The organism is Novipirellula rosea (assembly GCF_039541335.1).
Classification (GTDB): Bacteria; Planctomycetota; Planctomycetia; order Pirellulales; family Pirellulaceae; genus Novipirellula; species Novipirellula rosea.
In genome coordinates, this window is record NZ_BAABGA010000064.1 from 115,344 (window position 1) to 230,686 (window position 115,343).

A 115,343-nucleotide genomic window follows, 5' to 3' on the forward strand; every position below is an offset into this window, starting at 1 on the left:
TGGCCAAGACGCAAGCCGATATCGAACGGCTAAGCGAAGATCTTCGCAAGGATTCGCATCTCTACACCTACGGGGGCCGGACTTACACGTCAGCCCAGGTCAAGAACGACCTGAGCAACCGATTTAGCCGCTTTAAGACCCGCAAGGAGACGGCCGAGAAACTCGAAAAGATGCTCTCGGCTCGCAAATCGTCGCTTCAATCGGCACATGAGCGAATGGATGCCATGCTGAGTGCAAAACGTCAACTCGAAGTTGAAGTCGAGAACTTACAGGCTCGACTTGCCTCGCTTCGTGTTGCCGAAACCAGCAGCGAACTGGCGTTGGACGACAGCCATCTGTCGAAGACACGTCAATTGCTCGACGAGATCCATGCTCGGATTGATGTCGCCGAGGAGACGATGAAAGTGGACGTCGAGTACTTTGGTGAGATCGATTTGGATGAGCCAAGCGAAGAGAACCTGCTTGACGAAATCACCAGCTATTTCGGCGACGAAGCGCCCTCGACCTCGAAGTCCCTGGTCTCGATTCAACTAGACTAGTTCGAGCGAGAGAGAGGATGGCAGCAATGAAGGTACGCGGCACCGAGAAAGGCTGATGGACGTGTCCGAATCAAAAACCTTAGCAAACTCAAAGCCTGCAGCATTACGCTGGAGGCTTTGGGTCGATGGTTGCGGTGGATTTTTGATCCTGCCAGGCGAACGTTGGACGATTGGTGGCGCCGGGCCGGCGGGCACTAGTGACGTGCGAATCCATTCGGATCTGGCTCGCATCGCGGGAACGCTCTCGCGTCGCGAGGACAGTTATTTTTGGGAATTTGCCGACGCGGCGCGACCTGCCGAATTGGTGCTTAGTGGTCATCCGCTGTCGATGACGGGGTCTGCGTCCTTGATTTTTCGGCACCCCAGCCCGCTGAGCCGTTCCGCGGTACTGACATTGATGCCGCCACATCGCTTTGCCGGACATGTGGACGAGGTGATTTTGGCGGATGAAACGCTGTTAATGGGAGCGACGGCCGATTGCCATATCAAAGTCGCTCATTTGGGAAGCGAGAAAGTGGTGATCACCCGTCGCGGCGACCGCTGGTTGGGCAAAGTTGTCGGCGATCCCGAATTGTCGGAGCTGACGGTGGGGCAAAGAATGGAGTTGGGGGATGTCGTGATGACGCTAGAGGAAGCATAAAAACGGCGCCCTGATGTGCCGCAGATCGAGCCTTCTAGATGCACGAAAGTTACAGTGCAGACCGAAAAACGAGACACAACGCGAGGACGCGAAGCGATGAAACCAGCAAATTCGCCCCCCACTGCTCCGAACTGTGCCGCTCCGAAGAATGCTCCTAAAACCGTGCCATTAAATCAGTCAAGAATTTCATTTGGGAAATCGATTCATGACCACGCTTCTCGGTAAACTAGAGGTCGAATCGAACCCCCAGCCTGATTCCTTGGCAAAGAATCGACGCCAGTTCGAAGAAACCCACACAAGCCATACGACCACCTCATCCATGTCATTTACTTACCCCTCCGGATCGACGCCTTTGGATCGATACACGATTCGTCGTGGGATCGGGATGGGCGGATTTGGAGAGGTCTATTTCGCGGTCAGCGAAGCGGGCAAAGAGGTGGCGCTAAAACGGATCCAGCGCAATTTGGAAGTGGAACTGCGTGGCGTTTCGCACTGTTTGAATCTGAAGCACCCTAATTTGATCGCGCTTTATGACATTTGTCATGATGATCAAGAACAAGCCTGGGTGGTGATGGAATATGTGGCGGGCCAAAATCTGCGACAGGTTCTCGATCAATCCCCCCACGGACTCGCTGTCTCTGAGGTCCGCCGTTGGTTGTCCGGAATCGCCGCGGGCGTCGACCATTTGCACGGTGCCGGGTTGGTCCATCGCGACCTGAAACCCGGCAACGTCTTTGACGACATGGGAATTGTCAAAGTGGGCGATTACGGATTGAGCAAATTTATCTCGGCATCTCATCGTGGCGGCCACACCGAGAGCGTTGGCACATTTCACTACATGGCACCCGAGATTGGGCGTGGCGAATATGGCCGCGAAATCGATATCTATGCCATCGGGATCATGACCTACGAACTGTTGACTGGTACCGTCCCCTTTGATGGCGAAAGCTGTCACGAGATCATCGTCAAACACATGACGGCCCAACCCGATGTCAGCCTGATCGCCGAACCGTACCGATCGGTGGTGGCGAAGTGCTTGGAAAAGGACCCTGCGAATCGCTTTCGCTGCGTGCGAGAGATGACGAACGCGCTGGGCATCACGCAAGCCGATGCGGCGGCGATCCCCATCGCCGCGACACAAGCAGAGACGCCGGATGCGCCCATCTTGGCATCGCTCGCAAACGCAAATGCGAACACGGGCGTTTCAACATCGGCCCCTGTAACATCGGCCCCTGTAACATCGGCTCGCGGCAGTACGTCGTCAGTGTCTCCGTCGATCGATCATGCCGCCGCCGCACGTGACAGTGAACCGTTGGCTCGCGCCGTACGGGCGAGCGTTTCGGATCTTCAATCGTGGTGGCGAACGCTGGATCGTTCCCCCGGAGCGAAGATTTTCTTGTTGATCGCCGCCACCTTTGTATTGATCGTCAACACACACTGGCTATTACCGCTAATGTCGATCGTGGGCGTTGTGTACGTGCCCTACTACATCGTGCGTCAAATGGTGCTGCATGTCAGCCAACAACCCAGCTATGCTCAAGCCCAACGTATCGCAACGAACACAAGTGGCCCCACACGCCCGATGACGCGTTCGCAGTGGCGATCCCATATGCGAAACGATCTGCGTGCCAAACGCTCGGTGCACCGCGCCGCTGAATTGAGCACGTCGTGGATCACTGCAATTTTGACCACGCTGGTGTTGACGATTTGTGCAGGTGTGATCGGGCTTCGCACCGGCGTGGTCGATTCGATCGCAATCGCTCCCTATGGATGGATGGCAGTGGTGGTGATGGGCGCGGCGATCTCGATCTTGGGACTCGGAAAATTATGGGAGCGAGACGAAGGCGAAAGTCTTCCACGCCGCATCGTGCTGGCGGGAGTCGGCGGCGGTGTGGGGCTAGTCGCTTACGCCATGAACGGATTTCTGATGCTTCCGATTGACATTGGATTGGCACGTAATATTGATTCCACCACATTGCCGCAGGCGCTGTATACCGATGGCATTCCGCGTGCTTCGGCGATGATGGCACACTTTGCGATGCTGTTTGCCCTGCTGCGTTGGTGGCGTCCGGTTGACCCGCTGCGTCGACATCGGCTCAGCCTGTGGAGCGTTGCAGTGGCCGTGGTGGGCGAATGGGCGGTCCACCAAGTGCTGCCAATCCCGCAACCGTTTGGGATGCTGATCGCCGGTGGTATCGCGATCGCAATTCAGATGTCCGCTCCTTGGATCAACCCTCGCGTCAAACCCGAATTGATTCCACGCACTCCATCGCAACCCGCAGTTGCTCGTGCGGCCAACGATGGAATCGCTCAAGAACTCGCCAACGCTCGGGGGTCTGTATGAACGCGTCACCTCACCGCTCGGCTCCATGCCGTTGTCATGTCTTAACGCCATTGGTCGCCGTGTTGATGGTGATCACCGTCGGTCCGATGGTTGCCATGGCCGTGGATGACGTGGCCGAAAAAGTGGAGTCCTCACTCGCCGAGTCGAAATCGAGTACCGAGCCCAAACCCGATGCGGCAAGCGCGATCGATGCGGCATTGGCGACCGACACGGCCTCGGAATTGTCAGTCGCTCCGCTGGACCAATTCAGCTATCCCGAGGATCGTCCCGCGTGGTTGAACGATTTGCCCAAGCTCGACGGAGACCTGCAGTCGTGGGTTGTCGTTTCCTCACCAGCAGAGAGCCGCGAGGAGAGCGAGGAGGAACGGAAGCGGCTGCAGCGTGCCGCGTTGATCCACTATGTCCAAGGGCAGACCGATGGCGACACAAGTAACGAATATTTGTCGGTCACGGACGAGTGGATTGAAAACAACTTGATCACCGATCGCTACACGGGCGAAGTGAAACAAGGCGACACCATCCTTTACGAGAATGCCGCCAAGCTGAGCTTTGACAAAGCAATCCAAAGTGAGATTGCGCTGGCGTGGAAACGGGTTCAAGTTCGCGACCGATTGGCCGCCACCGGCGTCTTGGTGGCGGGCGGCCTGTGCTGTCTCGTCTTTAGCTCATTCCTAACCGGGCTGATTGGCCGCCGATTCAGCTCTGCCGCGGATCCTCAATAACTCCGCCGGTTCGTTTGCCGTAGAATAGAAAACGGTGCGAAACGAACAGGAACCAACAGGGGTGATTGCGATGCGATGGATTTTGCTGATGATCGTAGGCGGGCTGCCTGCGTGGGGTTGGTCACAGACGTTCGAAGTGATTCAGCCCTCGGGGGTTCGTAGCACGGTGATCGAATTGCAGCGTGATTCGATGCAAATTCGCGACGCGTCGGCCGGCCGGTTAGTCTATTTCCGTGATTCGCGATTTGATTCGCTCGACGGACAATATGCTGGCTATTTCCATCCTGATCTGAATCGTGTTTTGCGATTCCCTCGCTCCGGCCGAGGTGACATGTGGATGGCGGATTTGGATGACGTGTCGCCTCGTTTTCAACCGATGACCGGTGTGCTGCGTCCGACCGACCCTCGTTCGCCGCCTCCCCCCGGTTTGAACCAGGGATTTTTTCCAGGCGGGTTTGGACCGATTCCGTCATTCATGCCCGCACCGTTTGTTCCCGTGCCGCCCGTTTGGAGCTCAGGAATAAGTGCCACGATTGGACCCGCTCCGATTTTCGCCTACCCGCCGATTCATCATCGACCGCAATCTGTGCTGATTGATTCTCAGATCGTTGCAGGGCCTGCGTTGCCCCCGGTCACTATCGGACTTCGCAATGGAGGCCCTAGCGATCTGGTGGTCACGATTGTGAATTTGAAAGACGATTCGAAGACGGAGCAGGTCAAAATCCGGTCAGGCGAGGTGGTCAACCGTTCGTTTTCACGCATCCCGGCTGCGGAACGGATTGATACCTACCGCGTTCTCAATGAATTCGGCGATGTGGTGACTCGGCAAAAAACGCTGCCGCTTCCGGCCGAGGTGCTGTATGAGATCGTCGTGCATCAGTGGCAGGTTCAATCGATCGCGATTGACCGCACGGGAAAGAGTCCCAATGTGATCGAGGACATTCATTATCAAGGCAAGGGGCTCGGTCGTTTCCCGTTGCCCGCCGGGCGCGAGCTTCAATCCGGGGTGATCGATGTGTTTCGAGCCGCCGTCAATCAAGGCAATCCGGCGACGGTCGCCCCCATCACCACTCGCTGACACGCACGGCAACCCGCCCCTATGGAATCGCCGCCTGCTGGATCGCCGCCGACCAATCTGATTCGTGGCCGTCCAAATTGCTGAGAATGGTTCAGCATTGAATATGGCTGATTCGCCCACCGCAGTGTCCCATTGGACCTGCCCCCTTCCGCAATTACATTGGGTAGGTCCACCCGATCGCGTGAATCAACGATCTGCGTGATCAGGGATCCGGCATTGTATTTGGTTGCTCGCCAGTCATGTTCACTCTGCATGTTCCATTTCATCGCCCTTAGTGTCGCAGTGCTGATGCTTTTTGTGGCGAGATTTTACTCGCCACGGCATGCGGCTCGCGCCGGCTGGGCCGTTGCTTTTTTGGTCCCCACATGGCTGGCACTTGTTGTCGGCGCGGCCGATATCACCGTGCGGTGTGTCGTTGCTTTGATGGCAGTTGCTGTCGTCGTGGTGAAACCACGTCAATTTGCCTTCGCCGGTTTTTCTTGGATCGATCTGCTGCCGGTTGTCATTGTGGTGACAGCCGCGATCAGCACGACACTGAACGACCACTTCAGCCCCACGGTCATTCTCAGCTTGCTAGCGCAATGGGTGTTTCCCTACATGTTGGCGAGACTGATCCTGATTCACGACCAAGACGCAATCGATTTTGTTCCGTTAGCCGCAACGCTTGCTTTGCTATTGGCAGTCGCGATGATTTTTGAATCGGTCGCGGACTACAACCTGTTCAACACCTTGCTCGGTCATGAAGGATCGACGCAAGGCGACTCGGGGCACCGCTTGGGACTGAAACGAGCCGAGGCTTGGTTCGGACATCCGATTTACGCCGGCCTCGTGCTGGCCCTGGCCTCTCCGTGGGTGCTCACGCAAACCTACCAAAGTTATTGGGGACGCGGATCTAAATTTTGGCTGATCGCCCCCGTGATCTTAACGATGGGAACCGTGGCGACTTTATCACGCGGACCTTGCATGGTTTTAGCTGGCGTGGTTTTCGGACTACTCTGGTATTATTTTCCACCCATACGTCTATTCTCGCTATTTGCTTGTGTCATAGCGATCGCACTTAGTATCGTGATGGTGCCAACGATGCTAAAGATGGCTGACGCGATCGAAAACAGCGATGGAATTCATAAGATTAAAATTGAGGGTGAAACGTATACGTATTCGGGGACTCGACATCGCTACTTACTGTTTGCCGTTTATAAGAAACCGCTTTCTCAAGTCGGCTGGATCGGGTTTGGCAACTGGGGCACATTACCCAAACACGAAGCTATGTTGGAACCTCATCTACGAGGTCTCTTTTTGTCGGTCGACAATCATTATCTGCTGCATTATTTAAATACCGGTGTCGTCGGTTCGATCGCATTCCTCTTGCTTCCCATCGGCATTTTTGTGGCATTTCTGCGACAACGAGCGACTTTGACGCAGAAGACCGAGTTCTTATTGGTTGCCTTGCTTTCCTCGGTCATGGCAACATCGGTCGTGATCGTGACTGTATGGATGGCAGAAGCCTATAGCTTTGCATTCTTATTCAATTCGGGGTGCATCGTGGGGCTTCTCATTTCGGCTCGACGATCGACCGCCGTGGTAGCACGTAAAGCTCGCCGCTTGCCAACGCTGCAATCCCATCCGATGTCCACGCCAAATCAATACACATCTTTCTAGTATCGGAAGGATCGCTATTGCAATTGGTCTAGCGGTGAAGGTTGATCCATTAGGCTTCGCGCGAAGCGTGCTTCAAAAAAAAGATATACCGAAGCGCGAAATCCGATATGATTGGGGTACTGAACCCCCTGACCCTATTTCATTCCGCTTAGAATGAACTTGGTTGCGACCCACGGTGCGATTTTTGCAGGCGAGCACCGCGGGAATTGCGGCGGTTCTCTATACGTTTTCCCCCTCGCAACGATCCGCATCACACCGCACCCTATCAATATAAATTGCTCTATCGCACCGCGACGCGAACAAAGCAATGCAAGTCCAAGCAACGCAAGTCCAATAGGAGCCTTGAATGCTAAGTCTGCAAAATGACAACGTCGAGCAACCTCACGAATTAATCCAGGGCAGCATCAAGCGAGCATCAGGCGTTCATTCGGTTCGATTCGATGAATCGCATGACAATGAACTTTTTAGCCAGTTTCTGAAGCGCTCGGTCAAATGGTTTGTGATCGCCAGCATACTTGGCGCGGCGGTCGCATGGTGGGCGGGAGATCGATTTGCCAAAGACACGTTCACTTACACGGGGCGTTTGACGTTAGAGCAGAGCACGGTGGGATATCCTTTTTTCGCAGTGCCGTTGGCAACCGACATGGTGGTGTTAATTGATGCACCTGACACGATCCGCGAGCTTTATGAATCGCTACCGTTGACCGATCCAGAATCCGCGACTGCCAAAGCGATTGAGGTCCAAGCCACCAAGGGCGCATTTGACATCGTGCTCGAATATGGCGCCGCGGACGCTGAAACGGCCAAGCAGGTAGTGAACACGTTGATGCAAATTGTGGGAGACAAGTCACGCGAGATCCGCAACGGAACGATCACCAAACATCTTGAAACGCTTGACAAACGAACCGCTCAATTGGCCGCCGAGCGAACCGCGACGCAAGCCACTTACGACCAACTTTGCTTGGCGCACAACAGTCACGATTTGCATGCCGAGATCGATGCCAACTTGATCGCCAAACGAGAAGCCAAAGCGATCTTGGCGCGACAGCGAATTTTGATCGAACTTCGCAAGCAAAGCATTGCGCAAATGGAACAGCAAGCTGCCGACGCTCGAGCGGGCAAGTTTGCCGAAGAAAAACGCACCATCATGCAGGGCGAGGTCATCCGTTTGGCCGAACAAGAACGGCGAATGATGTTGACGGACCAATTGCATGAACACCGTCGCCGCGAAACGGCCAAAATCAAATTAGATTCGAAGCTAAAAGAACTGGCCAATCTGAAATCCCTTTACGACCGCAACCTGGTGACTCAATCCGAGTACCAAGCGTTGCAAAGTGAGATCGACGTGCTGCGTCTAGAATCGGGCGACGATGAAACCACCACAGCCATCAGCGGCTCGATCACTAAAATCTTTGACGACATCGACTCAGGCGGCTACGTCGACGAAGCAGTGAAGAGCAAAATCTTAGTGCAACTCGATGAACGACTTCGTGAAGAGCAGGAGCGACTGAAATTGCTCGAAGCGGAATACACGAGCTACCAAGAACTGATCGCAAAACTTGAGGAGGACTACAAGTCGTTGGTCGAATTGTCGCCCAAGCTGCGAGATTTCAAAGTCGCACTCGAAAGCATCACGCATCAGCAAGACCGGGTCAAAGAAGAACGTCAAGCGATGGAACGGTTGCTACAAACCGACGGTTACGTGCTGAAGACCACCTCGCCAGCGTCTCCGGCGTTGATCCCCGTTTCCAGTAACAAGACCAAGATGATGGTGGCTGGATTTGGTGCCGGTTCGATGTTCCTGTTGTTGCCTGCACTATTGATCGAATTCTTTCGCGCCAGCCCGAATCAGCATGAGCGACTTGCAACAAAGCATGGCTTGCCGATCCTGAGCCGGCATGATCGCGGTTCATCCAAGCGACAGACTGGCGGCACCACGTCTCGGATTCTGGCGTCGCGGATCCAGCGATTGAACCTGCCAATCGGTTCGTCGGTGGCGTTGGTGGCAACGGGACGCAAAGCATGCCCCACAGGAATCTTGTTTGGCGCGGCTTCGCATTTGGCACGCGACGGAGGGCGAGTCCTGATCATTGAAGTGGTTGCGGCAGGAAAAATCACGCCGTTCCCCAGTGAATATGCAGTCGAGTCCATACAAGATCAAGAAATGCAGATCAGTAAAACAGACAAAGTGGACCGGCTATTGATCCAAGATCCCGCTTTGCTATGTGACGCCATGAGTCATAACACCTGGGATGAATTGGCCGCCAGTATTCGATCGTACCAGTACATCATGATCGGCGGGCTCAGTGCGAGCGACCCGACCACGGCGACGTTGGTGGCCAGCGGAGCCGATGCCGTGATCGTATGTTCCCTTGAGCGTGACGGTGCCTCCCCCGCAGCCACCAACTTGATCAACGACCTGATCGATTTTGATGCAAGGTTACTCGGAGCCGTGATCGCATCTTGACCACTTCCGCAGACACACCGATTTTAATTTTATACCGCAACATGTTGACCCCATGACGTTTCCTCACGCACTGATCGATACGATTCTTTGGACGATGGCAATTTCGATCGCCGTCCCCTTGATCGTTTTCGGCAGCGAGTGTTTGTTGGCTGTGTGGCGAGGTGCAAAACAGCATCCCCACGAACGCGACTTCTCCGACGCCGGCGGGATCGATCGCGAGTCACGTCCTGCGGTTGACGTGATCATCCCCGCCCACAACGAAGAACTTGGGCTCGCTCGCACGCTTGATTCCGTGATGACATCACTGCGATCCGGCGACAAGATCTATCTCGTCGCCGACAATTGCAGCGATGACACCGCAGCCATTGCAAAGCGTTTTGCAGAAGATTTGACGTCGCGAAACGCATCAGCGGGCATGATCGTCCTTGAGCGATTCGATCCACAACATCGCGGAAAAGACTACGCCCTGCGTTTTGCCTTCGACGCCCTCGAGCTAACGACACAGTCTGAGCTAACGACACAGCCTGAGCTAACGACACGGCCTGAGCCTACATCGCTGTCTGATCGCGTGGTGGTCATCATCGATGCCGACTGCAAGGTCTGGCCCGACACGATTGATCGGTTGGCGATCCAGGTCACCCAGACACAACGGCCTGCTCAAGCGTGTTATTTGATGCAGCAACCCGAATCCATTCCGATCACCGCGCCGCGTGCGTTGTCCGAATTTGCCTTTACCGTCAAGAATTTTGTCCGTCCCTTGGGGCTGTCTCGAATCGGCGGTGCATGCACTTTGCTGGGGTCTGGGATGGCGTTTCCACGTCAAGTTTTACAGCGGCTTAGCGGTCCCGGCGGCCATCTCGTCGAAGATATGCGATGGACCTTTGATTTAATTTTGGCGGGATGTCCCGCGAAGTACTGTCCCGAAGCAAAGTGCTTAGCCACCTTTCCGACGAATCCCGGAGCGGCCGATACTCAGCATCGCCGCTGGGAACATGGCCATTTGCAATTGGTCGGCAGCCAAGTTCCAAGGTTGATCCGAGGCTGGATCCGCAAACCGACACTCGCTTGTTTATTAGCGGCGTTGGATTTGATGGTGTTGCCGTTGTCGTTATTGATCATGGCGGCGGCCCTTATCGGCACCATGTTAACGATCACTGCGTTGTTGGGCTACGCGACAGGGCCGCTGGTGACATGGTCGCTTGCGATGGGGATCGCTGGCACTGGGCTCGCTTTGGCATGGTCACGTTTTTGTCCTCGCCGAGCAACGATGGGAATGTTTTTTGCTATCCCGTTTTACGCCGTTCGCAAATTGTCGCTCTATACAAGTTTTATCTTTCAACGTGAGCGAGCATGGATTCGTACCGATCGAAATTAGTGAAGCGAAGTTAATGAAGTAGAAGTGAAGTGACCGTCGTCAGCAGATGAGTAGAGCCCGTCAGCAAATCAGCTGGCGTTGGATCGTAAAATATCAAACAAGCGACCTGTCTTACAACACGATAAATTGATGTATTTAATCCTCACTTGCCAGCCGTACCAACTGCACGGCAATCAGGTTTACTTGACAGCGGATAGAGCACGCCAACTTCGGTTACTGCGAAATTCGTTGGATGGAAAGTTTGGGCAACTCACCTTGCTCGCCCCTTCGGTGGTCGACGGTTCGGAATCGGCATTGCATGCGGATTGCGACGCAGGACGCTTGCAAGCGTTTAATCCCGCCAACGAAGAGATCCGTGTCGAACCGGTGCTGCAACACATATTGCCCAACAGCCCCGGTCACTGGAAAAATATTTTACAATCGTTCACTCAAAGTGCCTGCGTTTTACAACCCGAAATCAACAGTGCCGCCGATGCGGTGATCGCCGATGGTATATTTCAGTCCACCGGCGTTTCACACCCGATTGTGCTGGTTCACTCGGATGCGTCGAGCGGCGACCATCATTCTCGCTCGCGAACCGCGTTGCTGCGAGATCGATTGACTCATCGACGCTGTCGGCGCAGTTGTGAACGCTTGGCCAAACGATCCGAGCTGAGTCTTTTTAGTAGTGAAAGCTCGATGCGTCAGTATTCTAAATACGCTCGAAATTCGCGAATCTTTTGCGAGCCATCGATTTCGAATGACGACGTCATTTCCGAAGCCGATCTGCTGAAACGACTTTGCTGCGACACCCCTTCGCTGCCATTACGCTTGGTTTCGCATGCCCCGCTGGAAAACAAGTACGGCGTCAACCTTAGCATCGCAATCATTCGTTACGCTCGCAACTTCGGAGCGAACGTCTCTCTGGACATTTATGGCCAGGGTTTTCAGCGATCCGAACTGCAGTATCAAATTGCCAAACTTGGGCTGACCCGCGAAGTTCGTTTTCAACAACATGCCTCCAACGCCACCGAATCGTTGCAACAACAGCGGCAATACGACGCGATGCTGTTGACCCCTGTGATTGATTGCGACTTGCAACCCTTTTTGTCGTGTTACTCTTCGGGGCTGCCGATGCTTGGATTTGATCATTCATGCTTTGCCAAACAGATAGCCGCAGACAGTGCGGGAATAATTTTACCACAGCACGATCTTCAGCGATGTGGTCAACAAATTGCGGAGCTAGAACTTCACCGCGGCCAACTGATTGAAATATCGCTCAGTGCACGTCAGGCTGCCTGCCGACACTCGCGAGAAAGCTGGTATGCCAAGCGAGCCGAATGGACACTCGATGCTATCCCACGATTCCCACGCACATCGTTACCGGATGTCCTGCCATCGGCCGCCTCGGCTCAACAACACGATCCTGCATTAAGCGGATTGCCAACCTGAGACGCAAATAGGTGCCGATCCGCATTGCGATTGGCCCCCGTCATCGAATCGCCTTCCTGCCATGAACATCGTTACCATCATCGTCAACTACCGAACAGCGTCGTTAACCGTCGACTGTTTGGAGTCGCTCGAACCGGTAGCGCGTCAACACTCTAATTTTTCAGTGGAATTGATCGACGGCGGCTCGGCGGACGATTCCGCGGCGTTGCTTGCCGCGACGATACAACAGCGTGATTGGCATTCGTGGGTCCGTTTGACGGCGTTGCCGGACAACAATGGTTTTGCTGCCGCAAACAACATCGGCATCACGGCCGCATTGGCTCGGGCCGACCGTCCCGAAGTGATCTGGTTGTTAAACCCCGATACGGTCGCGTTGCCAGGTGCGATCGAACCGCTTCTTGACACCTTGCGAGCGAATCCAGCGGTGGGGATTGTCGGCAGCCGGTTGCAATACCCTGATGGCGAAGCCCAGACATCCGCATGTCGCTTTCCGACAATCCGTAGCGAGTTTGTCGATGCGATGCGATTTGGTCCTCTGACGAGAATGCTCGAAGATCACAACATTGCCCCTGACCCGCCCGACCATGATTGCCCGGTGGACTGGGTTGCGGGGGCCAGTTTTATGATTCGCAGCGAACTGATTGACAAGATCGGCATGTTTGACGACCGCTATTTCATGTACTACGAAGAAGTCGATTTTTGTCATCGCGCGCGGCAGGCCGGTTATCAAACTTGGTATCAACCCGCCAGCCGCGTGATCCATTTAGTCGGCCAATCCTCGGGTGTGACAGGCGCACAAGCCGTGTTGAAACAGCGGCCGCAATATTGGTTTGATTCACGACGTCATTATTTCATTTCGAAACATGGCATATTGCGAACCGCAGTGGCAGACGCCGCTTGGCTGGTCGGACGTGCCATTTGGATTGCCCGTGCAATCGTGCAACGAAAACCGGCGATCGATCCTCCAAAACTTTGGCGTGATTTTCTGTTGAACAGCGTTTTTGTTCGAGGGATCATCCGATGAACGACACGCATTCGCACGAGCGGCAAGCGACGCGTGTTGCTTATTTGGTCAACCAATATCCCTCGATCAGCACCACCTTTATTCGCCGCGAAATTCACGCACTGGAACGACTCGGTCATAGCGTAACACGTTACGCTATCCGCCGACCTTGGGTACAAGTGGTAGACCCCGAGGACAAGCGAGAGGAAACCCGGACACACTACGTGCTGGATCTGCCGATCTACGTTTTATTGGGATCGGTTGCCGCAGTCGCACTGTCCCACCCGATCCGCTTTGTGGCCGCGATTCGCTTAATGCTGACGTTCTTCCGGAGTGCGGGATCTCTGTTTCGCCACCTTATCTATCTGGCCGAAGCGACCGTGATCAAACGCTGGAGCGATCGTGACCAGATCACTCATCTGCATGCTCACTTTGGTACCAACTCGACGACGGTGGCAACGCTTTGCCGTCAACTTGGCGGCCCCAAGTTCAGTTTTACCGTGCACGGGCCCGAGGAATTTGATCGACCGATTCAGCTGGCACTCGGAAAGAAGATTGCGTGTTGCGAGTTTGTGGTTGGGGTCAGCCGGTTTGGCTGCAGCCAACTGTATCGCTGGGCCGATTTCGCGGATTGGCCCAAAGTCCATTTGGTGCGATGCGGATTAGATGAAACGTATTTTAATTTCGCTTGGACGCCAGTGCCGCAATCGCCCCGTTTCTTGGCGATCGGACGACTGAATGAGCAGAAAGGAATGCCGCTACTGATTCAAGCGGCCGCGAAGCTTGCCCGCGATCACGTTTCATTTGAATTGACGATTGTCGGCGATGGGCCGCTGCGAGAGACGCTGCAAACATTGATTGAGCAACATCAACTTCAATCTCGCGTGGTGCTCGCCGGTTGGAAGACGGGCCCCGAAATTCAGACGATGATCCAGCAGAGTCGAACACTCGTGATGCCGAGTTTTGCCGAAGGATTGCCCGTCGCTTGTATGGAATCGCTGGCGCTTGGCCGCCCCGTGATTGCGACTGCGGTAGCAGGAATTCCGGAACTGATCCGCAGCGGTGTCACCGGTTGGTTGATCCCCGCAGGATCCGTCGCTGCACTTTGCCACGCCATGAAACAGGCGATCGACACCCCTCAGAAAGAAATCGAGCGTCGCGGAAACCGCGGCGCCGCAAGAGTGAGACAACGTCACGATGTCCGCCGCGAAGCGAAAAAACTGTCCAATCACATCATCGGCTTGACTGTCTCTAAAAAACGAAACCACCACAACGATCCTTCTCGTCGTGATTCTGCACTCAAGATTTTCCCAGACGATTCAACAACGGTTCCGTTTGTTTCCAGTAAAGCAAACTAGAAATTCCTTGCCTGGCCCCTTCACTGTAAACAGACTGAGATGATTCCGACTCGCTGATCTTCGACATCTTTTGACTCCTCGACGTGCTGAGACTTGCGATCATGACTGCGACACTGAGCAACCACTCACTGATTTTCACTTCGGGGCTACCGTCGATTGAGGGAACGGATGTTTATGGCCATTGCAAGCGAATTTTGGATGTTGCCATTTCGACCCTTGCGATCATCCTCTGCATCCCCTTGATCGTGTTGGTCGCCATCGCCATCAAATGCGAAGACGGCGGCAAGATATTCTATTGGTCGCCACGTGTCGGACGCGGCGGCCGCCGCTTTCAGTGCTTAAAATTCCGTTCGATGGTGGTCGATGCCGACAAGAAAAAAGAGGCGATGCGATTGCTGAATCAACACGCCGACGACCGCACATTTAAATTGCGACACGACCCAAGAATCACCAAAGTGGGGCGTTGGATTCGTCGCTACAGCATTGATGAATTACCACAGTTTTATAATGTGTTGTGCGGTGACATGAGTGTCGTGGGTCCACGTCCCGCACTGCTCGAGGAAGTCTTGCGTTACAACGTCCTCGATTACAACCGCTTTGATGTGCTGCCCGGATTGACCTGCATTTGGCAAGTATCCGGACGTGGCGACATTCCGTTTGACGAGCAAATCGTCATGGACTTGGAATACATTGGGTGCCGTAGTTTCTCGACCGACTTGAAGTTGATCATCAAAACAATCCCCGTCGTCTTGAGCGGCAAAGGCGCTTACTAAACACGTGAACATCGACGTATTCGCTTCACAACAGACAAGGTTGGGTCGGGTGTTTTCTGACATCGGCGTCGTCGCGATTGGACGAAACGAAGGAATCCGTCTCGAAGCATGCCTGCGTTCAGCACTGCGGGATTCGCCGCACGTTGTCTATGTCGACTCAGGCTCGGATGACAACAGCGTCGAAGTTGCGATTCAGCTCGGCGCCGACGTTGTGCATCTAGACCATAATCTTCCCTTTTCGGCGGCGCGTGGACGCAATGCAGGATTCGAACGTCTGATCGAAAAGGTTCCCAATTTGCAATTTGTCCAATTCGTTGATGGCGATTGCGAGATCGCGGAGGGCTGGATCGAAGTCGGCCGCAGATCGCTAAAGGAACACCCGGAACTTGCCGCCGTTTGCGGTCGTCGCCGCGAACGTTATCCCGATGCGAGCGTATTCAACCGGCTTTGCGACATTGAGTGGAACACACCGATTGGGGAGACACGAGCATGTGGCGGGGATGCGATCGTCCGCTGCGATGTCTTGCAAGCCGTCGGCGGTTATAACGAACAGGTGATTGCCGCCGAAGACGACGAAGTCTGTGTGCGAATCCGTCAACTCGGCTGGAAGCTACGACGCATCGACCACGAGATGACTCGGCATGATGCCGACATGCACCGTTTGTCTCAGTGGTGGCGACGTTCGGTCCGCTGCGGCCATGGTTTCGCCCAGGGATTTGCAATGCATGGCCGTCCGCCGGAACGTCATTTTGTCAAACCATTTCGCAGTGTTCTGTTTTGGGGTGGCTTGCTGCCGCTTGTCGCCATTTTGTTGTGCTGGCCCACGCGTTTTCTTAGCCTTGGCGTGTTGATGTTGGCGTATGGATTGCTGTGGGCCAAGGTGACGCGGACCTGCCGACGACGAGGATTGCCCGCATCGGTGGCAATGATTTATGCCGCCAGCTGCGTCGGGGGCAAGATCCCTGAATTTATTGGAGCGTGCAAATACGGATGGCGCCGGCTAACCCGCGCGACAACCCAAATCATCGAATATAAATAGAGAGAGTAGTGGAATGATCGGTTTACCCAATTCCCTGCTCACTCGCCCATTCACTGTTTAGCAACGTTCACTGTTTAACAACTTGTTTTAGACCTTGCTTAACCACTCGCCGAAAAACCTCGACCCGATCTTGATGAGACCACCTCGCCCCGCCCAACCGAACACTCGCCTTGCGGTTCCGCTGAAAGTGGGGTTGGTCGGCGCCGGCTACATCACCCAGTGGCATGCGGCGGCGATCCAGCAGCATCCGAATGCGGAACTCATCGCGATCGCCGACGTCAACCTGTCGGCGGCGAAGCAGGCTGCTGAAACGTTTGGCATCGCAAATCACTTCGCTTCGCTCGATGCAATGCTGGCGGCCAGCGAATTGGACGTAGTCCACGTGCTTGTTCCACCCGACGTCCATGCTGCGGTGGCCCGCCAATGCATGGCAGCAGGAGTACATGTGTTCGTTGAAAAACCGATGGCGACATCGTCGCTCGAGTGCGGCGACTTGATCACGACGGCCGAACGTCACGGCGTTCAGCTAGGGATCAATCACAACTTTCTATTTTCACGCGTTTACGAAGATCTGCGGCGATGTATTGAAAGCGGAAAGGTGGGCCGTGTCGATGCGATCGACATCGCTTGGAACAAACACCTGCCTCAATTAAATAATGGTCCCTTCTCGATCTGGATGCTGCGTGACCCTGCCAACCTGTTGCTCGAACTTGGGCCTCACGTCGTCAGCCCCGTGCTGGATTTAGCGACGTTTCCTGAACCGATCACCGGGATTGCGACACATCCGATTTCGCTGCCGCATGGCCGATCGATGATGCGTAACTGGGCATTTAGCATGACTGCGGGCCGAATCGCCGTTCAAGCTCGTCTGTCGCTCGGCAGCGGGATGAACGAGTTTTCGATCCATGTCCGTGGCAGCCATGGCAGCGCGACAGCCGACATCGAAGACAACACGTTTACGCTGAATCGGGCAACTCGCTATTCCATTGACTTTGATCGCTACCACCGCTTGAAACAAACAAGCCGGGATTTGCATCAGCAAGCCAAAGCGGGACTGCGTCGCTATATCGGCAGCAAACTGGGACTTTGCAAAAACGGCAATCCCTACGGTGAGAGTATCGCCAACGCGATTGCCAATTTCTATCAATCGCTGCTGTCCGGAAACGCGATATCCAAGCGATTGTCCGGAGCATCGGGGCAATCCGTGATCGAGCTGTGTGAACAACTTGGTCGCTGTGTCGTGCCCTCGGTTCCAAGTCATCGTGTTGACGAGCAGGCAACGAACGGACAGGCGTTAAACAAACGGGACGCAAGCGAGCAGGCTGGACGCGAGCAGGCTGAACGCGAGCAGGCTGAACGCGAGCGGGGCGATGCCGGGGAGGGCAACCGCAAGCCATGCTTGGTGTTTGGCGGAAGCGGTTTTATCGGCCAAGCACTGGTCCGCCGACTTGCCGAACAAGGCCGATGGGTTCGCTGTTTCGTTCGCCGTCCCCACGATGTCCCCGATCCGCTGCGTCATCCCCACGTCGAACTGGTTCGCGGCGACATGGCTAACGCTGATGACGTGGCGAAGGCATTGCAAGGTGTCGATGGCGTCTTCCACTTGGCACGCGGGATGGGCAAGACGTGGAACGATTACGTGAAATCGGACATCCAGCCCACTCTGCAGCTCGCAAAACAATGCGTGGACCTCGGCGCCGGCCGATTGGTCTACACCAGTTCGATCGACGCCTACTATGCCGGCTCCAATGCGGGCACGATCACCGAAACCACACCGCTGGATCCGCGAATCGAAGGCCGCAATTTGTATGCGAAATCCAAGGCCGTCATCGAAGATCATCTCGGCCAAATGCAACGAGACCAAGAACTCGACGTGGTGATTACTCGGCCCGGGATTGTGATTGGCAAAGGAGGCTCGCCCTTTCACTGGGGAATCGGCATGTGGACCGGTGAAAGTTTTTGCCAAGTGTGGGGCGATGGCAATAACAAACTACCGCTGGTCCTTGTCGACGATGTTGCCGAGGGATTGATCGCGGCGATGGATCACCCCGATATCAGTGGCGAGTCCTTTAATTTCGTCGCCGATCCGGTGTTGACGGCCAAGGATTACCTAAGCGAATTGCAACGCGTTTCCAACGTCAGCATCGATATCAAACCGACCAAGATTTGGCACTTTTACCTGACCGACATGGCCAAATGGATGGTGAAGACAGCGGTCCGTCATCCCGATCGCCGCAAGCCGAGCTATTACGATTGGGAATCAAGAACCCAAAAAGCGACATTCGATTGCAGCCGCAGTAAACAAGTCCTCCGGTGGCAACCGCAAAGCGATCGCCACACTCTGATTCAGCGTGGAATCGAAGACGCCATCGACGTATCGATGGCGTAGGTGGTAGGCGTGGTTCGCTTGGACGTTTATCGCCAAAGCGGCAAAGCGGGCAGGGTTGCAACGCCCGTGCTGGCCGGTGGCAATGCTCCGCTGTAACCTTGATTAGGTGCCGGATACAGCTCGGTGCTTCGCAATCCCGCTTGGCTGGATGATCGCCGCGGAGGATCGCTGGTCATGCGGCCAAGTGACGACGCAGCAATACGCGGTGGAGCGTAAACGGTCGTGGCCTGCGCAATCTGAGTTGTGGGATTCGAGAAGGCTTCCACCCGGGTGTTGGAATCGAGCGGACGCAAACGCGATGCAATCGCCTGTTCGCTTGTCGACGGGGGTGCTTGCTGCGGTGCAACGCGACCGACCGCTTCATAATCGATCTTCTGCTCGCGTTCCATTCGCACGAGTCGCTGAGGCACGTTGACCGTGCGTGTCTCGGCAACCCACTCGGTACGCGTGTTGGTGCGGTGTACGACTTCGTTGCGACTTTCCCAACGAGTTTGCGGCACATGATGGTAGGCCAAGGTGGGTTGGCGGAACGGGTTCCAACGCCCTTCCAAACGAGGCTGCCACTCGTACTGGACCACCGGCGTGTACACGGTTCGCGCTTCGGGTTTGGTTTCCGTCACGGTCTGAGGCCGATAGACGGTCTGCTCTCGCTGCTCCGTTTTGGTTTCCACAACGGGGCGTTCGATCGTTTTGGTGACCTGGCGATAAACGATGCCGGTCTGAGGATCGGTGTAGTAGCCTGGAGACGATTGTGCCGGCGCCGTAGACTGACCGTGAACGGTCGAGTTTGTGGCACAACTGAAAACTGCGATCGTCGAAAACGTTGCACAAAGATGAGCAACCGGTTGGACGAACCGCGAGCAAGCTCGCGACTTCATGGCAATCCTCCGCCGTATTCGGAAACAAGAAAAGAACGAAATTTCGTTAACCAACCTGAGGCAGCAATAAGCTGATTCCGTGCGTCCATGCACCAGGTCTGCTTGCCTTAGTTTCGGAAACTCAAAGCATCAATGCTGAGCCAAATCAAATGATTGATCAAAATTTACTTTCCATGCTTCGCTGCGTCCTCAGCGGCGAGCCTCTGCGGCCCGCAGAGCCTTCGTTTGTCGAAAAAATCAACGAATTGATCAAGAATGGCGAGCTGCGTGACCGCCAAGATCAACGAATTCGCGAGGGGATTGATACGGGCCTGATCCGTGAATCGGGCGGTTTGATGTACCCCGTCCGTGATGGAATCGTGTGCATGGTTGCCGATGAGGCAATTGTGTTGCCAGCAAACAAAGAAAGCTAGCAAGCGGGAGCGAACACCGCCGAAGACTTCGGGTTTACGAACCGGCTTTTGCAATCGGGGTCCTCCTTTACTGTCCCCAAGTCACTCTCCCCGACTCAGCAAACCGTTTCACCAATCGGGGCTGTCATCGCCGCGGGGATCGCCGCACCATTTCGCCAACGCGGCGACGGTAGCATCGCGTTCACTTGCACTGGTCCACAGCGAGTCATCGACATCCAAGCGGACTTCGTAGTCCCCTTCGTGCATACAATCCGGCTCGCCACAAAAGTGTGGAATCTCACTGACCCAAACGATTCGGTAAAGCGGGACGTGTTTGTCGTCAACTTTGATAATTGGTGATTCCATCGTTCTGATAACTTATGACGAGGTGAAAGTGATCCGGCGCGGCGGTGCAGGGTTGTTCTCGGTCGCCCTGGGAAAGTGAAGCAAAGATCGCCGACGTTGTAAAGCGAGCGGCGATTCGTGTGGAAATGGGATGCTAGAAATGGGAGGTTCAATCCGCAGCGAGTTCGCGACTTCGCCGCGCCGACGCTACCACAGCATCGATCAATGCCCCTCTTATTCCATTTTGCTCCAGGACTTGGACCGCGGCAATCGTTGTCCCCGCAGGACTGGTGACCGAATCCTTCAATTCCCCCGGATGGCGACCGGTTTCCGCGATCATCTGCGCGGTTCCCAGCACCGTTTGGGCGGCCAACTTCATCGCCAGCGGACGAGGAAGCCCCGCCAAAACACCGCCATCAGCGAGTGCTTCGACGATCAAGCAAACGTAGGCTGGCCCCGAACCACTCAGCCCCGTAACGCCGTCCATTTGGGATTCGAGCACCGGAATCGCCAATCCCACACTCGAGAACAGCGTCGTAATCCAGGCACTATCTTGTTCGGAAACATCGTCGGCACCGCAAAAAGCGCTGACGCCTTGACCGACCAAGCAGGGGGTATTTGGCATCACACGAACGACGCGTTGGTGGCCGATCCAACCGCACAGCGATTTGAGCATCACCCCGGCAGCGACGGAAATCACGAGTTTTCCATCCCAAAACCGATCGGCTTGCTGGGCCACTCTGCCAATCACCTTGGGTTTGACGGCCAGCATCACGGTATTGGCATCCCTGACCGCCTCGCTCAGATCGGGGCACACCTCGACGTGCGGCCGATTCTCGCTCCACCATTGGCGACTGGCCACATTGTGGTCGACAATCACCACATCCGCATCGTGGATGACTTGTTTATCGAGCATCCCACACACGAGCGCTCGTCCCATTTGACCGCCACCGACGACAGCTAAACGTTGTTTTTGCATTATTTTCCTTAACTAGACCCACTGTTTTGCTGTTTGCTGGCCATCTCAATTGACCCTCTGGGTGGCCGCATCTAAATTGATCGGTTTTTCCGTCTGCGGAAAGGCCACCAAAATCAGTCCAAATTCAAATCCAACAGACAAGAAGCGAGCGGAAGTGCCTGATTCGATCAAAAACGTTGACCATATTGGAGACTTTACCTTGGAAGAAGCGATCTCCAAAGCGAACACCCTGATCGAAGCGATGGGATGGATCCGTCAATTTCGAGGCAAAACGACGGTCATCAAGCTCGGCGGCAGTATTCTGGATGATCCTCACGAATTGATGCACATCCTGTTGGATGTGATTTTCATGGAATCGGTGGGGATGAAGCCAGTATTGGTGCACGGCGGCGGCAAGGCAATCAATCGCGAGTTGGCCGAATCGGGCATCGCTCCGAATTTTGTCCGTGGCCGCCGAGTCACCGATTTGCCCACGTTGGCGGCGGTCGAAAAGGTGTTGGCCGGAGAGCTGAACGTCTTCCTGACTCAAGAAATTGAGCGACTCGGCGGACGGGCGATGAATCTGTCGTTCCAAACCACCAATGTGTTGTTCGGGCAAAAGTTGGTGGATCAGCCCGATGAAGACCTGGGGTTTGTCGGCGAAGTGACCCGTGTCGACCGAAATGTGATCGAAGGCTTGTCGTACACCGACCAAGTCCCCGTGATCCCGTCGATGTGCGAAGGGGACGACGGCCAACACTACAACGTCAATGCCGATACCGCGGCGATGGCAGTCGCCCAGGCACTCGGAGCGGACAAGCTTGTTTTCTTATCCGACGTCAACGGCGTCCGACGTGACAAAGATGATCCGGATACCATTATCCATTCGCTGTCGTCCGCCGAGGCTCGAGAATTGATCAACAATGGTGTCATCAATTCGGGAATGATTCCGAAAGTCGAGGCCTGCTTGGAAACGCTCGGACGTGGTGTCAAGAAGGTCCACATCATTGATGGTAGACTGCGTCACTCGTTGCTGCTCGAAATCTTCACGACAAAGGGCGTGGGAACCGAAATACATCCATAAGGGGCAGGTCACTACGACATAAAACCGATCTTTTCCTCTCACTTTTCAAACTCAGCAGACGGAAACCCGCCCAGAGAACCGGGCGGGTTGGCCGTCGTTTTTTGTTTTTCACGTCACTTCAAAGCATCCTCATGAGCGACCCTGCAGACCCAAGCAAAGAAACGCCCGAGGAGTCCGGCGATCAGTCGCCCACGCTGCGAAGCGACGAAAATGAGTTTGCCGAGCAAATCGAGTTCGGCCATGACGCCCCCGTGATCGAAGAAACCGAGGTCAGTGCGGAACTCGACGAAGAAATCGAGGACGAGGATGAGGATGACGAAGACGAAGACGACGAGCAAGAAGAAGACGATCAAGATGAGGACGAAGACGACGTAGAAGAGGACGACGAATATGAGGACGAGGACGAGGACGAAGTAGAGGACGAAGAGTTCGAGGAGCTCGCCGCAGACCAAGACGAAAGCGCAGAGGAAGGTGCCGATGAGCCCGAACCGGCTGAACCACCGCTAGTCGCGGCGGCCGCTGAAATTCCAGCCGTCCGCGTCAACACGACCGCCACCGATTTCGCTCCCGCGTGGGCAACCCGACGAGCCCACGCCGAAGGCATTCGCTGCCAAGATGCGGCGGGGCACGCCTGGGTCGATGCCCTCGCCGGCCGAGCCAGCGCGGTGGGATTAGGTTGCAATGCGATTGGCGATGCGATTCGCCAGACCGCCGATGCCTACGTCGGTGATGCCTCGGCAGTGCGCGAGATCGCAGACGACGAACAGACCGAACTGGCGGCGGCGCTTCAGCAAGTGTTGCAGTCCGCGGGCAACCAAAACGCGATCACTGCGGATTCATGCTTGCTGTTTTCGGATGCAGATCTTGCCACAGAAGCGATGGTCACGTTTGCGCGAACACGCAATGCGGAAACGAGCTACCGAACGATCGCGCTTGCGGGGTCTGATCACGGACGGACGGCGTTGTGCCGTTCGGCCAGCGGGCAACCCGCGCTGCACCAAGGATTCGGTCCGATGGTGGCCGGGTTTGATCACGTCAAACCCAATGATTTAAAGGCTCTTGAAGCGGCGATCGATGAATCGACCGCAGCGGTACTGCTGTCCCCCGTAGATCTTAGCAACGCGGCTCGCCCCCTGGACGGCGACTATCTCAGCAAAGTACGCCGGATTTGTGATCAACGCGATTTAATGCTGTTGATCGACGAATCAAGACTCTGTTTCGGGGCCAGTGGATCGTGTTTCTCCTTCACGTCGCTCTGTGACATCCCGGTCGATGGGATCGTGATCTCGGCGGGTCTATTTGGCGGTCTCCCAGGCGGTTTGCTGATTGCATCACAGCGGCTTACTGGCCATTCGGTCCAACAATCGGCGAACTATCCGATGCAGCGGAATGTAGTACTGGCGATGCTAGACGAACTTTCGCGTCTCGGATTGCCTCATTCGGTTAACGAGTCGGCTCAAAACTTTGCGGTTGCGTTGGCAGAAGCGATCGCGGGCTTTGAATTCATTCGGGACATCCATGTGACCGGAATGACGATCGGTATTGAAACCGACTTGGCCGCTACGGAAATAGTCGGCGTTGCCGCGCGAAATGGACTTCGCATCGAACCTGCGGGGGAAACCTCGATCCGGTTGCAACCGCCGATCCACTTTAGCGACGCAGACCGCGACGCTTTGTTGGAGCGGCTTGTCGAAACGATGCAGGCGATGGAGCAAAGTGCAACGGAATGATCCGCCTCGCATTGCTATTCTGCTTTTTTGAATCAATCACGAATCTGTTACGAAATTAAACACAACGATGAGGCCGTTGCCGTGCAACACCTACTAAGTCTATTCGATATCGAAGTTGACGATTTACGAAGCATTCTTGCGACATCGCTCTCGCTAAAACAGCGGTTGGCTGCGGGAGATCGTCCATCGATCTTAGACCGTCGTGTGATTGCACTTTTGTTCCAGAAACCAAGTTTACGAACGCGAGTCAGCTTTGAAACGGGAATGGCTCAGCTCGGAGGCAGCAGTCTGTTTCTAGGCGAAGATGTCGGTTGGGGAAAACGCGAATCGCCTGCCGACTTCACCCAAGTGCTCGGCCAATTTGTCGACGCCGTGGTGTGCCGAGCCAAGAAACACGAACATGTCGAACTGCTGGCCAGCTTCAATGCGATGCCGGTCATCAACGGCTTGACCGACCTGTGCCATCCCTGCCAAGCGATGGCCGACGTGTTGACCGTGCGAGAATCATTGGGTGGTTACAAAGACAAACATATCGTGTTTGTGGGTGACGGCAACAATGTGGCTCAATCGGTCGCGTTGTGCACCGCGATGCTCGGCATGCGATTTACCTTGTCATGCCCGCCGGATTATGAAATGGATACCGATTGGCTTGCTCGCATCGCGGCCCGTTACCCCAAGGCTCGGATTGAAACCGTGACTGATCCGCACCGGGCGGTGGCCGAAGCCGACGCGATTTACACGGACGTTTGGACTAGTATGGGGCAAGAAGCCGAGATGGCCGCTCGCCGTGCCGCGTTTGCCAATTACCAAGTCAATGAAAAATTGATGGCGGCCGCCCCACGGCACGCGCGAGTGCTACACTGCTTGCCAGCCGTTCGAGGACAAGAGATTACCGACGCGGTCATCGATAGCTACCAAAGTGACGTCATTCGACAAGCAGGCAACCGCATGCATGCTCAAAAAGGGCTGCTGGTGTGGCTGCTCAATCGCAAGTGGATCGACGACAACATCAGCTCAGACCAAGCCATTTAGCGACGAGACCCAACGAGGATGAACATGCGGAACGAAGGCTCGTCAAGCGAGTTGGCACGACGGGACAAACGGCATGTCTTGAGTATCCTGGTCCCTAGCTACAACGAAGAAGCGACGCTCGAAAAATGTATCGACCGCGTTCGCGCGATCCAAAGCGATATGTTGGGACTCGAGATCATCATCATCGATGACTGTTCCGAGAATCGCAGTCGTGAGATTGCGGAACAGCTCGCCGCACGCTTCGACAACGTTCGTGTCTTGTTCCATTCGGTCAACCAAGGCAAAGGGGCGGCAATCCATACCGGCATCAAAGCCGCTACCGGTGACTTTGTTGCCATCCAAGATGCCGATCTCGAATACAACCCCGAAGATCTGCTGCGGTTGGTCGTGCCGCTGATTCAAGACGAAGCCGAAGTGGCTATCGGGTCGCGATTTTTCTCGCACGGCACCCATCGCGTGCTCTATTTTTGGCACACGATGGGGAATCGGTTCCTGACGTTCTTGTCGAACATGTTTACCGATTTGAATCTTACCGACATGGAAACGTGTTACAAAGTCTTTCGCCGCGATTTGATCCAGCAACTGGATTTGAAAGAAAAGCGATTTGGATTCGAACCCGAAGTGGTTGCCGCGGTGGCCCAGCGACGCGTGCGAATTGTCGAGATGGGCGTCTCGTACATGGGACGCACGTACGCCGAGGGCAAAAAGATCGGGGTGCGTGACGGGCTTCGCGCTCTGTACTGTATCGTGCGATACAACGCCCACAATTTGCCGGCACCGCTTCAATTCCTGTTGTATTTAATCGTGGGCAGTCTGTGTGCGATCGCAAACCTGGTGATCTTTCTCGGGCTGCTGGGGATGGATGTATCGGTGGGCGTTGCCGCTCCGATCGCCTTTGTGCTTGCCGCGGCGATCAATTATTGGATGTGCATCCACTCGATTTTTCGTCACCAATCTCGTTGGGGACGTTGGGGTGAAATTTTCTTATACACGCTCTCGGTACTGGTGATCGGAATCGTCGACCGTCAAACCACGCTTCTGCTAATCCATCAAACCGGCCCTGCGGCGGCAAAGCTGCTTGCAACGTTGGTCGGCTTGGTGCTGAACTTTGCCGCGCGGCGGTTGATCGTCTTTCCTGAAAAATCGTTAGGCCCCTGGCAACCTCAAACGACATCGATGTCCTCGGACGAACCGCTGCAGAACTAACTTTCCCCCACAACTTCTCTTCACCGACTTTCATCCATCGACACCGGACCCCCCTGATGACTTCCCCCGCTCGCCCCGCCGACCAACTTCGTGACGTGCAAATCGAACTCGGCTATATTCCCTCGAACCCCGCCAGCGTCTTGTATCGCTGCGAAGGGACGATTGTGTTGTGCACCGCGTCGCTCGAAGCATCGGTGCCGCCGTGGTTGGCCGGTCGAGGCAAAGGTTGGGTGACGGCTGAATACAGCATGCTGCCCGGCAGCACCCAGCCGCGGAAACAACGCGATCGTGGCGGAAAAATGGATGGCCGGACAACGGAGATTCAGCGGTTGATTGGCCGCAGTCTGCGAGCGGTGGTCGATCTTGTCGCGTTGGGCGAACGTTCGATCACAGTCGATTGTGACGTCATTCAAGCCGACGGAGGAACGCGAACCGCATCGATCACCGGCGGATTCATCGCGTTAGCCAAAGCGATCGAAATCGCGGTTCCCGGCAGCCGGATTGGTGATGGCCCGATCCGCGACAGCATCGCTGCGATCAGCACGGGAATTGTCAACGATGTCGCTCACTTGGACCTCGATTACAAATTAGATGTCGCCGCCGACGTCGACATGAACGTCGTCATGACCGGGGCGGGCAAGTTTGTCGAGATCCAAGGCACTGGCGAGGAAGCGACGTTTGACGACGACCAGCTCGCGGATCTGTTGCGATTGGCGAAAAAAGGAATCCGCGAATTGACCGGCAAACAACTCGAAGCACTCGCGTAGGCTTGCCCCCAAAATTTAGGCTGCCCCCTAATTTTAGGCCTGCTCCCTAATTTTAGGCCTGCCCCGAAACACAAGCTTGCCCTCAGAAAGGAGTCGTTGCAGTTATGGCCAAGTTGTACTTTTACTATTCCGCGATGAATGCGGGAAAGTCGACCGTGCTGCTGCAAGCGAGCTACAACTATCGCGAGCGGGGGATGAACACGATGATCCTGTCACCTGAATTGGACACGCGTTTTGGTGCAGGAAAAGTAACCTCGCGAATCGGATTATCCTCCGAGTCGATGACGTTCAACCAAGCGGACAACTTGTTTTCTGTCGTCCGAGGCCAGCACGATGCGACGCCACTGCATGCCGTCTTTGTCGACGAAGCTCAATTCTTGACTCGATTGCAAGTGCGTCAACTGAGCGACGTCTGTGATTCGCTTGACGTTCCCGTGATGGCGTATGGCTTACGCACCGACTTTCAGGGGCACTTGTTCGAAGGCAGCGAGCATCTGTTGGCGTGGTCCGATACGCTCTCGGAAATCAAAACGATTTGTCACTGTGGACGCAAAGCCACGATGGTGCTGCGTATCGATGCTAAGGGGCAACCGGTCAAGGACGGCAGCCAGATACAAATCGGCGGCAACGAACGTTACGTCTCGGTGTGCCGCCAACATTTCAAAGAGGGCATGTCGACTCGCCGCGACGACGAACTGCCGCTGCTGTAGCGGCTATCCACGCTCTGGCGAGCGTCGCTACAAAACTTTTCGAACCGATCCGAAAACGAGTAGCCAATCGCATCGGTAAGCCGTGGGCCGTAAGGCACCGGGTCGTGCGTGGGACCCGGCCGCTGACGCGTCGCGGCTCAGTAAATCAACATTCCGTTGACGAATTCCGTGACACCAAAGATCAGCAGGCTCTAGTTTTCAGGCGGTGACGAAGACGGCGGTTCAAAATTGAACTCTTGCCACTTCACCGCCTTGTCCATCGGCTCGATTCGCATCACTAAATGGCCGTCTTGGTACAAGCGAACGGTGCCGGTCGATTGGCTGACGACGACCGCGATCGCTTTGGTTTTTCGCGAAATCGCGGCGGCGGCCCAGTGCCTCGCCCCCAACCCTTTGCTCATCGTCAGATCTTCGTGCGAGACCTCGAGCATTTGCCGGCTCTTTTCGATCACGCCATCGCCCGCGATGATAAAGGCACCATCAAGCTGAGCGACCTCTTTGGCATCCTCTTGGACCTTCTTGTCCAGCAGATTGCGTTGCTTGCGGTTGTAGCCGCGGAAGGGATCGACCCCACTGTCGTTGGCATGCTCGAGCACCTTGCGAGTATCGCCGACGACGAACAGCGTTCCGACTGGTTTGCCTTCGCGGCCTTCGCGACCAATTTGGGCAGCCAAGTCGATCACCGCCTTGATCGTTTTCAGCGGCACGCGACTCTCGAGCATCTGCAGGTCACGGCTGGTCAATTGCCGCATCCGTTCATCGAGTTGCAGATGGCTGATCGAATCGAGCCGACCTTGTTGAAAACCGCTGTAAAGCGCGACGACTTCGCCATTGGTCCGAATCAATTCATCGGCAGCCGCTTCGAGCAGAGCGTGCTGCAGTCGTTCCAGCAGCGGGGCTTTTTCCTTGTTCAGGGCCAGCGGTTTTAGGCCCGCTTCGGAGGCCCCCTCGAGGTCTTCGGGCGAATCGACCGCAACAATAAACGGTTTATCGAGCGGCTGAGCCATCTCGGAGATTCGTTTCCAGTCGGTTGAACCATCAAGCAGCAGCAGCAAAGCGTCCGCACCGCGATCACGAAAAAGGTCGATCGCTGCGCGAATCATCGCCGCATTATGTTTCGTCAGACGTTGTGTCGCCATTGCAGGGCGAACTCGACAAGTTGGGTGTGATTCAAACTGGGTAATTTAACAAGAGAATCCAAGTATTAGCGAAGCAGCCTGAACCGGCAACCAGATCAGCCCCGAAATCTGCGTTTTGTGGGCTGGATAATCGTCCGTTCGGGCGTTCACCCCTGTTACCGGCGTGTCGCTCGATCGCCGTTGGCGACGGCGGGCGTCTGCCAAGCCGGTCCGCTGCGATACATTCGCTCGTAATACATTGCCAACGCACGCAGCGCGTGCCCCTTGGGTCCGATCTGCCAATCGTGGTTCGGGTCGTTGTACATCGAAGCTAACAAATACCGAACCGCACGCACCAACCGAGGATCCTGCAGTTGCGAATCGGGCAGTGCGGTGAGCAACCATTCAACGATATGACCGGTCGTTTGCACCTTGCGATCCCGATTGCCGTTGTCTTCACGTCCCTCGAACCAATCGGTGCTCATCGAACCGTCGCGATTTTGCAGCGAGAAGGCATAGTCGATGAAATCGTTGGTAAATTCTTCGGCTCGTGCCCATTGCCCGGTGATCGGGCGGCCTTCGGCGCGTCGTTTCCGCAACGCATGGGCAAACCCCATCAAGCGGTGCGTTCCACCACAGGCAGCTCCGACGATCGGCTGCGACAATTCTTCACGAATCAATCGCTCACAATCCCAGCGGGTTCCATCCGCAGCGATCCAGCTCTCGTCGGTATCCAAATAGTGCGACAGCGCGATCAGCGTGAAGGTCAGTTCTTCGCCGCTTTTGCAATCCGCCATCTCGCGTTTTACCACATCGCGAACCGAGTACTTTGTCGTGCCGACGTACAAAGGATAATCCACCGGGACGTTGCACAACGAGAACACACACAACATTTGAGCTTGGTGCCCCTGCAATCCCACGCCACTTTTGACGTGGATGCCATCACGGTCCTCTTCGAGCAATCGTTGGCCGCGACTCGCGTTATTACCCGCCATCCACGCAATCGCGCTGTAATGTTGGCGTTCGGCGACGATCTTGGTATCGACGCCATAAACCATGATCGAATGCAACATTCCCCAATTGCTTCGTTCATTAGCAACTTCGGGGCGGCGATAATAGTTGACCAAACACCGCTGCATGACCGGTTTCAATTTGGCAACCGATGCCGAGATACGTATCGGTCCGGTCGGCATCCCAACATAATCCAGCGCAACCGGATCGCTTGCTTTGGTCCCCGTCGGTTCGTCCCAATGATCACCAACCGAAACCGATCGCTGTGGCGGGGCTGCCGCACTTGTCGCGAGCCGCGAATCGGCAACACGCTGCTGCGGATCCGATGCGCGACGCTGCTCTTTGGCTGCAGGTTGCGATTCCGCAGCGGATGACGGCGAATTGGCGATTTGGGGAGTCGCCTTTCTCAGACGGTCGCCAAGACTTAAATCTTCGACCACCTCGTCGGCAAACTCTTCCGCGACCTGCTCGTTGTCCGCATCGGATGACAACGCTTCCTCAGCCTCAAATCGCTCGCGATCTGTTACGACCGGATCGCTGTAGCGGTCTCCGGCGTTGCTCCGTTCGGCATCTTCCCAACTCCCAGACTCTTCACCGACGGGATCTTCAGTGGCGAGCTCTTCATTGGCGATCGCTTCGCTCGAGCCTTCATGCGCTGTGTCATCGTCACTGGCCAAAGCGTCCACCGCGGGGCTCGCTAGATCAGGCCCAGCCAATCCGGGACTCGCCAAACTGGGACTCGCCGTCGGCGCTAGCTCGAGTTCCATTTCGTTGAACTTCTCCGCAGGCGACAACTCGGTCGATTCGGTCACCGCAGACTCGCGCGCAGTCGGCGCCGATCGCATCGGATCGGCCGAGCGAGTGATCGGAACCAACGCGGGCGTCTCGGACACCGTCGTGCCCGGCCGTGCGGCGCCGCGGGTTTCGCTCTGGGTCGCGTCCTTGATCGCTGCGTCCTTAATCGCTGCGTCCTTGATTAGAGGGCTCGCGACTTCGGGATCCCGAAGCGGCAGCGGGTCACGCAGCGGCAACCGTTCTGGATCGGCCACAATGCGGCGTGCTCGCGGCACCCAATTATCATCATCCGACGGCGTGTTTGAACCGACCGCAGGCGTCTGCCGCGACGGCGTGTCGACCACCACCGGTGCATGCTGGCCACGCAACTGCATCGAAGGCGGATCGCTCACCAATGGAACACTCGATGGCGGCGTGGGTGGAGTCGTTTTCTTGGATGAATCGGGCTTGTTCGTCAATACATCCAGCAGCCATGGACGCCTCGCTATCCGCACTTCCGCCGAGGTATCGAGTGGCGGATTAAGCACAACACCCTCGTCACCTACCGCGAACTGCGAGCACGAAATAGCTAGCAAACAACTGAGAGAGGTTCGCGATCGAAGGTAACTTTTCAGGTTTTGCACAAAGGACTCCAGGACATGGGTGAACCTAGAGTGTGATATCGGAAGTTCGCGGCGCTGAGTTTACTTAGAAACCGGCATCCATCATCCAGCGGTAAGATCTTTCGAGGGGTTGGCTATCCACAGCCGCCTCGATTGCATGCAAAACGTGTGGTCCAATCCACTTGCTAGTTCGGTTCGGAGGCTTCCGTCAATGCTTTCATCAACGGGCAATTCTCCGACGCGACTTGGTCGTGGCGGTATTGCCGCAGCAACTCTTTGGAACGGCCTGCTAGCATCCTGCGGACCTCACGTCGTTTCCCTTTGACCCGCGGAATGACCATCGAATCGTAGGCGGTGGTTTGATGTCGCATCCATGCAATCACCGCAGCCTCGGCTCGCTGCTCAACGGAGATTCGCTTGGTCCGTGCCACGGTACCGCTGCCCACGGGCGTTGCATGATCGGTGATCGCGCGAGCCATCCGTGCCGAGAGCGTGGCATGCTTGGGATGAAAATTCAAATAGGTGACGACCGTATCATAGAACTCATCGACGTAGGCGGACTGGTTGCGATCCCGTCGCTGTTTGTCGGCCACTTTCCGTTTAGCGTAACTTTCGGTCGACCGCTCGACTTTCAAATCGGCCACAATCTTCTCGATCGTGGCAGTGGGAGCCCAAATTCCTTTGGAAAATGTCCGCCGGCCTTTTTTTTCTTGGACGATCCAGTGCTCGCCAGCCGCTTTGACACGCCGGGTCAGGGCTGCGTCCCCCGGCGGCAAAAGCGACCAATTTGCAGGTGGGGTATGGACTATACCCTCCGAATCACGAACGGTGTTTTCAGTTGGTCCTGGGACGAACGTCTGGCTGCTCATGCTGGCTTTGGCTAAGCTGGTGAATGTACGATGCCCGCGTCCGCCGGCGTCGACTCGAATGGTTACAGATCGAATGGTTAATCAATCGCTCGGTTAGGAAACTAGAAGGTTTCCCAGCCCGATCGCTACTCAATTTGAGAATCCTGTTTTATGTATTTTCGCCTCGCCAGTCGACTGCTGCTCGAGCCCGACAAACGACTGCTTGCAAAAGCAGCCTGGACATTGGGGGTTCGCGGATTGTGGAGTGTCCACAAGCACAAACAGCGACTGAAACGAGGAGACTTTTTTCCGCCGTTTTTGTATTTATCGGTCATCAACAGCTGCAACCTGCGGTGCCAGGGCTGCTGGGTCGACGTGGGGGCGAAACAACATCGTATTGAGTTTGACGCGGCAAACAAAGTGATTGCCGAAGCCAAAGCGATGGGTAACAGTTTCTTCGGCATTCTGGGCGGCGAACCTTTCATGCACAAAGATTTGTTAAAGATCTTTGCCGCTAATCGCGACGTCTACTTCCAAGTCTTTACCAACGGTCATTTCATTACCGACGAAGTCGCCGCCGAGTTGCGGCGTCTGGGGAATGTGACTCCGCTGATCAGCGTCGAGGGATCTGAAATCGTCAGCGACACGCGGCGAGGACGTGAAGGGGTGCTGAACCAAACGATGCAGGGGCTCGAAACGGCACTGCGTCATCGCTTGCTGGTCGGCGTTTGCACAAGCGTGTGTAAAACAAATATCGACGATTTGGTCAGCAACGCCTGGGTCGATCGACTGATCGAAATGGGAGTCATGTATTGCTGGTACCACATCTATCGTCCGGTCGGTCCCGAATCGAACCCTGATCTCGCGTTAACCAGCGAACAACAGCGTCGGGTGCGTCAATTTGTTGTCGACACTCGTGCAACCAAGCCGATCGTCGTGATCGACGCCTATCACGATGACGCAGGCAACGCACTCTGCCCCGCCGCAACTGGGTTCACACACCATGTTGGACCTTGGGGCGATATCGAGCCGTGTCCGGTAATCCAGTTGGCCAAAGAATCGATCCACGATGATCGGTCGCTCAAAGACACGTTTAATGAGTCCGAATTTTTGCGAGACTTCCGCGAACTGACGGCACAACACACTCGTGGTTGCGTGATCATGGAACGTCCCGACTTGTTGGTCCAGCTGGCCGAGAAACATGGAGCTCGCGATACAACGGCACGCACCAAGGTGATCGACGAGCTGAACGCTGTCTCGCCGCGACGCAGCCAATATCAACCGGGCGATGAAATCCCTGAACGTAGCTTTGTTTATCGCTGGGCCAAGAAGTATGCCTTCAACGACTTCGGTACCTACAGCCGTCATTTCGACACCAGCAAGTACCAAGACCCCGATCAAGACGCAGGGGACGCAAAGCCCAAAAGCGAACTGCCGATTCTGACGCGGTAATCGCTCTCGTGGTATTGTTTGTTAGCGAAACATTCTTCGGTAGGCCGGGGCCCCACGTCGCGCTAAGCGACGTAGATCCGGCGGATGCGAAAGTAATGGCGAATTCATCCCAGCCGCCATGCCGGATCTTCGCTCCGCTGCGTTCCGGCCTACAGAACTACGGCTGTGTCTTGATGCGGATGCGGCGGTACTCGACTTGCCCTCGGTCCCCTTCCAAACCGATCGGACCGGTTTCGGGAACCTTCATTGCTTCTTCGATCACTTCGCCATTACAGCTGCAATGGGCCACGCCACCGTGGACCGCGACGACAAGCGTGTTCCACTGCTGCGGAGCGTAGTTTTTCAGATTCTTGTACGGTCCTGCTAGCGCAAAGTCACGACATTGCAATTGCGGCGCCCGGATAAACACACCGCTGTCGGCATTGGGAGTCGCACGAAATTCCAATCGCAATTCAAAGTCATTGGGAAACTCGCGAGTGGTCCAGAGTTGTTGAATCTTGCGTCCTTCCGGTGGCGTCGTCACGACCAACCGATCATGAATCGCGACGTAACGCCCTTCGGGTGTTTTCGACTTGCCGTCAAAGGCAACATCACTTTCGACAATCGGCCACGCCGGAGCATGGGGATCGCGACTTTGCCATCGATCACGTGATTTCAACATCGCATCGGTCGTTTTGCGAAATCCCCAGCCCGTCAAATCGTGGCCATTAAACAGACTCTCGAATCCTTCTTCGATGACAAAATCATCGTCCTCGGTTTCCACGAAGCCAAGCGTTGCCAAGACCGGTCGCAGTGCGGCTTCCCATTTTGCATACCCAACTGCATTGGGATGCAACAAATCCGGAAACTCTTCTTTCTTTGCATTGCCCTGATCGTTGGCAAACATCGTCCATGTATCGAGCACGATCACGTTGCCATCTTTCTTGGCAAGATCGGCATAAAGCTGATTCAGTTTCTTGATCTTGTCCGCAGGTCGCTTCTTGGATTCGTGACTGGGAAAGACGTTGCAAATGACAATCGGCATCTCCGCATCATGCGCCCGCAGCGCATTCACAATCAATTGCATATTGCCGGCGATCGTTTGTGGTTCGGCCCCTTCTTCGAGATCGTTCGTGCCGGCCAAGATGACAACAGCCGCCGGGTCCAAATCGATCACGTCCTCGCCGAGTCGCAGCAACATTCCACGGGTGGTATCGCCGCTGATTCCACGGTTCGCCGGCTCGATCGATTTGAAATCGCCACGAAAATCGTCTTGCCACCCTTGGGTAATCGAATCGCCCAAGAAAACGACGTGCCCCTGTTTGCTTTCGGCATTCGCCGCGAACGTTTCCCGGCGTTTTCGCCACACATTTTGAAACCAGTCCTGTCGTCGCAGCGGTCCTTCGCCGGCAAGGCCCTCATCAGTCGCAGGCAGCTGAAACCGAGTTGCGGTGTCCACCGCTGCGGTTTCTTGTCCCTGCACCGCAAGCGGCCATCCGATGACAAGGGTCAATAGTGCAAGGATAAAACGAGATTGCATCAGCAGGTATCCAGAGAGTTGAGAGGGGACAGTTGAAATTGCAGCAGTGAGCCGTGGGCCGTAAGGCACCGGGTATCGCATAACCCCCGGCCGCTAGGGATTCGTCAGATTCGGTGCCCAAACCTTATCCATCAGCGTCGGCGTCTCACCATCGGCAGGGAACGTTTCTGGCAACGCCTTGTGAATCATCGCTGACAATTCCTTGACCGTCGCTGCATGGGCGGACGATTCGGCGAGATTGTTTTGCTCGCTGGGGTCGACGTCATGATCGTACAATTCACTGCCGGCTTTGCCTTCGTCCCACTCGGTGTATCGCCAACGGGGCGTTCGCAGTGTGTAGCCGAAAAATCCCTTCTTGCCGCCCCGCATGACTTGCGTCAGCGCCCAACCGCGACCGGTTTTCGAGGGATCTTTCATGATCGGCACCAGCGATTGGCCTTGTAAGTTCGCGGGCGATTTGACGCCACACAATTCGGTCAGCGTGGGATACAGGTCGATCAAGCCAACCGGCGTCTTAGCGACCTTTCCCTGTGCCATCCCCGGTGCGGAAACAATCATTGGCACCCGAGAACTCTCTTCAAACAAACTCATTTTCTGCCAAAGTCCATGTTCGCCGAGATGGTAACCATGATCGCTCGTGAACACGATGATCGTATTGTCATCGAGTCCAAGCGATTCGAGTTGATCCAAGACGCGGCCGACCTGCGCGTCCATAAACGTGATACTGGCAAAGTAAGCCTGAATCGCTTGTTGTCGCAGCGGGTCGGTTAGCAGTTCATGGTCCTTTTTGTGGCTGCCCAGTGCCGCCTTGGGCAAATCCTTGACGTCCTCTTCCACATTGGCGACCAACGGCATCTCGCTGAGGTTGTATTTTTCAAAGTAAGGCTTCGGTGCCACGTACGGAGTATGGGGGCGATAAAAACCGAGAGCTAAAAAGAAGGGTCGGTCCTGGCGTTTCGCGCAACGCTCGAGTACCCAGCAGGCATCATCGGCCAACATCCCATCGGTGTGCAGCTCATCGCCTCGCGGTGAAGCGTACCAAGACAACGTGCCGCCAAACGAGTTTTTGCGAAGCGAAAAAATATCGGGCTCTTCCAGCAAACGATCACAACCGGCCGGATTTAGTTCGAGTTCCCACGACCCTGGATCATCATGCCCGTTGGTTCCCACACTTTTGGGAACGTTGTAGTGATAAAGCTTTCCAACGCGAGCCGCGAAATAGCCGTCCAAACGAAACGCTTGCGACAAACTGTGATGCGAGGGAATGGTTTGCCGAAAGATTTGGCTGTTTTGATGGATCCCCGTGCTGTTGGGATACAGCCCCGTCAACATCGAATTGCGACTCGGACCGCAAAGCGGATACTGACAATACGCTCGCTCGAAACGAACGCCACGACGAGCCAGCCGATCAATATTGGGGGTTTGGACGAGTGGGTGATCATAACATCCGATGGAATTATTCAAATCGTCGGAAATGATGAACAACACATTAGGACGTGTCTCGTCCGCGAGTGCGATTCCTCCCAATCCCCCAGAAACGGACGTTGTCGTGATGACAAAAATCCAAAGACCATAGAGTAAGTCAAGCATCGAAATCGGTTTGCGGATCATCGGCGGCACGCTCTCAGGTGGGGAATCTGATGGGTTTGATTAGCTAAAATGATACATGAAGCATGCTGACCGATGGGACAAACGATCCAAAATATCGTGCCAGCACTTCCCGCTAAAATCGCGTTGTCGCCCCCATTTCTGGGCGGCGAATCCCACAAAACTTGGCAAATCAGCGTGCGGATGGTTTGAGGTTTTGCGGTGTCCGAGTCATAATTCGATCCCTAACATTTACCTCCCTCCTGAAAATCCCCCTTGGAGATCCCTGGATGATCCGATTGTCCCTTTCACTTTGTCTCGGTTTGGTTGCCCTCGTCGCTGTTGCTGATGAACCCGCAAAAAAGGCAGCCGCGAACTCTGCTGAGCTTGTCACCCTGTTCAATGGTTCGAACCTCGAAGGATGGGACGGCGACCCACGACTGTGGTCGGTCAAAGATGGCGTGATCCACGGCGAAACCACGCCGGAAAATGTTGCCAAGGGCAATACCTTCCTGATCTGGCAAGGTGGCGAACTGTCCGATTTTGAACTTCACGTCACCTTCCGCTGCAACGCAATCAACAACTCAGGAATCCAGTACCGCTCGCAACACTTGTCGGGCAAAGGCGTTGGCAACGATTGGGTCCTGAAAGGTTACCAACACGAACTCCGCAACGAAGAAAACTTCCCCAACGTGCCTTCGTTCATCTACGACGAACGTGGCAAGCGTGGGCGTATCTGCTTGGTCGGCGAAAAAGCAGTCTGGACCAAAGACGGCAAAAAAGTGCTCGACAATACGCTGATCGATCAAGCCGGTTTTAAAGAACTGATGAAAGTCGACGACTGGAACGACGTTGTCATCATCGCCAAAGGCAACAACATCAAGCATTACCTCAACGGCAAGCTTGTTTTGGATTTCACTGACGAGCACCCTGAATTGGCTCTCAGCTCAGGCGTGATCGGACTGCAATTGCACGCCGGCAAACCAATGTGGGCCGAATTCAAGAACATCCAACTTCGCAAGTTCTAATAACGAAGCCGTCCCCTTTTTCCTGAATCCGTCGAAACAGCCGCACTTGGTTTTCAAGTGCGGCTGTTTTTTTGTTTGCATACTCGATCATATTCTCAGAAAATTTCGGATAGCCGACGGTCTGTTCGATTTTCACCGGGGTTTGATTGATCAGGCACTAGGGCAAAGTGTCACAGTGACACCGAGCGTCTCGCTCCATTTCTCCAAAATCATGGCAATCTAACGATGCGTAGAACCGCCACTTTCTCGCTGTTTATTTGCGTCGCGATCTGGTTTCCTCAAGCCAACGGATCGGCTCAGGAAACCTTGTCGCAAGAAAAAATCGACTTCTTTGAAACAAAGATCCGCCCCGTACTGGTCAAAGAATGTTACGGATGCCATTCGAATCAAACCGGTAACGCCAAAGGCGGTCTGCGGCTGGACACCCAAGAATTGACAGCCATCGGCGGCAATAGCGGCCCCGCCGTTGTTCCGGGTGATCTGGACGAGAGCCTGCTGTATAGCGCGATCCTGCATCAAGATTTCCAGATGCCACCGAAACGTAAGTTGTCACAAAGCGTGATCAATGACTTTCGCAGCTGGATCGAAATGGGAGCTCCCGACCCTCGCATCACCGCTCCCTCGGTCCTGAAAACCCAAATCACCAAGGACGATATCCAACAGGCCAAGACCGAGTTCTGGGCCTACAAGAAACCGACCCAAGCGGCGATCCCTGCGGTTCAAAATCGCGAGTGGTCTCGCAGCGACCTCGATCCCTTTGTGCTGGCCAAACTCGAAGCATCGTCGATGACGCCTGCCGTGGATGCCGAGCCGCACCAAATCTTGCGACGGCTCTGCTTTGACCTGATCGGATTGCCGCCAAGTCTTGCTCAAATCGAATATTTCGAAAAGTACTACGACACCGATCCAGACAAGGCGATCGCTCACGTCGTCGATCAACTGCTCGAAAAACCGCAATTTGGTGAGCGTTGGGGACGCCATTGGCTAGACCTCGTTCGCTACGCGGAATCCAATGGTCGCGAAGTCAATACGACCTTCCCGCACGCGTGGCGGTATCGCGACTACGTGATCGATTCGTTTAACGAAGACAAACCTTACGATCGATTTTTGCAAGAACAAATTGCTGGCGATTTGCTGCCAGTCGATTCCGATTCGCAGTGGGCCGAGAACCTCGTGGCAACAGGCTTCCTGGCAATTGGTCCGAAAAGTCTTGCCGAGCAGAACCGAACTCAATTCACCGCCGATCTCGTCGACGAACAAATCGACACCACGACACGGGCGATTCTGGGGATGTCGGTCGCTTGTGCTCGCTGTCACGACCACAAATTCGATCCGATTCCGCAAACCGACTACTACGCGCTGGCCGGGATCTTCAACAACACGACGGTCTATTTCGGGACTCCCGCGTCCAAATACGGAAACATTGCCGGTGTGCAAAATCGCAACTCGAGCAACTTGCTGCGATTGCCGATCGACGACCCGAACGAGTTTGACCGACGGATCCCAGTGGATGAACTCGCCGATCTGAATCGCGAGCTCGATGAAACGCTGCAACAACTGGTTGAATATCGCCGCAATCGTCGGCAGAACGATGGCAACGCAGCGAACGCCATCCAGAATTTTATTCGCTTGCAAACGCGAGCCGAAACGTTGTCGACCATCATCGGCGGCGTGGATGAACAGGGCAATCCGATCACCTATTGTATGGGCGTGCAAGAGACCGATGACCCACGTGACGTTCGTGTGTTGGTCCGTGGCGAAGTCGCTCAGCCCGCGCAGATGGTTCCCCGCGGATTCCCCAGCGTGCTTCGCGAGGACAACACACCGAAAATCTCGCCACGATCGAGCGGACGACTGGAACTGGCTCAGTGGATTTCAAGCCGCGACAACCCGCTGACCGCTCGCGTGATGGTGAATCGAATTTGGCAACACTTGATCGGACAAGGCATCGTTCGCTCGACCGAAAACTTTGGCACGACCGGGCAAGCTCCCACGCACCCCGAATTGCTCGACACGTTGGCGGTCAAGTTCGTCGATTCAGGATGGTCCATCAAATCAATGGTCCGTGAAATCGCGACGTCACGTGTTTATCGCATGAGCACGCAATTCGACCAAGCCAGCTTTGAAAGCGATCCTGATAATGAACTGCTGTGGCGTGCGACACCACGACGGCTGGATGCGGAAGCGATTCGGGACGCGATCCTGTTTGCATCCGGCAATTTGCAGCTCGATCGCCCTCGGGCGTCCGAGGTGGCCAAGGCGGGTTACATGCGAGTCCGCGACGGCAACCTGTTCAACCCGGCTCAGTTCATGAGCAGCAGCGAGATGGGAATGGAGATGATGAGCGGAGGGCCGATGAATCGAGAACGCTTGCTGCGATCACGCCCCGAATTGCAACAAATGATCTTTCGGCAAGCACTCGCAAACCGTCGCAGCGGCGGCGAGCGACTCGACATGAATGATGCGACGTTCCGCAGTGCCTATCTGCCGATCGTGCGAGGCGAAGAGCCTCGCGTGCTAGAAGTCTTTGACTTCGCCGAACCGAGCATGATCGTCGGGCAACGTGAAACGTCCAGCACTCCGAATCAATCGCTGTTCATGATGAACAATCCGTTTGTGATGCAACAATCCGATGCGTTGGCTGAACGTGTGCTCTCGAGCAGCCAGAATCCGGAAGAACAAATCCGGTATTTGTTCCGTTCGCTTTACAGCCGCGAGCCCGATGATTCGGAAATATCCACGATCCTTGCGTTTGCTGATGACTTCCCCGTGGCCGGATTAGCAAAAACGCGTGCCACCAAAACCGTGTCGGCAATTTGCCAATCGCTAATCGCATCAGCCGAATTCCGCTATTTGGATTAGTGACCAATCCCTTACTGACGTAGCGCGAGTGATTTTCGGATCGCTCGGCAGAATACGACAAAAGCCTTGACGAGTCGTGAGCCGTGGGCCGTAAGGCACCGGGTAATGCGTGGGCCCCGGCCGCTCACGCGCGAGCGGCTCACTATCGACCTGAAATCCGTTTCTTCTTCACAATTCAACCGTTCACAGGGCAATTCAATGACCCATCTCTTTTCGCGGCGTGCCGCACTGCAAAGCGTTTCGGCTGGATTTGGCTACTTGGCCTTCGCGGGGTTGTCGAGCATGGCGAATGCGAAAACGCCGACGGCAAGCGAAAACCCACTGTCACCCAAACCGCCTCATTTTCCGGCAAAGGCAAAACGAGTCATCTTTCTGTGCATGACCGGAGCCCCTTCGCACGTCGATACGTTTGACTACAAACCGCAACTCAATGCTGACCACGGCAAAAACGGACGCTATGGGGGCAAGCTGCTGGGTTCACAGTGGGATTTCAAGCAACGAGGCGACAGCGGGCTGTGGATTTCGGATCTGTTCCCCAGTGTGGCTCAGCATGCGGATGACCTTTGCTTGATTCGCTCGATGCACTGTGACCAACCGGTTCACCCGGCGGCGCAAACCCAGATGCACACGGGAACGGCGCAGTTTGTTCGTCCTTCGATCGGAGCTTGGACGCTGTACGGTCTGGGAACCGAGAACGACAGTATGCCTGGGTTTATTTCACTTAGTGCTGCTGCGGGGCAATCGAGCAGTTACGGCAGTGCTTTTTTGCCCGCGATCTATGGCGGAACTCCGATCAACGCCGGAGTTCGCGGCGGCGGAGGCGGAATGGGCCGACGTTTCGGCGGCGGTGGATCGGCGGTTCCCGACATCGAGAACTCGCGTTACACCAGCACGCAACAGCGCAAACAACTCGATCTAATCCAGTCGCTCAATCATCAGAAACTTCGTCGTGATGAACATCAGCCTGGCGTCGAAGGCATTATCGAATCGTACGAGCTAGCGTTTCGGATGCAGGACACGATGCCCGAACTGATGGACGTCTCGGGTGAATCCGATGCGACGCTCAAGATGTACGGCGCCGACGGAGGCGATACCGAGCGTTTTGGTCGCCAATGTTTACTGGCCCGTCGGTTCGTCGAATCCGGAGTGCGGTTTGTTGAGATCAATCACGGCGGTTGGGATCATCACACCAATCTTTCCACCGATCTGCCGAACCGTTGTAACGAAATCGACAAACCGATCGCCGGTTTGCTCAAGGATCTGAAACAACGTGACATGCTCAAAGACACGTTGGTGATTTGGGGTGGCGAATTTGGACGCACGCCTGCAGCACAAAATGGTGATGGACGCGATCACAACAACAAGGGCTATACGACTTGGATGGCCGGTGGCGGCGTCAAAGCAGGGTTCAGCTATGGCGAGACGGACGAACACGGCTACGCAGCAGTCCAAGACAAGTGCCACATCCATGATTGGCACGCCACAATCCTGCATTTGCTAGGGCTGAATCACGAACAATTGACCTATCGTTATGCCGGTCGCGATTTCCGGCTGACCGATGTGCACGGCAACGTCGCAAGCGACATCATCGCCTAGTGGATGATGACATTTCCTGTAGCGGAACTCGTCAAGAGTTTCGTGGGCACTGGGGTAGCGAAACTCGCCAAGAGTTTCGACCTGTTCGACGATTCACGAAAGTCTTGATGACTTCCGCTACATTTAATTTCCGGTGCAAAAATGCACTATGAATTTTCGTGTGACGCAGAGGACACGGTCGCTTTGCGGGCAAACAATCGCTTGCGAAACTCACTGTAAGTGGCGTCTTTAAAATCACTCGTCTTGGCGATAAAGACAAACAGAAAGGGTTCCGGACACAACAGCACCCCTTTGCGAGTCCGATACACTTTCACGTTCTCGTTTCGCCATGCGTAAGTTCCAAGCGGAGAAGTCAAGACAACTCGGTCGGGGTCCAAGCGAATCGTGCACTGATAATCTTGCACCAATCCATGAGTTCGTAACTGCTCGCGAATCTTCATTTTGGCACTGTGCACCATGGCCAGATACAGGCAACTCGAAATGGCCATCGTCCCTACGAGCGCGGCAACAAAGCTGAACGGATTCGGAAATCGCCACAGGATCAACGCGATCGCAAACATGCTGCACGCGATCATCGCGAGCGAACCAAAGAACAATCGAAACGACTGTTGACGCAGCAAATACTGCGACTCGGCAAACCGCAATTGCGATTGATTCGAGGAAAAATGCACATCGCCGTCGGCGGCGACCGCAGAGACCGCGTCCGATGGCGTTGCGACTGGTTGATACGGATTCACACTGTCGCTCATCGCTGAATCCCACACATAGCCAAATCAGATTTCGTGGGCGGTGATTTCCTTACCATGGGTAATACGCCCATGGCCCTTCACCCGATTCGCCTGCGGGAACTTCGACGAAACCAGAACTTTGTCCCAGTGACACCAAGTCTCCCGAGCCTTGGCTGAAGACCGGTTCGGCAACGCCCGCGGCAACCATTTTGACGATCCGCATCCAATGCAGTGGCAATGTTTTCGAACCCGCCGATTGAAGTCGCACCTGCGTCGATGGCGGACACCACTGAGTTTGCCCACTCTGTTTGGCCAATAACGGCAACGCAAACCGGCGACATCCCACCACCGCACTGACCGGATTGCCAGGCAATCCGAGGATCAACTTTCCATCGGCGGTGGCGGCACCGAGAATCGGTTTGCCCGGACGAATCGGCAGCCCATGAAAAACAACGTCCCCGCCGACATCGCGAACCACATCCGGCACGTAGTCATAATCGCCCATCGACACGCCACCGGTCATCAGGATCGCATCGGACTGAGGCAGTGCAGCGGCCAAAGTTTGCTGCAGCGTTTCGCGATCGTCCCGAGCGTGTTGAACCGCTTGAATCGAAATCCATGGGTTCGGTTCGATTAGCGACGCGAGTGCCACTTGGTTGCTGTTGCGAAGCTGCCAAGGCTGAGGAGTTTCGTCGGCAAACACGCCAACTTCGTCACCGGTGGTGATCACGGTAACACGGACGGGCGAATACACACTCGCTTGATAACAACCGAAATTGACCATCGTCGCACGATGAGCGGCGTTGACCAAAACGCCTGCGGGCAACACCGTGCTACCCGATCTTGCATTCTCACCGGCACGACGAATGTTTTCGCCCGCCAGGGTCGACAACGCCACGTCGCGAAAACGAATCGCGTTTTCGAGTTCTTCGGTGTCTTCGCGTTTGACCACCGCGTCGGCTTCGGCGGGAACAATGGCTCCGGTAAAGATACGGACGATGAAGCCTTCGCTCATTGCCGGCGGAGGCGAACCGGGAACACTTTCGCCGTGGACGGGGATTGTTTCGCCGGGACGCAGATCGGCCAACCGGATTGCGTAACCATCCATCGCAGAAACATCCGCCGCGGGGCTGTCGCGATCGGCCGTCACCGATTGCGACAACACGCGGCCCAGACATGACGGACACTCGGCATCCACCCCAACGACGCTTAATCGATCGGCAATCGCGACAATCGCCTCGTCGGGCGAGTTAAATGCAAATTTCTTAGCGGACATCCGTCAAATCTTCAGGGGTATTAACATTGTGACAACCACTCGCTGGCAACGGCACGCGACGATGATCGTGTGACTCGAGCCAACGAAACAAACTACGACTCTCGGACTGAGCCAACCGCTGCAGTGGATCCGCGAAACGAACGGGATAAACTCCAACAAGCGGTTGCACCCGATCAGACTCAGCCACAGTGATCTCGTCTGCCTTTTGCCAATGATCCACCAAGCCGCTTAAGTGATCCGCGGTCAACCGCGGCATATCCACCGGCGTGACCAAACATGCAGCGAAACCATGTCGATCAGCATACTGCAGCGCCGCCGCGATTCCGGTCGCCGGACCACGATGAGCCACCGGATCCTCAATCGTTTTGACTGAATGATTGATCGATGTGTGTCCGCTGACGACAACATCGTCGCATAAATCGCACAATCGATCGATCGCATGCTGCAAAAAGGAAGTGCCATCGGCGTGAACAAGCGACGCCTTGTCGCGGCCCATACGCAGCGATTGCCCGCCACACAGCACCACGCCAAGTAGCCGCGGAGATGATCGCGGAGTCAATCGTTCGGGATCCGAGAAATTCAATGAACTAGCTCACGGAATCGTCGTGCTTTTCCAGCACGTCTTCGACCCAAGTTCGTGCCCGCATCATCGTCGGAAAACCGATCGTGGGCGCCGAGACCAGTGCGACGTGACGTAGTTCATCGGGCGTACACCCCGCTTCGAGTGCTTTGCGAGTGTGAGAGTGGGCGGCACCTTCGAGTCCCGCGCCAAGCGAAATAGCCAGCTTGACGAGCGCCACATCACGCGGTGACAACGGGCCTGCGTTCCTCGCCTCTTCGCCAAACGATTCATACGCCTGCATGTACTCGGGATAACTTTTATGCATCTGTTTGTACGGCTTTGGAATCATCGACTCGCCTTTCCTCTCGTTTAAGATAACTTGAATTTCAACAACGACTGGACAAGTGAGTCCATCGTATACGGATCCGCCTCGCACGTGACTGTGCACCCGAGATCGCGCACCGTTTGCGATGTGATCGGACTGAGACTTGCAATCTTCGCCTGCTTCATCGATTCGCCGAGCATGCGATGCACGCTTTCCGCGGTGGCACTGCTGGTCAACGTGATCCAATCGATTCGGCCGTGTTGTGCCGCTTGCAAAATCTTGGCGTCGGGGGTTGTCACATCAGTGTGGGAATAGGCCACCACCTGTGTGACATCAGCACCGGCCTGCGTCAGCGATTCCTCGAGAATGTCACGACCACGACTGGCCCGCACCAAGACGACGCGTTTGCCCGACACATGACCACGTAATTCATCGACCAATGATTCGGCACGAAAGTCTTGGGGAATCAGATCGGCGCGCAGATGGAAATCGGCGAGCGCGGCAGCTGTTTTTTTCCCCACACACGCCAATTGGACGCCGGCGAACGACCGCATGTCGTGCCCCAATTCGAGCACCCGATCCAAAAAATACTGGACGCCATTGCGGCTGCAAAAAATCACAAAGTCTTGGTTGGCAAGCGACTCGATCGCCGCATCCACCTCCGCCCAATCCTGGGGCGGCCCAATTTGGATCGCGGGTTGAACCAGCACGGTCGCACCGAGGTCACGTAGCGGGGTGGCGAGTTCTTCGGCCTGATCGATAGGCCGCGTGACCAGGACGGTTTGGCCGAACAGCGGTCGTTGCTCGAGCCAATTTTGCGTTTCGGTCAATTCGGCGACCGGACCGATGATCACGATCACGGGCGGGCGAATCTTGTTGGCCGGACTCAATCGGTCCGCCACCTCGTCCAAACGACAACGAAACGTTTGCTGGTCATGGTGACTGCAGCGGCGGACGATAGCCACCGGCGTGTCGGGGGATTTGCCATTTTCGATCAGCGATCGCGTCCAAACCTCTGCCGTCGTGACCCCCATATAGATGACCAAGGTGCCTGGGAAACGGGCCAGTGCCTGCCAATCGAGCGCCGATTCGGTCTTCCCCGGCTCCTCGTGTCCGGTAACCAAAGCGACCGCCGATGCAAGTTTTCGGTGGGTAATTGGGATTCCGGCATACGATCCGGCAGCCAAAGCAGCCGTAATTCCAGGAACAATTTCATAAGAAATCCCGGCCTCGGACAACGCCTCGACCTCTTCGGCGGTACGGGCAAAAACGGCCGGATCCCCCCCTTTGAGCCGAGCGACGATGCGACCGTTTCGAGCATGCTTGAGCATCTCGTCAATGATCTCGTCCTGACGCCAAATCCTTTGCTGGCCATGCTTTCCGACGCAAATATGCTCTGCCGAAGGGGCGTGCGAGAGCAATTCGACATTGCTGAGCCCGTCATACAAAACGACATCACTGCGAGACAGGAGCTCGGCCCCCCGCAACGTCAAAAGCCCAGGATCGCCTGGGCCGGCACCGATCAAATACACCATGCTGTTCATAGTTTGATTTTCACCTGAAAAGTTGACTATGGACAGATGGCAGACAGCTTGGCATACTACCGAGCCTTCAATTCCCTTCTTTCCGATGATGGACGCCCACGAGAGCGCGATAAACCGAAGATGCCAAACACCGAAAGTTCAAAGAAACGACTTCGCCAGAACGTCAAGCAACGCCTGCTGAACCGTTCGATCAAGAGCAATATGCGTTCAACCATCCGCAGCGTCCGCGAAGCGGCTGAGTCGGGCGACGGCGAAAAGGCACAAGCGGCTTTCCGATTGGCAGTCAAAAAGCTGGATCGTGCTGCGAGCAAGAACGTAATCCACCGCAACGCAGCGGCACGTACCAAGAGCCGCCTGAGCAAGCTGGTCAAAGCTGCCGGCGCCAAAGCCTAAAACAGTCTGCTTAGTTTGATCTGATTGCCCATCGTAAGCCGACGGCACTAGCGGCCTGTTGATTTAGTGAGCCGTGACGCGTGAGCGGCCGGGTCCCACGCATTACCCGGTGCCTTACGGCCCACGGCTCACCGCTGCGATTTGCATTTTGATTAAATCAACAAACCGCTAGCCGCGGGCTTTGCAGCTTCCTACAGCTATTCCGAGGACCGAGGATAACACGCGACTCAAGGTCGATGGTATCCGGTTGCGACACGATCGCTATCCGAAACAGCCAGCGTTGGTTGCAAACGTCACAACGAAAAAAGCCACCCACATTTAATGTCGGTGGCTTTTTTCGTTTTTTCCATCGCTCCGACGCCGCAGATCATGACGATTCTGCGGCTTCGGTTTCCATTATTCTGGAAAACTACTTCCAAACCAAACCGGCGTCGCCGAGGCGTTTTTTGGTCTCTTGCATCAATGCATCTTCTTCGGCCTCGGTCCCGGCAACGTAGGTCACGCTGAATCGCAAGAACGATCCGGCATCGTCCCAAGGCACCGTGACGATCCCGAATTGCTCGATCAAATGGCGAGTCGCATCCTCGGCCTTGGCAAACGTTTCGCCCGATTTTGTTCCGCTGGGCGCTTTGGTGTAGAGGAAATAGGTGCCGCCAGGCATCTCGCACTCGAAACCACACTCATTCAGCGTCGCGACCAACTTTTCGAGTCGGCGACGGTACTTGGCGTTGATTCGTTGTGGAATTGAATCGTCGTCCAGTGCGGCAGCAGCGGCCTTCTGAGTCGCCATGAACTGTCCACTGTCGCTGTTGTCTTTGACATCGGCAAAAGCGGAAACGATGCGTGGGTGGCCACACACAAATCCCATTCGCCAACCAATCATGTCGTAGCCCTTGCTCATCGAGTGGACTTCGACACCGACATCCATCGCGCCGGGGGTTTGCAGAAAACTCAAAGGCTTTCCGTCAAACGTCAACATGATGTGCGCGGCGTCTTGAACGACCACGAACTCTTTTTCCTTCGCCAGCGCGACGACCTTCTCATAAAACTCAGCGGTCGTGGTGCGTCCGGTGGGCGAGTTGGGGTAGTTCAGCACCAACAACTTGGTACGTCGATAAACGTCATCAGGCACGGCGTCAAAATCGGGCAGGAAGCCGTTTTCGGCCAGTAGCGGCAACTTGAAAACTTCGCCGCCGTAGTAGCGGGTATGGGTCCCCGCGACCGGGTAGCCGGGCACCGTCATCAACGTGACGTCGCCGGGATTGATGAAGCACGCCGGCAACATTGCGTACGCGGGCTTGCTGCCGATGCAGTGATTGATCTGCGTCGCGGGATCGAGCGTGACATCAAACTGCCGCTTCATGAACCGAGCGGCCGCTTCCTTGTATTCGGCGATGCCGTTGTCGGAATAACCGCGATTTTCGGGCTTGTTGACTTCGTCGTTCATCACCTTGCGAATCGACTCATCAGCCATCGAATCGTTTTCACCGATGCCGAAGTCCAATAATTTTCGATCGGGATGATCCGCTAGTGCTTTGCGTTTCGCTCGTTTGATCTTTTCAAACTTGTAGATCTCGGTGTCTTTGCCGTAATTCGCACCGCCGATGCGGTCGGCAAAGAGAGATTGGAAGTAAGGGTCCGCAGAGTTTTTTTCAGTGGAAACGGTCGACATACTTATCTGTTTCAGAGAAAACGAGTGAGAAACGAAGGGGGGCGGTTTTGTGAGCGGTCGCCGCATTCAGCGTCCACCCACCGCAGCAACCCCGAACGACGCCCATTAGGGTAATTTTCCCGAGCCCGAATCGACAGGGGGCAATGAAAACGGTGATGTCGCCGCGTCGCCATTTTCATGCATCACTCGCCAATCCAAATCCTCGCGACATTGCCGGGCCGTACGAAACAGCAATAACGGCACCATCACGGCCGCAAACGCAGCCGGAACCAACGAGTATCCAAGCACCTCGATCGCACCGGCAAGCAGCGACGGGATTCCCAAACAAGTAAAACCACTGATCGCCCCAGTCACGCTGCCAAACACGCGAATGCGGGTGGGGGTCCAAGGAACGCGAGGTTCCCGCATCGATAGCAGCCATCCGGACAACGTGACTACGGGAATTGCCGCAAGCAACGCCAAGACGGCGCCAATCCCAAAGTACAGCAGAGCTCCAAAAAACATCGATCCCAGCATCGAAGCCGACGACATCCCCGGCGATGAAAACAAACTCGCCAGCATCACGAACCCGATCACGCACCAACCGAACAAGCCTCCGGAAACCCCAATCATCAGAGCAACATCGAAGCAAACCTTCAGCGACGAAAATGGTTTCCGCTGCGCAATTTCGTCCTCAAAGTCCGTGAACACTTCATCAACGATGGTTGCGGCATAGGGATTTACACTGGGCGGGGTTGTCATCTTTATCCAGCGTCATCGTGTTTGGCATCGGATCGCGTTAGACTATTTATCTTAACCGAGATTGAACTCGACCGACCACACTCGCGAAATCCAAAACTCGAAGCGATGCATTTCATGTCGTCCCAAGAATACACGACAGCCCAAGAACACGCCGCCCAAATCGATTCGATTCGGACTCAGTACGAAGAGCTGGCTGAATTGGCGGGGTCGCTTGCCCACGAGATCAAAAATCCGTTGTCGGTGATCCACATGAACATCGATTTATTGAGCGAGGATTTGGCGGAAATCGACTCGCCCATCAGTCGCCGCTCGGTGGACCGCGTCGATATTGTTCGCCAGCAATGCGAGCGGATGGAAGGACTGCTGCGCGACTTTCTTCGCTACGCACGGCTACGCGACATCGACCTCGTCCCCGGCAGTTTGAACGAGCAGATCGAAACCGTTTTGCGCGCCTACCAAGCTCAGGCGGATGCGGCAGAGATCGACATCGAAAAGTACTTGGATCCCGATCTACCCGCGATCATGTTGCACAGCGACTCGCTGCAAGCTGCGTTGATGAACCTTGTCAAAAACGCGTTGGAAGCGATGGAAGAGGGAGGCCAAATTTGGGCTCGCACCTACCCGACTCGCACCGGCGTCGCACTCGATTTGATCGACACCGGCAGCGGCGTAGACGACAACACCGTGTTGCACATGTTTGAACCATTTTACAGCACCAAAGAAGGCGGCTCGGGACTGGGGTTGCCGACGGCTCGCAAAATCATCGAAGCTCACGGCGGCCGCATCAGCGTGCAAAGCGAAGTCGGCCGTGGCACAAAATTTGTGCTCGAATTCCCGACGCCCAAACGCCTGGGCTGATCCAGCACCTTCCCTTGCTCGATTCGCACGATTCCCACGCGACGGTGGGGTTGTGTCCTTTTAGAGTAACGGAAGTCGCGTGTGACTTTCGTTCCATGATACGTGCTCCCCCCGAAACTCTTGACGAGTTCCGCTACCTGAAAATGCTTCACAGCGTTGGCACAACGCGGCTATTGATTTTATTCGGCCGGATTTTCAAGTGCGGTCTTTACCGCATCACGCAACGCTTCACCGCGGAGATCACGGGCAACGATCTTGCCGTCGGGGCCGATCAGCCAGATCGATGGAATGGATTGAATGCCATAGGCTTCGAAGATTTTTTCGTGTCGCTGCGTGTCGCCTACCCAGCCCTGACGGTAGGCGGCGGGACTTTCTTCGAGCAACGTTTGGGGAAGGTCGATGGATTGATCCACGCTCAAACCGATCATCTCAAGACGCTCGCCTCCGAAGTCTTCGTATGCAGATTCCAAGTTAGGGAACTCGGCTCGGCATGGTCCGCACCAAGTCGCCCAGAAATCCACCAGCACGAATTTGCCGCGAAAATCCGACAATTTGAACTCGCTGTCATCGTACGCGGTCGCCGTCCAATCCGCGGCCAAGTCTCCCGGCATCAGCACGTTTTTGATCTTCAGCGTCAAATTGGCCCGGAACGGCTCATCGGCGTTTTTGATAATAAACTGCCACATGGCATAAGCACGCGCGAGTTCCAGCGAACGCTCCGCTGCTGCATCGGGGTGCATGATCGTCGCGGTAAGTTGGTACCAAGCGGGTTTGATGTTTTCAAAAACAAAGGAACCATCTTCCGCAAGCTGAGTCGTGTAGGTTTCTCGCTTCGCACGCGCTTCTTCGGCCTTGCGGAGATAGTTCTTGTAGCCATCCGTTTTTATGAAGTCTTGGTACCATTGGGAACGCTCCTCGGGCTTCATCGTGCTCCACTCTTTGGGATACGGCATACGCGGGTGCTTGTAGTTGCCTTCCAACGTGACCACTACCTGATCGAGAGAGAGTCCATCTGTATTGATCCCCGCAGACACCTGATCCGGCATTGCCACCTTTCCTTGCACCGAACACGTGACAACCACGGCCGATTCCGATTCTTGTGGCGGGGCTTCCTTCGTCTCGCTTTGAGCGCAGGCCCCAAGATTGCAAACCAAACAAAGAATCAAGGAAAGAATCCGCTTCGTGTGCATGGAAAAAATCCTGATAAGATTTGCTCAGTTGAAAAGAGTGCGGTTGCACTGGTTTGCTGTGGCACCAGTTTAAAACCAGCAGTCTGCAAAGCTTTCGGCGAGGTGAAGTTTTCGCGTGAGCCCAAAATGGCTGCTAGATGTTTCGCGGGCGGCGTTTGCGACCGCTGGGGGCGAAACGTTTACGAATCTCCGATACCGCGGCGATCAATCGATCCGCTTCATCGAACGTGTTGTAAAAGTAGAAACTAGCGCGGGTCGAGGCGGACAATCCGAGCGATTTGTGCAGCGGCATCGTGCAGTGATGTCCAGCGCGCACCGCGATCCCATAGGCATCAAGTGTTTGTGACATGTCGTGCGCGTGAACGCCGTTGATCACGAAGCTGACAATTCCCGCTTTCAAATCAGGCTCAGGCCCGATGATCCGCACCCCTTCGATCTCGCGAAGTCCGCGGTCGGCGTAACTGCCCAACTCTTTTTCATACGCATGAATCGCATCGAGACCGACCGAAGTCAAATACTCGGTGGCTGCATGTAGCCCGATCGCTTCGACGATGGGCGGCGTCCCCGCCTCGAACTTGTCCGGCAGTGCCGCGCACGTAAATCCGTCGGTCGTGACTTGGTTGATCATCCCGCCGCCACTCAAGAATGGTGGCATCGCGTCGAGCAATTCGGATTTGCCATACAACACGCCGATTCCAGTAGGCCCACAAGTCTTGTGACCACTGAACGCCAAAAAATCGACATCCAACGCTTGCACGTCTAACGGTTGATGCGGAGCCGCTTGGGCTGCATCGACCAACACGCGGCAACCAAGGTCGTGAGCCATTGATGTCCACCGCTGGACCGGAAACTCAACCCCAAGCGTGTTGCTCGACGCGGTGAAGGCGAACATCTTTGGACGCAGTCGCTGCAGATGATCCGCAACCACTTCGTCGCTGATCGTAAAATTTTCGTCCAGTGGCAGAAACTCAATTTTGCATCCGGTTCGCTCGGCCAATTGGTGCCAAGGAACGATGTTGGCGTGATGCTCGGCGATCGTCAGCAAAATCGTATCGCCTGCTTTGACGTTCGCATCTCCCCACGAACGCGCGACCGTGTTGATCGCCGCCGTTGTGCCACCGGTAAAGATCACCTCATGCGATTCGGCCGCGGCGATGAACTGCGCAACGCCACGTCGGGCCTGTTCGTAACTGTCCGTCGACTCTTCGCTGAGCGTATGGATGCCACGATGGACGTTGGCGTAATATCGCTGGTAACAATCCGACATCGCATCGATTACGGCCTGCGGACGCTGGCTGCTGGCGGCATTGTCGAGAAAGGCTAACGGTTTTCCGTCGGCGACAATGCGATCGAGGATCGGAAAATCGGCGCGGTATTTCAGGACATCAAACGCGGCCCGCGGTGGAGATTCAATTGGCATGTTCATCAAGATTCTTCGCTTAAGCTTGGGCCACCAAAGTGTGGCCCCTCGTTATCGTCGGTATCCGCATCCGCATCGACGGGCGAATGCACTGCACTCTGTAAGACTCGCCAAGAGAGCAGACAGCACTTTTGGCGGTTCGGAGTCAGCTTGGGACCGAACAATGCAAGCATTTCATCGGCCGAGAAATTTTTGAGTTCTTCGAGCGTTTTGCCTTCCATCTGCTCGACCAGCATCGATGCAGAGGCTTGGCTAATCACACACCCATCGCCATCGAACCAGGCCTCTTGGACCTTGCCGTCCTCAGACAACTTCAAATCGATATGGATCACATCGCCGCACAGAGGGTTATTCCCCTCGTCGGAGTGGGTTGCGTGGTCTAGCAGCCCACGGTGGTACGGATCTTCGTAGTGATCGAGGACGTGTTCTTCGTAAATATCGTGTTCGCTCGGCGACATGAGGCTCTGGCAATGGCGGGGCGAGGATAGAAATGGACTTTAAAGTGACCATTTAAGTCTACGCACGTTGTCAAAAATCGACGAGCCCCCATCAATCGATCCTGCCCTACGGAACCGACTGGGCCACATTATTCGCCTTTCTTTGCCAGTTTCGCTCAAGTTTTGCCCCTCACCGATCGGTTGGGCTTGCATCGCGGATTCGCCAAGTGTTATCGCAAAGGGGATGTTCTCGAATGTATGGAAGGTTTGGTGACGTATGCCCTACGGTGTCTATTTGTCTGCGGCTGGCGCGAATGCGCAAAGCCATCGGCTCGAGGTGCTCAGCAACAACTTGGCGAACGTGCAAACGCCTGGCTACAAACCGCAGCAAACGATCCTGCAGGCTCGCTTCGCGGAAATGATCGAAGAGGGCGAAGTTTCGCCCGGACTCGGCGGTGCGGACGATATCGGCGGTGGCGTGACGATCCAGCGTTCAAAAACTCAATTTGACCAAGGCCCGATGAAGCAGACCGGGGGTGAAACCGACTTTGCCATCAACGATGCCGAATCCTTTTTTGTGGTCCAGCGTGGCGACGAACGTTTGATGACTCGGGCGGGTGATTTCTTGTTCGACAACCAAGGACGGATGATCAATCCGACCGGGGACAAGGTCATCGGCAGCGACGGAAAAAATATCCAACTCGACCCGACCCAGCCCTTTCAAGTGGGTCCCGAAGGTCGCATTCAGCAAGGCCAGAATCGCTATGAAATCATGTTGGCGAAACCGCGAAGTCAGGGCGATTTGTCACACGTCGGCGGCAACCTGTTCAAACCACTCGCCGACATTGACCTTGTGCCCCCCACCGAGCGACGCGTCGTCGCAGGGCAACTCGAACAATCTTCGGTCAAGCCAACGATGGCAATGATGGAATTGATTGAAACCGGTCGGATGTACGAAGCGAACGTGCAGATGATCAAAAACCAAGACAACGTGATGGGATCGTTGATCAGTCGCGTGCTGCAACCGTAAACCTAAACCGTAAACCTAAAAGTCCATCATTTTTTAAACGGAGTTCCTAATGAGCGTTCAATCGCTGTATACCGCCGCCACCGGCATGGGGGCGATGGAAACCAAGTTGGATGTGATCGCGAATAACTTGGCGAACATCAACACAACCGGTTTCAAAAAGGACCGTGCTAATTTCGAAGACTTGCTCTATCGCACCGAGGTGTACCCCGGCGTGAAAGATGCCACTCAGAATCCAACCGCCGTGGGCACGCAAGTCGGTTTGGGGGTGCGAATCACCAGCACGCAAACCGATCAACGCCAAGGGACCTTGCAACAAACCGGACGCGATTTGGATGTCGCGATTCGAGGTAGCGGTTTCTTGCGAGTCGTGGATCCGTCGACTCAAGACACAATGTTTACTCGAGCCGGCAACCTCGACATCAACGCCAACGGACAACTGGTCGTCGGTTCGGCACAAACCGGACGTTTGCTCGATCCACCGGTGACGATCCCCAATGATGCCACCGCGATGGTGATCAACGGCAATGGCGAGGTGATGGTCCAGCAACCTGGCCAAGTCGAACTGGCTAACGTCGGTCAAATCCAGATGTCACAGTTCATCAACCCCGATGGATTGCTCAAGGTCGGCGAGAACATGTACATGGAAACCGATGCCTCGGGCCCCGAACAATCAGGAAATCCGGGCGAACAAGGTCTGGGGGGACTCGTCCAAGGAAACCTCGAAGCATCCAACGTCGAACCGGTCCAAGAGCTGATTGATTTGATCACCACCCAGCGTGCCTTTGAGCTCAATAGCCAAGCGATCCAGGCGGGTGACCAGATCATGCAAAACATCTCGAACCTTCGCCGGTTCTAGTCTCCGCTAGTGAAAAGTTGAATATGAAATTGGCGTCACACATCCGAATCAGCATGCTGTCTCTTGCTTTGGTCGCAGGGGTCTCGGATGCGTGTGCGCAATCGGGTGCGTTCGTCCCGGTTCGCAAATCGCGTCCCGCCGCTACCTCCAACACATCGATTGACGCTGCGACGAACTGGACATTTCGCATGAAGAGCGAATCGGTCGTAAACTCACCGATCGTGCGTCTTGGGGATGTCGTGGTGCCGCTGGATCCCAATATCCCTGGTTGGCCACGGATGAGCCGATCTGCCGTGGGGCTGGTTCCCGTCAGCGGCAAAGCGATGCGAGTCGATCGCCAACGGTTGACCGAAGTGATCTTGAACGCCGAGGCGACGCCGCGCCGACTCTACTGGATCGGTCCCGACGCGACCGAAGTGACCTACGTTGCTGTGGCAAATCCAGCGGCCTCGGTCGCAACAACCAGTGGGGTCGCGAATAGTGGGGCAACAAACAGTGGATCTGCAATTCAACAGGCAAACTACAACCAACCCGCAAACGCGGTTCAGCACGCGAATGGGCAATCGCCCGCAGGACAACAGGTTGCCAATCGGATCGATCCCAGCCCGCAGCGTGCCAACCTGGATCCGCAGTTCGCGGATCGCTTGATCCGCTGGATCGAGCTCGCCCTATTGCGAGAAGACGCGTCGCTGCTGGAGCGGTACAAATTGAGTATCGATCGACATCAACCTGCGATACAACAACTCGAATTGGCTCGCGGCATTCAAGCCGCCAATTTCGTCAACGGAGTGAAGTCTGGCCCATCGGTATTGCGAGTCGTTTCCCAAGGACTCGAAGGCAACATCCAAACCGACCTGATCGTCAGCCTGGAAAAAAACCCCGTTGCCATTGTGCCGATTAAGAGCATTCGTTCGGGCAATCGACTAGGACGTGCCGATTTGACCGAGCGGCCGATTCCGATTGACGAGTGGGACGATTCCTACTGTACCGATCCAATCGAATTGGTGGGCATGGAAACCCGCAGCAACCTCCGCGGCAACGAACCGATACTACGGAGCCAGATTGGCAAACCAACGCTAATCCGTCGCGGCGACTTAGTCGAAGTACGGGTGATCAACGGTTCAATCAGTGTGACCACCAACGCCAAATCGCTTGGTGACGGCGCCGAATCCGAGCTCGTTGAAATCGAAACACTCGAACCACGTAAACGGTTGGTCGCACGTGTGGTCAACAGCGGCGAAGTTGAAATTGTCACCCGTGCCCCGCAAGCCCGATAGACCTTTTGAAAAACCAATGATCCACACGAAACCCCTCCGATCCTTGTTCATTCGCTGCCTCGACGGTTTCGCTCGTTCGATTTCGGTTCTCGTTTTCGGACTGCTATGCCAGATCGCGGATGCTCAAGAGAGTTCGCTATTGCGGCAACCGGGACCACCACCGGTCGCGAATGCTCCGAATGCATCGCTGCAACCGTTGCCGATGCCGCATCAAGCCCCTGGACCTTATTCCGCCCCGCCGCAGGCCCCCTACACGGCATCGCCCGGGGCACCGGCACTGCTGAGCAACGTCAGTTGGACCTATCAACCTGCGCCCCGTTTGCGAACGTTTCAAAAGAACGACATCATCACCATTCGTGTCGATGAGATCACCAGTGTGACTGCGACCGGTGCTGCCGAAAATCGCAAGAAAACGCTGTACGAAGCGATCCTGACCGATTGGATCCGCTTGACCGATTTTCGTTTGCGGCCTGATCCGCAGGGCAACGGAGACCCGACGGTCGCCACCGAATCAGAGTCCCAATTCCGCAGCCAAGCGTCACTGAAATCACGCGAGGCAATGACGTTCAACATCGCCGCAACCGTCGTGGACATTCGCCCCAATGGAAACCTGGTCGTCGAAGCTCGCAAGACGATTCGCATCAACGACAACCTTTGGGAAACGTCGCTGTCCGGAATCTGCCGGGCTCAAGATATCGCCCCGGACAACGTGATCCTGAGCCGCGATCTGATTGATCTTGAAATACGCAAGGAAGATCAGGGACATTTGCGGGACGGGTACAAACGAGGTTGGTTCAGTCGTTGGTTTGATCGCGTCCAACCGTTTTAGAGAGACGGCACTGGCTTCACAAACTACACTGCCGCGTAATCGCAATGAATCCAAACGCACTAGGCTTCCGATGAAAATTCTCGCTCCCATCGCCATCATGATGACACTCTGCGTCGCGGCACTGCCGGCGGATGCGGCAACGCTTCGGCTTGGCGACATGTGCCGGCTGAAGGGGCAAGAGATCAACACATTGCAAGGTCTGGGGTTGGTCGTGGGCCTGCGTGGGACGGGCGATAGTGACGCCGCACCGACTGCGCGTGCACTATCGCGGATGATGCAATTGATGGGCGGATCGATGGCAGTCGATTCACTTGGGCAACTCGATTTGAAAGATGTTGCCGATGCCAAAAACGTTGCGATGGTTTTCGTCACCGCACGCATTCCCGCGGTCGGCTCGCACACCGGCGACCAGATCGATGTCACCGTCAACGCGATCAATGCCAAGAGTCTCGAGGGTGGCTATTTGATGCTCACGCCGATGTTGGGTCCACGCGCTGATAACCCGACGGTGTATGCGGTGGCCCAAGGCCGCGTGAAGGTCAGCGTCGATGGCCCCGCGACCACCGGTACGGTTCAAGGTGGCGCTAAGATGGAAGCGACCGTTCCCGCGTCATTCCAAAAGGATGGCATGATCACGCTGATCTTGGAACGTGATTTCGCCAGTTTTGACAACACGCAGCGGATCGAAGACGAAGTCAACAGTTTGTCGGCACTGACACTTGGCGATTCCGGTCGCGCCGGTAGCGGATCTGGGTCACGCAACAATCGCCCCCGCGCACAAGCGATTGATCAACTGCACGTGCAGGTTCGCATCCCTGAACTGTATCAAGAAAACCCGATCAAATTCATCTCGTTGCTACTGAATCTTCCGATCCAAATCGCCAGCCACTCATCACGCGTCGTGATCAACGAACGCGAGGGCATCGTGGTGATCGGCAAGGATGTCGAGGTCGCGCCGGTTTTGGTCACCCACCGCAATCTGCGAATCGAAGCAGGCGGCGTGGGCGGATTGGTCGGAGTCGATGACAAGATCGATGAACGTGATACCGCGAAGCTGAAGAATTTGGCCGATGCACTCAATGCACTCGACGTACCGACCTCGGACTTGATCGCGATCATCAAAACGCTCAAGGCCAAAGGTGACTTGTATGGCGAAGTTGTCTTTCAATAAACGACGAAGTCGCCTTTCAATAAAACGCCCCTTCGGAAAACGCGTGATCTTATGAACTTTCCATCGTCATCCCCTTTGGCTTCGACGTCTTCGCCGTTGGACCAACACGCGATATCCAAACAGCCCGACAAACCCGCTAATGAGACGCAGGAAGCGTTCACCGATTTCGTCGGCCAAACGCTGTTCGGCAGCATGCTCGATTCGATGCGGAAAACGGTCGGCAAGCCAGCCTACATGCATGGCGGCCGGACCGAGGAAGTGTTCCAGCAGCAGATGGATCAATTGATCGTCGAGGATTTGACCGAGGCCTCGGCCAGCTCGATCGCCGATCCGATGTACCAATTATTTCAAATGAGCCGCAGCGCGTAGCATCATGCAAACAAACCAAACTTGGGCAAACCGCGTCGCGGATTACGTCGACGATCTGGAAATCGTGGCCACCACGGTTCAGCAGTTAATTGCCAATTCTCGGATCCAAACCAAAGCCGCAATGGCCAGCGAGGTCGCAGAGACCGGCTTGGAATTGCTCGAAGCGGTCGGACGTCTCGAGAACATGGTGGAACGGCGAGAGCAACTGATGTCGGACGCTCAGGCACCCGCATCCGGTACGACGCTGATTGAAAAACTACGAAGGGCCGGCGAAATCGACCTCGCAGATCGCAGCCAATCGGTCGCTCATACTATCACCGCAGCCCACCAAGCCGCCGTGTCGCTATTTGTATGTCAGTACCATTTGGCTAGCCATTCCCAAGAGATCCTGAGGTTGTTGGCAGGAATGGATACACCTCGAACCTATCGCCGATCGAGTGACGGGGAAGAACGAGAACGTGGCGGCGGTCGGCTGTTCAACGACGCCGCTTAAGGCGACCGGAAGATAACAATCGTCCCTCGTGGACTCATTTACGAGTCCCCGCCGCGCAATGAGCTACCAGAAACTCGTCGCCTAGGCTTTTACAGCCTGGGGACCACATCGAACCCAGGCTGGAAGCCTAGGCTACGTTAAACCCAGCTACACCCCCACCCGTTTGGTACAAAAGTCGGCGGCATTGTGGGGCGATGATTGATTGACGCTGCTAGGTCCGCAACTAGACTAGATCCCTTGAGCGACCGCGTTTTCCTGAAAACGCCTTCTTTTGCGTCGCCAATGTCTCGATGGGAGCGTCGCGGTGCGCCGCCGTATAGCAAACGATTGTTGTGTCGTCGTCTACTGAATCCTCTGCCGCAAATCCTGCTGCGCTCCCTAGGTCCGCTTTGTCCTCCGATTTTCATCGAATCCATGAATCCCCCTCGATTCAAACCGATGCAAGCGCCCCTTTGATGCGTTCCCCCACCAGCACCACCCCCTCTACAGAACCACTTTCTGATTGCGTCCCCTTTTCGCGATTGAGCGAAGCGGACTTGCAAGGGTGGGAGCGTTTGCGTCAGTTGCAGCCTGAATTCGCCAGTCCTTTCTTCTCGCCCGCCTTCGTCGCGGCGGCCGATGCGGCGCGGGGGGGCGATGTCGAGATCGCTCGGATTCGCCGTGGCGACGAATTAGTCGGCTTATGGGCGTTTCACCGAATCCGCGGTGTTGCTTGGCCGGTCGGTCGATGTTTCAACGATGCACATAATATTATCTCTGCTAATATTCCGCCAATCGATTGGCGGTGGTTGTTAAAAGAATTGAATTTGAAGGCGTTTCATTTCCATTCGCTGGTCGGTCCCACCGCAGGACTGGCGGACCAAGATTGCTTTGAAACGATCGATGCTTTCTCGTTGCAACTTGGCGATGATTCGCCAGCAACGCTCCGCCGCATGGAACAGAGCCACACGACGCTGAAAAAACAGCAGCAAAAGACGCGAAAAATGGCTCGCGAGCTGGGGGAAATCTCACTCGAGATCGATTGCCGCGACGCAGACCTGCTGGACAAAACGATCCAGTTGAAACGAGAGCAATACCTCCGCACCAAACCGATCGATGTGTTCGCCCCGCAGTGGCCGCACAAGATGCTGCGTCATCTGTTCGAAAAACCACGCCACGGTGCTTATGGAATGCTGTCGGTCTTGCGAGCGGGCGACCAATTAGTGGCCGCTCATTATGGAATCCGCGAAGGCGATCTGCTGCACTACTGGTTCCCCGTCTACGATCCACGCTTTGCGATCTACTCGCCTGGCACCGCGTTATTCAAAAGTGTCGTGCGTGACGCGACCCAACACGGGATTCGCACGATCGACATGGGCTACGGTGAACCGTCGTACAAACGCAAACAAACGGACACGCAAGGCAAAGTGATTTATGGTGTCACCTCGCACTCTAGTTCGTATCATGCTTGGCATCGGCTGCAGTATCAAACGCAGCAATTGGCCCGCTACATGCCGTTTAAACAGCAAGTGAAAAAGTGGATGCGGACCGTCGCGTCCCACTCGAACCCATTGCAATTGTCTTAAGCGAAGCTGCTAGCAAAAGCAGTTGGACGAAGATGGCCATCGTCCTACAATCGGTTTGGATCCAGTGCCCCCAAATTCGGATTGATCATGCTCGAGCCTAGTGCCCCCGTTTACGGCTGTTTTCCGCGTTGGCCCGAAGATGGGCAAGATTTCATTCACCCCAACGATGTGGCGATCGTGACCCGCCGCATTCCCAGCGAACGCGTTTTTCGCCGAGACCGTTTTGACGGCACCTATTACCACTATCAATATGGTTCGGTCCGCTTTCGGCTTCGCCCCTGTTTGTGGCTGGCGGTCGAGTCAGACGGCATCGACATTGGGGATTCGGTCGAAACCGTCGGCGTGGGAATGGAGCGAGAACTGTTTGTCGCCGAGGTGTATGGGATGTATTTCGTTCGCCGCAAAGGCTGCATCCTGTACCGGCTGCGTCGCGGCGAAACGATGATCCCAAATCTTTATCATGCTCAGAGCATGCGGTTATTGACCGAAAAAACTCACTTGCGGCCGGGCGAAATCAATCATCCGGTCCCCCAGGTGCACGACCGCGGCGAGCGAATCCCTGGCGATCTAGTTTAGAGCGGCAGACTTCACGAGCACATTTTCTTGGGGGTCGATCGGTTCTGACCTTGCATTCAGTGCAATCGCTGGGCTACAAGCCATAGGATTGTCTCGCCCCCACACTTATTCAGCGTAGAGCAAGGAATGCAACCGCTCGCCCCCCATCGGCTCATTGACGCCCTCGTGGTGCTGATCGCATTGACCTGCGGTTGGTCCGAATGTCACGCTCAAATCCCCACTCGGGACGAGGTCGAGGCGGCACAGAACGTCGTGCTGCCCGATGATCCGGCTGCCATCATCGCGGTGGTGGGACAAAGCCCCATTTATTACGGTGAAGTCGCTCCCAAGGTCGACGCTCGTATCAACGAAGTGCTGGCGAAATCGAAACAACAGGTTCCCGAGGACCAGCTTCGGTTCGCTCGCATCAATCTAACGCGAGGCATGCTAACGCAGGCGATCCAGAACAAGATGATGCGAGAGAGTTTCCTGCTAGACCAAGTGGGAACGCAAACCGCTGACAAACGTGCCGAAGCCGATGCAACACTTGCCGCACGCGCACGACAAATGTTTTTTGAATCGGAATTGCCTCAGCTGAAAAAGCAATACAAGGTCACCGATATTGCCGAGCTCGATGCGTTGCTTCGTGAAAAGGGAAGTTCGCTGGCGTCTCGGCAACGCGACTTTACCGACGCCATGCTCGGTCACCTTTATATCCGCAGCAAAGTCGAGAAGGACCCGACCGTCTCGATCGCCGACATCAACCAATACTACAACGATCATCTGGACGACTACCGTCACCCCGCCGAGGCGACGTGGGAACAATTAACCGTGCTGTTCAGCAACTTTGCTTCACGCGAAGAAGCGATGAAGGCGATTTCCGAGATGGGACGCGAAGCCTACTTTGGTGGCAATCTTCAAGCTGTCGCTCGAGCCAAGAGCCAAGAGCCGTTTGCCAGTTCCGGTGGTCTGCATGATTGGACCGCCAAAGGATCGCTGGCCTCGGACGTGCTGGACCAACAAATCTTTTCACTGCCGCTGAATGCGATGAGCGAGATTATCGAGGACGAGACCGGTTACCACATCTTGCGTGTACTGGATCGCCACGAAGCAGGGTTCAGCCCGCTGAGTGGAGTACAGGATGAAATCCGTGCAAAAATTCGCGAGCAGAAGATCACCGATTCACAAAAGAACGTGATGAAGGACATGCAAAAACGAGTGCAAGTGTGGAGTCTGTTTCCCGAGGACATCGAGGGAGCGAAACCATTGCCCACAAGCATTGGATGGCGTCCGCATGATTCCGCTACCAATTCGAATCGCTTCTAGACTGAACCATCGTCGCCCCAACTAGGCCAGCTCACCCGCAGCAGGTCTCGGGTCGCTACTATCACCCCTCTCACCGCAATCGTCTTGGCTTGATCCAAGCGTCGCCCGTTTACGCATCACGTTTACGCATTCTGAGACCGCCCCCATGATCAAGCGAATTGCTCTTTACGCCTTGTGCGTTTCGCTTGCTCCGCTACTGCTGGCGGGTTGTGGCCAACTCGCCCACCGACTGACTACAAACGTTCCTGAAACGTTTATCCCGAACCCGTTGGAACTTCCTCCGGCTCCGGATGCATTCGTTTGGTCGCAAGTCGTCGATGCGATGGACGATTACTTTCGCATCGCTCGCGAACAACCGGTACAAAACTCGGACGGCATCGTCTTGGATGGTCGGCTAGAAACCACCTATCAAGTCGGCGCATCGCTGATGGAGCCTTGGAAAAAGGACAGCACGCCTGGGTTTGAACGTTTGCAATCGACGCTGCAATCGATTCGTCGTCGCGCGATCGTGACCGTTCGTCCGCAAGGCGCCGGATACGTGATCGAAGTGGTTGTCCAGAAAGATCTCGAGGACACCGATCGGAATCAATACGCCACCGAATCGGCGTCGAACAAACGACACGATGGCACGTTGATACGTGAACAAAACCGCATCGATGACACCCCCCAGACGCTCGGCTGGATCCCGCTCGGTCGTGACGCCTCACTAGAACAGGTAATCTTGCGAGATATTTTCGGTCGTATCACTCAACCGGATAGCAATTGACCGAGTTGGCATCACTATTTTTATTGAAATGTGTCATTCGGAACGGGACCGACACAATCGATATCTTTTAACAGTAAATGCGGAACTAGCAGCCAAACTCGGGCCCGGACTGCTAATTTTCGAGCGGACTCTGCGCCGATACGGAACCCTGCCTCGCGGTGCTAACACCCAATCGCCAGGCCGTGTGAAACATTGGGCGTTCCCCCCGAGCTACGCAACTCATGATCTGCATCACGCCTACTCGCGTCGACTACCAAACACTTTGTGCGAACGTCGAACGCCGGCTTTGCGAACTCGGGCATCTTGAGTCAAAGCAGTTCCCGATGACTCAGCGGGAAGTGATTCGAGGTGGGAAACCGTGCGGCATGTACTTTTGCCTGCATGGTCCTCGTAGCGTCAAATTGACCGCGATTTGCGACTTCACCAAGAACACGATCATTTATTACGGCAGCGACGGAATTCGACGCGAGAGCGCCACATTGCCAGCCCGCGTTTCAAGCCAAATTCAAAACGAATTGAAAGCCGCCTAATCGCTTTCGCCGCGGCCCTTTTCGATTCGCATCGAAAATCCATTTACGGCACCCATCTACTCGGATCGTCCGAGCCATCGGCGGGCTCGGTCGTACCACGATGCTGGCTTTGGCGGACTCATCATCTGCTGCAACGTGCGCGGCGATTCTCGACGGCCCTGAATCACGTCGGACACGAGATTGCCAATGTGTTGATTGACCGCATCCTCGGGTTTGATCCGTTTCGCGTGGGCGATCGTCTTTTCGGCTTTCGCGGTTTGCCCATCAATCAAATAGGCGACGGCCAAATTACCAAGCAATTCGGGATCGTCCGGTGAGACGGCGACGGCATGTTCGCCTACCTGACACGCTTGTTTGGTATCCGCTTGTTCCAAACAGATGCCGGCGAGTTCTTTGAGCACCATCGTATTGTCAGGTTCAAGATCCGCCGCACGTTGCAAACAATCGCGAGCTCGTTTGAGTTCGTCGACGGCAAACCAAGCTTTTCCCAACATCACGTGGGCGCCCCATGCGGCAGGTTGCTTCGCGATCAAGTGCTGCAATTGCCCGATCGCGTTTCGCAGTTCTTCCTGTTGACCTGCGTCCACCGGCGGATCGCCTGGATTGCGATTGTGTTGCCACACCACCGCCACGGCTCGTTCATAAATTTCTTCGTCGGTTTCATGCAGTCGAGTGTGATAGAGCAATTGCCCGGTTTCTTTGTCGCGGTACACATCGATTTTACCATCGCGGCGAACGAACTCTAATCGCGATTGCACCTCTTCGCCCGACAAATGTTGTAGCGCAGGCTGCTCGCCCGGTGTCCATGATTTGGGAGCGACGATTTTACGACTCTCACTCCCTCGCATCGTTGCGATCAAACCGCCTTCGTATTCGAACAAGATCAGCCAGTCATTGTCGGGTTCGGCAGTTTGATCATGTGAGTGAACCATCACAAAATCGACCATGTCATTGGTCCGATCGAGTCCATACAATTCAAGTTGTTCGGCAAAACGATGCGCGTCCAGCGGCGACATAAAACTTGCTTGCGACAGCAGGTCGTCGCTGTAGCTCATCGCGTTCGGAGCGATCGAGGCAAAATCAGCAGCCCCGCCCGGCAAACAACGATCCAGTGCATCGTTACGGATCACAATCGCCGTGCCCTGAATCAATAGCGGCATAACGATGGTCCTCCTTGCAGATCAAAATCGACGGGACAATTCGAGGGGGGGGCAAGCAAACGTGGGCGAGCCCATTATAAGGAGAATGATTCCGCCGCGCAGGGTTCGCCGCAACTTACGCCCGGTCGAGCCATGTTTCCCGCTGGAGCCATGTTTGCCGGATACCATCAAGACGGCCCGAAACTCTTGGCGAGTTTCGCTACGGGACGCTGTTAAAGATCGTCGTCGTCATCGTTGAGAAAATCTTCGTCGAGTTCGTCTTCGTCAAACTCGTCTTCGGCCTGACCGCGATCCAAAAACTCTTCCGGCGGCTCGCCACCATCTTGCGGGATCCAACGAATCGTTGGCCGCGGAGGATCCGACAATGCCTCTTCGCACTCGAGCGCCTGCCAGGTCAAATCGCCAGGGCCATCAGCGGTATCGCCGTCCTCAACCTCTTCATCGGACGTCAACATATAGAGCGACGCGTTTCGCAAAAATCGCTCGATGTCGGCCGGCTCGAACTTATCCGCTTGATAAACCGCTTCCAAATCTGGCAGATCCAATTGGCCATTGCCGACCGTATCCATCAGCGTCCAAGCGTCGTCGGCTTTGAAAATCCGCACGTTCGTCCACATGTCCAACGGTGGCAACTCGTGGCTCCAGGCATAATTCAGCCCCTGACGCAGCCCGGTTTCATCCCGCAGCACCTCGCCCCCTGGATTGAAATAGCAGATCGCTTGCGGCAATTGCAGCAACTCGGTCACCGCACGGGTGATGAACTGCATCTCGTGCACCGGGTCATAGTCTTCGGGTACCAACGGAATATCTTCATCCTCCTCGCCTCCCGTTTCTTCGACTCCAAGCACATAGCTGATCAGAATACGAATATGGGCGGTGTGTTCTTTGACCGCGCTGGATCCGTCTTCCCAGCCCCAAGTTTGTTCGGTCGCCCGCTGCAAACATCCCGGAAAGGCGAGCGGCCCAAATTGGCCCAGCGACCAAGCGACAAATCGTTCCGGCGATTCATCGGGGTCGCCCATATCGTCGGGCCACGTGCTCCGCGAAGGAGTGACCAACAAATGGCCTCCCACGTCCTCGCGGTATTTCATCACCAAGGTTTCCGGGGCATCGTCATCCTCGATCGATTCGTGACGCCCGACCAGCTCGAAACACTTCAGCCGCTCTTCTAATTCGGCGATCGAAACCGGCTCACGGAGCAGGACGCACATCCCCTGAGTGAACAATCCTTTTGCCATTTCGATCTCAATCCCCGTCTCTAGCTGTTAGTAATCCACTGTTTTAACTCAGCATGGGATCATTCACGAGGGTACACGTGGTTGGCAACATGGGCACCAACCTATCCCAAACCACCTAAAATCATGGGCTACCGCCCACCAATGACGCTGGCAAACCGTGTCCCGACCCCAAAAAGAGCCGCTCGGGACAATCCCGGTGAAAACCGATACACTACCCCCTTTCCCTTGCGTGAGAATGGTCATAGCGTTGATGATTCACACGGAAATTCCTTGTTCTAAGAGGCACCTGAACGAGCATGACGACGAAGGAAATCACAGTCAAAGGTGCTCGAGAGCATAATCTTCGCGATGTAAACCTTAGCCTGCCGCGAGGCCAGCTGATCTGTTTTTCAGGTGTTTCCGGGAGTGGAAAGTCTTCGCTAGCATTTGACACGCTGTACGCCGAGGGTCAACGGCGGTACGTCGAAAGTCTGAGCAATTACGCTCGGCAATTTATGGGCCAAATGCCGAAACCCGATGTCGATTTTGTCGGCGGGCTGAGTCCTTCGATTTCGATCAGCCAGAAATCGACCGGAAATAATCCGCGAAGTACCGTCGGCACGATCACCGAAATCTACGACTTTCTACGTGTCTTGTTTGCCCGGGTCGGAACCGGACATTGCCCAAAGTGCCAATGTGAAATCACGGCCCAGTCGCGTGACGCGATCGTTTCGCGGATTTTGTCACTGCCTGGCGAAGCGACGTTGTGGGTAATGGCGCCGTTGATCCGCGGGCAAAAAGGGGAGTTCCGCGATCTGTTCGAGGACCTTCGTAAACATGGCTTCTCACTCGCCCGCGTCGATGGCGAGACGATCCGGCTGAGTGACCCGCCGCATCTCGATCGCCAACATCGCCATGATGTCGAAGTCGTGGTCGACCGCATTGATCCCGATTCACGCGATCGCGGCCGGATCACCGAAGCGATCGAAACCGGACTAAAACTTGGCGAATCGAGCGTAGTCGTTTCGCTGTCCGAAGCGAATGATCGTGATGCCGGTAAACCGTCCAATGACCTGCTTTACTCGTCACGCTATTCCTGTGGATCGTGTGGCCAGAGTTTCAAACCGCCCACGCCGCAACTGTTCAGTTTCAATAGTCCTCAGGGTATGTGCGAGGCCTGTGACGGGCTGGGCCGACTGTACACATTCGTGCCTCAGCAATTGGTTCCCGATGAAACAAAATCGGTTCGCAAGGGAGCCGTCGAACTGCTCGGATCTTGGGGCGACATGGGTCGCTACCGTCGTCACGTCTATCAGGGCGTTGCCAAGGCGATGGACGAGCTGCTCGAGCTGAAAGAAGGCACGATGCTCGAAGGCAAATGGCAAGATTTGCCCGAACAAGCCAAGCACGTTTGGTTGTGGGGCACCGACGATTCGCTGGAATTCACTTGGAAAGGCAATAGCCGAGCCAAGACGTACTCGGATTCGTTCGATGGATTCATCCCTGAACTGCTGGCTCGTTACCGTACGAACAAGAACAAGATGCAACAGCGTCAGTTCGAAAAGTACATGAACACGATCGAGTGCGTCGATTGCCACTCACAGCGGCTGAACCCGCAAGCCTGCGCCGTCACGCTGACCACGAAAAGTCAAAAATACATTGCCGCAGCCGGTACGGACAAAGCCTCACTGCCCACGCTGTGTGAATTGCCGATCGATGAACTGATCGAGTTTTTCAGCGACATCCAGCTCAGTGACACCGATGCCAAGATTGCTTCGGAAGCACTCAAAGAGATCCGCACGCGGCTAGGCTTTCTATTAGGTGTGGGACTCGACTACCTCACGCTCGGCCGCACCGCACCGACGCTTTCCGGAGGCGAATCCCAGCGAATTCGTTTGGCGGGTCAAATCGGCAGCGGGCTGGTCGGCGTGCTGTATATCTTGGACGAGCCCTCGATCGGATTGCATCCTCGTGACAACGACCGTTTGATCGAAACGCTCGTTCGGCTCCGCGATCGCGGTAACACCTTGATCGTGGTCGAGCACGACGAAGACACGATGCGGGCATCGGACATGGTCGTCGACTTTGGGCCTGGACCGGGTATTAAAGGCGGACGCGTCGTTGCAGCCGGAGACGCAGAAACCGTTTCCAACACGGCCAAGAGCGTGACGGGGCAATTTTTGTCGGGCAAACGCAGCATCGATCCGCCGGCAACGCTACGCCCCATCGACCCGAATCTGCAATTGACCGTCAAAGGGGCTCGTTTTCACAACCTTCGTGACATCGATGTCTCGATCCCGTTGGCCACGGTCACCTGTGTCACCGGGGTTTCCGGCAGCGGCAAGAGTTCGCTGATCGGCGGGATTGTGGAACCGGCATTGCGAGTCGCACTGAACGGTGCGGAATGTGAAAGTGGCGAACATGATACGATCGAAGGACTCGAGCATCTCGACAAAACCATCGCGATCGATCAATCGCCGATCGGACGTACGCCACGCAGCAACCCGGCGACGTACGTCAAAGTCTTTGACGAGATTCGTAACCTGTATGCAAAACTGCCCGAAGCGAAAACACGCGGTTACACCGCCAGCCGGTTCAGCTTCAATGTCGATGGCGGTCGCTGCGCGGGCTGTGATGGCAACGGCGCGAATAAACTGGAAATGGACTTCCTTGCCGACATCTGGGTGACCTGTCCCGTTTGCCAAGGACGCCGTTACAACCGCGAAACGTTGTCCGTCCAGTTCAAAGGCAAATCGATTGCCGATGTGCTGGAAATGGACATCTCACAATCGTTAGCGTTGTTCAAAGACATCCCCAAGATTGCTGAAAAACTGCAAACGCTTGTCGACGTTGGATTGGAATACCTGAAACTCGGGCAACCCTCGCCAACGCTCTCCGGTGGCGAAGCACAACGAATCAAGCTTTCGCGTGAACTCAGCAAACGGGAAACCGGACGCACGCTGTACGTGCTGGACGAACCGACGACGGGATTGCACTTTGCCGATATTGAACTGCTGCTAAAGGTCATCCACGGACTGGCCGACCGCGGCAACACGATTGTGATCGTCGAGCATAACACCGACGTGATCAAAACGGCCGACTGGGTCATCGACTTGGGTCCCGAAGGGGGCGCCGGTGGCGGATTGGTCGTGGCCGAAGGTCGTCCCGCGGACGTTGCCAAGGTCGACGGCAGTTACACCGGCGCGGCAATCGCCAAATCGCTGGGCATGAAACCGCGAAAGACGGCGACCAAAGCGAGCGAAAATATCCTGTCAAGCATCATCACGACGACGGCCAGTACGAACACGCACGTATTGGTCGAAGGTGCGACCGAGCACAACTTGAAATCGGTCGACGTCGAGATTCCGCGCGACGCGATGACGGTGTTCTGTGGCCCGAGCGGTAGCGGCAAAAGCTCGTTGGCGATGGACACGATCTACGCCGAAGGACAACGCCGTTACGTCGAATCGTTGTCCTCGTACGCTCGCCAATTCATTGGCCAAGTTCAGAAACCCAAAGTCGAACGGATCGAAGGGCTGTCGCCGGCGGTGGCGCTAGAGCAAAAGAATTTGGGGCATTCGCCGCGGAGTACCGTCGGCACGGTGACCGAGATCTACGATTACTTGCGGATTTTGATGGCTCGGCTTGGGACGATGTATTGTCCCGATTGCCAAGTGCCCGTGGGCACCCAGACGCCCGACCAAATCGTCGACAAGATCATGGCACTGCCCGAGGGGACGCGGGCCATGTTGATGGCGCCAATCGAAGTGCAGTCGGGGCCGGCGTCCGAAGACACCTGGCAATCGCTTCGCAGTACCGGATACCAACGGGTGCGAATCGATGGAGTAACCACATCGCTAGACACCGCCCCGATGCTCGACGCGCGACAGCGCCACGAAGTCCAAGTGGTGGTCGACCGCATCGTGGTTCAAGAATCGGATCGATCACGAATCAGTGACAGTATCGAACAAGCCTTGTCGCTCGGCATCGGCGTGTTGCAAGTCGGGTTTGCCGAAGCCGATGTCGATGAAAAGTTGTGGAAAGTGGTCACGCATAGCCAACACTTGGTGTGTGGTGATTGCGGGCGTTCGTTCAACAACTTGACGCCGCACCATTTCTCATTCAACTCTGCGGTCGGCTGGTGTCCTCAGTGCGAAGGACTTGGAACTCAAACGGGAACTAATCCGGCGGCATTGATCTCGTCACCGACCGCAACGCTGCTCGAAGGAGCGTCGCTGCTATGGCCATCGGTCGATAAGGCAGTATCGCAGTGGATGATGCGTGCTTTCTCTCGTCAAACGCGAATTCCAATTGATGTGCCGTTTGACAATCTGACCGTCAGCCAACGGCGGATCTTGTTTCACGGCTCGGGCGAACGATGGATCGAAGTCCGTGAAAGTGATCGCGAGACGGCAACAAAAACGACATCCAAACAAGACGTTGTCGTGTTCCGCTACCAATTCAAAGGTTTTTATCCGGCACTGGCCGAAGCAGCACGTTTGACGCCGGGACTGCGTGGCAAGTTGGAACAATTTGTTGACGAGATTGATTGTAGCGCGTGCGATGGATCACGATTGCAAGAGGACGCCGCAGCGGTGCGTTGGCGTGGACACACGATTGCAGATATCGTGCACATGCCGCTGGTTCGACTCGCTGAACACATTGCGACTTGGAAATTGGACAAGCGAGAACGCAAAATCGCGGGCGAATTGGCGCGTGAGATCACCTCGCGAATCAGTTTCCTATTGGATGTGGGACTCGATTATTTGACGCTGCACCGCGGAGCCGCAACGCTCTCAGGCGGCGAAGCGCAGCGGATTCGCTTGGCCGCCCAATTGGGCAGCGGGCTGTGTGGCGTGTTGTATGTGCTGGACGAACCAACGATCGGGCTGCATCCACGCGACAACCAACGACTGATCGGAGCACTGCATCGATTGCGTGACCTTGGTAACACGCTGTTGGTGGTCGAGCACGACCATGACGTGATTGCCAGTAGCGATTACTTGGCGGACTTTGGCCCCCGCGCGGGCCGCTACGGCGGACGCATCGTCGCCCGCGGCGAACCAACCAAAGTGCTGCCGGTCGACCAATCGGTCACCGCCGGTTACATCAACGGCACTAAATCGATTGCGACCCCAGAGCACCGCCGGCCCACGTTTGGTGCGAATGGCTCGGCGTATGTGCAGGTGTTAAAGATCACCGGAGCGAGAGAGAACAATCTCAGCGGCGTGGACGTGCAGCTTCCGCTGGGCGTGTTGACGGCGATCACCGGCCCGAGCGGCAGCGGCAAAAGTTCGTTGATCGAAGGCGTCCTGTACCCCGCATTGGCTCGACGACTGCATCGTGCTCGCGTTCGCCCCGGTCGCTACGAAAAACTCGAAGGCGTTCGCTTTATCGACAAAGTGATCCAGGTCGACCAATCGCCGCTGGGCAATAGCCCGACCAGTAACCCGGCAACCTACACCGGCGTGTTTGACTTGATTCGCCAAGTCTTTGCCGAGCTACCTGAAGCCGTCGAGCGACGTTTCACGGCAAGAACATTTAGTTTCAATGTGGCTGGCGGTCGCTGTGACACGTGTGAAGGCAGCGGGCAATTGAAGATCGAAATGCACTTCTTGCCCGATGTCTGGGTGCCTTGCGAGGAATGTGATTCACGCCGTTACCATCCCGATGTGCTCGAAGTCAAATTCCACGGCGCCTCGATCGCCGACGTGCTGGAAATGCAATGCGGCGAAGCGCTCGATTTGTTCGCCGAACATGACAAGATCTCGCGGATCCTGCAGACAATCTGTGACGTCGGACTCGAATATGTCACGCTCGGTCAATCGGCACCGACACTCTCGGGCGGTGAAGCACAACGGGTGAAGTTGGCGGCGGAACTGGCACGCCCGATGACAGGGCGAACGCTGTACATTTTGGACGAACCGACAACCGGTTTGCACTTTGACGACATCGAAAAGCTGTTGGGGGTACTGCAGCGATTGGTCGAAATGGGTAACACCGTCGTCGTGATCGAGCACAACCTGGACGTAATCAAATGTGCCGATTGGATTATCGACATGGGGCCAGGCGCGGGAGTCGAAGGCGGTCAGATCGTTTTCGAAGGAACGCCCGAAGCGTTAGCGGCTACCTGCACGAACACGAAACGAGGCGCCGTCGTCTCGTCGACCGCGCCGTTTTTGGCCGAGGTCTTGGGGCACAAGGTGCCCGCCAGTGCGAAACGCAAAGCGTTACCGAAGGCTACGAAGAAAACAGCCACGAAGAAGAAAGCGACAGCGAAGAAAAAATCCAGCAAACCTGCCGCAGCGGAATCTTCGACCAATGGCGAGGTCGAGCGGGACGAGGTGAGTGCGGCGGAGACCAACGACAGCGTTCATCCGTGGAAGGTGCTCGGACGACGCTGGCACTCGTTGGGCAAAGGTTTCCCGGCCGACACCGAACCTGAGTGGCCGATTGAGTTGGCCGACATGATCTTGAAGTTGCTCGAGAATGTCGCCGGTGATAATTCACTGCGATTTGACGCCCCCGACCGAGTCGTCGTGCGTCCGCAAGGCCAGCAAAAGAATTGGGCCGAGGTCGAGACCAAAACTCCTGAATCACTGAAGGTCACATTGGCGGGGCCCCACGAAGCGGTGGACATGGATCAGCTCAGTGCGCTCGGTTTCAACGGTGCCGTGCAGCCGGCGGCAACCGAGCAAGCCGAAGTGACACTGCGGTTGACGGAACTGAAACACGCCAGGAGCCGGAAACTGAAAACGTTCTTAAAACAGCATCTACAACGAACCATCAATACCTAGAGCAGCAATTCCAAGCACGACCCAGCAGGCGAGTTGTATTGGAGGTCAAGTAACAGCGCATCGTGGCCTGAGTCATTTCAAAACTTCCAGGCTTTGCCTGCTACTGATCCTTGATCGTAATCTTCTCCGACTGTCTTCCAGTCAAAAGGAGCGAGAGCAGACGGGACTAAGACTACGAATTGCTTGCCCAAGGACCAGGGCACCGGCGACAGCCATAGTCGCTCGGCTTTCCAAGCCGATTGCGTCCATTCACTCGCAGCAAACCGCTTCATCGGCAACCCGCCGTGGAACCCGAGAGTATGCGAAGGACATAGGCAGTGACGATTGATTTCTGACAGACGAATGGGGGGACAGACGAATAAATACAGAGCGACGATTCGGCTGTCCCACATTCGGCTGTCAAAAGTGCTTTGCGTCCGTTCCTCTCGCGAGAAATTGACTGGCACCCCGCCAACGTTTGCCGCGACTCAGCATTTCAAACCCGAGTACGATTCGGCAGGCGAATTGTTGTCGAGCCGAGTCACGATCGCCGTGCAGAACGGAGATCGTCCGATCTATTTCACCGGCATCATTGCGACGATGGAGCGACCAGGATTTGTGACCCTCTCGATTCCGCCTGAGGAGCAGTGGAGCGAATCACTCCGCTGGCTCACACGAGAGCAGCAAGAGCGGTTTGCCACCGCCAATTGTTTCAAAATGTTGCAAATGCAGATCACCGGCCGGTATTTGAGACTCCTTCAACGTGTGCCACCGAAGTAAGCGGTTGCTGATTGTTGCAGCGGAAAGCTCCGGACAAGACCGTCGCGATCGCAAACAAGCTGGCTGCGGTTTCGCAAAGAGGGCACTAGGGAGCTGGAAACCCATTCCACAAACCGAACGAAATTTGCAGCAACCAGCAGTACCTCGCCAACAAACATGGATTAAAATCGAGGAAATCAAAAACGAGTCTCCAGCGTGGAGTCTCCTCCCCATAAAGTACGACACCGAGGCGTACATAACTCCGTTAGGCGACCTACCCGTAAAGCAGATGGACGACGGCATCTTTCTCAGTGGCGGCATTGACCAATGGCCGTCCAAATCCGAAATGGCACGCATCATGCAAGGCGCGGGTTTCGACGTTTACGTTGGTCAATACTCAATCCGTCTTCGAGACTGCGACCATTTCGTTTTCCAATCCTACGGCGGCGACATATGCGAACCGACGATTGACGCGGACGGCAATACCCTTGAAACGATGACCCGTGATGCCCAGCGTGTTTCCAATGCGTTGGCCGCTCACGATATTCGGCACCGCTTCGAGATTTACAATGGCAACGACGAAATGGTCGGCTATTTGCACCACAAATGGCCCCAGGCACCGGTCGTCTAACATGGTTTTTACGCAAGGTCGCGGCTGTCGTCGTTGGAACGTCTTAGGGTGATGAACGTCGATCCCTTCGGTCGCGTACCTTCTGGTGCAAACCCGCGGACACCCTCGCTCTTTGTTCAAACGGCGAACTGTTGGTAAGATGTTTGGTGGCACTTGAGTCGTCCGCGTCATTGCGGACGGGTGTCGTAAAAACCTTCCGTTAGCCGCTCGAGTGCGTTTGAGAATATGGCCGATCTTTTCGCTGTCTCCGAGACCATTGCCGCCAAAGAGCAAGCGGTTGGCTTCGGTTCACTAACACCCGCTGAACAGACCTTTCACGCAGTTTGGTGGTTCGAGGCTGAACTCAACAATGGCGGCTTCGATCAGTTCTTCTTCAATTCCGCTGGCGACTTAACGTCTAACACAATCGAGGCACTCGAGCTCATTGGTGCGTCCGCCTGTGCTGCAATTGTTCGCCGTGCGTGTGCGCTGTTCCCTCGTTCGGTGCCGTCCCAAGATCGTGACACACGGCAAGGCGAACTTGAGACGATCACCGACGCTAATGAAGATGCTTTTGAAAAACTGGACGCTGAATTCTACGCTTACCCGGAGGACATTGCGGGGTTATTGACCGCGTACTGGGATTCGCACGGCGGCTAACATGGTTTTTACGCTGGGCCTTCGGCACACCTTCGTCCTTTGGCAACGGTCGCTCGCCTTGGTACAATTTTTGGTAGTTCAGACTCGCTCGCTTCGTTTAGGGCGGTGTCGAAAAAACCTTCCGTTGCGCGGCCTGCTTCAAGGACCCCCAATGCTTACTCCACACTACAATGCTGTTATTCGTCAAGATGGCGAATGGTGGATCGGCTGGATCGAAGAGGTACCCGGCGTGAACTCGCAGGGTGCGACTCGTGACGAACTGATCGCCAATCTGCGTGAAGCGCTTGCCGAGGCAATCGAGATGAACCGCGAGGATGCACGAAAGGCCGCTGGTGCGGCCTATGAAGAAGTGGCGATCCAGCCGTGAAACGTCGTGATCTGGTCCGGCATCTGTTGGACTGCGGCTGTGCCCTGATCCGTGAGGGCGGCAGTCATTCATGGTGGGGGCATCCGGTCAACGGTGCACGTTCAGCCGTTCCTCGTCATCGCGAAATCTCAGATCACCTCGCACGGAAGATTTGTCGCGATCTTGGCATCCCAGAACCGTAGGTCGCACAACATGGTTTTTACGCTAGGCCTGCGGCACACCTTGGTTCTTTGGCAACGGGCCATCTCCTTGGTACAATTTCCGGCAGTTCAGGCATCGCTCACTTCGTTTGAGAACGGCGACGTAAAAACCTTCCGTTATGTGCCCTTAGATGTTTGGTTTGTCGACGTCGCCACGAATGACACGGACGACGTCCACGAATCCATTGGTGCATCGGAAGAATATCACGTAGCTGCCCAGGTAGGTCGACCGAATTCCCTCGCCCAGTTCTGGGCGCTCATCTCCAATCTCTGGGTGCTGTGATGCGAGTCGACATTTCTCGCGAAGCTTGGAAACCCATCACCGTGCAGCATCGGGCTTGTCGTTGGCAATGAATCGAGCGATTTGTTTCAAATCGTCTTTCGATTGTGCGGAGTACCGAAGCCTCGGCATAAGATCAGCTTCCTTGCTGCGTAGATTCGACCTGGTCGATTTCTGCGTTCACTTCTGCGAATACGGTTTCTTCATCTAGGTGCTGACCGTTATCTAATTGGTCAATACCAACTTGAATTTCGGCTTTCAACTGTTCACGCCCCATTAACATCCGGACGCCTTCAATGATCGCCGCTTCTTCCGAATCGAATCGACCTTCAGAAACTAACGCTTTTACAAACGCATTGATGTCACTCGGCAAATTAAGATTCATCATTCACTCCAATGCGCAGGGGCACATAACATGGTTTTTACGCTAAGCCCCTTCGGGGACATCTTCGCCGTGGATTCGACCGCGTCTTCATTATACAATCAAAAAAAGATTCAGACTATCTTCGCTTCGGTGGCGACGATGTCGTAAAAACCTTCCGTTGTGCGACCCTACCGCAATCTCATGGCTGCCGACAAAGCATCATCGCAGCCCTGGGACGCAACTTGGCAAATTGCACTCGCTCGCTTCGACAAACTTGTTGTCGATCGGCTCGTTCTAGCGTCTGTGCGTGACGTGATCGCCACGTTGATTGACATGCCCGAAATTCGCGGGTTGTTCATTAAATCTTCGATGTTCACCGCATTCGTCACTCCCTACTCCTCTTACCCCGACTTTTTCAATGGTCGCCGCATTACGATTGACGCGGATGGAGATTCGGCCGTCACTGTGCGATTTCTGCGTGTTGGTTTTGACCAATCCCCGTCCGAACACACGTTCACAGTTGACGTTGCCCCAACGCAAATTGCCGCGTTGTGCCGCGAATATCTTTGATTCGCCGGTCTCCTAACTTACTTAGGGTTTGGGGCAACGAGGAACGAGCCTGATCCCAAACCGATGTTCAAGGCGAGCCGCTTCGTGGCGGGAGGCGGCCGGATCGTCAACGCGACGTCGCGTGACACTATGAAGCGCTAGTGGGGAGTACAGCTCGATGCATCGCAGCACTCCGCTTAAATGCTTCGCCGAGTATTGCTTTCTTACACGGTCGGGAGAATACAGGAAAATGGGTGACAGAAAAATGAAGATGCTGCATTTGGGGGCTGACCATTTTCCTGTCCCTCATCTTCCTGTAAATTCAGCTTTGCTTGCTTGATTGATCAATCAAGCGATGCTTCGCAAGGTCAATTCCTACACACCGACTTATTAGCAACCCACAGTACCTTGCCAGCAAGAATGGAATAGAATCGGGGGCAAACAAAAAGGAGACTCCAGCGTGGGGCCTCCTCCCCGTAAAGTACGACACCGAGTCGTACATCACTCCGTTGGGCGGCACAGGCAAATGCCTACACAACGCGACGAACACATGCCCGACGCCGACTTTCTCGCGTTATTGGCATCATCCGTGATTCAACCTCGACTGGCTTCGTTCGAGCAGGACGGCTGTCCGCGTTTGATCGCGTCCTACGTTGTTGGCGTGCAGAATCTCCTCACCGACGTTGGCGCTGTTTCGTCAAATGGCGACGCGGATACGCACTGCAATGGTGAATTGCGCGTTCGCGTTCGACACACCGGTGATCCGTCTCGCATTGTCTGGCGTATTGAATCGCTTTTCCCGCATGTGATGCCGTCTACTGGATTCGTGGGGTTTGACGCTGGCGGTGATGCTCGGCTCGGCCCGGATGGTTGGTCCATTCGCAATGCAAACTGGACTGGAAAGTACGGCGTCGACTACTGGCACGGGTGGTCGTAGTGCCGCCCAACATAATTTTTACGCTAGGCCTTCGGCACGCCTATGCCGGTCGGTCACGCGGGCTGGCGTGGGTGGAACGAATTGGTTGCTTGGCGAGTTTCGCTACGTTCGTAGCCGTCGCCATAATCTTGAACTAGGCAGCGCGTTGGTCGGATTGCTGCAGGTGCAAATCGGAGTCAATTGCTGCAAAGATCTCCGCGATCAAACGCTTTGATTTACCCCAGTCATACCACTGCGCCGAAATCGTAGTCGCCACCGAGACTTGGACGCATCCATCGCTCTCTTCGAGCAATAGGTGCAGCTTGCCACAGTTCGTGATCAGTGTCGAAGGCAACTCCGCTGTCAGCGAACACTTGTCGATGTCCTGGTGGACTTCGGCGATCATCAACGACTTTGCCGCCAACGCACACAAGGTTGCCAACAGCACCCGCCCTGGTGGTGCAAAAAACACCTCCGTTGCGTGACGATCCGTTTTGAGTCCGAGTTTGTCACAGATCGGCAGAATGACTTTGCTCAGCTTGACGAGCGAAAATCCGATCGGCGACACGGCATCGAACACTGCCAATAAGTCTTCCCCCGTGACTCCTTGACGAGAATCACGCGCCGCCAACGTGATGCGTTTCCGCGCATCGTCGCTCGCAAGTACGGTTTCGTATTGAATCGAGTCTGTCCAATGAATCACGGCCTCAATAACGGCAGCCTTGTTATCTACGGCTTCGATAATCGAGTCGCTGGATTCGGCTGACGGTGGGTCATCCCCAACGAGCGGCTCCTGACGTTGCCCACATTTGGCGCAGAACGTCGCTGCCCCATCGGCACCACAGTGAACACAGTACATTGAAGTCGTTTCCCTGATTTCGGGTTTGTGAGACGCTACAGAAACATTACCCGAAGGTAGCCAAATTTTTGTTCCGGTAGCAAGTGCCGTTCACCGCCGATGACGACGATCGGAGAAGACGCCCAATATCGCTTCGTGATTGGTTGGGGCCGAAACTCACGCACGGGCTTCGCTACGTCGGTTGCCGCACGAAAATCATGACTTCGCTTACGCATTTTGCTTGCTGGCTCGGCTAAAATGGTCGAGAATGTTCCGAGCGAGGGTAAAAGCGTGAAATATTTCAATGGTATGATAGCGGTCGCTGCGAACCTGGTCCTGCTGACCAGCGTGTTTGCGGAAACATCGCCCAGTGATCCTGCCGCCAACCCGCGTTCACAGTGGGCTGTGATTGCATCGGGCGAGGTGCTCAAGAGCGGTTTGGCCGATTTGCTGAACGTTCATCTATCCCAAGATGAGTCGATTGCTTTGGTCGATCGCGAACGACTCCGCGACGCGACCCGTGAATTGCAGTTCGCCAAGATCCTGCAAGCCGATCATCCCCAACTCCGCTTGCAGCTTGGAAAAACGTTAAACGCGGACCGATTGTTGGTGCTCTCGATGCTGCAGGAACAAGGCAAACCTCTGCTGCGAGCCGTTGTTTGCGATGCCAATCGGGGAGTGCGATTGGCTCATCAAACGTTTGCTTTCTCGGAGAACCTCCTGCAATTGACCGAGCAATTAGCGGCGAGTGTTGACGAGATCGACCAGCGGTTCACGAGCGGAATCCATACGATCGTCGCGGTGCCTGCGTTTCTGTCCGAAGACTTCAGCCAACGATTTTCCCATCTGCAATCTCGTTTCAGCAACCTGCTAAGCGACTCGCTGGCAACCTACCCAGGCGTCGCGGTTGTCGAAATCGAAGAAGCCAACGCGATTTTGCGTGAACAACAGGTGACACTTTCCGACGGGCTTCGGCGGCCGATCGCGATGATCGTCAAGGGCAGCTACACGATCCAGCAGACGAAGCCGGACACCCCACGCAAAGTCACTTTGCATATTGAATTGACGAAAAACGCTGCTGACGCAGAGACGATCGACAAGTCGATTGAACTCCGGCACATCGACGACTGGTTTGTTAAGACGTTTGCAAAACAGTTGGCCACGATGGGAAGTAAAAACGACTCTGAATTAACAACGGATTTACAGAAAGCGATTTTGCTGCGGCATGCAGAGCGGTTCGCAGAACTCGGCGACTGGGACCGCTCGAGCTCGCTTCGCGAGGCGGCACTTGTACTTGATCCCCAAGACGCTCTGCAGCGTGGACTTGTGATCAGTGAACTGCAATATCATTTCACTCGTGATATCGATCAATATTGGTTCAAGAAAAAGTCGCCTGCAGAACATCGCCAAGCGATTCTGCAGCGTGCTGCCGACGACTACGTCCGAGCACTCGATCACCTCGAGTTCTTGATCCAGAATCGACGGATCAAACGGGGCGATGCGATTGGGCTGTTTCAATCACAGATGTGGTACAAACAGGGTGCCGTGGGGCCGATCCCCGACGACATCTCGCGACACAGTGCACTGCAACCCGCTTGTACTGCACAGCGCCGATTCATCCGTGAAGTCTACGCGGCAGTTAACGAACTCGAGCCAGGCCGCGTGCTTCCGCCCCACCTAAGCGACCCGTTTTATGGCTGGCAATACCCGCTGGTTCTGCACACCTGTAACGACGTCATTTTCAATCATTACAACCAGGATTCACTCGAATCGCTGTGGGACACGATTAGCCGTGTCCTACCAGACGATGCCAACGTTTCCTCGCTGGTCATGGGGGTGATGAGTCGCGACTTTGCGTCGGAAACGCGAGCGGACCATGCCGAGTTCCTAGACCGGCGGCAATCGCTGCAAACTTCGATCCGCGAAACCACCGATCCGCAGGCGAAAGCATTGGCGAACAACGAGTTTCACCGTGTCTCGCCCAACGACTTCCATCATCATGTGGATCAAGCGAAACGCGAATGGACGACGTTTTTAGAACGGCTGACCGAGTCGGATCGTGCCGTGGTCCGGCTGTATGGTCACTACGGACGTTTGACGATTTTCGGGAAGCAAAACCCCTTGCCCATCATCGACGCACTGGAATCGCAGCTCGCCGAGATCAAGTCACTTGGCCGCATTCACGATCGCGAGCTGAAACCGCTGGAAACCAACCTCGCGATGGCGCGAAAGCGGTATCAAGCGGTTCCTTTTCCAACGCCTGCGTGGAAAGGCATCGAGCAATCGCTGGGACAGATGCGTTTCGATCCCATTTCACTGACGGTGCAAGGCGAACCGAGTACGAATCCGCCGCCGCAAATCAAAGGCATGCTCAAGTGCGGCGAGCACTGTGATGCGTTCTGGACGCAGGATCAATTTTTTGTGATGCACGAACCGGGAGTGCTGCAAGAAATCAAGCTGTCGGACGCGACCTGGAAACATGCATTGTTTTGGGAGGTCAGCTGGGACGGAGAATGCATCTGGTTGTTTGCTCACGGCCAGGGAATTGTGGCATTCAAACCCGATGGCACGCGACTGGCCACCTTGAATGCTCGCGATCATTTGCCGGGTTATGACCGTGGCATTTGCTTGCTCGGATTATCGCCGCGCCGCGCTTTGGCGGTGGGCAGTTTCGGAGAAAACAAGCGGGCGTGGTGTGGCGTGCTGGAGATCGACGAGCAGGGCAAGCCATCGGTCGACCTCTTTTTTGAAGCCAAGTTGGCGGCGGAAGGTCGACCGGCAGCCGAATCGGCCGCTGATCCGCTAACCGCGTTTCGACCGAATTGGATTCATCGCTTCAATTCTGCCGGTGGAAACAGCACCGTGTTCGTCGGGCGTAGCGAATTGAAGGGAGCACTGGAAATTGATTTGCAAACGCGTCAAGTTTCGGTTTCAAAATTCTTGAATACATCCTCCTTCGGACGCCAAGCCTTCTTCAGTCACAATGGCAATCTGATTGCCTCGCTCGGCGGCAATAGTTTGATGCAGTACACCGTGGCCGACGACAACACGGCGGTTCGTCAACAAAAACTGTCGACCATCGATCCCTACGTCGACCAGTTGTTGCTACATGACGGCTGGCTGTACGTGCCCGGCAAAGTTTGGCGGCGAATGGATCCCGACGAATTGCAATTGCAGCGTTTACAGCCATCCAATTCGCGGCTGCCGACTCGATACTGGTCGATGAAATTTGGGGTGTCCGCGCATTACGGACTTGTCGGCCACTCACTCTACGAGAATCAACCACCGCTGTTTCAGATTTCGGTAGATTGAGCCGAATGAAAACATCCTCCCACGACTCACCTTGCCGCGGTGCACGTTTCGGATGGTTTGCTTACGTCGCCTTTTGTCTCGTGCTGACCATCTACGTCGCTTGCATCACTCCGTTTCGCTCCGAGATGTTGCTCGCCGACGCATGGGAGCATCATGCGGCGGTGTTGACGTTGAGCGACAACTTGTGGACGCCCGGAAATCCGACCTACGCTACCGCGGAGCCATCAATCCGCTACTCGCCCTATTCGGTCGGACTTGCGATTTTGTGTCGGCAAACCGGCATCACGCCCTACACAGCGCTAAGCATTGCGGCAGTGCTCAATACACTCGGTTTCTTTACTGTGTTTTGGTGGTTCCTGCGTGGGTTTGCGATGACGTCGATTTCGCTGGCCGCGGGAATTTGCGTCGTGTTACTGTATGGCGAGGCACCGGGTTACGCCAATTCCTTTGCACTGAGCGATTTGCCTTGGCACATGGTCAACCCATCAGCTTTTTCGCTGCTGTTGAACTTTTTGTGTTGGAGGCTGTTGTGGCGAGTCCGATCGTCCAACATCACAGCGACGGTGATCGCGGTCGTAGTGGCCGCTGTTTCGCTGGCCATCTCGGTACTTAGCCACGGCATGACTGGGGTGCTCGGCGCCATCGGTGTGATCTTGCTAATCCTAGCGGTGGACGCGTCATCGCGAAGCCGGATGGCGGTGATCGTGATCAGCGTCGGCGTGCTTTCGTTTGGCTTGTCTATCGTGTGGCCCTGGTACCGGTTTATCGATGCGGCCACTGGTGGCCACGATCCATGGTACTGGTTCAACCCCACGATTTTGCAGCGAATGTTTTTTCTGTGGTGTGCTCCGGTTTATTTATCGACGTTATTGGCGTTGCCGTATCGCAGTGAGCCGCTGGTTCGATGGTCGTTGGCGGTCAGCGGGGTGGTGATCGTTTTGGGAATCGTCTCTTGGCTCGCCCAGTCGGCTTCGCTGGCTCGGTTGCCTTTGGCGGCCACCCCGGTCGCGTGTATCGCGGTGGGATACTGGGTCGTAAGTGTCGGGCAGGGGCTGCGAGGTTGGTCGACGGAAATGCTAGGTGGCTTGCTGTCTCGATCGGCGAGTCGTAACGCCCAATCGCTGACGCAGGTGTTGTTTATTGTCGCTTTGCTGTACGGAGCATTGCCGCAATTTCATGCCATCGTGTCGGAACCTTATTTGGCGCGTCCGCTGATCGCTCCGCTGCTGAAGCGTGAAGACAAACAGCCGCGGATTTGGACCTCCTACCAAACGGCGCTCGCAGGGATAGAACCAGGCGACGTCGTTTTGAGTGACATGGAGACCGGGTGGCCGGTCCCTTCGTTTGGGGGCCGCATCGTGGCGGCCAATCATTTGGAACTTTTCAGCCCAGGCCAACGCGAACGACTCGAGGACACCGAACGTTTTTTTGAGACGAAATCGCCCTGGGAACAGCAAGATCTGATCGACCACTACGCGGTTCGCTACATCCTTGTTTCGCGTCACAGTCCGTTGGCATTGCACATTCAGGACGAGGCGATTGTGGCGGAAAGCAACGCTCTGGTATTGATGGACGCCCAAAAGTGGCTCTCAGCCCAGAGTGATCGCTAGCCCGCCACCGCCCCCCAAATGGAGTCTGCTGATCGAGTTAGCCGTTTTGGCGCTAGCCATGGTTTCGTCACGATCCAATCGGCGTTATCTCCCAAACGGGTGGCATTGATAGCGGAGCGGCGCGAGCATCACGAAAGCAAATCGGCGGGTGGTTATTGGTACATCCATCACAAAGGCCCCAACCTGTCGGCAGAATATGCCACACAAAGACCGCCAAGCTTGTCAAACCGCTCGCCGAGATTGCCGATTCGGCTAAGATGATGAGTGGTCCGCTCGATCCAAGCTGGGACGATTCTCGTCTCCATCTCAATCATGTGGCCGCCTTGTATTGAGTCCGTTATTCATTGTGCAATCGAGATCTATGGCACTGAAAACCGCCACTGCCGACGTCATTTCGAGTGACCATAACTTGATCACAGCCGTGTTGACCGATGCACGTCTGAAAGCTCGTCTTGCTGCGATGCCGGCCGACGAAAAAACGGTCGTGCTGTCGGGCAAAGAAACGGCATCACAGCTGGCCCATCCTGCATGGAAAGAGTGGGATCCGGAAGGATTTCATGCCGAGTGCGAGACACCTCAAAGTGCGGAAATGGACACGATTGCGTTGCCAGCGGCGACACCTTCGCCCGCAGATTGTATGGATTTGGGTTTTGTGCCTCACCGCGGCGTCGCGACGATCGGCGGCGGTAAGGTGTGTGATGCCGACTATCGCTTGGTGGGCGAACTGGGCGCCGGCGGTACGGGGATCGTCTACCAGGCACATCAACGGGCGGTCGACCGCGAAGTTGCGATCAAAGTCTTGCGTAAAAATCTTTCGCAAGACGCCGCGTCGCGAAATCGCTTCTTGACCGAAGCGCGGGTGATCGGGGGATTGGACCATCCCAATGTGATCGCACTGCACGAGGTTTGCATCGATCAAGACGGCGGTTTGTTCTATTCGATGAAACGGATCGATGGGACAAGTTGGGACCAGCAAATCAAAGAGATGTCGCTGTCGGATAATGTGCAAACATTGATGCGAGTCGGCGACGCGATTCGTTACGCGCATTCACGTGGATTGATTCACCGCGACATCAAACCCGAAAACGTCATGCTGGGTCGGTTCGGCGAAGTCTTGTTGGCCGATTGGGGGCTTGCGATCAGCCATAGCCCCAAAGAGTCGGCCGAGGCCATCGATCACACGATCGGCGGCACGCCTGCCTACATGGCTCCTGAATTGGCGACCGGGGACCATCGCCATGTGTCGTTTGCGACCGACGTTTACTTGCTGGGCGCGACGCTGTTCCAAATTCTGACGGGCTATCCACCGCATCACGGCGAGACATTGTTGGAGTGCATCCAAGCGGCGGCACAAAACAAGATTCGTCCGACCAGTGTGCAAGGCGAACTGATGGACATCGCAAAAATTGCGATGGCGACCCATCCCAGCGATCGTTACCGGACGGTCGATCAGTTCTTAGAGGCACTCGATCAACAACGCGAGCACGATGAAAGCGCACGGTTGGTCAAACGGGCGCAAGGGCATTTGAAGTCTGCAAACGCGTCGAATCACTACGAAGGATTTCGATTAGCCGACGCGTTAATCATGGAAGCATTGGAGATATGGCCTGAAAACCGACGTGCCCGCGACTTAGGAAAAGAGCTGAATCTTGAATTTGCTCGAGCGGCAACCGACCAAGGCGATTTGGATCTCGCGATTTCGCTGTACGATTCAGCCGGCCACGGCGATAGCGAGGCCGCTGCGCGGACCCGCCGCCTGCGGGATCAACGCAATGCCAATGTCGAGCGAGAGGGACGCTATTCCACGCTGTTTACGCACTCGCCGGATGCCGGGCTGCTGATTCGCATGTCATCGTCCCGCGTCGTCGAAGCGAACCAGACGTTCCGTGATTTGATGGGATACGCAGAAGAGGAGATCGTCGGCAAATTGATGACGGAACTCAATCTTTGGATCTGCCCTCAACGACGTGACGAATTGATTGCGGAACTGGAACGCAATCGACGCATCGATAATTTCGAAGGCCAACTGCGTCATCGTGACGGGCATCCGATCGACGTATTGATCAGCGGCCGCGTGACCAAACTCGCCGGCGAAACGATGTTGATCTCGTCGATTCGTGACATTTCGATTCGAAAACAGACCGAGAATGATCTGCGACGCAGCCGGCGTCGACTCAAAGATTTGCAGGCTCTTGCCGGATTGGCCACGTGGTCTTACGACGCGATTACCAAACAAGTCACCTGGAGCGACGAGGTTTTCCGCTTGGCAGGACGCAACCCAGCTGAGGGTGTGCCCACCCGCACGGAATACATCGAAATGTTGCATCCGAAAGATCGCCGCAAGATGAAAGACGCGATTGGCGAGGCGCTCGTCAACGGAGCCTCCTATGAGATCCAAATCCGACTTCGCGATGCTAGCGGAAACTATCGCCACTTGCTCGTCCGCGGCCAACCGATCTTTGACGACGACGGCAAGACGACGGAGATTTACGGGGTGTTGATTCCCCAAAACTCGAAAACGTCGTGACAGATCAAGCGGTAACGCGGGTTTGATTACGCTGCCCCCCAGGACGACGTCAATTCAACACTCTTGGAAATCGCGGAAAACGTTCCCCCGACACAGGCATCGCAGCGGTTCCTCGCTGTAATTTCTAGCGTTTTCGCATATAGCCTGTAACGATTTATCGGGTAAAGTGGATAAAGCAGGGCGGCTGGATGAACCATCTGGCACGTCGAGCCCGTAATGAACGAACGAGACCAATACGCAAACTATCCTAGATAGAACGTATGAACCTTACGCACGGACGCAGCCTGCCTGCGATGAAAATCGAGTGACTCGGGTCCCCACAAACCACTCGCCCTCCTTTTTCTGTGTTCCTGTTTTCTGGCAATAATCAAAGAGAGCCGAAGTGATCGGAATGAAACCAATTCAGTATCTTGCAGCCGCCGTATTTGCAGTGACGGTTGTCCCCAGTAGCTATGCCGACTTAGCCCCGTTTGACAAAGTCAGCGAAGGTTACACCGCGGTGCCAGTATCGGACCAGCAAAACCCCAAGGGGTTGTTCAACCTGTGGCAACGCGAAAAGGACGCTCAATTGTTGGGCGAACTGCCCAAAGCGTTTGCGGGCAAGAGTTACTTTATTGCATTGACGGTCGGCAGCGGTGACCGTTACGCCGGATTGCAGTCGGGCGATTGGGTGGTTCAGTGGCGTCGTTACGGCGACCGATTGGCGTTGATCTCGCCCAACCTTGACATTCGCGCGACTGGCGACGCCGAATCCAAAGCGTCCGTCAAACGATTGTTCACCGATGAAGTGCTGTTGGACGTTGCGATCCTAGCGACCGGTCCCAATGGCGGTCCCGTGATCGACATGGATTCATTGTTGGTCAACAACGCAACGCGTTTCTTCGGTTCTTCGGTACGCATCACCAACTCGCGTTTGCAAAAGATTGACACAGCGAAGGTGTTCCCTGAAAACGTCGAAGTCGCTTTCGAGATCGTCGGTAATGGCGGAAAGCTGCAAACGATCCATTATTCCTTTAGCGAAGTCCCCGATGCAAAGGAAGGCTTCAAATCACGCAAAGCGGACGAGCGTATCGGTTACTTCACCACCGCATTCTCGGACCTCAGCAAATACGAAGACGAAGACACTCGCGTCCGTTACATCAACCGATGGAATCTCGAAAAACGCGATCCCAAACTGAAACTCAGTCCTCCTAAAGAACCGATTCGGTTTTATGTCGAGCACACCGCACCGGTACGCTACCGTCGCTGGATCAAAAACGGCGTCGACTATTGGAACAAGGCGTTTGAAAAAGTAGGTCTCGTCGACGCGATTGTGATCGAATATCAAGACGCCGAAAGTGGCGCTCACATGGAGAAAGCTCCTGAGGACGTGCGTTACAACTTCATTCGTTGGTTGAACAACGACGTTGGGACAGCGATCGGCCCAAGCCGCGTGCATCCCGAGACCGGCCAGATTTTGGATGCCGACATCATCTTGACCGATGGTTGGATTCGTCACTTCAACTTCAACTATCACGACCTGATGCCAAAATTGGCAATGGAAGGTGCTAGCCCCGAAACCCTTGCGTGGCTCGCCAAGAACCCCAACTGGGATCCACGCATTCGCTTTGCTCGTCCAGAAGACACCGCCCGATTGCAAATCGAGCACGCTCGTCAAGCACGTGGTGCGATGGCAGGCTACGCGATGGCGCAAGCCGACGCATCGCTGTTGGGCGATGATGAATACGACGGACTGTTTGGCCAAGTCAGTCAGAAGAACGGATTGTGTATGGCGGCCAGTGGCAAGAATCTTGATTTGGCGATTGCCCGCATGAACTGGAGCCTCGCTCTGCTTGCGGACGAAGAGATCGCGAAGAAAAAGAAGAAGGACAAGGAAGAAGAAAAAGCCAAGGCAGAAAAAGCGGAAGACAAAACCGAAGCGGCCGCGGATGACAAATCGACGGCGGATGCCAAGGAAACGGACGAAGAAAAAGCAGCCGAGGATAAAGAAGAAGCGAAATCGGATGACGACAAAGACGAACCCAAAACCGTGTCTGCCGACCTTGTCGATGGTATGCCGGAATGGTTCGTCGGCCCGCTGCTTGCCGACTTGGTGGCTCACGAAGTCGGGCACACGCTCGGTCTGCGTCACAACTTCAAAGCATCTGCGATGATGAAGTTGGCCGACATCAACAGCAACGAAGTCAAAGGCAAAAAGACGTTTGCTGCGTCGGTGATGGATTACTCGCCAATCAACTACCGTTACGAAGCGGGTGAAACGCAAGGCGATTACGCGATGATCGACATCGGCCCCTATGATTATTGGGCAATCGAATACGGCTACACCGCCGATGAAAAGAAACTGCCTGAGATCCTGAAACGATGCAGTGAACCGGAGCTGCAATTTGCGACCGACGAAGACACCAGCGGCCCCGATCCATTGGCACGTCGTTATGACTTTGCTGCGGATCCACTTGAGTACTGCAAAGAGCAAACCAAGTTGATCAAACTGTATCGCGAACGTTTGCTGGAAAAATTCGTCAAAGAAGGCGACAGCTGGGCCAAGGCTCGACGCGGCTACGAATTAACACTGGGCTTACAAACTCGCAGCGTCAGCATGATGGCCAACTGGGTCGGCGGTGCGTTTGTCTACCGCGACAAGAAGGGCGACCCCGGTAATCGTCCCCCCGTCGAAGTGGTACCTGCCGAACAGCAACGCGATGCACTGAAGTTCGTGATTGAAACGTCGTTTAACGATGACGCTTACGGTTTGACCCCCGAACTGCTCGAACGCATGAGTGTCGACAAATGGCTTGATGGCGGAGGACATACTTCGATGAGCAGCGAAGCGACATGGCCAATCCATGATCGCATCCTCGCCGCTCAAGCAAGTTCGTTAACTTTGTTGATGAACCCCACGACGCTTCGCCGCGTTTACGACAACGAGATGCGACTTCCCTCGGACCAGGACGCTTTGACGCTGCCTGAGTTGTTGGACACGATTGGCACCGCCGTCTGGAGCGAACTCGATCAAGAGTGCCCCGAAGGCCGAAACGATCGTCAAACCATGATCAGCTCGCTGCGTCGCAACTTGCAACGCGAACATATGCAGCGGCTAGTTGACCTTGTTCTCGAACAAGACAGCTCGACCGCGGCATACAAGCCGATCAGCAACTTGGCGCGGATGGAACTGAAGGAACTGCAGAAACGGATCGATGCGTCACTGAAGAGTTGTGGCAAGAAAATGGATGCCTACTCGCGTGCTCATTTGTCGGAAGCATCCGAACGAATCGCACGAGCACTCGAAGCGGGTTACACCTACGGCAACGGCCAAGCCCGGCGTGGCGGCGGACTGATGCTGCTGTTCGGCGAAGAGGCCGAGCAGAGCTATACTCCGTAGTTCGACTGAAACACGGTCGTCCTACTGCGATCGTCAAGACAAATCGAAAATCCCCGCATGGAACGAAGTTCCATGCGGGGATTTTTTTGATTCAGCGCAAACCTGGGCTGCTAAAACGTTGGGATTGTTGTGATTTTTTTCTTGCGCAGATTTTCTGCAACCTCTCCACCAACTTCGGTGACTGCTGAAGATAGCCTTGGACTAAAAGTCCAAGGCTATCGCCAAAGGTGGCTCCGGCACCCAAACCGCAACTCTACTTAGCGTGACTGTTCGGCCTGTTCGGCCCGCCACTGGATGATCCGCTTTTCCAACAACGGCAGCGGAATCGAACCGACCGATAACACGCGGTCGTGAAACGAACGTAGGTCAAACGCATCGCCGAGCTCGGCTTCGCTTTCGGCACGCAATCGCGAGATCGTCAACTCGCCCATTTTGTAGCCAAGTGCCTGGCCGGGCCATCCGATGTAACGATCCACCTCGGCGACGATATTGTGTTCACTCAGCGCCGTATTTTCTCGCATGTACTCGATCGCTTGCTGGCGACTCCACCCCATGTAGTGGACCCCGGTATCAACGACCAATCGACTCGCTCGCCATGCTTCCATACTCAAGCGGCCAAAGTCCTGGTACGGATCTTTGTAAAAACCAATTTCTTTGCCGAGTCGTTCACTGTACAACGCCCAGCCCTCGATGAACGCGGTGAAGTTGCTTTGCCGGCTGAGCGGATGCAGCCCTTCAAGCTCCGCTTGTAGTGCCAATTGCAAGTGGTGCCCGGGAACCGCTTCGTGCATCGAAAGGGATTCGATTTGATACAGCGGTCGTGAGGACAAGTTGTAGGTATTGATGTAGTAAAAGCCGCCCCGAGAACCATCGGTCGCTGGTGGCCAATAGTAGGCCGATGAGGTTTGCGGAGCGACATAGTCGGGGACCTCGCGAATCCCGTACGGAATCCGTGGCAAGCGGCCAAACAACTCGGGCAACCGACCGTCGGCGCGTTTAAGCACCAATGCCACTCGCTGTAACAACTCGTCAGCCGTTTTCGGATAGAACTTGGGATCGGTGCGAAGGTGGTGCAAGAATGCAGGAAGATCGCCATCAAATTTCACCTGTTCGCGAATCGCTTCCATCTCTTGGCGGATCCGCTTGTTCTCGCGGCGGCCGATCTCGTGAACCTCTTCGGGCGAAATGTCCAGTGTGGTGAAACGATGCGTTCGGTCTCGATAGAACGCTCGCCCATTGGGCAGCGATGAAGCGCCGATGGTTCCGCGGCACGCCGGCAAATATTCGTCCTTCAAAAAATCGGCTAAACGCTGGTACGATGGGATCACGCTTGATTGGATTGCGTCGGCGATTTCAGCCGTGATCTGTTCCCAAGTTTCGGCGTCAAAGCGATCTTTGGCTTCCTCGTTAATGTTGGTCATTAACAACGATTTTGACGGATCGTCCACCACCTGAGCCATCACTTGATCGACCGAGTCACGCAGAATGATCGCGGGCTGAGTCAGTCCCGCGTCGATTCCTTTTCGCATCCGTGCGATGTGTTGGTCTGTGTACTCGGAAAAAGCATTGAGTCGGCTGACGTAGTTTTCAAAGTCTTTGCGAGTGCGTGGATTCATCACCCGAGGCATTTCGGGGAACGAAATATGGAATCCTTCGCGATTGTTGATCGGCATCAAGTGCGTCTGAAACTGATCATCCGCGATATCCGCTTTCAAACTCTGCTGCAAGATCGCATAATCGATTTGCCGCAATGGGCTAAGGGATTCCGGTTCGATCGACTGAAGTTCCGCCAGGAACTCAATCGTCTTCTTGCCGCGACGCTCGATCGCATCGAGACTCTGATCCGCCAATCGATCTTGTCCACGCGGGTCGCCGACATCGGTGGCCAACAGCGGAAATTCCGTCAGTTGGAAATCCCACACCCGATCCAACAATTGATTGATCGCGGCATCGCCCGTTGGTGTTTCCGAAGCAGAGGAAGACTCGGCGGGGATCGCAAAGCCATTTTGCAGCGTCATGACCGCGATCAAGAGAGCTAGAAAAGGATTGGCACGGCACTGAAATTTCATGGGACCTCACTCGTTTTGAAGTTTTTTCGTTCACGCAGAGGACACGTGTCGACTACGCTGTTTTCCGGCTTGCCATGAACTATAACAAGTCACTCGACTGATCGATGACACCCGCCGACCCCGCCTGCCTAGGAACCCTTCTGATGCGACAATTGTTGACACCCTTGTTTTTTTGCGTTGCGTTTTCAGCCTTTCACCCCATGATGGCTCAAGACGTTGCCGCCCCCCCTTCCGAACCAAATCAGGCTGCAGAGACGACCGCAGCCAACGTGGTTTCCAATGAGGTGCCGGTTACCGCCGCCGATCGCGAAGCGATTGTGAAACGTTGGGAGCGTGACATCATTTCGCTTGAAAAAGAAAACGAGTCATTAGCAGACAATGAAGATGCGATCTTGTTTATCGGCAGCAGCAGTATCCGTCGCTGGGACTCGATCGCGACCGACATGGCTCCGTTTCGCTGTATCGAGCGGGGCTACGGCGGAGCCAAGTTCAGTGACGTGGCAGTGTTTGCCAAACGATTAATCGAGCCTCATCAATACCGAGCGATGGTGATGTTTGTCGCCAACGATGTTTCCGGCCGCCCCGACGATCACTCGCTCGACCAGATCGAAGCATGGGTACGCTATATCGTCGGGGTGTCGCGAGCCCACCAACCCGATGCGGCGGTGTTGATTGTCGAGATCACGCCGTGCGAAAGTCGGTTTGCTTCGTGGGACAAAATCCGGGCCGTCAACTCGCTGTTAAAAGAAATCGCGCTGACGACGCCGGACACCTATTTCATTCCGACCGCCGAGCATTATTTGACCGCCGATGATCACCCACGGCCGGAACTATTCGTCGGCGACAAGCTGCATTTGAGCCCCCCAGGTTACGAGTTGTGGGGCTCGCTAATTCGCCAGCGACTTGGCGACGTGCTGCGTCAACGAACCACCGCCGACGCAGCGGCCGCAGCGTCGGAAACGCCCGCCGCTCGCTAGCTCAAGCGAGATACGACGGCGACGCTAGTCGTTTGCGAACTCAACATGGTAGTGGACGAGGCAACGAGTCCATCGCAGAACAACAGGGACTTGTAGCCTCGTCCAGTACCCGAAAATAAAGCAGTGGCAAAACGCTCGATCGGCACAATGCGGGCGAGTTTCATTCGTGTTCCACGCAAAAAAATTTGCGACAACGGACAATTTACCCCATTTTTGCGTGATTTTCTCGGTTGTGATCGAAGGAAAACCATTCGTATACTTCGCGAGACTCTTACATATGGGATACGACGCTTTTGGTCGGCAAGGACGCCACCACCGATATACGTTTCACCAGGTTCAAGTGGACAACACGCGACCCTGAGAGGACCGCTGCGCCTTCACGTTTGTTGAATTCGACACGGCGAAACGGGTTTTCGATGATCGCATTGTTCTTGATGGCAGCATGGTTGCCGTCGATAGGCAATGCGTTTGAACCTGTTACCCATGCGTATGCTAACCGTTCGCATGATCCCCGTACGAATGATGCCAGTGCGGATCCTGTCCGCGTCAGTGGCAATGTGATCTATCGTTGGGCCATCGGCACGTCGCAAGCCTCGCTGTTAGAAGGAGATTGCGTTCTGCAACACGGCGACAAACGCATTGCCGCCGAATCGATTCTGGTGATTGTCAGCGGTGATGTCGGCCAAGTTCACAGCGAAGTCGTAGCTGACGGCATCCAACTGCCCAATGGAACCCGTTCGGGGCCTCGCGTCATGGAATTTGTGACGTTGATGGATCCCGAAGTCCAAGCACCGCTGTATCGCGGAGCCCCCGATCAAACGCCCCGCTTGATGCAATACCGAAAACCGTCCAAGCCACCGCGGCTAGGATTCGGGGGGAAGACGGTCGCGTTTGCCTCGGGTGAATCCAGCTCAGCAACATCCCTGCAATCGCGTGGCTCCGAACCGTTTGGCGCCGAACCGTTTAGCAATGTCCAGCAGACTCAATATCAATCCGGCCCGCTACAACAGCCCAACTTTGCCAATCCGGTCTTTGCCGACCCGGGTATCGATAGCGGTGCGTTTCAACCGGCGCAGCAACCAGGACAACAAGTGTTGTCGGGGCCGAGCAATTGGTCCGTCTCGCCCGCTCAGGTTCCACCCCAAGTCAGTTTCGACGTTGCCCCGAACGCGATCGGCGGCGTCCCCAATTCGCCACCCCCGATCACGATGTCCGATGGGGCGACGAGCGGCGGATTTCAATTCTTTGTCGGCGGGGGAACGCGCAGTGTCGAAGTGCTTGCACGCGGTTCATCGATGCCGCCGCAAATCGAAACGATCAACCGTCCCGAAGCGGGCGAAACGCTAATCGTCGCGCGTGGCGGCGTGACCGTACTGGTTCGCGACGTCACCGCACAATTACCGTCGGGCGAACTGATGCAATTGGGCACGATTTCGCTCTCGGCCGATCGGATCGTCGGTTGGCTTCCGCTGGTGACGAACCTGTTCAACGGATCGACGAATCTGTCACAGGCGCAGGGCGAATTGTACCTCGAAGGCGACATCGTCGTCCGTCAAGGTGAGCGAATCATTTACGCCGAGTCGATGTACTACAACATCGCCACCGAACAAGGGATCGTGCTTGACGCCGAAACAATCACGACGATCCCTACTTACCAAGGGATCGTTCGACTGAAAGCGGATGTGATGCAGCAAGTGGCGCGAGGCAACTTTGTCGCCTTTGACGCCGCGGTCACCAGCAGCCGGATGGGCGTTCCACGTTATTGGCTGCAGAGCGAACAATTGCAGCTCACTGACCGCAACACGACGGTTACGGATCCCATCACCGGGGCTCCGATAATACGTCGTGATCCGTTCGTCAGCAGCCGAGATAACTTTACGTACTTTGGGGGCGTCCCCATTTTGTATTGGCCTCGGTTTGCAACCTCGCTGCGTGAACCGACATTTTATCTCAGCGGCGCCAGTGCGCGAAACGACAGTATTTTCGGCACCCAACTACTGCTGGACTTTAACCTGCTGCAAATCCTTGGTATCGAAAACGCGCCCGAGGGTTTGAAATGGGAACTTTCCACTGATTACTTGAGCGATCGAGGCCCCGCGCTGGGGACGACGCTGGACTATCAATTGCCAGGAATGTTTGGCGTCCCCGGCCCGACGAAAGGCTATTTTGATGCTTGGGGAATCGACGACAAAGGAACCGATACGCTTGGGGAAGGCCGCAAAAACCTGACTCCCGAAGAAACCCATCGCGGCCGCGTGTTTTGGCAGCATCGACAAATCATGCCGAACGACTACGAGCTTGTTGCCGAACTCGGCTTCCTCAGCGATCGCAACTTCCTAGAACAGTACTACGAACAGGATTGGGATCAGAGAAAGAACCAGGACACTTCGTTGCGGCTTCGCAAGTACTGGGGCAGCAACCTATTGGAACTGTCCGCCAAAGCCCAAGTCAACGATTTCTTCGAAGAAACCGAACAACTGCCGGGACTCGATCACTACTTGATTGGCGGGTCGTTGTTTGCCGATTTGTTTACCTGGTCGGCTCACAACCAAATCAACTATTCACGTCTGAACGCAGCGGATATCGCTACGGATCCTGCCGAAGCCGCCACCATGTCGACGCTTCCTGGCGAACAAGATAGTTCGGGGATCGTCGCACGCACACGGCAAGAATTGTCGCTGCCCGTCCAAGCAGGTCCGATCAAAGTGGTGCCTTATATCTCCGGCGAAGCGGCTCACTACGGCGAAGCAAGCGACGGAGATTCGTTGACTCGGTTGTTGGGACAAGGCGGGGTGCGAGCAAGTTTGCCAATGTCGCGGGTCGACCCGACGATCCAAAGCAGTTTGCTGAACATCCGCGGCTTGGCACATAAAATGGAGTGGAACGTCGACTACTTTTACGCCGACAGCGATACATCGCTCGACGAATTGCCGCTCTACGATCCACTGGACGACCATTCGCAACAACAATTCCGCCGCCGTTTCATTACCAGCGATTATGCAGGCTTGCTGCCGGCGACCTTTGACCCACGCACCTACGCACTACGTCAAGGCACACAGAAATATGTCGTCAGCGGCAGTGATGTGATCGCGGACGATTTGCAACAGGTCCGACTCGGACTCGACCAACGGTTCCAAACCAAACGCGGTTTGCCTGGGCTTGAACGGATCGTCGACGTGTTCCATTTCAACACCGACGTGTTGCTATTCCCCGAAGCGGATCGCGACAACTTTGGCGAGACCATTGGTCCAGCGACCTTTGACACGGCGTATCACATCGGAGATCGAGTCAGCTTGCTGAGCGATGGCTATTTCGACTTTTTCGATTCGGGACTTCGTTCGATCAGTGCTGGCGTGCGAACCAGTCGACCGGGCGTGGGTGACATCTACCTTGGCTTGTTGTCACTCGAAGGGCCGATCAGTAGCACGGTATTCCGCAGCACGATGGATTACCGTCTGAATGAAAAATGGCTGGCGTCGTCCGGGATGATCTACGACTTTGGAGCCACGGGGAACATCGGCCAATCGTTCGGGCTAACTCGTATCGGCGAATCCTTTTTGGTTCGTTTGGGAATCAATGTCGACAGCGGACGTGACAATGTCGGCGTCGGCTTTATGATCGAGCCTCGCTTCTGGCCCTCCGCACGACTGGGCAATGTGGGTGGACAATTGATTCCGCCGCCGGGCGTCGAGGGGCTTGAGTGATGCAGATGATCCAAACTTGGATAACAAAGTTTGCGGTCGCGTTCCGCGGCTTGGGGATCTCGCTTCGTGATCAATCCAGTCTGCAGGTGCATGTGCTTGCCGCCGCCTTGGTGCTGACGCTTGCGACCTATTTGGATTTTGATTTGTGGCGATGGGCGGTCTTGGTTTTGGCGATTACCGTGGTCATCGCTGCGGAACTGATGAACACAGCTATCGAGCGGCTCGTTCGCGTCCTGCATGCTCAGCGTCATCCCGAGATCGGTGACGCACTGGACACCGCCGCCTCGGCAGTGCTGGTGACCGCAATCGGTGCAGCGGTCATTGGCGTGATCGTGCTGTTGTAGTGAGATCGTCGTCGACGAGGCCACGAATCCCGCCACGCCACCATTCCGCAAGTCTGCAAGGACTCGTTGCCTTGTCCACTACCGGGGCATTGAGCAGCGAAGGAATGCGGGAAGCCTATTCGACGCTAGGTGGTTTGTTCGATGACCCAGGATTGGTAACCTTGGCTTGCCCCGGCGACCGGCAACATGATGATTTCGGGTTCATCATAAGGATGCATTTTCAGTAAACGTTCTTTCAGTTTCGGCCACACAGCAAGCGTGGTTTTGATCATCAAGCGGAACTCGGTGGCCTGTTCCACTTGTCCGTTCCAGCGATAGACACTCTGGATGGGACCGTCAATTTGCACGCACGCGGCAAGCGATTGAGCAACCAAATCGTTTGCGATTCGCTGGGCGTCCGCTTCCAATTCAACGGTCGAAATGATCAGTGCTAGAGGCGATGAATCTTCCATATTTTCGTTTTCCCTAAGCAAAAATCGCGTAAATTACTAAGCATTGATTGTAGTAGGCACTCCATTCACAATGGGGTGCACCAACGCATGAATCGTATCAAACTTGACATTCCGAGTCCGCTCATGATCTTTCGCTACCCCCGCACCGAATTCTCGCTCGGTTTCATGGCACTCGCGCTGATCAGCACGACGCAAAGTTTTGCTCAGAAACCGGGCAAAACCCAGCAACTCGAACCCCAGCAACTCGAAGTCTCGGAAGCTCAGGTCTCGCTGATCCACAACACCTTTATCGCGTCACCGATCTCCGGTGTGGTCGAAACGGTGCTAGTCAAAGAAGGCAATAGGGTTCAACCGGACGCGTTGTTGATCCAGTTAGACGACCAACGTTTCCGCACCGAACTCGAAGCAGCCGTGGCGGCACACCGAGCGGCAAAGTTGGAAAGTGATAGCGATGTCGACGCACGTTATGCTCGCCGGGCCAAGGAGTTCCATATTCGCCAGCTGGAACAATCAAAGCAAGCCAATTCAAAATTTCCCGGTGCAATCAGCGACTCGGAAGTTGAGAAATTGCAGCTGGTCGTCGATCAAGCAGTCCTTGCGATTGAACAAGCCGAACATAAACAACAGATCGCAATCGCTCACACCAGTGAAAAACAGGCTGCGGTGAAGATTGCCGAACAACGCGTTCGCGATCATGCGATCCGCGCCAGCGTCGGAGGGCAGGTGGCTGAGATTACGGTTCAGCCGGGTGAGTCGGTCGAGTCGGGTGAACCGCTGATTCGTGTCATTTCACTCGACCCGATTCGCGTGGAATGTTTTATCGATGGCCGCAAATACGGATCGGAATTGGTCGGTCGGCACGTGCAATTTGTCTGCGACGAGCTCCCCCTGCATGAACAAGATTTGAACCGTGCGGCCACATTCGACGGCAGCGTGACCTTTGTTTCGCCCGAAGTCCATCCGGTCACCGGTCAAGTGCGTTTGTGGGCTACCGTTAGTAACCCCCAAACGCGACTAAGAAGTGGGATGCGAGGCCGATTGGTGATCACCGCCGAATCGAATTAGTGATGAGGGTGAATTCCGTGATGTCCGTACCATGGTGATGGAACTGGATGACGATAGGTGCGATGAATATCATCCGTATGCGAATAACCATACAACGCGATCTCCAGTTGACGAATTAACGGGTTGGCTTCCGTGACAATCACTTCTCGCATATGGGCCATCGCATAAAAGTCGGTTGTGCGGGCCCCATCATACCCTTGATGCTGCAGTTCGCCGTACAGCCGAGAAAACAATAATTTAGCTTGACGGACATCACTCTTGATGTGCGTGAGCAACCCCGTTGAAAGACGATTCTGTTCGGCGGCTTCGTGCAAGATCGTATGCATGTGTTGTTGCAAACGATCGACTTGATCGACATAACCTTCAATCGAATGCGAATGCTCGTAGTCTTGAGACAACTTGTGAGCGTCTTCGTGCAGATGGCGAGCGACTTTGGCCAATTGGTCCGCATACTCGTCTAATTGAGCCACACTGGGAACATGAGGCGGAGCGTGCCAATAATCGTGCCCCCAGTCACCGCCATGCACCGGGCCGTGATAGGGTTGCGAATGCGGGTAATGCGGTGACGTGGTGACTTGCGCATCGGCTTGGCCGCTCGCGAATACGACCGAGAACACAGTGGCGATAGCAATGAGACGTGACATCTTTAGGGCTCCAGGAAAATGCGGGTGAGTGATGCGAGTTTCACAACGCACGGAGCATGCCAAACAAAAAAAAACACGTTTTCCTCGTGTTTCACGAAACCAGAAACAACAACTGCCATCGCTTTGACGACACAAATCGCGAATCAAAATGACGTCATTCGCGATCGAGATCGAATTGGGCCGCACGCCGGGCCGTTCTGCATGCGGGACTCGTCGTATTGTCCACAACGAACTCGACGAAGCATGAGGGGACGAAGCAGAGGGGGACGCAGGATCAGGACGGCGTCAACCAGATTTTGACATCGTGGGCGTTGGGAAGATCGCATTGGCGGAACTTGCTGATCCGGCCATCGGTATCGTCGTACAACAACATCGTCGCGGCCGATAATTCCGACGCCATGGGCGTATCGATCAGCAGTGCGGAATCGGACGCATTCATACGCCCCAAAACTCGCAACTCCAGATCATGCTGCGAAGCCCGCGGCAACCATCGTGATAATGTTTCGGCTGATCCGCTGACCACGATCGTAAACACGTTGACGGCGGGCCCGTCCCGCAAACACTCTTGCAGTGCGGTCGCACCGCTGACGGGGCCTGCGGCGGCATCGAGTGAAAAGTTAAACGATTCGTCTTGTCGTAAATCACGAAACCGTTCGAGCGGATCGATGACCAAAATGATGGGGGAAGAATCGCCATCCTCCTTCATCCGTTCTTTCACGATCCCATGCACGCGAACGATCTCGTTTTCGACGTCGCGAAGCTTGATTATCTTGGACGGTATTCCTGATTCACTGAGCCACGGTCCCACGGACTCGCCGTCGTCAACGCGAGCGCCGTCGAAATAGACCACTTCGGTACGCGGATCGGATTTGCAGAAGCTTGCTACACACGTCGCGATGACCGCTCCGCGTGAATCCGCCGGTGCCATCACCAACAGATTGCGTCCGGTGTCACGAGTCAATTTCACGGCAACCGGAGGCCCAATCTCGACCGCTTCGCCCAACAATCCGTACAGTGATTTGTCATCAGGCGTGGGCACAACTTGGTTCGCCAGCAGCGGGGTCCAGCGACAAGGCCGATTGCCCTCGAACACGACCGCCGGAGGCAGCGAGTCGACGTACCCTTGGTCTCGAATCGCAATCGCATGCAACATCTCGCGATGAGCGGAACCGGACAGCCACGCGACTTGAAACGGTTGGTTGCCTTCGATCAAACCGCCGGCATCATTGTAGATCGCTTCACCAGGCCGGCTGATCAATCGAGCGGCAGTGTTGTCGTCGGCGAGGATCAAAGCGGCATCGGCTTCACTACACTGCATCGCGATCCGCACGGCCATTTGTCCGAGTGTTGCTCGGGGTAGCGAGTAGGCGCCGGCTAGCGACTGGCTGCTCAGAATGACATGCATCCCGAACGAACGACCTTGCCGGACCAAGCGGTCCAGCAACATTGCACAATCGCCTGCCAAGCGGTCATCACGAATAAACAGCTCTTGAAACTCGTCGACGACTAACATGATGCGAGGCATTTTCTGGCCGCTCGCCTTGCGATATTCCCCTAATTCCTGCACCCCAGCCGCACGAAATTTCTCGCCTCGTTGCTGCAGTTCCTCATCCAAACGTTGCAGCACGCTGCGGCCAAATTCACGTTCGCTCTCGATCCCGATCACTCGGGCATGAGGAAAACTCGCGTCGGCATACGGTTTGAACTCAACGCCTTTCTTAAAGTCCAACAGGTAATACTGCAACTCATCGGGCGTGTAGCGGTACGCTCCCGATGTAATGATCGCATGCAGCAGCGTACTTTTTCCCGACCCCGTTTTGCCCGCGATCAGAACATGTTGGCGAACGCCTTCGCCCAGATCGAGCGGCAGATGTCGATTTGCCCCCTGGCTGCCGATCGGAATATTGATTCGGTCGGCAGTGGAACCGCCGGCGGCTTGGCTGTCTTTCAAAATATCCGCCAACGGTATTTCGACACGCGAAGCGGCGACCGCGGCCTTGCCTACTTGATCGACCAACGCCGACCGCAATTTCATCGGTGGCGAAGGATCAGGTTCAAAGGGCAAATCATCCAAACCATCCTGGACGACTCGCCATTCGCCGTCGTCGTTAAGATCGAGTCGCAGCAGTTTGTCTGTTTTCGGCAGCGGGGTTTCTGCCGGCCAAGGCTTGGATTTGTCGCAAACGATGACACAAAAAATGCCACAACGCAGCCCGCTTTCTAATAACGCCTGCAGATGTTTGTAGCCATCTCGCGTCAGCCCTTCGGGGAATCCAATCGCGGCAATCACTCGATAAGGTTCGGCCATGGAACCGGCGAGTTCGTTGTAGTCTTCGATCCGCTGAAACCGATCACGCAAACTGGATTGCAAAACATCTTCGATGTGTTGTGCAATTTCGCCAAGTCGCTCGGTGACTTGGGTCTCGCTTGTCCATACACGATGCCCCACAAGCGATGGGTCATGATCGGCAAGTGCCATAAAGCTGGTAAAGTTCTGGCCGCGTCCGACCGGATCAATCAACGTCAACTTGGCTCGCCCTGGTGCCGATCCGGTCAAGACACGCCACAGCACTTGATGGGCAACATCGATGGCTTGATCGAAGCCCGACGAGTTGGCTGAGATCAACAAACCACAGTGCAGTCGACGGTGCAGCACGATCGGCAACGATTCCGGAACGTTGATATCCGCCAAGGTCACGGAATCGCCCACCGATTCCGCAGCCACAGGCGATGGCAGCGACGAATGGTGCGCCGGCGTCGGGCTTCCATTTTGATTGGCTGAGGTCTCGAGCACATGTCGCAATCGACGGTCCACCTTCAATCGCCCGACCGGCAAAAAGTCGGTCGTGGACGGGGCCGGAAGATCACCATCGGCCACGTTTTGCCAATCAGGAAATCGTGAACGAACTTGCGACGTGCTTTCCGAAATACGGCGAAGCCCTCGCTGGACCCCATTTTCGAGTCGCTGGACCAATCGAGCCCGCTCGGCATCCCGCCGCTCGGCTGCGGCAATCCGCTGCTGGGTTAACGTTTGGTCGGTGTCGGCTAAATCGGTCGAAATACGATTGGCCAACGTGTCGGCTTTGGCCAGCATCGTTTCGCTCACACGATTCCACGCCGACTTGTATTCAGCGTTGGCTTGGCTTAGCGCTGCGAGCAACTTTTGTTTCGCCTGTTCACGCTCGGTGTTGATGGTTTGTTCGAGCAGGGTAAGTTGCTCGGTCCGCCAACGCGCCGCGGTTTCAAGATGAGCATCGCGTTGGTTCAGCAGTTCGACTTCGGCTTCTTTGGCAGTCCGAGCCGCAATCTTGCGTCCCGCTTCGGCCGCTTCTTCGGCCGCTTCGGCGATCCGTTCGACTACCGGATGCAGTTGGCGAGTCATCCGTTTCAGCGGCATCATCAGCAGCAAAAAGATGGTGAACCCGATCACACCGGCGATGGGGACTCCGGCAGCCATCGGTAACCATGGCGGATCAAACTTCATCATCATGACGGCCAGCGCCCAGATCACGATAAAGACGCCCACGCCAGCGGGCAGATAAAAAGAGTCGACGATTTTGGACGCCGCCCCGGTCTGCATTTGCGCCACCGTTTGTTTACAACGCCGCGTCAATGTATCGATCGCTTCGATCGATTCGCGGACATCATGCGGTGTGGGTAACCGCTGGTTGTCTTCGGGGGTTTCCGCTGGGGGCACTTCGGGCAGCCGATCCAAACGCCGCAGCGTCAGCGCTCGGGCCCATTCCAAATCGCCATAGATCCGATTCAACGACTGATTGATTTGCTCAATCTCTTTGTCGCGATGGATTCCCGGTTTGTCTTTGCGTTCGTTGTATTGATGGTGAATCGCGGTACAGCGTGCTTTGACTTTGCGTTCGATCGCATCTTTCCAGACGCTGGCCTTTTTGCGATAGACCGCACCGAGCCGATTCAGCTCCTGGCGGTTTTTGATCGCAAACGCTTCGTACTGGCTGGTCAGCTTCTCTTCCTGCTCGTCCCATTCCAACAGCATGCCTCGTCGCAGGTGCCGGCAGGCGTCGGTTTTGATGGCGCGTTGCGAACCCAGGGTCGTTTCCTCGCTTTCACTTTCCTTGGCATGACGCTCGATCAACGATTGATGTTCCGCCACGCTGGATCGAAACCGATCTTCCAACCCTTCCAACAAACGACGCTGACGTGCGGGGTGTAACAGTCCAGCTGGACCAACCGATGAATCTTTCATTGTTAGCAGCGTTTTTGAAGAGGACAGCGTCAATCAACGACGATGACAGGGACGGATTTAGGGAACAGCCAACGCTTTATTCTAACCTGTCCGAGCCCACCGAATCATCCTCAAGTGCCTCATCGGCGCGTCGAATCACGTCACAAAACTCTTGCATGGCTGCCGAGACGCGGCTCAAACTTGGGCCGATCGTCGTCAAATGCTGCTGTTCAAATTGGCGACACCGATCATCAAGCCAATCCTCGCGAACTTTACTCCAGAGCCGCGAAAACTCGGTAAAATCCCGCTTGATTCGATTTTCCGCGTCCTGGACAGGACCCAATTTGATTGCCATCACACGTCCGACGAAGGATTAAAGGTCCGCAGCATCTTGCGTCCCTTGTACAGATTGAAAACGTCTCCGGGGGTTAAAGGCCGCGTTCGTCCCGCAACCGCTTGGTCGATCGTTTCCAAGCCATCGGTCACGACAACACACTCGGTCGAGTCGCGTACGGCGGTGAACACGCCCGCTTGTTCATCCAAGAAAAAACCGAGTAGCGATGGTTTGATCTCTTCGTATTCTAACGTCTCGAGATGCTTGACGTAGTCCTTCATCGCTCGCTGTTGGGCGACATTAAATTGCTCGGCGGGAATCGCGAAAATTTCGGGATGCTCGGCGTGCCAGCCCGCGTAGATCGCATAAATATCCTCCAACGGCAGATCGGCAACGTCGCTGGAAAACGCAAACGTGACCGGCCCGGTGATGCCGACATTGCTATATTTTTTCTCGCCAAAACTGTATTCGAATCGCACCAAATGGACATCCACACGATCAGTAAAACTCGGCCACAGCATCCGCCGCGAATCGATCACTTCGAGCGAAGTCGGTGGCACGCCCATTTGTTGTGGCTGAGTCAACCACAGTGACATCTCTGCTTCGGCCGTGGCGACATCGGATCGCAACTCGGGATCAATCTGATCTCCCAACCCAAGTTCGTCGGCATAAGCGATCGCTCGCAGACGGGCGGCTGGATCGGCCGTCAATTCCAGCAACCGTTTGATCCCTTGTTCATCCTTTAATCGCGCCAGCGCACCGGCGGCTTCACACTGCACACGGCGATGTTTTAGTTCGACGGTCTGATTCAGTTTTCCTATCGACGTTTCGTCACCGATTAACCCCACCGCGTCACATAGCGAAACCGCAAGTGAGACCGCTTCGCCCAAAGTCGCTTGCACCGTTTCGACATCGTCGCCAAAAGCGTGAGGATTCTCTTCGAATCGGCCCAGCCGACTGCTGACTTCCCCCAACAAGTGATTGAGCATCGTCAGATTGGCGGCTGCGGGATGCGGCGACACGTTGCGTTCTCGCACCAAGAAATTGGCAAGATCCAACGTAGGTGCCGCCAGCGACGGAAATTGCAAACATTGCAGTAGTCGCGGGAAGACGATCCCTACTTTCCACTGACGATTTTGCATCAGCGGGCTGATCGCCTGAGCGGCATCCATCCATTTTTGCGGCGGCGCCTGCTCTAACCGATCCATCAAAACGGCAAGCGATTGATCGGATTGGATCATCGCCAACAGCTGTAAAAGCAAATGACGATTCGGAGTCGCCTCGGGCAACGCTTGGTCGAGCCGCCGGACGTGCTCGGGATCCACCGCAGCGAACGATTCGCCACGACTCTCTGCGGCTGCCCGGATCACGCGGCCATGCACGACATGCAGCAGTCCGCCTAAAATCGCGGGATCCGAGCGACGCACCAGGTCCTCTTGCTCGCTCAGCTGCGTGATCAGATCCGCACCCTGGTAAGAATCGTTTTCGGCAAGTTCTCTTAATCGCCAACCCGCCGCAACGGGATCCGCGGACGGGCCAAGCAGGGCAATAAGTGTTTCGTTTTGCAAAGTAGATCGTGTGAATGAGAGTTCTTGACAGACGGCGAGCCGATCAACTCAAGATCTCACTCACCACTCGGGTTTCTTCGACCCCTGTTAAACGTTGATCAAGACCAAGAAATGGATACGTAAACCGCTGATCATCAATCCCCATTAGATGTAAGATTGTGGCGTTCAGGTCGTGAATGTGCACGGGGTCTTTGACCACGTTGTAACTAAATTCGTCGGTTTCGCCATGCACCACCCCTCCTTGGACCCCACCGCCGGCCAACCAAACGGTAAAGCATTTGGGATGATGGTCGCGGCCATAGTTGGTTTTTGACAATCCGCCTTGGCAATAAATGGTACGGCCAAATTCGCCGCCCCAAACCACCAGCGTATCGTCCAGCATCCCCCGTTGCCGCAAATCGGTCAACAGTGCCGCCGAGGGTTGGTCGACATCGCGGCATTGATTCGGCAGATCCTTCGGTAGCGCCCCGTGCTGGTCCCATCCGCGATGAAAAATTTGAGTAAAACGGACTCCGCGCTCCGCCATCCGCCGCGACATCAAACAACAATTCGCAAACGTTCCTGGCGTCGTCACGTCAGGACCATACAGATCGAGAATGTATTTCGGTTCGTCGCTGATGTCGGTCAAATCGGGCACACTGGTCTGCATCCGGAACGCCATCTCGTACTGAGCGATACGGGCATGCGTTTCAGGGTCGCCGAGCCGGTCCGCCGTTGCCGTGTTGAGCCGCGACAGCGAATCGAGCATGCGGCGACGCACCGCCGGGTCGACACCGGCGGGATTGGACAAATAGAGCACCGGATCGCCGCTGCTTCGCAGTGCAACGCCTTGATATTTACTCGGCAAATACCCGCTTCCCCACAACCGGTTGTAAAGAGCTTGCGCCTCTTTACGTCCTGTCCAGGAAGCGGTCATCACGATAAACGCGGGCAAATTCTCGTTTTCGGTTCCCAAACCATAGCTCAGCCACGACCCCAGACTCGCTTTGCCGGGCAATTGGTTGCCGGTACAGATGTACGTGATCGCGGGGTCATGATTGATCGCCTCGGTATACATCGATTTGATCAAAGCAATATCGTCGACTTTGTTGGCCATGTGAGGAATCAGCTCACTTGCCATTGTTCCGGCTGCCCCATGCGGCGAAAACTTGTAAATGCTCGGGGCGATGGGAAAGCGAGATTGACCGCTCGTCATCGTGGTCAGCCGCTGGCCTTTGCGAATGGTTTCTGGCAAATCCTTGTCGTACCAATCGGCCATCGCCGGTTTGTGATCCCACATGTCCATCTGGCTGGGCGCTCCGGACATGAACAAGTAGATCGCCCGACGAGCTTTGGGTTCATGATGGGGTAGATGGGGAAGTCCACCGACCACTCCGTTTTTGGCAACCGCCGCGGGTGCCGCCGCTGCGTCCAACGACGCAAGCGCCGCTGCACCGATCCCAGCCGACGAGCGAGAGAAAAAAGATCGCCGCGTCATCTGCTCAAATTCAAGATTCGTTTGCATCATCGTTCTCAAGTTTCGTTTTTTGCTTGTTCGACAAAGGCTGGTTCGACGAAGGACTCAGGCCGCGTAAAAATCGGATCGACTTCGACACACACTATTTGTTCAACACTTCGTCAAGATTCATCAGTGTGCTACAAACCATGGTCCAGGCGGCAGTTTCCGCCGACGACGTGCCCACCAATTCCTCGGCTGCCTGAGGCTGCGAAGCGTAGTGCTGCATCAAATCGTTGACCAATCCGGTCAACTCGCTTGTTTCCGCGTCCGCAGCGGGACGCATCGTCACTCGCTCGAACACCCAGCGGATCTTTTCTTCGGCGGTTTGCAGATCCGATTTCTCGGTGACTTGACGCCCCAATTGTTTCGCCGCTTCGAGAAACTGAGTCTCGTTCATCAACAACAATGCTTGCAGTGGCGTGTTGGTCCGCTCGCGACGAGCGATACACGACTCGCGACTCGGTGCGTCAAAGGTCGATAATTGCGGCGGGGCACTGGTCCGTTTCCAAAACGTATAGACGCTGCGTCGATAGATTTTGTCGCCTTCATCCGCTTTGAAGCGAACCGTGTTGCTGCCGGAATAGCCCACCGCCAACCAAAGCCCATCGGGCTGCGGCGGTTTCACACTAGGGCCGCCCAATTTGTCCACCAACAATCCCGAAACCGCCAACGCCTGATCACGCAGCATCTCGCCATCGAGTCGGAATCGAGGGCCGCGTGCCAGCAAACGATTGCGAGGATCCGCCTGTAATTGGATCGGCTCGGCTTTCGCCGATCGCTGGTAAGTATCACTCATCACGATCGATTTCATCAATCGTTTGATGTCCCATCCCTGCTCTCGAAAATCGACTGCCAACCAGTCGAGCAACTCGGGGTGACTCGGTTGTTCGCCTTGGCTGCCGAAATCTTCGCTGGTCTTTACCAATCCGGTGCCAAAGACTTGTTGCCAGAATCGGTTCACCGCGACGCGTGAGGTCAACGGATGCTGTTCGGACAATAACCACTTTGCCAACCCTAATCGATCTTGGGGATCCGATGGGTCCATCGCAGGCAGAAACGCAGGTGTCGCCCGAGAAACCTCAGGTCCTGGTTGTTCGTAGTCGCCTCGCAACAAGATATGAGCCTTGCGGGGTTTCTCGAGTTCCTTCCAAACCAAGGTGGTCGGAAATTCGCTCTCGACTTTTTCCTTGGCCGCGGCAATCCCCTTGGCTTGATCGACAAGCACTTGCCAATCGGGGTGAGTGCAATAGACGCTGCGGTAATACGTTCTCAGTGCTTCACGATCCGCCGCCGACCGCTCGGCTGCGGGCGTTTCCAATAACTTGGCAAGCGACGACGACACCTCCACGATTGGCGATCGATAAGCGTAGGAAATCAGCGACGGGCCATCATGGTTGACGACCTTGATATAGAGATCGTTGTCCCCTTGCTTCAAATCCAACTCGATCTCTTTTCCGAGCGGATCGATGTCTTGCGAACCTTGCGAGATTGCGATCTGTTTGCCATTGAGATAGACGACGTGCCCGTCACTGGTCCCCAGCAACAACGTCGTTTTCTGAGCGACGGGGGACGTCACGGTTTGATGCAGCAAATTCACGCTGCCGTGATCTGGAACCGTCTCAAGTGAGTTGACGCGAACCTCGGCAATGTCTTCACGCAGTTGCCATTGGTACTGATTTCCCTCGTACGTGAAGGCTTGGTTCTGATCGAACGCGGCAGCTTGCGATGCAAACGACTGTTCGTAACTAAGTTCGGTTGTGGCGACGGCAAAGGGGCCGACGCTGTGCAGTGGGCCTCGTTGAACTTGCTTTGATTCCGGGGCCGCCGGCATCGTCTCGGACAACGACAAACGAACCGTGCGAAATTGGTGCTGCGAAAACTGAGATTGGTACTGCAACTGCACCCGCAACTTCGCATCGGCCGTTTCGGTGAACAGCGTGCCGAGGTCCAACCAAGCGGTTCGGCCGCCGGTTTGCTCGTGTCCCGCAGCCGCCCAGCCTTCGTTGGGTTTGATTTTGCCATCAATCGCATAGTTCACCGCAAAGGCCCCGTTGGATTGTTCGATGTCGGCGATCGCACTGCGGATCGGAACGGGAATCCAATTTCCGGGATCGTCACCGTGTTGCATTTCCAACACAATTTCGGACAACACCACATTGCCATTGGATGACAACCCGACCCGTTCCTCGGGCGAACTGACGAGAGCTTCCAATCGCAGCGATTTCCAAGGCGTGTTGGCAGGCAAGGGGGTAACAATCGTCGTCGTATCTTTGGCAGCCACTTTGCCGACGACTTCCACGGCGTGGTCGTCGCGGACTTTCATTTCGACTTTGGCGTCCGACACAACCGATTCGGGCGAGAGCACCGTCCACTCCGGCGGATCGCTACTGCCGAGGCCGCGTTCCCAAACGAGTTGAGCTTGATCGACGGTTTCGATCGGTCCGTCCATCTGTTCGTGGATGTCACGCAGCGCCTCGTCGAACTCAGCAATCTCTTTTGCTTGCTCGGCCGTAGGAACTTTGATCGACGGTGCCGAATCTTTGACGTTGCCGTCCATCGCCTTGCCATCCAGGCTGTTAAAAAACGCCGACAACGAGTAGTAGTCGGTCGTGGTGATCGGATCAAACTTGTGGTCATGACATACGCTGCAACCCGTCGTCAGTCCCAAGAAAACGGTGCCAAACGCATCGGTACGATCGATCACGTTGCGTGCAAACACCTCTTCGACAATCGAGCCTCCCTCGTTGGTGGTCACATTCAAGCGATTAAAACCGCTGGCAATCTTTTGCGAATCCGTAGCATCGGGAAGCAAGTCACCGGCCAATTGTTCGGTGATAAATTGATCCATCGGCATGTTGCTGTTCAGTGCGTTGATCACCCAATCTCGGTACAACCACATTTCACGGTAATTGTCCAAGTGCAATCCGTGCGTATCGCCGTAACGCACCAAGTCCAACCAATACCGGCTCATGTGTTCGCCGTAATGATGCGACGCCAACAGGCGGTCGACCAAATGCTCGACGGCATCGGGGGACGTGTCATTGAGGAAGGATTCCGCATCGCGCTGTGACGGCGGCAACCCGGTCAGATCAAAACAAATCCGCCGCAGCAGTGTGCGTCGATCTGCAGGCCCGTTGGGTTTCAGCCCGACCTGTTCTAACTCGGCGTTGACAAACGCATCAATCGCAGTGGTTGCCGAACGAATCTCGACACCATCCAGCGTACTTTTATGCGGCGTCTGGAATGCCCAGTGCTCGCTGTACACCGCTCCTTGATCGACCCATTGCTTGAGCGTTTCGATTTGTTCGCCGCTGAGCGGTTTCCCGAACTTCGGCGGCGGCATCAGCATGTCGGCGTCATCAGACAGAATCCGCAGGATCAACTCGCTATCGTCGAGCTCACCCGGCTGGACCGCCCCCAACACGCCCTCGGACGTATCCAGACGCAAATCGGCTTCGCGATGCTCTTCGTCTGGTCCGTGACAAGCGAAACAGTGGTCGGACAAAATCGGACGCACATCGCGGCCAAATTCAATGGTCTTGGAAAAAGCCACGGGTGCGAGCGAGAGAACGAGCCCAAAACTGACTGCGATTCGAGCAAGAATCATGGATGGCTTTCCTGGCAAGGGAGGGATCCGAACGAGTGCAAAGAGCGTCAATTCAGGGTGGGGGATCGACGCGAAGCAAAGGTGGGCGTGGGCTCCATTATAACGTCCACGGCAGCAGACAAGAAGCAAAAGCGGCTCACGATCCCCCCACACTCACCCGTTATCGCCCAATAATGCGGCTCAAACCGCACGATCGAATCGCTCTTAGCGGAATCTCTGCCTACGGAGTCTCGGATCCACCATCGCTGCGATGCCCCCAACCGCCGCCACCGGGGGTCTCGATGATCAAACGATCGCCTGTTTCGACCGGAATCGAAGTGGCCCAAGGCAGCGGTTCGGATTTACCGGCTCGAATCAGCGTGTTTTTGCCTACCGCTGCGTCATCGCCTCCGGCCGCGCCGTACGGGGGACGCGTTCGTCGACCAGTGATCAACGACAGCGTCAACGGTTTCAGAAATTCGAACTCGCGAATCATGCCGTCGCCACCGCGATGAAGTCCCGCCCCACCGCTGCCACGGCGAATCGCAAACCGGTGCAATCGCAGCGGCAAACGGCTCTCCATCACCTCGGGGTCGGTAATCCGAGTGTTGGTCATGTGGGTGTGAACCGCATCGGCGCCGTCATAATCGGCCGTCGCCCCCGAACCGCCCCCAATGGTCTCGTAAAAACCAAACGTAGCATCCCCGATCAACACGTTGTTCATTGTGCCTTGCGAGGCCGCCGCGACGCCCAGCGCGCCCAACAACACGTCGACCACTCGTTGGCTGGTTTCCACATTGCCGGCGACGACCGCAGCGCATTTTGCCGGATCCTCATCTGCCGGTGGATTTAGTAATCCCGTGGGAATCACCAGATCGATATCGCGAAGCACACCGTCACAAAGCGGCAAATTGGATCCCGAAACCATCCGCACCACATAAAGCACCACTGCCGTGACAATCGCCTTGGTGGCGTTAAAACCAAACGGATGCACAACCGCCGTGCCAGTGAAATCAATCTTCAGCCGGTCGTCCAATCGACACAGCGTGACCGCGATCACGGTGCCGTCGTCCAGTGAATCCGTAAACGACATCGGCTCCTTAGGAAGCGTGCGAATCCAGTTTTGTGCGGTATCGCCGGCGACCTGTAACAGTCGCTGCATGTAGTAATCGATCTGTGACACCGAATAGGTTTGCGACATCTCAACGAGTGCACGAACGCCATCTTCGCCCGCAGCTCGCTGAGCCGCCAAATCAGCCAAATTCTCCTCGGCGTTTCGCGATGGATAACGACCACCACTAAGCAGCGTCCTCAATTCGTCTTCGTAATGAACGCCCTCGCGAACCATCGCAAAGTCACGAATCAGCACACCTTCTTCGGCTAACGAAGTCGCGTCCGGCGGCATCGATCCCGGCGTGCGGCCGCCAATCTCGGCATGATGTGCTCGCGAGGCGACAAAGAAATCGGGCCGTCCGCTCTTGATCGTTCGATCACAAAACACTGGTGTGACGGCCGTGATATCGGGCAGATGCGAGCCGCCCGAAAAGGGATCGTTGCTGAGATAACAATCGCCCGCAGACATCGTCGGATAGACGTTGATGAAGCGGCGAACGGTATGCCCCATCGCTCCCAAGTGGACGGGAACATGGGGCGCATTAGCGATCAATGCCCCGTCGCCTCGGAACACCGCACAACTGTAATCGCGACGCTCTTTCACATTCACGCTGACGGCGGTCCGACGCAGCACTTCGCCCATCGAATCAGCAATCCCCTGTAACCGCCGAGCCACGACTTCTAACAACACCGCATCGTTTTCGGGCGTGGCGTCGTGATCCAAGCCCGACTCGGATTCGCGACGCAATTCGATCACTCCGCCGGCTAACACCTTGCCGCCCCAGTGGGGCTCGACCACCAAAGTGGAATCGCTGCTAATGACCATCGTGGGCGCAGCGATGGTGTCACCTTGACTCAGCTGCGATCGCTCGATCCGCTCACAATCGCTCCAGCATTTTCGCTGCGTTTTCGCTGGCGTTTCCGTTGGATTCGCAACCGTCTTCTTGTCCAGCGACGTTGACGGCAATAACTTGGCTTCGCAGCGAATCGCAACCAATTCCAGCGGCCGACCGGGTTGATTGTAGCCAAAGGTTTGCAAGTGCTTGTCGTTAAACTGCTTGGCGAGCGATGCGGCTGAAGTGTTTTCCGATTTGTCCGTCAGCGATTGAAAGGGAATCGGCAGCGACGACTCGGTGCCTCGGTAGCGAACATCACATTCAAAGGAATATTGCACCGGCACGTGGTCAACATTTTCATCGGCAATCAGCGAGTCCGCTTCGCTACGCAGCTCAGCAACGATCCGCGAAATCCATTCGGAGGATGCGTCATCCAGTGTCGCATAGACGCCTCGCGTCACGACGCGGCCGATATCGGCCAGTCCCATCCCTAGCGCGCTCAACATACTGGCGTCAGGGTGATCAATAATTTGGCTCATCTTCAGCGAGTCGGCGACACGACAGAGATGCTGGCCCGCTGCGCCGCCGAATCCGACCAACGTCATCTGACGCACATCGTTGCCTTCGGCCGTGCTGACGGTGCGGACCGCTTCGGCCATATGCGTGACGGCGATCTGCAAAAAACCTTCGGCGAGTGTCTCCAGACTGGGGATCTCGACCGATTCAGGCAACTGCTTCGCGACTTCTTCGATCCGGCGTTTTGCGGCCATTTCATCCAGCGGAAACGGGAATCGATCCACTGGCAATCGTTTTAGCAACAGGTTGATGTCGGTGATCGTCAGCGGCCCGCCGCGTCCGTAACATGCCGGCCCCGGGTCTGCCCCGGCGCTGGCCGGCCCGACCACCAATCGCCCTCCCACGACATCGCAAATCGATCCGCCACCTGCGGCCACCGTGCGAATATCCATCATCGGCGTCAACACCCGCAGTCCCGCAACACGTGCTTCGTAACATCGCCCCACTTGTCCCGTGTACCGGCTGACATCGGTGCTCGTCCCCCCCATGTCCAATCCGATCGCCGATGCCGAACCGGTTGACTTGGCAACATACCCCAGTGCCACCACCCCGCCGGCCGGGCCCGACAAAACGCTATCACGGCCACGAAACGTATCCCCCGCAACCAGGTTCCCACCGCTGGTCATCATCTGCAATCGACATGTATCTCTGCCGCCGAATTGATCCCAAACTCGGGCAACATAACTTGCCAAAATCGGATTCAAATAAGCATCCAGCGTCGTCGTTTCGGCGCGTGACACCAACTTGATCAACGGAGCCACCTCGCTCGATCGACTCACCTGATCAAACCCCAACTCGCGAGCCATCCGCTCGACACATCGCTCGTGTGTATCGTCGACATGTGCATGCATCAAACAGATCGAGAGCGACTCGGTCCCCGACGCCTTGATCTGCAACAGAGATTCACGCAGCATCGATTCATCGAGCGGACACAACACGTTGCCTTTGGCGTCGATTCGCTCTCGCACCTCGACCACATGTTCGGTCAGTGGAGTGTGCTTTTTCACGGACAAAGCAAACAACTCGGGCCGATCTTGCTCGCCGATTCGCAACACATCGGCAAACCCTTGCGTCACCAACAACGTGGTGTTGGCACCGGTGCGAGTCAGCAGTGCATTGGTGCCTCGCGTGGTCCCTAAGCGAACCGCAAGAGCGGGAAGCGGATCGCGGAGTCGGCAGCCTAGCAGCAATCGGGTTGCGAGTACTGGTGCTTCCAATCGTGCATCCAATTCCAGCACGAACGATCCCGAAACACTTTCAAACTCGGCCGCTGCATCTTCGTTGCCATCGACCGTGATGCGGTTCGCTTTTGCGTCAAAACCGATGACGCTTCCAATTTCAACGGCGACTCCATCACTACGCAACCAGGATGCCTGGTAACCACTCCAAAAATGATCGGGTAGCGGATGCTCGGTCGTATCGGACTCGAGTTTGAATTCGTGTTGCGAGCGTTCGCATCGACTTGCTTTCACGCGGACTTTTCCGCTGCTCAGCACTTTGGTCGATCGACGTACGCCGCCGCTGACAACGAAACAATCAGTAAACGTGCCGCCGACGTCGGCCCAGACTTGGGTGATGGAATTCAAACTCAATTTTGTTGGGGTGGATAAGAGGGAGGCACGTAGGGAGCCATCGAATCTTTGGGATTGTCGATCGCTTGATTGGTTAATAACAAATATCCGACAGCAAACATCAGCATCGTTAGGGGCGTCGTCACGAATTGCCCCACGTAACATGCCGCCGAACCCGCCATCGACAACACCGTCGCAATGATCACAGCCAACAGCGACGTCACCTTATTGCTCATCGTGATGTGGTAGCCCACGCGAATCGATCCCAGCGCCGATGTCTTGCCATCGCTGACGACAAAAATCCAAGGCCATAGCAACCACTGAGCCGCAAACACAAAGACCGTTGCCACGATCATCGCCAAGATCGCTAACCCCGCAGCGATCACCTCGCCGCCTTCGATACTGCCGACCAAACCAATCACGACGAGAACCACCAAACTGACCAGGGCAAGGGCAAACAGCAACGCCACCAAGCCCACGGCAAAGCGAAAAACAATGACCAACGGCGGCAGCAATTGGGACAAGGGACTCGGTTGGTTGCGGGCGACCGCCAGCGAGACTCTCGCAAACCCAACCGTTGTGTAGCAACTCAGAAAGGCGATAAACGGAAAGAATAACAATGCTGCAATCGCCAGGATCGGTCCGCCATTGGGGATGGCACCGTTGTCAATCATGCTGCCGATAATGGACATCAGCAAAAACGGAACTCCGAAAATCACCCCGGTTGCCACTAACAGGATCAAGGCTGCCAAAATTAGCGGAGCCCAACGCGCCCCAAAAATTGCCAACGTAGGCGAGACGATGTCCTCGATCGGACGTTGGACGATTTCGGTTTCGCCTAACTGAAGCACGGGTTCCGCCGAATACGACGTCGCTTGGTATGGATTGACCGGGCGACCGCTGGCGGATCCCGTCGTTTCGCTTGATCTTGCGATCGGCGACTGGAATGGATTTTCACTGCCTGCTGAATTTTCACTGCCTGCTGAATTGTCACTGCGTGCGGATTCGGGCGGCTGCCCCGGCGTGGGCGG

General features: G+C 55.5%; 88 protein-coding genes (2 of these 88 cut by a window edge). 55 read left to right on the plus strand and 33 right to left on the minus strand.

The window, feature by feature from the left end; all coding sequences use genetic code 11:
* The 14 genes from ABD971_RS23345 to ABD971_RS23410 all read left to right on the plus strand — a co-directional run.
* On the plus strand, positions 1 to 539 hold the 3' portion of the coding sequence (locus ABD971_RS23345; RefSeq protein WP_345326057.1) for a hypothetical protein. It extends 271 nt beyond the left edge of the window; 539 of the gene's 810 nt are visible here — the last part of the coding sequence; its start codon lies off the left edge, out of view; its stop codon occupies positions 537 to 539.
* Between the two features lie 61 nt (positions 540 to 600).
* Positions 601 to 1,179, plus strand: a complete 579-nt coding sequence (locus tag ABD971_RS23350; RefSeq protein ID WP_345326058.1) for a hypothetical protein — start codon at positions 601 to 603, stop codon at positions 1,177 to 1,179.
* 205 nt (positions 1,180 to 1,384) lie between these two features.
* On the plus strand, positions 1,385 to 3,523 hold the full coding sequence (locus tag ABD971_RS23355; RefSeq protein ID WP_345326060.1) for a serine/threonine protein kinase: 2,139 nt from the start codon (positions 1,385 to 1,387) through the stop codon (positions 3,521 to 3,523).
* The gene (locus tag ABD971_RS23360) at positions 3,520 to 4,245 is read left to right on the plus strand and encodes a hypothetical protein (RefSeq protein WP_345326062.1); all 726 of its coding nucleotides are present in this window, start codon (positions 3,520 to 3,522) and stop codon (positions 4,243 to 4,245) included. Before ABD971_RS23355 ends, ABD971_RS23360 begins: the two co-directional genes overlap by 4 nt.
* Before the next feature lie 70 nt (positions 4,246 to 4,315).
* Complete coding sequence (locus tag ABD971_RS23365; protein WP_345326064.1) at positions 4,316 to 5,323, plus strand: hypothetical protein; 1,008 nt, start codon at positions 4,316 to 4,318, stop codon at positions 5,321 to 5,323.
* A gap of 252 nt (positions 5,324 to 5,575) precedes the next feature.
* Positions 5,576 to 6,982 carry a hypothetical protein gene (locus ABD971_RS23370; protein WP_345326066.1) on the plus strand — a complete coding sequence of 469 codons (1,407 nt, stop codon included), beginning with the start codon at positions 5,576 to 5,578 and terminating at the stop codon, positions 6,980 to 6,982.
* 346 nt (positions 6,983 to 7,328) lie between these two features.
* Positions 7,329 to 9,449, plus strand: a complete 2,121-nt coding sequence (locus ABD971_RS23375; protein ID WP_345326068.1) for a GumC domain-containing protein — start codon at positions 7,329 to 7,331, stop codon at positions 9,447 to 9,449.
* 52 nt (positions 9,450 to 9,501) lie between these two features.
* On the plus strand, positions 9,502 to 10,824 hold the full coding sequence (locus tag ABD971_RS23380) for a glycosyltransferase family 2 protein (protein ID WP_345326070.1): 1,323 nt from the start codon (positions 9,502 to 9,504) through the stop codon (positions 10,822 to 10,824).
* 129 nt (positions 10,825 to 10,953) lie between these two features.
* A complete protein-coding gene (locus tag ABD971_RS23385) occupies positions 10,954 to 12,255 on the plus strand; it encodes a glycosyltransferase family protein (RefSeq protein ID WP_345326072.1) in 1,302 nt (433 codons plus the stop codon).
* Positions 12,256 to 12,316: 61 nt separating this feature from the next.
* On the plus strand, positions 12,317 to 13,279 hold the full coding sequence (locus ABD971_RS23390) for a glycosyltransferase family 2 protein (protein WP_339943928.1): 963 nt from the start codon (positions 12,317 to 12,319) through the stop codon (positions 13,277 to 13,279).
* The gene (locus ABD971_RS23395) at positions 13,276 to 14,616 is read left to right on the plus strand and encodes a glycosyltransferase (protein ID WP_345326074.1); all 1,341 of its coding nucleotides are present in this window, start codon (positions 13,276 to 13,278) and stop codon (positions 14,614 to 14,616) included. Before ABD971_RS23390 ends, ABD971_RS23395 begins: the two co-directional genes overlap by 4 nt.
* A gap of 101 nt (positions 14,617 to 14,717) precedes the next feature.
* The gene (locus ABD971_RS23400; protein ID WP_345326076.1) at positions 14,718 to 15,389 is read left to right on the plus strand and encodes a sugar transferase; all 672 of its coding nucleotides are present in this window, start codon (positions 14,718 to 14,720) and stop codon (positions 15,387 to 15,389) included.
* Between the two features lie 49 nt (positions 15,390 to 15,438).
* On the plus strand, positions 15,439 to 16,428 hold the full coding sequence (locus ABD971_RS23405; protein WP_345326078.1) for a glycosyltransferase family 2 protein: 990 nt from the start codon (positions 15,439 to 15,441) through the stop codon (positions 16,426 to 16,428).
* A gap of 133 nt (positions 16,429 to 16,561) precedes the next feature.
* Positions 16,562 to 18,817 (plus strand): NAD-dependent epimerase/dehydratase family protein, encoded by a 2,256-nt coding sequence (locus ABD971_RS23410; RefSeq protein ID WP_345326080.1) that lies wholly within the window; start codon positions 16,562 to 16,564, stop codon positions 18,815 to 18,817.
* Between the two features lie 26 nt (positions 18,818 to 18,843).
* Here ABD971_RS23410 and ABD971_RS23415 read toward each other — a convergent pair whose 3' ends face one another.
* Positions 18,844 to 19,695, minus strand: coding sequence for a hypothetical protein (locus ABD971_RS23415; RefSeq protein WP_339943938.1), 852 nt, complete (start codon positions 19,693 to 19,695; stop codon positions 18,844 to 18,846).
* Between the two features lie 149 nt (positions 19,696 to 19,844).
* Here ABD971_RS23415 and ABD971_RS23420 point away from each other — a divergent pair, with 149 nt between their 5' ends.
* A complete protein-coding gene (locus ABD971_RS23420; RefSeq protein ID WP_339943940.1) occupies positions 19,845 to 20,108 on the plus strand; it encodes a hypothetical protein in 264 nt (87 codons plus the stop codon).
* 108 nt (positions 20,109 to 20,216) lie between these two features.
* Here ABD971_RS23420 and ABD971_RS23425 read toward each other — a convergent pair whose 3' ends face one another.
* Together ABD971_RS23425 and proC are read right to left on the minus strand one after the other, a co-directional pair.
* On the minus strand, positions 20,217 to 20,453 hold the full coding sequence (locus ABD971_RS23425) for a hypothetical protein (RefSeq protein WP_339943942.1): 237 nt from the start codon (positions 20,451 to 20,453) through the stop codon (positions 20,217 to 20,219).
* A gap of 148 nt (positions 20,454 to 20,601) precedes the next feature.
* Complete coding sequence (gene proC / locus ABD971_RS23430) at positions 20,602 to 21,411, minus strand: pyrroline-5-carboxylate reductase (RefSeq protein WP_345326083.1); 810 nt, start codon at positions 21,409 to 21,411, stop codon at positions 20,602 to 20,604.
* A 199-nt stretch (positions 21,412 to 21,610) separates the two neighbouring features.
* Between proC and argB the strand changes: the two genes are divergently transcribed.
* The 6 genes from argB (at position 21,611) to ABD971_RS23460 (ending at position 27,919) form a co-directional block, all read left to right on the plus strand.
* On the plus strand, positions 21,611 to 22,474 hold the full coding sequence (gene argB, locus ABD971_RS23435) for an acetylglutamate kinase (protein ID WP_339944039.1): 864 nt from the start codon (positions 21,611 to 21,613) through the stop codon (positions 22,472 to 22,474).
* Positions 22,475 to 22,605: 131 nt separating this feature from the next.
* The gene (locus tag ABD971_RS23440; RefSeq protein WP_345326085.1) at positions 22,606 to 24,204 is read left to right on the plus strand and encodes an aminotransferase class III-fold pyridoxal phosphate-dependent enzyme; all 1,599 of its coding nucleotides are present in this window, start codon (positions 22,606 to 22,608) and stop codon (positions 24,202 to 24,204) included.
* A gap of 81 nt (positions 24,205 to 24,285) precedes the next feature.
* On the plus strand, positions 24,286 to 25,236 hold the full coding sequence (argF, locus tag ABD971_RS23445; protein WP_339943947.1) for an ornithine carbamoyltransferase: 951 nt from the start codon (positions 24,286 to 24,288) through the stop codon (positions 25,234 to 25,236).
* A gap of 24 nt (positions 25,237 to 25,260) precedes the next feature.
* Complete coding sequence (locus tag ABD971_RS23450; protein WP_339943950.1) at positions 25,261 to 26,442, plus strand: glycosyltransferase; 1,182 nt, start codon at positions 25,261 to 25,263, stop codon at positions 26,440 to 26,442.
* 56 nt (positions 26,443 to 26,498) lie between these two features.
* Positions 26,499 to 27,209: a ribonuclease PH gene (gene rph, locus ABD971_RS23455; RefSeq protein ID WP_339943952.1), complete on the plus strand. Its 711-nt coding sequence runs from the start codon at positions 26,499 to 26,501 to the stop codon at positions 27,207 to 27,209.
* Between the two features lie 104 nt (positions 27,210 to 27,313).
* Positions 27,314 to 27,919, plus strand: coding sequence for a thymidine kinase (locus ABD971_RS23460; RefSeq protein ID WP_339943954.1), 606 nt, complete (start codon positions 27,314 to 27,316; stop codon positions 27,917 to 27,919).
* Between the two features lie 191 nt (positions 27,920 to 28,110).
* Here the strand turns inward: ABD971_RS23460 and ABD971_RS23465 are convergent, their stop codons facing one another.
* From ABD971_RS23465 to ABD971_RS23475, 3 genes are all read right to left on the minus strand, one after another.
* Positions 28,111 to 29,058: a DNA integrity scanning protein DisA nucleotide-binding domain protein gene (locus ABD971_RS23465; RefSeq protein ID WP_339943956.1), complete on the minus strand. Its 948-nt coding sequence runs from the start codon at positions 29,056 to 29,058 to the stop codon at positions 28,111 to 28,113.
* 155 nt (positions 29,059 to 29,213) lie between these two features.
* A complete protein-coding gene (locus ABD971_RS23470) occupies positions 29,214 to 31,370 on the minus strand; it encodes a hypothetical protein (protein ID WP_345326089.1) in 2,157 nt (718 codons plus the stop codon).
* 260 nt (positions 31,371 to 31,630) lie between these two features.
* Complete coding sequence (locus ABD971_RS23475) at positions 31,631 to 32,314, minus strand: DUF2293 domain-containing protein (RefSeq protein WP_345326091.1); 684 nt, start codon at positions 32,312 to 32,314, stop codon at positions 31,631 to 31,633.
* A 150-nt stretch (positions 32,315 to 32,464) separates the two neighbouring features.
* On the opposite strand from ABD971_RS23475, the gene ABD971_RS23480 reads away from it, so the two are divergent.
* Complete coding sequence (locus tag ABD971_RS23480) at positions 32,465 to 33,745, plus strand: radical SAM protein (protein ID WP_339943962.1); 1,281 nt, start codon at positions 32,465 to 32,467, stop codon at positions 33,743 to 33,745.
* Positions 33,746 to 33,902: 157 nt separating this feature from the next.
* Here ABD971_RS23480 and ABD971_RS23485 read toward each other — a convergent pair whose 3' ends face one another.
* Positions 33,903 to 35,264 carry a GDSL-type esterase/lipase family protein gene (locus ABD971_RS23485; protein ID WP_345326093.1) on the minus strand — a complete coding sequence of 454 codons (1,362 nt, stop codon included), beginning with the start codon at positions 35,262 to 35,264 and terminating at the stop codon, positions 33,903 to 33,905.
* Between the two features lie 93 nt (positions 35,265 to 35,357).
* Positions 35,358 to 36,854, minus strand: coding sequence for a sulfatase (locus ABD971_RS23490; protein WP_345326095.1), 1,497 nt, complete (start codon positions 36,852 to 36,854; stop codon positions 35,358 to 35,360).
* A 287-nt stretch (positions 36,855 to 37,141) separates the two neighbouring features.
* Between ABD971_RS23490 and ABD971_RS23495 the strand changes: the two genes are divergently transcribed.
* The 3 genes from ABD971_RS23495 (at position 37,142) to ABD971_RS23505 (ending at position 42,337) form a co-directional block, all read left to right on the plus strand.
* On the plus strand, positions 37,142 to 37,879 hold the full coding sequence (locus ABD971_RS23495) for a 3-keto-disaccharide hydrolase (RefSeq protein ID WP_345326097.1): 738 nt from the start codon (positions 37,142 to 37,144) through the stop codon (positions 37,877 to 37,879).
* Between the two features lie 225 nt (positions 37,880 to 38,104).
* Positions 38,105 to 40,741, plus strand: coding sequence for a PSD1 and planctomycete cytochrome C domain-containing protein (locus tag ABD971_RS23500; RefSeq protein ID WP_345326099.1), 2,637 nt, complete (start codon positions 38,105 to 38,107; stop codon positions 40,739 to 40,741).
* Positions 40,742 to 40,939: 198 nt separating this feature from the next.
* A complete protein-coding gene (locus tag ABD971_RS23505) occupies positions 40,940 to 42,337 on the plus strand; it encodes a DUF1501 domain-containing protein (RefSeq protein WP_339943969.1) in 1,398 nt (465 codons plus the stop codon).
* Between the two features lie 146 nt (positions 42,338 to 42,483).
* Here ABD971_RS23505 and ABD971_RS23510 read toward each other — a convergent pair whose 3' ends face one another.
* From ABD971_RS23510 to cobA, 5 genes are read right to left on the minus strand one after another with little or no spacing between them, the layout of a single operon-like run.
* The gene (locus ABD971_RS23510) at positions 42,484 to 43,086 is read right to left on the minus strand and encodes a hypothetical protein (protein ID WP_345326101.1); all 603 of its coding nucleotides are present in this window, start codon (positions 43,084 to 43,086) and stop codon (positions 42,484 to 42,486) included.
* Positions 43,087 to 43,135: 49 nt separating this feature from the next.
* Positions 43,136 to 44,341, minus strand: a complete 1,206-nt coding sequence (locus ABD971_RS23515; protein WP_345326103.1) for a molybdopterin molybdotransferase MoeA — start codon at positions 44,339 to 44,341, stop codon at positions 43,136 to 43,138.
* Positions 44,331 to 44,924, minus strand: coding sequence for a molybdenum cofactor guanylyltransferase (mobA, locus tag ABD971_RS23520; RefSeq protein ID WP_339943975.1), 594 nt, complete (start codon positions 44,922 to 44,924; stop codon positions 44,331 to 44,333). Before mobA ends, ABD971_RS23515 begins: the two co-directional genes overlap by 11 nt.
* 4 nt (positions 44,925 to 44,928) lie before the next feature.
* A complete protein-coding gene (locus ABD971_RS23525; protein WP_339943978.1) occupies positions 44,929 to 45,252 on the minus strand; it encodes a carboxymuconolactone decarboxylase family protein in 324 nt (107 codons plus the stop codon).
* 20 nt (positions 45,253 to 45,272) lie between these two features.
* The gene (cobA, locus tag ABD971_RS23530; RefSeq protein ID WP_345326106.1) at positions 45,273 to 46,772 is read right to left on the minus strand and encodes a uroporphyrinogen-III C-methyltransferase; all 1,500 of its coding nucleotides are present in this window, start codon (positions 46,770 to 46,772) and stop codon (positions 45,273 to 45,275) included.
* Between the two features lie 120 nt (positions 46,773 to 46,892).
* Here cobA and rpsT point away from each other — a divergent pair, with 120 nt between their 5' ends.
* Positions 46,893 to 47,165, plus strand: a complete 273-nt coding sequence (gene rpsT / locus ABD971_RS23535) for a 30S ribosomal protein S20 (RefSeq protein WP_339943982.1) — start codon at positions 46,893 to 46,895, stop codon at positions 47,163 to 47,165.
* A gap of 409 nt (positions 47,166 to 47,574) precedes the next feature.
* Here the strand turns inward: rpsT and ABD971_RS23540 are convergent, their stop codons facing one another.
* Positions 47,575 to 48,837: an LL-diaminopimelate aminotransferase gene (locus ABD971_RS23540; protein ID WP_339943984.1), complete on the minus strand. Its 1,263-nt coding sequence runs from the start codon at positions 48,835 to 48,837 to the stop codon at positions 47,575 to 47,577.
* A gap of 105 nt (positions 48,838 to 48,942) precedes the next feature.
* Complete coding sequence (locus ABD971_RS23545; RefSeq protein WP_345326109.1) at positions 48,943 to 49,578, minus strand: hypothetical protein; 636 nt, start codon at positions 49,576 to 49,578, stop codon at positions 48,943 to 48,945.
* A 114-nt stretch (positions 49,579 to 49,692) separates the two neighbouring features.
* On the opposite strand from ABD971_RS23545, the gene ABD971_RS23550 reads away from it, so the two are divergent.
* A complete protein-coding gene (locus tag ABD971_RS23550; RefSeq protein WP_339943988.1) occupies positions 49,693 to 50,436 on the plus strand; it encodes a sensor histidine kinase in 744 nt (247 codons plus the stop codon).
* 179 nt (positions 50,437 to 50,615) lie between these two features.
* On the opposite strand, the gene ABD971_RS23555 is transcribed toward ABD971_RS23550, so the two are convergent.
* The 3 genes from ABD971_RS23555 to sufU all read right to left on the minus strand — a co-directional run bounded on the left by ABD971_RS23555 (position 50,616) and on the right by sufU (position 53,504).
* Complete coding sequence (locus ABD971_RS23555; protein ID WP_345326111.1) at positions 50,616 to 51,482, minus strand: TlpA family protein disulfide reductase; 867 nt, start codon at positions 51,480 to 51,482, stop codon at positions 50,616 to 50,618.
* 277 nt (positions 51,483 to 51,759) lie between these two features.
* Complete coding sequence (locus ABD971_RS23560) at positions 51,760 to 53,052, minus strand: SufS family cysteine desulfurase (RefSeq protein WP_425571353.1); 1,293 nt, start codon at positions 53,050 to 53,052, stop codon at positions 51,760 to 51,762.
* Entirely contained in the window at positions 53,052 to 53,504 is a 453-nt protein-coding gene (sufU, locus tag ABD971_RS23565; protein WP_339943991.1) for a Fe-S cluster assembly sulfur transfer protein SufU, read from the minus strand. The genes ABD971_RS23560 and sufU overlap by 1 nt, the downstream gene beginning before the upstream one ends.
* A gap of 256 nt (positions 53,505 to 53,760) precedes the next feature.
* Here sufU and ABD971_RS23570 point away from each other — a divergent pair, with 256 nt between their 5' ends.
* The 12 genes from ABD971_RS23570 to ABD971_RS23625 all read left to right on the plus strand — a co-directional run bounded on the left by ABD971_RS23570 (position 53,761) and on the right by ABD971_RS23625 (position 64,250).
* Complete coding sequence (locus ABD971_RS23570; protein ID WP_339943993.1) at positions 53,761 to 54,513, plus strand: flagellar hook-basal body protein; 753 nt, start codon at positions 53,761 to 53,763, stop codon at positions 54,511 to 54,513.
* A gap of 49 nt (positions 54,514 to 54,562) precedes the next feature.
* A complete protein-coding gene (flgG, locus tag ABD971_RS23575; RefSeq protein ID WP_339943995.1) occupies positions 54,563 to 55,369 on the plus strand; it encodes a flagellar basal-body rod protein FlgG in 807 nt (268 codons plus the stop codon).
* Between the two features lie 53 nt (positions 55,370 to 55,422).
* Positions 55,423 to 56,646: a flagellar basal body P-ring formation chaperone FlgA gene (flgA, locus tag ABD971_RS23580; RefSeq protein ID WP_345326115.1), complete on the plus strand. Its 1,224-nt coding sequence runs from the start codon at positions 55,423 to 55,425 to the stop codon at positions 56,644 to 56,646.
* A 43-nt stretch (positions 56,647 to 56,689) separates the two neighbouring features.
* Complete coding sequence (locus ABD971_RS23585; protein WP_425571354.1) at positions 56,690 to 57,475, plus strand: flagellar basal body L-ring protein FlgH; 786 nt, start codon at positions 56,690 to 56,692, stop codon at positions 57,473 to 57,475.
* Between the two features lie 70 nt (positions 57,476 to 57,545).
* Complete coding sequence (locus tag ABD971_RS23590) at positions 57,546 to 58,646, plus strand: flagellar basal body P-ring protein FlgI (protein ID WP_425571355.1); 1,101 nt, start codon at positions 57,546 to 57,548, stop codon at positions 58,644 to 58,646.
* 51 nt (positions 58,647 to 58,697) lie between these two features.
* A complete protein-coding gene (locus ABD971_RS23595) occupies positions 58,698 to 59,015 on the plus strand; it encodes a rod-binding protein (RefSeq protein ID WP_345326117.1) in 318 nt (105 codons plus the stop codon).
* Positions 59,016 to 59,019: 4 nt separating this feature from the next.
* Positions 59,020 to 59,508 (plus strand): hypothetical protein, encoded by a 489-nt coding sequence (locus tag ABD971_RS23600; RefSeq protein ID WP_339944003.1) that lies wholly within the window; start codon positions 59,020 to 59,022, stop codon positions 59,506 to 59,508.
* 455 nt (positions 59,509 to 59,963) lie between these two features.
* Positions 59,964 to 61,073, plus strand: a complete 1,110-nt coding sequence (locus ABD971_RS23605; RefSeq protein ID WP_345326120.1) for a GNAT family N-acetyltransferase — start codon at positions 59,964 to 59,966, stop codon at positions 61,071 to 61,073.
* Positions 61,074 to 61,160: 87 nt separating this feature from the next.
* The gene (locus tag ABD971_RS23610; RefSeq protein ID WP_345326122.1) at positions 61,161 to 61,649 is read left to right on the plus strand and encodes a hypothetical protein; all 489 of its coding nucleotides are present in this window, start codon (positions 61,161 to 61,163) and stop codon (positions 61,647 to 61,649) included.
* Between the two features lie 126 nt (positions 61,650 to 61,775).
* Positions 61,776 to 62,954, plus strand: a complete 1,179-nt coding sequence (locus ABD971_RS23615) for a peptidylprolyl isomerase (protein ID WP_339944009.1) — start codon at positions 61,776 to 61,778, stop codon at positions 62,952 to 62,954.
* Between the two features lie 145 nt (positions 62,955 to 63,099).
* Positions 63,100 to 63,720, plus strand: coding sequence for a hypothetical protein (locus tag ABD971_RS23620; RefSeq protein WP_339944011.1), 621 nt, complete (start codon positions 63,100 to 63,102; stop codon positions 63,718 to 63,720).
* 221 nt (positions 63,721 to 63,941) lie between these two features.
* Complete coding sequence (locus ABD971_RS23625) at positions 63,942 to 64,250, plus strand: hypothetical protein (protein WP_339944013.1); 309 nt, start codon at positions 63,942 to 63,944, stop codon at positions 64,248 to 64,250.
* Between the two features lie 56 nt (positions 64,251 to 64,306).
* Here ABD971_RS23625 and ABD971_RS23630 read toward each other — a convergent pair whose 3' ends face one another.
* Positions 64,307 to 65,410: a tetratricopeptide repeat protein gene (locus tag ABD971_RS23630; protein ID WP_345326125.1), complete on the minus strand. Its 1,104-nt coding sequence runs from the start codon at positions 65,408 to 65,410 to the stop codon at positions 64,307 to 64,309.
* 212 nt (positions 65,411 to 65,622) lie between these two features.
* Positions 65,623 to 66,648, minus strand: a complete 1,026-nt coding sequence (locus ABD971_RS23635; RefSeq protein ID WP_345326127.1) for a DUF4261 domain-containing protein — start codon at positions 66,646 to 66,648, stop codon at positions 65,623 to 65,625.
* A 296-nt stretch (positions 66,649 to 66,944) separates the two neighbouring features.
* On the opposite strand from ABD971_RS23635, the gene uvrA reads away from it, so the two are divergent.
* From uvrA to ABD971_RS23665, 6 genes are all read left to right on the plus strand, one after another.
* Positions 66,945 to 73,424, plus strand: coding sequence for an excinuclease ABC subunit UvrA (gene uvrA / locus ABD971_RS23640; RefSeq protein WP_345326129.1), 6,480 nt, complete (start codon positions 66,945 to 66,947; stop codon positions 73,422 to 73,424).
* Positions 73,425 to 73,829: 405 nt separating this feature from the next.
* Positions 73,830 to 74,183, plus strand: coding sequence for a hypothetical protein (locus ABD971_RS23645; RefSeq protein WP_345326131.1), 354 nt, complete (start codon positions 73,830 to 73,832; stop codon positions 74,181 to 74,183).
* A gap of 268 nt (positions 74,184 to 74,451) precedes the next feature.
* Entirely contained in the window at positions 74,452 to 74,793 is a 342-nt protein-coding gene (locus tag ABD971_RS23650; protein WP_345326133.1) for a hypothetical protein, read from the plus strand.
* 225 nt (positions 74,794 to 75,018) lie between these two features.
* Positions 75,019 to 75,432: a DMP19 family protein gene (locus ABD971_RS23655; protein ID WP_345326135.1), complete on the plus strand. Its 414-nt coding sequence runs from the start codon at positions 75,019 to 75,021 to the stop codon at positions 75,430 to 75,432.
* A 151-nt stretch (positions 75,433 to 75,583) separates the two neighbouring features.
* Positions 75,584 to 75,799, plus strand: coding sequence for a type II toxin-antitoxin system HicB family antitoxin (locus tag ABD971_RS23660; protein ID WP_339944026.1), 216 nt, complete (start codon positions 75,584 to 75,586; stop codon positions 75,797 to 75,799).
* Entirely contained in the window at positions 75,796 to 75,981 is a 186-nt protein-coding gene (locus ABD971_RS23665) for a type II toxin-antitoxin system HicA family toxin (RefSeq protein WP_339944028.1), read from the plus strand. Before ABD971_RS23660 ends, ABD971_RS23665 begins: the two co-directional genes overlap by 4 nt.
* Before the next feature lie 145 nt (positions 75,982 to 76,126).
* On the opposite strand, the gene ABD971_RS23670 is transcribed toward ABD971_RS23665, so the two are convergent.
* Positions 76,127 to 76,267 carry a type II toxin-antitoxin system RelE/ParE family toxin gene (locus ABD971_RS23670; protein WP_345326254.1) on the minus strand — a complete coding sequence of 47 codons (141 nt, stop codon included), beginning with the start codon at positions 76,265 to 76,267 and terminating at the stop codon, positions 76,127 to 76,129.
* Between the two features lie 148 nt (positions 76,268 to 76,415).
* Positions 76,416 to 76,664: a ribbon-helix-helix domain-containing protein gene (locus tag ABD971_RS23675; RefSeq protein WP_345326138.1), complete on the minus strand. Its 249-nt coding sequence runs from the start codon at positions 76,662 to 76,664 to the stop codon at positions 76,416 to 76,418.
* Positions 76,665 to 76,844: 180 nt separating this feature from the next.
* Between ABD971_RS23675 and ABD971_RS23680 the strand changes: the two genes are divergently transcribed.
* Together ABD971_RS23680 and ABD971_RS23685 are read left to right on the plus strand one after the other, a co-directional pair.
* On the plus strand, positions 76,845 to 77,213 hold the full coding sequence (locus ABD971_RS23680) for a hypothetical protein (protein WP_339944035.1): 369 nt from the start codon (positions 76,845 to 76,847) through the stop codon (positions 77,211 to 77,213).
* A 505-nt stretch (positions 77,214 to 77,718) separates the two neighbouring features.
* Complete coding sequence (locus ABD971_RS23685) at positions 77,719 to 78,129, plus strand: hypothetical protein (RefSeq protein ID WP_345326140.1); 411 nt, start codon at positions 77,719 to 77,721, stop codon at positions 78,127 to 78,129.
* A gap of 133 nt (positions 78,130 to 78,262) precedes the next feature.
* Here the strand turns inward: ABD971_RS23685 and ABD971_RS23690 are convergent, their stop codons facing one another.
* Positions 78,263 to 78,967 (minus strand): hypothetical protein, encoded by a 705-nt coding sequence (locus ABD971_RS23690; RefSeq protein WP_339946390.1) that lies wholly within the window; start codon positions 78,965 to 78,967, stop codon positions 78,263 to 78,265.
* A 270-nt stretch (positions 78,968 to 79,237) separates the two neighbouring features.
* On the opposite strand from ABD971_RS23690, the gene ABD971_RS23695 reads away from it, so the two are divergent.
* From ABD971_RS23695 to ABD971_RS23710, 4 genes are all read left to right on the plus strand, one after another.
* Positions 79,238 to 82,258, plus strand: a complete 3,021-nt coding sequence (locus ABD971_RS23695; RefSeq protein ID WP_345326143.1) for a hypothetical protein — start codon at positions 79,238 to 79,240, stop codon at positions 82,256 to 82,258.
* Positions 82,259 to 82,263: 5 nt separating this feature from the next.
* Complete coding sequence (locus ABD971_RS23700; RefSeq protein WP_345326145.1) at positions 82,264 to 83,868, plus strand: hypothetical protein; 1,605 nt, start codon at positions 82,264 to 82,266, stop codon at positions 83,866 to 83,868.
* Between the two features lie 361 nt (positions 83,869 to 84,229).
* Positions 84,230 to 86,395 (plus strand): protein kinase domain-containing protein, encoded by a 2,166-nt coding sequence (locus tag ABD971_RS23705; protein ID WP_345326147.1) that lies wholly within the window; start codon positions 84,230 to 84,232, stop codon positions 86,393 to 86,395.
* A gap of 391 nt (positions 86,396 to 86,786) precedes the next feature.
* Positions 86,787 to 89,774 carry a zinc-dependent metalloprotease gene (locus ABD971_RS23710; protein WP_345326149.1) on the plus strand — a complete coding sequence of 996 codons (2,988 nt, stop codon included), beginning with the start codon at positions 86,787 to 86,789 and terminating at the stop codon, positions 89,772 to 89,774.
* Between the two features lie 257 nt (positions 89,775 to 90,031).
* Here ABD971_RS23710 and ABD971_RS23715 read toward each other — a convergent pair whose 3' ends face one another.
* A complete protein-coding gene (locus ABD971_RS23715; protein WP_345326151.1) occupies positions 90,032 to 91,843 on the minus strand; it encodes a DUF885 domain-containing protein in 1,812 nt (603 codons plus the stop codon).
* Positions 91,844 to 91,986: 143 nt separating this feature from the next.
* Between ABD971_RS23715 and ABD971_RS23720 the strand changes: the two genes are divergently transcribed.
* The 3 genes from ABD971_RS23720 to ABD971_RS23730 all read left to right on the plus strand — a co-directional run bounded on the left by ABD971_RS23720 (position 91,987) and on the right by ABD971_RS23730 (position 96,868).
* Positions 91,987 to 92,820 carry a GDSL-type esterase/lipase family protein gene (locus ABD971_RS23720; protein WP_345326153.1) on the plus strand — a complete coding sequence of 278 codons (834 nt, stop codon included), beginning with the start codon at positions 91,987 to 91,989 and terminating at the stop codon, positions 92,818 to 92,820.
* 416 nt (positions 92,821 to 93,236) lie between these two features.
* Positions 93,237 to 96,524: an LPS-assembly protein LptD gene (locus ABD971_RS23725; protein ID WP_345326155.1), complete on the plus strand. Its 3,288-nt coding sequence runs from the start codon at positions 93,237 to 93,239 to the stop codon at positions 96,522 to 96,524.
* Complete coding sequence (locus ABD971_RS23730) at positions 96,524 to 96,868, plus strand: diacylglycerol kinase (RefSeq protein ID WP_345326157.1); 345 nt, start codon at positions 96,524 to 96,526, stop codon at positions 96,866 to 96,868. Before ABD971_RS23725 ends, ABD971_RS23730 begins: the two co-directional genes overlap by 1 nt.
* Positions 96,869 to 96,993: 125 nt before the next feature.
* Here ABD971_RS23730 and cutA read toward each other — a convergent pair whose 3' ends face one another.
* Positions 96,994 to 97,320: a divalent-cation tolerance protein CutA gene (cutA, locus tag ABD971_RS23735; RefSeq protein ID WP_339946399.1), complete on the minus strand. Its 327-nt coding sequence runs from the start codon at positions 97,318 to 97,320 to the stop codon at positions 96,994 to 96,996.
* A gap of 87 nt (positions 97,321 to 97,407) precedes the next feature.
* Between cutA and ABD971_RS23740 the strand changes: the two genes are divergently transcribed.
* Positions 97,408 to 98,385 carry an efflux RND transporter periplasmic adaptor subunit gene (locus ABD971_RS23740; protein ID WP_345326159.1) on the plus strand — a complete coding sequence of 326 codons (978 nt, stop codon included), beginning with the start codon at positions 97,408 to 97,410 and terminating at the stop codon, positions 98,383 to 98,385.
* Here ABD971_RS23740 and ABD971_RS23745 read toward each other — a convergent pair.
* The 8 genes from ABD971_RS23745 to ABD971_RS23780 form a co-directional block, all read right to left on the minus strand.
* Complete coding sequence (locus tag ABD971_RS23745) at positions 98,382 to 99,029, minus strand: hypothetical protein (protein WP_345326161.1); 648 nt, start codon at positions 99,027 to 99,029, stop codon at positions 98,382 to 98,384. The two genes, ABD971_RS23740 and ABD971_RS23745, sit on opposite strands and share 4 nt — an antisense overlap.
* Positions 99,030 to 99,303: 274 nt before the next feature.
* Positions 99,304 to 103,251, minus strand: coding sequence for an FtsK/SpoIIIE domain-containing protein (locus ABD971_RS23750; RefSeq protein WP_345326163.1), 3,948 nt, complete (start codon positions 103,249 to 103,251; stop codon positions 99,304 to 99,306).
* 76 nt (positions 103,252 to 103,327) lie between these two features.
* Positions 103,328 to 103,585 carry a hypothetical protein gene (locus ABD971_RS23755; RefSeq protein ID WP_345326165.1) on the minus strand — a complete coding sequence of 86 codons (258 nt, stop codon included), beginning with the start codon at positions 103,583 to 103,585 and terminating at the stop codon, positions 103,328 to 103,330.
* Positions 103,585 to 105,132: a HEAT repeat domain-containing protein gene (locus ABD971_RS23760; RefSeq protein WP_345326167.1), complete on the minus strand. Its 1,548-nt coding sequence runs from the start codon at positions 105,130 to 105,132 to the stop codon at positions 103,585 to 103,587. The genes ABD971_RS23755 and ABD971_RS23760 overlap by 1 nt, the downstream gene beginning before the upstream one ends.
* A 43-nt stretch (positions 105,133 to 105,175) precedes the next feature.
* Positions 105,176 to 106,636: a DUF1501 domain-containing protein gene (locus tag ABD971_RS23765; RefSeq protein WP_425571356.1), complete on the minus strand. Its 1,461-nt coding sequence runs from the start codon at positions 106,634 to 106,636 to the stop codon at positions 105,176 to 105,178.
* A gap of 94 nt (positions 106,637 to 106,730) precedes the next feature.
* Positions 106,731 to 110,237, minus strand: a complete 3,507-nt coding sequence (locus ABD971_RS23770) for a DUF1553 domain-containing protein (RefSeq protein WP_345326171.1) — start codon at positions 110,235 to 110,237, stop codon at positions 106,731 to 106,733.
* A gap of 220 nt (positions 110,238 to 110,457) precedes the next feature.
* Positions 110,458 to 114,333, minus strand: a complete 3,876-nt coding sequence (locus ABD971_RS23775; RefSeq protein WP_345326173.1) for a hydantoinase B/oxoprolinase family protein — start codon at positions 114,331 to 114,333, stop codon at positions 110,458 to 110,460.
* A protein-coding gene (locus tag ABD971_RS23780; RefSeq protein ID WP_345326175.1) for a hypothetical protein crosses the window boundary here: on the minus strand, positions 114,330 to 115,343 show its 3' portion. It continues 192 nt past the right edge of the window; only the last 1,014 of its 1,206 coding nucleotides appear in the window; the start codon falls outside the window, past its right edge; the stop codon is at positions 114,330 to 114,332. Before ABD971_RS23780 ends, ABD971_RS23775 begins: the two co-directional genes overlap by 4 nt.

Bases quoted from the DNA above. Each gene is read 5' to 3' on its own strand.
- ABD971_RS23370 (WP_345326066.1), top strand. From the start codon at position 5,576: ATGTTCCATTTCATCGCCCTTAGTGTCGCAGTGCTGATGCTTTTTGTG.
- ABD971_RS23740 (WP_345326159.1), top strand. From the start codon at position 97,408: ATGAATCGTATCAAACTTGACATTCCGAGTCCGCTCATGATCTTTCGC.
- uvrA (WP_345326129.1), top strand. From the start codon at position 66,945: ATGACGACGAAGGAAATCACAGTCAAAGGTGCTCGAGAGCATAATCTT.
- ABD971_RS23560 (WP_425571353.1), bottom strand. From the start codon at position 53,052: ATGAACATGCCAATTGAATCTCCACCGCGGGCCGCGTTTGATGTCCTG.
- ABD971_RS23725 (WP_345326155.1), top strand. From the start codon at position 93,237: ATGATCGCATTGTTCTTGATGGCAGCATGGTTGCCGTCGATAGGCAAT.
- ABD971_RS23500 (WP_345326099.1), top strand. From the start codon at position 38,105: ATGCGTAGAACCGCCACTTTCTCGCTGTTTATTTGCGTCGCGATCTGG.
- ABD971_RS23410 (WP_345326080.1), top strand. From the start codon at position 16,562: ATGAGACCACCTCGCCCCGCCCAACCGAACACTCGCCTTGCGGTTCCG.
- cobA (WP_345326106.1), bottom strand. From the start codon at position 46,772: ATGAACAGCATGGTGTATTTGATCGGTGCCGGCCCAGGCGATCCTGGG.
- ABD971_RS23380 (WP_345326070.1), top strand. From the start codon at position 9,502: ATGACGTTTCCTCACGCACTGATCGATACGATTCTTTGGACGATGGCA.
- ABD971_RS23655 (WP_345326135.1), top strand. From the start codon at position 75,019: ATGGCCGATCTTTTCGCTGTCTCCGAGACCATTGCCGCCAAAGAGCAA.
- ABD971_RS23415 (WP_339943938.1), bottom strand. From the start codon at position 19,695: ATGAAGTCGCGAGCTTGCTCGCGGTTCGTCCAACCGGTTGCTCATCTT.
- ABD971_RS23400 (WP_345326076.1), top strand. From the start codon at position 14,718: ATGACTGCGACACTGAGCAACCACTCACTGATTTTCACTTCGGGGCTA.
- ABD971_RS23355 (WP_345326060.1), top strand. From the start codon at position 1,385: ATGACCACGCTTCTCGGTAAACTAGAGGTCGAATCGAACCCCCAGCCT.
- ABD971_RS23620 (WP_339944011.1), top strand. From the start codon at position 63,100: ATGATCAAGCGAATTGCTCTTTACGCCTTGTGCGTTTCGCTTGCTCCG.
- flgG (WP_339943995.1), top strand. From the start codon at position 54,563: ATGAGCGTTCAATCGCTGTATACCGCCGCCACCGGCATGGGGGCGATG.
- ABD971_RS23460 (WP_339943954.1), top strand. From the start codon at position 27,314: ATGGCCAAGTTGTACTTTTACTATTCCGCGATGAATGCGGGAAAGTCG.
- ABD971_RS23475 (WP_345326091.1), bottom strand. From the start codon at position 32,314: ATGAGCAGCCAGACGTTCGTCCCAGGACCAACTGAAAACACCGTTCGT.
- ABD971_RS23765 (WP_425571356.1), bottom strand. From the start codon at position 106,636: ATGCAAACGAATCTTGAATTTGAGCAGATGACGCGGCGATCTTTTTTC.
- ABD971_RS23365 (WP_345326064.1), top strand. From the start codon at position 4,316: ATGCGATGGATTTTGCTGATGATCGTAGGCGGGCTGCCTGCGTGGGGT.
- ABD971_RS23540 (WP_339943984.1), bottom strand. From the start codon at position 48,837: ATGTCGACCGTTTCCACTGAAAAAAACTCTGCGGACCCTTACTTCCAA.
- ABD971_RS23720 (WP_345326153.1), top strand. From the start codon at position 91,987: ATGCGACAATTGTTGACACCCTTGTTTTTTTGCGTTGCGTTTTCAGCC.
- ABD971_RS23615 (WP_339944009.1), top strand. From the start codon at position 61,776: ATGCAACCGCTCGCCCCCCATCGGCTCATTGACGCCCTCGTGGTGCTG.
- ABD971_RS23690 (WP_339946390.1), bottom strand. From the start codon at position 78,967: ATGTACTGTGTTCACTGTGGTGCCGATGGGGCAGCGACGTTCTGCGCC.
- ABD971_RS23450 (WP_339943950.1), top strand. From the start codon at position 25,261: ATGCGGAACGAAGGCTCGTCAAGCGAGTTGGCACGACGGGACAAACGG.
- ABD971_RS23510 (WP_345326101.1), bottom strand. From the start codon at position 43,086: ATGAGCGACAGTGTGAATCCGTATCAACCAGTCGCAACGCCATCGGAC.
- ABD971_RS23440 (WP_345326085.1), top strand. From the start codon at position 22,606: ATGAGCGACCCTGCAGACCCAAGCAAAGAAACGCCCGAGGAGTCCGGC.
- ABD971_RS23705 (WP_345326147.1), top strand. From the start codon at position 84,230: ATGGCACTGAAAACCGCCACTGCCGACGTCATTTCGAGTGACCATAAC.
- ABD971_RS23495 (WP_345326097.1), top strand. From the start codon at position 37,142: ATGATCCGATTGTCCCTTTCACTTTGTCTCGGTTTGGTTGCCCTCGTC.
- ABD971_RS23385 (WP_345326072.1), top strand. From the start codon at position 10,954: ATGTATTTAATCCTCACTTGCCAGCCGTACCAACTGCACGGCAATCAG.
- ABD971_RS23425 (WP_339943942.1), bottom strand. From the start codon at position 20,453: ATGGAATCACCAATTATCAAAGTTGACGACAAACACGTCCCGCTTTAC.
- ABD971_RS23610 (WP_345326122.1), top strand. From the start codon at position 61,161: ATGCTCGAGCCTAGTGCCCCCGTTTACGGCTGTTTTCCGCGTTGGCCC.
- ABD971_RS23635 (WP_345326127.1), bottom strand. From the start codon at position 66,648: ATGGCAAAAGGATTGTTCACTCAGGGGATGTGCGTCCTGCTCCGTGAG.
- flgA (WP_345326115.1), top strand. From the start codon at position 55,423: ATGCTGTCTCTTGCTTTGGTCGCAGGGGTCTCGGATGCGTGTGCGCAA.
- ABD971_RS23545 (WP_345326109.1), bottom strand. From the start codon at position 49,578: ATGACAACCCCGCCCAGTGTAAATCCCTATGCCGCAACCATCGTTGAT.
- proC (WP_345326083.1), bottom strand. From the start codon at position 21,411: ATGCAAAAACAACGTTTAGCTGTCGTCGGTGGCGGTCAAATGGGACGA.
- ABD971_RS23675 (WP_345326138.1), bottom strand. From the start codon at position 76,664: ATGAATCTTAATTTGCCGAGTGACATCAATGCGTTTGTAAAAGCGTTA.
- ABD971_RS23515 (WP_345326103.1), bottom strand. From the start codon at position 44,341: ATGTCCGCTAAGAAATTTGCATTTAACTCGCCCGACGAGGCGATTGTC.
- ABD971_RS23625 (WP_339944013.1), top strand. From the start codon at position 63,942: ATGATCTGCATCACGCCTACTCGCGTCGACTACCAAACACTTTGTGCG.
- ABD971_RS23600 (WP_339944003.1), top strand. From the start codon at position 59,020: ATGCAAACAAACCAAACTTGGGCAAACCGCGTCGCGGATTACGTCGAC.
- ABD971_RS23505 (WP_339943969.1), top strand. From the start codon at position 40,940: ATGACCCATCTCTTTTCGCGGCGTGCCGCACTGCAAAGCGTTTCGGCT.
- ABD971_RS23390 (WP_339943928.1), top strand. From the start codon at position 12,317: ATGAACATCGTTACCATCATCGTCAACTACCGAACAGCGTCGTTAACC.
- ABD971_RS23630 (WP_345326125.1), bottom strand. From the start codon at position 65,410: ATGCCGCTATTGATTCAGGGCACGGCGATTGTGATCCGTAACGATGCA.
- ABD971_RS23590 (WP_425571355.1), top strand. From the start codon at position 57,546: ATGAAAATTCTCGCTCCCATCGCCATCATGATGACACTCTGCGTCGCG.
- ABD971_RS23715 (WP_345326151.1), bottom strand. From the start codon at position 91,843: ATGAAATTTCAGTGCCGTGCCAATCCTTTTCTAGCTCTCTTGATCGCG.
- ABD971_RS23730 (WP_345326157.1), top strand. From the start codon at position 96,524: ATGCAGATGATCCAAACTTGGATAACAAAGTTTGCGGTCGCGTTCCGC.
- ABD971_RS23360 (WP_345326062.1), top strand. From the start codon at position 3,520: ATGAACGCGTCACCTCACCGCTCGGCTCCATGCCGTTGTCATGTCTTA.
- ABD971_RS23650 (WP_345326133.1), top strand. From the start codon at position 74,452: ATGGACGACGGCATCTTTCTCAGTGGCGGCATTGACCAATGGCCGTCC.
- ABD971_RS23375 (WP_345326068.1), top strand. From the start codon at position 7,329: ATGCTAAGTCTGCAAAATGACAACGTCGAGCAACCTCACGAATTAATC.
- ABD971_RS23485 (WP_345326093.1), bottom strand. From the start codon at position 35,264: ATGCAATCTCGTTTTATCCTTGCACTATTGACCCTTGTCATCGGATGG.
- ABD971_RS23555 (WP_345326111.1), bottom strand. From the start codon at position 51,482: ATGCCGGATCAGGTGTCTGCGGGGATCAATACAGATGGACTCTCTCTC.
- ABD971_RS23710 (WP_345326149.1), top strand. From the start codon at position 86,787: ATGAAACCAATTCAGTATCTTGCAGCCGCCGTATTTGCAGTGACGGTT.
- rpsT (WP_339943982.1), top strand. From the start codon at position 46,893: ATGCCAAACACCGAAAGTTCAAAGAAACGACTTCGCCAGAACGTCAAG.
- ABD971_RS23750 (WP_345326163.1), bottom strand. From the start codon at position 103,251: ATGAAAGATTCATCGGTTGGTCCAGCTGGACTGTTACACCCCGCACGT.
- ABD971_RS23525 (WP_339943978.1), bottom strand. From the start codon at position 45,252: ATGATTCCAAAGCCGTACAAACAGATGCATAAAAGTTATCCCGAGTAC.
- ABD971_RS23550 (WP_339943988.1), top strand. From the start codon at position 49,693: ATGTCGTCCCAAGAATACACGACAGCCCAAGAACACGCCGCCCAAATC.
- ABD971_RS23480 (WP_339943962.1), top strand. From the start codon at position 32,465: ATGTATTTTCGCCTCGCCAGTCGACTGCTGCTCGAGCCCGACAAACGA.
- ABD971_RS23570 (WP_339943993.1), top strand. From the start codon at position 53,761: ATGCCCTACGGTGTCTATTTGTCTGCGGCTGGCGCGAATGCGCAAAGC.
- ABD971_RS23755 (WP_345326165.1), bottom strand. From the start codon at position 103,585: ATGGCAATCAAATTGGGTCCTGTCCAGGACGCGGAAAATCGAATCAAG.
- ABD971_RS23465 (WP_339943956.1), bottom strand. From the start codon at position 29,058: ATGGCGACACAACGTCTGACGAAACATAATGCGGCGATGATTCGCGCA.
- ABD971_RS23685 (WP_345326140.1), top strand. From the start codon at position 77,719: ATGCCTACACAACGCGACGAACACATGCCCGACGCCGACTTTCTCGCG.
- ABD971_RS23420 (WP_339943940.1), top strand. From the start codon at position 19,845: ATGATTGATCAAAATTTACTTTCCATGCTTCGCTGCGTCCTCAGCGGC.
- ABD971_RS23770 (WP_345326171.1), bottom strand. From the start codon at position 110,237: ATGATTCTTGCTCGAATCGCAGTCAGTTTTGGGCTCGTTCTCTCGCTC.
- ABD971_RS23490 (WP_345326095.1), bottom strand. From the start codon at position 36,854: ATGCTTGACTTACTCTATGGTCTTTGGATTTTTGTCATCACGACAACG.
- cutA (WP_339946399.1), bottom strand. From the start codon at position 97,320: ATGGAAGATTCATCGCCTCTAGCACTGATCATTTCGACCGTTGAATTG.
- ABD971_RS23680 (WP_339944035.1), top strand. From the start codon at position 76,845: ATGGCTGCCGACAAAGCATCATCGCAGCCCTGGGACGCAACTTGGCAA.
- ABD971_RS23745 (WP_345326161.1), bottom strand. From the start codon at position 99,029: ATGTCACGTCTCATTGCTATCGCCACTGTGTTCTCGGTCGTATTCGCG.
- sufU (WP_339943991.1), bottom strand. From the start codon at position 53,504: ATGTCGCCGAGCGAACACGATATTTACGAAGAACACGTCCTCGATCAC.
- rph (WP_339943952.1), top strand. From the start codon at position 26,499: ATGACTTCCCCCGCTCGCCCCGCCGACCAACTTCGTGACGTGCAAATC.
- ABD971_RS23395 (WP_345326074.1), top strand. From the start codon at position 13,276: ATGAACGACACGCATTCGCACGAGCGGCAAGCGACGCGTGTTGCTTAT.
- ABD971_RS23660 (WP_339944026.1), top strand. From the start codon at position 75,584: ATGCTTACTCCACACTACAATGCTGTTATTCGTCAAGATGGCGAATGG.
- ABD971_RS23605 (WP_345326120.1), top strand. From the start codon at position 59,964: ATGCGTTCCCCCACCAGCACCACCCCCTCTACAGAACCACTTTCTGAT.
- ABD971_RS23595 (WP_345326117.1), top strand. From the start codon at position 58,698: ATGAACTTTCCATCGTCATCCCCTTTGGCTTCGACGTCTTCGCCGTTG.
- ABD971_RS23700 (WP_345326145.1), top strand. From the start codon at position 82,264: ATGAAAACATCCTCCCACGACTCACCTTGCCGCGGTGCACGTTTCGGA.